This is a genomic window from Brevundimonas viscosa (assembly GCF_900116065.1).
In the GTDB taxonomy this organism is placed as follows: domain Bacteria; phylum Pseudomonadota; class Alphaproteobacteria; order Caulobacterales; family Caulobacteraceae; genus Brevundimonas; species Brevundimonas viscosa.
Genome location: NZ_FOZV01000001.1, coordinates 549,340 through 657,407, shown reverse-complemented (window position 1 = coordinate 657,407; position 108,068 = coordinate 549,340). Strand labels below are relative to the sequence as shown.

The 108,068-nt window shown below is 70.0% G+C and carries 117 protein-coding genes (2 of these 117 only partly in view); 66 read left to right on the top strand and 51 right to left on the bottom strand.

Translation table 11 applies throughout. The annotated features are described in order from the left end of the window. A protein-coding gene (locus BM333_RS03285; protein ID WP_092307232.1) for an SRPBCC family protein crosses the window boundary here: on the top strand, window positions 1-436 show its 3' portion. Its footprint begins 41 nt before the window's first position; 436 of the gene's 477 nt are visible here — the last part of the coding sequence; the start codon falls outside the window, past its left edge; it ends in the stop codon at window positions 434-436. Window positions 437-439: 3 nt separating this feature from the next. Here BM333_RS03285 and BM333_RS03280 read toward each other — a convergent pair whose 3' ends face one another. Then, the gene (locus tag BM333_RS03280; RefSeq protein WP_281246031.1) at window positions 440-916 is read right to left on the bottom strand and encodes an Lrp/AsnC family transcriptional regulator; all 477 of its coding nucleotides are present in this window, start codon (window positions 914-916) and stop codon (window positions 440-442) included. 147 nt (window positions 917-1,063) lie between these two features. On the opposite strand from BM333_RS03280, the gene ald reads away from it, so the two are divergent. Continuing rightward, window positions 1,064-2,182 (top strand): alanine dehydrogenase, encoded by a 1,119-nt coding sequence (gene ald, locus BM333_RS03275; protein ID WP_092307228.1) that lies wholly within the window; start codon window positions 1,064-1,066, stop codon window positions 2,180-2,182. A 36-nt stretch (window positions 2,183-2,218) separates the two neighbouring features. On the opposite strand, the gene BM333_RS03270 is transcribed toward ald, so the two are convergent. Next, a complete protein-coding gene (locus BM333_RS03270) occupies window positions 2,219-3,235 on the bottom strand; it encodes an alpha/beta fold hydrolase (RefSeq protein WP_092307226.1) in 1,017 nt (338 codons plus the stop codon). 186 nt (window positions 3,236-3,421) lie between these two features. Between BM333_RS03270 and obgE the strand changes: the two genes are divergently transcribed. The 9 genes from obgE (at window position 3,422) to BM333_RS03225 (ending at window position 10,912) form a co-directional block, all read left to right on the top strand. Beyond that, on the top strand, window positions 3,422-4,480 hold the full coding sequence (obgE, locus tag BM333_RS03265) for a GTPase ObgE (protein WP_092307224.1): 1,059 nt from the start codon (window positions 3,422-3,424) through the stop codon (window positions 4,478-4,480). Between the two features lie 49 nt (window positions 4,481-4,529). After that, the gene (locus BM333_RS03260; protein WP_092307222.1) at window positions 4,530-4,718 is read left to right on the top strand and encodes a hypothetical protein; all 189 of its coding nucleotides are present in this window, start codon (window positions 4,530-4,532) and stop codon (window positions 4,716-4,718) included. Between the two features lie 66 nt (window positions 4,719-4,784). Beyond that, window positions 4,785-5,459: a nicotinate-nucleotide adenylyltransferase gene (locus tag BM333_RS03255; protein ID WP_092307220.1), complete on the top strand. Its 675-nt coding sequence runs from the start codon at window positions 4,785-4,787 to the stop codon at window positions 5,457-5,459. 117 nt (window positions 5,460-5,576) lie between these two features. Then, window positions 5,577-5,984 (top strand): ribosome silencing factor, encoded by a 408-nt coding sequence (gene rsfS / locus BM333_RS03250; protein WP_177221782.1) that lies wholly within the window; start codon window positions 5,577-5,579, stop codon window positions 5,982-5,984. A 12-nt stretch (window positions 5,985-5,996) separates the two neighbouring features. Then, the gene (gene rlmH, locus BM333_RS03245; protein WP_092307218.1) at window positions 5,997-6,461 is read left to right on the top strand and encodes a 23S rRNA (pseudouridine(1915)-N(3))-methyltransferase RlmH; all 465 of its coding nucleotides are present in this window, start codon (window positions 5,997-5,999) and stop codon (window positions 6,459-6,461) included. After that, window positions 6,461-7,519, top strand: coding sequence for a murein hydrolase activator EnvC family protein (locus tag BM333_RS03240; protein WP_092307216.1), 1,059 nt, complete (start codon window positions 6,461-6,463; stop codon window positions 7,517-7,519). Before rlmH ends, BM333_RS03240 begins: the two co-directional genes overlap by 1 nt. Window positions 7,520-7,660: 141 nt before the next feature. Next, window positions 7,661-9,031 (top strand): S41 family peptidase, encoded by a 1,371-nt coding sequence (locus BM333_RS03235; protein WP_092307214.1) that lies wholly within the window; start codon window positions 7,661-7,663, stop codon window positions 9,029-9,031. Between the two features lie 106 nt (window positions 9,032-9,137). Then, window positions 9,138-10,328, top strand: a complete 1,191-nt coding sequence (locus BM333_RS03230; RefSeq protein WP_092307212.1) for a divergent polysaccharide deacetylase family protein — start codon at window positions 9,138-9,140, stop codon at window positions 10,326-10,328. Between the two features lie 110 nt (window positions 10,329-10,438). Next, window positions 10,439-10,912 carry an RNA pyrophosphohydrolase gene (locus BM333_RS03225; protein ID WP_092307210.1) on the top strand — a complete coding sequence of 158 codons (474 nt, stop codon included), beginning with the start codon at window positions 10,439-10,441 and terminating at the stop codon, window positions 10,910-10,912. 33 nt (window positions 10,913-10,945) lie between these two features. Here BM333_RS03225 and BM333_RS03220 read toward each other — a convergent pair whose 3' ends face one another. The 7 genes from BM333_RS03220 to BM333_RS03190 all read right to left on the bottom strand — a co-directional run bounded on the left by BM333_RS03220 (window position 10,946) and on the right by BM333_RS03190 (window position 16,702). After that, the gene (locus tag BM333_RS03220; protein WP_092307208.1) at window positions 10,946-11,191 is read right to left on the bottom strand and encodes a DUF1272 domain-containing protein; all 246 of its coding nucleotides are present in this window, start codon (window positions 11,189-11,191) and stop codon (window positions 10,946-10,948) included. Between the two features lie 80 nt (window positions 11,192-11,271). Next, window positions 11,272-11,601 carry a DMT family transporter gene (locus BM333_RS03215; RefSeq protein WP_092307206.1) on the bottom strand — a complete coding sequence of 110 codons (330 nt, stop codon included), beginning with the start codon at window positions 11,599-11,601 and terminating at the stop codon, window positions 11,272-11,274. A gap of 187 nt (window positions 11,602-11,788) precedes the next feature. Further along, a complete protein-coding gene (locus tag BM333_RS03210; protein ID WP_092307204.1) occupies window positions 11,789-12,058 on the bottom strand; it encodes an ATP synthase F1 subunit epsilon in 270 nt (89 codons plus the stop codon). A 2-nt stretch (window positions 12,059-12,060) separates the two neighbouring features. Continuing rightward, entirely contained in the window at window positions 12,061-13,611 is a 1,551-nt protein-coding gene (gene atpD / locus BM333_RS03205; protein ID WP_092307202.1) for a F0F1 ATP synthase subunit beta, read from the bottom strand. A 42-nt stretch (window positions 13,612-13,653) separates the two neighbouring features. Next, complete coding sequence (locus tag BM333_RS03200; protein WP_092307200.1) at window positions 13,654-14,532, bottom strand: F0F1 ATP synthase subunit gamma; 879 nt, start codon at window positions 14,530-14,532, stop codon at window positions 13,654-13,656. A 32-nt stretch (window positions 14,533-14,564) separates the two neighbouring features. After that, the gene (gene atpA / locus BM333_RS03195; RefSeq protein ID WP_092307198.1) at window positions 14,565-16,097 is read right to left on the bottom strand and encodes a F0F1 ATP synthase subunit alpha; all 1,533 of its coding nucleotides are present in this window, start codon (window positions 16,095-16,097) and stop codon (window positions 14,565-14,567) included. Between the two features lie 50 nt (window positions 16,098-16,147). Then, on the bottom strand, window positions 16,148-16,702 hold the full coding sequence (locus BM333_RS03190; protein ID WP_092307196.1) for a F0F1 ATP synthase subunit delta: 555 nt from the start codon (window positions 16,700-16,702) through the stop codon (window positions 16,148-16,150). 268 nt (window positions 16,703-16,970) lie between these two features. Here BM333_RS03190 and BM333_RS03185 point away from each other — a divergent pair, with 268 nt between their 5' ends. Then, a complete protein-coding gene (locus BM333_RS03185; protein WP_092307194.1) occupies window positions 16,971-17,834 on the top strand; it encodes an endonuclease/exonuclease/phosphatase family protein in 864 nt (287 codons plus the stop codon). Between the two features lie 51 nt (window positions 17,835-17,885). On the opposite strand, the gene BM333_RS03180 is transcribed toward BM333_RS03185, so the two are convergent. Both BM333_RS03180 and BM333_RS03175 read right to left on the bottom strand, forming a co-directional pair. After that, the gene (locus BM333_RS03180; protein ID WP_092307192.1) at window positions 17,886-18,095 is read right to left on the bottom strand and encodes a hypothetical protein; all 210 of its coding nucleotides are present in this window, start codon (window positions 18,093-18,095) and stop codon (window positions 17,886-17,888) included. A gap of 50 nt (window positions 18,096-18,145) precedes the next feature. Continuing rightward, window positions 18,146-18,448, bottom strand: a complete 303-nt coding sequence (locus BM333_RS03175; RefSeq protein ID WP_092307190.1) for a hypothetical protein — start codon at window positions 18,446-18,448, stop codon at window positions 18,146-18,148. A 185-nt stretch (window positions 18,449-18,633) separates the two neighbouring features. On the opposite strand from BM333_RS03175, the gene BM333_RS03170 reads away from it, so the two are divergent. From BM333_RS03170 to fabB, 4 genes are all read left to right on the top strand, one after another. Continuing rightward, window positions 18,634-19,476 (top strand): TerC family protein, encoded by an 843-nt coding sequence (locus BM333_RS03170; RefSeq protein ID WP_092307188.1) that lies wholly within the window; start codon window positions 18,634-18,636, stop codon window positions 19,474-19,476. Window position 19,477: 1 nt separating this feature from the next. Then, window positions 19,478-20,245: a glutaminyl-peptide cyclotransferase gene (locus BM333_RS03165; protein ID WP_245777120.1), complete on the top strand. Its 768-nt coding sequence runs from the start codon at window positions 19,478-19,480 to the stop codon at window positions 20,243-20,245. Window positions 20,246-20,365: 120 nt separating this feature from the next. Next, the gene (fabA, locus tag BM333_RS03160) at window positions 20,366-20,899 is read left to right on the top strand and encodes a 3-hydroxyacyl-[acyl-carrier-protein] dehydratase FabA (RefSeq protein WP_092307184.1); all 534 of its coding nucleotides are present in this window, start codon (window positions 20,366-20,368) and stop codon (window positions 20,897-20,899) included. Window positions 20,900-20,962: 63 nt separating this feature from the next. Next, on the top strand, window positions 20,963-22,192 hold the full coding sequence (gene fabB / locus BM333_RS03155) for a beta-ketoacyl-ACP synthase I (protein ID WP_092307182.1): 1,230 nt from the start codon (window positions 20,963-20,965) through the stop codon (window positions 22,190-22,192). A 41-nt stretch (window positions 22,193-22,233) separates the two neighbouring features. Here fabB and BM333_RS03150 read toward each other — a convergent pair whose 3' ends face one another. Continuing rightward, window positions 22,234-22,701 carry a hypothetical protein gene (locus tag BM333_RS03150; RefSeq protein ID WP_092307180.1) on the bottom strand — a complete coding sequence of 156 codons (468 nt, stop codon included), beginning with the start codon at window positions 22,699-22,701 and terminating at the stop codon, window positions 22,234-22,236. 618 nt (window positions 22,702-23,319) lie between these two features. Here BM333_RS03150 and BM333_RS03145 point away from each other — a divergent pair. The 8 genes from BM333_RS03145 to BM333_RS03110 all read left to right on the top strand — a co-directional run bounded on the left by BM333_RS03145 (window position 23,320) and on the right by BM333_RS03110 (window position 31,315). Continuing rightward, window positions 23,320-23,526 (top strand): hypothetical protein, encoded by a 207-nt coding sequence (locus tag BM333_RS03145; RefSeq protein ID WP_092307178.1) that lies wholly within the window; start codon window positions 23,320-23,322, stop codon window positions 23,524-23,526. A gap of 518 nt (window positions 23,527-24,044) precedes the next feature. Next, window positions 24,045-24,671 carry a TetR/AcrR family transcriptional regulator gene (locus tag BM333_RS03140; RefSeq protein WP_092307176.1) on the top strand — a complete coding sequence of 209 codons (627 nt, stop codon included), beginning with the start codon at window positions 24,045-24,047 and terminating at the stop codon, window positions 24,669-24,671. After that, entirely contained in the window at window positions 24,668-25,651 is a 984-nt protein-coding gene (locus BM333_RS03135; RefSeq protein ID WP_092307174.1) for an HlyD family secretion protein, read from the top strand. Before BM333_RS03140 ends, BM333_RS03135 begins: the two co-directional genes overlap by 4 nt. After that, the gene (locus tag BM333_RS03130) at window positions 25,648-26,574 is read left to right on the top strand and encodes an ABC transporter ATP-binding protein (protein WP_092307172.1); all 927 of its coding nucleotides are present in this window, start codon (window positions 25,648-25,650) and stop codon (window positions 26,572-26,574) included. Before BM333_RS03135 ends, BM333_RS03130 begins: the two co-directional genes overlap by 4 nt. Then, on the top strand, window positions 26,574-27,698 hold the full coding sequence (locus tag BM333_RS03125; protein WP_092307170.1) for an ABC transporter permease: 1,125 nt from the start codon (window positions 26,574-26,576) through the stop codon (window positions 27,696-27,698). Before BM333_RS03130 ends, BM333_RS03125 begins: the two co-directional genes overlap by 1 nt. Before the next feature lie 410 nt (window positions 27,699-28,108). Continuing rightward, window positions 28,109-28,540, top strand: coding sequence for a MarR family transcriptional regulator (locus BM333_RS03120; RefSeq protein ID WP_092307168.1), 432 nt, complete (start codon window positions 28,109-28,111; stop codon window positions 28,538-28,540). Then, on the top strand, window positions 28,537-29,661 hold the full coding sequence (locus BM333_RS03115) for an HlyD family secretion protein (protein ID WP_092307166.1): 1,125 nt from the start codon (window positions 28,537-28,539) through the stop codon (window positions 29,659-29,661). Before BM333_RS03120 ends, BM333_RS03115 begins: the two co-directional genes overlap by 4 nt. Beyond that, complete coding sequence (locus BM333_RS03110; protein ID WP_092307164.1) at window positions 29,648-31,315, top strand: DHA2 family efflux MFS transporter permease subunit; 1,668 nt, start codon at window positions 29,648-29,650, stop codon at window positions 31,313-31,315. The genes BM333_RS03115 and BM333_RS03110 overlap by 14 nt, the downstream gene beginning before the upstream one ends. Window positions 31,316-31,320: 5 nt before the next feature. Here BM333_RS03110 and BM333_RS03105 read toward each other — a convergent pair whose 3' ends face one another. Further along, on the bottom strand, window positions 31,321-32,004 hold the full coding sequence (locus tag BM333_RS03105) for a TetR/AcrR family transcriptional regulator (RefSeq protein WP_177221781.1): 684 nt from the start codon (window positions 32,002-32,004) through the stop codon (window positions 31,321-31,323). Between the two features lie 84 nt (window positions 32,005-32,088). Between BM333_RS03105 and BM333_RS03100 the strand changes: the two genes are divergently transcribed. The 3 genes from BM333_RS03100 to BM333_RS15575 all read left to right on the top strand — a co-directional run bounded on the left by BM333_RS03100 (window position 32,089) and on the right by BM333_RS15575 (window position 34,469). Continuing rightward, a complete protein-coding gene (locus BM333_RS03100; RefSeq protein ID WP_092307159.1) occupies window positions 32,089-33,291 on the top strand; it encodes a patatin-like phospholipase family protein in 1,203 nt (400 codons plus the stop codon). Between the two features lie 11 nt (window positions 33,292-33,302). Beyond that, window positions 33,303-33,890: an acyloxyacyl hydrolase gene (locus BM333_RS03095; protein ID WP_092307157.1), complete on the top strand. Its 588-nt coding sequence runs from the start codon at window positions 33,303-33,305 to the stop codon at window positions 33,888-33,890. A gap of 108 nt (window positions 33,891-33,998) precedes the next feature. Continuing rightward, window positions 33,999-34,469 carry a TetR/AcrR family transcriptional regulator gene (locus tag BM333_RS15575; protein ID WP_143105750.1) on the top strand — a complete coding sequence of 157 codons (471 nt, stop codon included), beginning with the start codon at window positions 33,999-34,001 and terminating at the stop codon, window positions 34,467-34,469. A 196-nt stretch (window positions 34,470-34,665) separates the two neighbouring features. Here BM333_RS15575 and BM333_RS03090 read toward each other — a convergent pair whose 3' ends face one another. Further along, window positions 34,666-35,328 carry a hypothetical protein gene (locus BM333_RS03090; RefSeq protein ID WP_245777118.1) on the bottom strand — a complete coding sequence of 221 codons (663 nt, stop codon included), beginning with the start codon at window positions 35,326-35,328 and terminating at the stop codon, window positions 34,666-34,668. A 177-nt stretch (window positions 35,329-35,505) separates the two neighbouring features. Here BM333_RS03090 and BM333_RS03085 point away from each other — a divergent pair, with 177 nt between their 5' ends. Next, window positions 35,506-35,988 (top strand): DUF4142 domain-containing protein, encoded by a 483-nt coding sequence (locus BM333_RS03085; protein WP_177221780.1) that lies wholly within the window; start codon window positions 35,506-35,508, stop codon window positions 35,986-35,988. Window positions 35,989-36,425: 437 nt separating this feature from the next. On the opposite strand, the gene BM333_RS03075 is transcribed toward BM333_RS03085, so the two are convergent. Beyond that, window positions 36,426-36,716 (bottom strand): hypothetical protein, encoded by a 291-nt coding sequence (locus tag BM333_RS03075; protein WP_092307151.1) that lies wholly within the window; start codon window positions 36,714-36,716, stop codon window positions 36,426-36,428. Between the two features lie 522 nt (window positions 36,717-37,238). Here BM333_RS03075 and BM333_RS03070 point away from each other — a divergent pair. Next, on the top strand, window positions 37,239-38,444 hold the full coding sequence (locus tag BM333_RS03070) for a hypothetical protein (RefSeq protein WP_092307149.1): 1,206 nt from the start codon (window positions 37,239-37,241) through the stop codon (window positions 38,442-38,444). A 24-nt stretch (window positions 38,445-38,468) separates the two neighbouring features. On the opposite strand, the gene BM333_RS03065 is transcribed toward BM333_RS03070, so the two are convergent. Further along, window positions 38,469-38,663: a hypothetical protein gene (locus BM333_RS03065; protein WP_092307147.1), complete on the bottom strand. Its 195-nt coding sequence runs from the start codon at window positions 38,661-38,663 to the stop codon at window positions 38,469-38,471. Between the two features lie 143 nt (window positions 38,664-38,806). Between BM333_RS03065 and BM333_RS03060 the strand changes: the two genes are divergently transcribed. Then, a complete protein-coding gene (locus BM333_RS03060; protein ID WP_245777117.1) occupies window positions 38,807-40,159 on the top strand; it encodes a cation:proton antiporter in 1,353 nt (450 codons plus the stop codon). A gap of 27 nt (window positions 40,160-40,186) precedes the next feature. After that, window positions 40,187-40,981: an enoyl-ACP reductase FabI gene (locus BM333_RS03055; RefSeq protein ID WP_177221792.1), complete on the top strand. Its 795-nt coding sequence runs from the start codon at window positions 40,187-40,189 to the stop codon at window positions 40,979-40,981. 3 nt (window positions 40,982-40,984) lie between these two features. On the opposite strand, the gene BM333_RS03050 is transcribed toward BM333_RS03055, so the two are convergent. The 5 genes from BM333_RS03050 to ffh form a co-directional block, all read right to left on the bottom strand. Then, window positions 40,985-41,194: a KTSC domain-containing protein gene (locus BM333_RS03050; RefSeq protein WP_092307143.1), complete on the bottom strand. Its 210-nt coding sequence runs from the start codon at window positions 41,192-41,194 to the stop codon at window positions 40,985-40,987. Between the two features lie 16 nt (window positions 41,195-41,210). After that, entirely contained in the window at window positions 41,211-41,600 is a 390-nt protein-coding gene (locus BM333_RS03045) for a DUF3597 domain-containing protein (protein WP_092307140.1), read from the bottom strand. A gap of 51 nt (window positions 41,601-41,651) precedes the next feature. Next, window positions 41,652-42,176: a ribosome maturation factor RimM gene (rimM, locus tag BM333_RS03040; RefSeq protein WP_425425112.1), complete on the bottom strand. Its 525-nt coding sequence runs from the start codon at window positions 42,174-42,176 to the stop codon at window positions 41,652-41,654. A 91-nt stretch (window positions 42,177-42,267) separates the two neighbouring features. Further along, on the bottom strand, window positions 42,268-42,834 hold the full coding sequence (gene rpsP, locus BM333_RS03035) for a 30S ribosomal protein S16 (RefSeq protein WP_092307136.1): 567 nt from the start codon (window positions 42,832-42,834) through the stop codon (window positions 42,268-42,270). Between the two features lie 19 nt (window positions 42,835-42,853). Then, window positions 42,854-44,383 (bottom strand): signal recognition particle protein, encoded by a 1,530-nt coding sequence (ffh, locus tag BM333_RS03030; RefSeq protein ID WP_092307133.1) that lies wholly within the window; start codon window positions 44,381-44,383, stop codon window positions 42,854-42,856. 332 nt (window positions 44,384-44,715) lie between these two features. Between ffh and BM333_RS03025 the strand changes: the two genes are divergently transcribed. Further along, complete coding sequence (locus BM333_RS03025) at window positions 44,716-45,018, top strand: UrcA family protein (RefSeq protein WP_177221779.1); 303 nt, start codon at window positions 44,716-44,718, stop codon at window positions 45,016-45,018. Window positions 45,019-45,196: 178 nt separating this feature from the next. Continuing rightward, window positions 45,197-45,517, top strand: a complete 321-nt coding sequence (locus BM333_RS03020) for a UrcA family protein (protein WP_092307128.1) — start codon at window positions 45,197-45,199, stop codon at window positions 45,515-45,517. A 115-nt stretch (window positions 45,518-45,632) separates the two neighbouring features. Here BM333_RS03020 and BM333_RS03015 read toward each other — a convergent pair whose 3' ends face one another. Then, window positions 45,633-47,810, bottom strand: coding sequence for a M3 family metallopeptidase (locus BM333_RS03015; protein ID WP_092307125.1), 2,178 nt, complete (start codon window positions 47,808-47,810; stop codon window positions 45,633-45,635). Window positions 47,811-47,938: 128 nt separating this feature from the next. Between BM333_RS03015 and BM333_RS03010 the strand changes: the two genes are divergently transcribed. Together BM333_RS03010 and BM333_RS03005 are read left to right on the top strand one after the other, a co-directional pair. After that, complete coding sequence (locus tag BM333_RS03010) at window positions 47,939-48,790, top strand: glutamate racemase (RefSeq protein WP_092307123.1); 852 nt, start codon at window positions 47,939-47,941, stop codon at window positions 48,788-48,790. Window positions 48,791-48,849: 59 nt separating this feature from the next. Continuing rightward, the gene (locus BM333_RS03005; protein WP_092307121.1) at window positions 48,850-49,368 is read left to right on the top strand and encodes an SRPBCC family protein; all 519 of its coding nucleotides are present in this window, start codon (window positions 48,850-48,852) and stop codon (window positions 49,366-49,368) included. A 2-nt stretch (window positions 49,369-49,370) separates the two neighbouring features. Here BM333_RS03005 and ahpD read toward each other — a convergent pair whose 3' ends face one another. Continuing rightward, complete coding sequence (gene ahpD / locus BM333_RS03000) at window positions 49,371-49,904, bottom strand: alkylhydroperoxidase, AhpD family (RefSeq protein ID WP_092307119.1); 534 nt, start codon at window positions 49,902-49,904, stop codon at window positions 49,371-49,373. A 126-nt stretch (window positions 49,905-50,030) separates the two neighbouring features. Next, a complete protein-coding gene (locus tag BM333_RS02995; RefSeq protein WP_092307117.1) occupies window positions 50,031-50,585 on the bottom strand; it encodes a peroxiredoxin in 555 nt (184 codons plus the stop codon). Between the two features lie 233 nt (window positions 50,586-50,818). On the opposite strand from BM333_RS02995, the gene BM333_RS02990 reads away from it, so the two are divergent. Next, the gene (locus tag BM333_RS02990; RefSeq protein WP_092307114.1) at window positions 50,819-51,694 is read left to right on the top strand and encodes an SIMPL domain-containing protein; all 876 of its coding nucleotides are present in this window, start codon (window positions 50,819-50,821) and stop codon (window positions 51,692-51,694) included. A gap of 41 nt (window positions 51,695-51,735) precedes the next feature. Next, complete coding sequence (locus tag BM333_RS02985; RefSeq protein WP_092307112.1) at window positions 51,736-52,161, top strand: HIT domain-containing protein; 426 nt, start codon at window positions 51,736-51,738, stop codon at window positions 52,159-52,161. Here BM333_RS02985 and BM333_RS02980 read toward each other — a convergent pair. Beyond that, window positions 52,145-52,693: a hypothetical protein gene (locus BM333_RS02980; protein ID WP_092307110.1), complete on the bottom strand. Its 549-nt coding sequence runs from the start codon at window positions 52,691-52,693 to the stop codon at window positions 52,145-52,147. The genes BM333_RS02985 and BM333_RS02980 overlap by 17 nt on opposite strands. A 206-nt stretch (window positions 52,694-52,899) precedes the next feature. On the opposite strand from BM333_RS02980, the gene sdhC reads away from it, so the two are divergent. The 8 genes from sdhC to BM333_RS02940 all read left to right on the top strand — a co-directional run bounded on the left by sdhC (window position 52,900) and on the right by BM333_RS02940 (window position 58,205). Then, entirely contained in the window at window positions 52,900-53,373 is a 474-nt protein-coding gene (gene sdhC / locus BM333_RS02975; RefSeq protein ID WP_177221778.1) for a succinate dehydrogenase, cytochrome b556 subunit, read from the top strand. Next, complete coding sequence (gene sdhD / locus BM333_RS02970) at window positions 53,370-53,774, top strand: succinate dehydrogenase, hydrophobic membrane anchor protein (protein WP_092307108.1); 405 nt, start codon at window positions 53,370-53,372, stop codon at window positions 53,772-53,774. Before sdhC ends, sdhD begins: the two co-directional genes overlap by 4 nt. A gap of 3 nt (window positions 53,775-53,777) precedes the next feature. Further along, entirely contained in the window at window positions 53,778-55,562 is a 1,785-nt protein-coding gene (sdhA, locus tag BM333_RS02965) for a succinate dehydrogenase flavoprotein subunit (protein WP_092307106.1), read from the top strand. A 1-nt stretch (window position 55,563) separates the two neighbouring features. After that, the gene (locus tag BM333_RS02960) at window positions 55,564-55,962 is read left to right on the top strand and encodes a GFA family protein (RefSeq protein WP_092307104.1); all 399 of its coding nucleotides are present in this window, start codon (window positions 55,564-55,566) and stop codon (window positions 55,960-55,962) included. 3 nt (window positions 55,963-55,965) lie between these two features. Then, a complete protein-coding gene (locus BM333_RS02955; protein ID WP_092307102.1) occupies window positions 55,966-56,763 on the top strand; it encodes a succinate dehydrogenase iron-sulfur subunit in 798 nt (265 codons plus the stop codon). 1 nt (window position 56,764) lies between these two features. Continuing rightward, window positions 56,765-57,085, top strand: a complete 321-nt coding sequence (locus tag BM333_RS02950; RefSeq protein ID WP_092307100.1) for a 2Fe-2S iron-sulfur cluster-binding protein — start codon at window positions 56,765-56,767, stop codon at window positions 57,083-57,085. Window positions 57,086-57,681: 596 nt separating this feature from the next. Continuing rightward, window positions 57,682-57,882: a hypothetical protein gene (locus BM333_RS16075; RefSeq protein WP_245777116.1), complete on the top strand. Its 201-nt coding sequence runs from the start codon at window positions 57,682-57,684 to the stop codon at window positions 57,880-57,882. Beyond that, a complete protein-coding gene (locus tag BM333_RS02940) occupies window positions 57,879-58,205 on the top strand; it encodes a PilZ domain-containing protein (RefSeq protein WP_092307096.1) in 327 nt (108 codons plus the stop codon). The genes BM333_RS16075 and BM333_RS02940 overlap by 4 nt, the downstream gene beginning before the upstream one ends. A gap of 3 nt (window positions 58,206-58,208) precedes the next feature. On the opposite strand, the gene BM333_RS02935 is transcribed toward BM333_RS02940, so the two are convergent. Both BM333_RS02935 and BM333_RS02930 read right to left on the bottom strand, forming a co-directional pair. After that, complete coding sequence (locus BM333_RS02935) at window positions 58,209-59,063, bottom strand: HAD family hydrolase (RefSeq protein ID WP_092307094.1); 855 nt, start codon at window positions 59,061-59,063, stop codon at window positions 58,209-58,211. Between the two features lie 88 nt (window positions 59,064-59,151). After that, entirely contained in the window at window positions 59,152-61,503 is a 2,352-nt protein-coding gene (locus tag BM333_RS02930) for an ATP-binding protein (protein ID WP_092307092.1), read from the bottom strand. Window positions 61,504-61,727: 224 nt separating this feature from the next. On the opposite strand from BM333_RS02930, the gene BM333_RS02925 reads away from it, so the two are divergent. From BM333_RS02925 to BM333_RS02905, 5 genes are all read left to right on the top strand, one after another. Then, entirely contained in the window at window positions 61,728-62,138 is a 411-nt protein-coding gene (locus BM333_RS02925; protein ID WP_092307089.1) for a metallopeptidase family protein, read from the top strand. 333 nt (window positions 62,139-62,471) lie between these two features. Further along, entirely contained in the window at window positions 62,472-63,629 is a 1,158-nt protein-coding gene (rlmN, locus tag BM333_RS02920) for a dual-specificity RNA methyltransferase RlmN (RefSeq protein WP_092307087.1), read from the top strand. Window positions 63,630-63,735: 106 nt separating this feature from the next. Continuing rightward, on the top strand, window positions 63,736-64,179 hold the full coding sequence (locus tag BM333_RS02915) for a DUF350 domain-containing protein (RefSeq protein WP_092307085.1): 444 nt from the start codon (window positions 63,736-63,738) through the stop codon (window positions 64,177-64,179). Between the two features lie 55 nt (window positions 64,180-64,234). Beyond that, a complete protein-coding gene (locus tag BM333_RS16320) occupies window positions 64,235-64,423 on the top strand; it encodes a four helix bundle protein (RefSeq protein ID WP_092307082.1) in 189 nt (62 codons plus the stop codon). A gap of 17 nt (window positions 64,424-64,440) precedes the next feature. Next, the gene (locus BM333_RS02905) at window positions 64,441-65,262 is read left to right on the top strand and encodes a S1 family peptidase (protein ID WP_092307080.1); all 822 of its coding nucleotides are present in this window, start codon (window positions 64,441-64,443) and stop codon (window positions 65,260-65,262) included. Window positions 65,263-65,265: 3 nt separating this feature from the next. Here the strand turns inward: BM333_RS02905 and BM333_RS02900 are convergent, their stop codons facing one another. From BM333_RS02900 to BM333_RS02885, 4 genes are all read right to left on the bottom strand, one after another. After that, window positions 65,266-68,124, bottom strand: coding sequence for a M16 family metallopeptidase (locus BM333_RS02900; protein ID WP_092307078.1), 2,859 nt, complete (start codon window positions 68,122-68,124; stop codon window positions 65,266-65,268). A gap of 86 nt (window positions 68,125-68,210) precedes the next feature. Further along, the gene (locus tag BM333_RS02895; protein WP_092307076.1) at window positions 68,211-69,098 is read right to left on the bottom strand and encodes a hydrogen peroxide-inducible genes activator; all 888 of its coding nucleotides are present in this window, start codon (window positions 69,096-69,098) and stop codon (window positions 68,211-68,213) included. A gap of 128 nt (window positions 69,099-69,226) precedes the next feature. Then, complete coding sequence (gene katG / locus BM333_RS02890) at window positions 69,227-71,461, bottom strand: catalase/peroxidase HPI (protein ID WP_092307073.1); 2,235 nt, start codon at window positions 71,459-71,461, stop codon at window positions 69,227-69,229. A gap of 93 nt (window positions 71,462-71,554) precedes the next feature. After that, window positions 71,555-72,355, bottom strand: coding sequence for an EcsC family protein (locus BM333_RS02885; RefSeq protein ID WP_245777115.1), 801 nt, complete (start codon window positions 72,353-72,355; stop codon window positions 71,555-71,557). 127 nt (window positions 72,356-72,482) lie between these two features. Between BM333_RS02885 and mdh the strand changes: the two genes are divergently transcribed. Then, window positions 72,483-73,445, top strand: a complete 963-nt coding sequence (gene mdh, locus BM333_RS02880) for a malate dehydrogenase (RefSeq protein WP_092307071.1) — start codon at window positions 72,483-72,485, stop codon at window positions 73,443-73,445. A gap of 91 nt (window positions 73,446-73,536) precedes the next feature. On the opposite strand, the gene BM333_RS02875 is transcribed toward mdh, so the two are convergent. Then, window positions 73,537-74,031, bottom strand: coding sequence for a YbjN domain-containing protein (locus BM333_RS02875; RefSeq protein ID WP_092307069.1), 495 nt, complete (start codon window positions 74,029-74,031; stop codon window positions 73,537-73,539). A gap of 54 nt (window positions 74,032-74,085) precedes the next feature. Beyond that, entirely contained in the window at window positions 74,086-75,177 is a 1,092-nt protein-coding gene (gene zapE / locus BM333_RS02870; RefSeq protein WP_092307067.1) for a cell division protein ZapE, read from the bottom strand. A 151-nt stretch (window positions 75,178-75,328) separates the two neighbouring features. Here zapE and BM333_RS02865 point away from each other — a divergent pair, with 151 nt between their 5' ends. Both BM333_RS02865 and rarD read left to right on the top strand, forming a co-directional pair. Next, window positions 75,329-76,375: an aspartate-semialdehyde dehydrogenase gene (locus BM333_RS02865; protein WP_092307065.1), complete on the top strand. Its 1,047-nt coding sequence runs from the start codon at window positions 75,329-75,331 to the stop codon at window positions 76,373-76,375. Between the two features lie 41 nt (window positions 76,376-76,416). Beyond that, a complete protein-coding gene (rarD, locus tag BM333_RS02860; protein ID WP_092307063.1) occupies window positions 76,417-77,346 on the top strand; it encodes an EamA family transporter RarD in 930 nt (309 codons plus the stop codon). A 116-nt stretch (window positions 77,347-77,462) separates the two neighbouring features. On the opposite strand, the gene BM333_RS02855 is transcribed toward rarD, so the two are convergent. From BM333_RS02855 to BM333_RS02845, 3 genes are all read right to left on the bottom strand, one after another. Beyond that, on the bottom strand, window positions 77,463-78,596 hold the full coding sequence (locus tag BM333_RS02855) for a serine hydrolase domain-containing protein (RefSeq protein ID WP_092307060.1): 1,134 nt from the start codon (window positions 78,594-78,596) through the stop codon (window positions 77,463-77,465). A gap of 251 nt (window positions 78,597-78,847) precedes the next feature. After that, window positions 78,848-80,479 (bottom strand): M20/M25/M40 family metallo-hydrolase, encoded by a 1,632-nt coding sequence (locus BM333_RS02850; protein WP_092307058.1) that lies wholly within the window; start codon window positions 80,477-80,479, stop codon window positions 78,848-78,850. Between the two features lie 62 nt (window positions 80,480-80,541). Further along, the gene (locus BM333_RS02845) at window positions 80,542-81,750 is read right to left on the bottom strand and encodes a BaiN/RdsA family NAD(P)/FAD-dependent oxidoreductase (RefSeq protein WP_092307056.1); all 1,209 of its coding nucleotides are present in this window, start codon (window positions 81,748-81,750) and stop codon (window positions 80,542-80,544) included. Window positions 81,751-81,800: 50 nt separating this feature from the next. Between BM333_RS02845 and greA the strand changes: the two genes are divergently transcribed. The 3 genes from greA (at window position 81,801) to BM333_RS02835 (ending at window position 83,204) form a co-directional block, all read left to right on the top strand. Next, window positions 81,801-82,277, top strand: coding sequence for a transcription elongation factor GreA (gene greA / locus BM333_RS02840; protein WP_092307054.1), 477 nt, complete (start codon window positions 81,801-81,803; stop codon window positions 82,275-82,277). Between the two features lie 25 nt (window positions 82,278-82,302). Further along, window positions 82,303-82,449, top strand: coding sequence for a hypothetical protein (locus BM333_RS15870; protein WP_177221776.1), 147 nt, complete (start codon window positions 82,303-82,305; stop codon window positions 82,447-82,449). A gap of 176 nt (window positions 82,450-82,625) precedes the next feature. Next, on the top strand, window positions 82,626-83,204 hold the full coding sequence (locus BM333_RS02835; protein ID WP_092307052.1) for a DUF4168 domain-containing protein: 579 nt from the start codon (window positions 82,626-82,628) through the stop codon (window positions 83,202-83,204). A gap of 60 nt (window positions 83,205-83,264) precedes the next feature. Here BM333_RS02835 and BM333_RS02830 read toward each other — a convergent pair whose 3' ends face one another. Genes BM333_RS02830 through BM333_RS02820 form a run of 3 tightly spaced genes read right to left on the bottom strand, consistent with a single transcriptional unit; the run spans window position 83,265 to window position 87,957 of the window. After that, window positions 83,265-84,386 (bottom strand): osmoprotectant NAGGN system M42 family peptidase, encoded by a 1,122-nt coding sequence (locus BM333_RS02830; RefSeq protein ID WP_092307050.1) that lies wholly within the window; start codon window positions 84,384-84,386, stop codon window positions 83,265-83,267. A gap of 24 nt (window positions 84,387-84,410) precedes the next feature. Next, on the bottom strand, window positions 84,411-86,192 hold the full coding sequence (gene ngg, locus BM333_RS02825) for an N-acetylglutaminylglutamine synthetase (RefSeq protein ID WP_092307048.1): 1,782 nt from the start codon (window positions 86,190-86,192) through the stop codon (window positions 84,411-84,413). Beyond that, window positions 86,182-87,957, bottom strand: a complete 1,776-nt coding sequence (locus BM333_RS02820; protein WP_092307046.1) for an N-acetylglutaminylglutamine amidotransferase — start codon at window positions 87,955-87,957, stop codon at window positions 86,182-86,184. The genes ngg and BM333_RS02820 overlap by 11 nt, the downstream gene beginning before the upstream one ends. 65 nt (window positions 87,958-88,022) lie before the next feature. On the opposite strand from BM333_RS02820, the gene BM333_RS02815 reads away from it, so the two are divergent. Continuing rightward, the gene (locus BM333_RS02815) at window positions 88,023-88,499 is read left to right on the top strand and encodes a MarR family winged helix-turn-helix transcriptional regulator (protein WP_092307044.1); all 477 of its coding nucleotides are present in this window, start codon (window positions 88,023-88,025) and stop codon (window positions 88,497-88,499) included. A gap of 48 nt (window positions 88,500-88,547) precedes the next feature. On the opposite strand, the gene BM333_RS15570 is transcribed toward BM333_RS02815, so the two are convergent. From BM333_RS15570 to groES, 3 genes are all read right to left on the bottom strand, one after another. Then, entirely contained in the window at window positions 88,548-88,853 is a 306-nt protein-coding gene (locus BM333_RS15570) for a hypothetical protein (RefSeq protein WP_143105747.1), read from the bottom strand. 187 nt (window positions 88,854-89,040) lie between these two features. After that, window positions 89,041-90,693: a chaperonin GroEL gene (gene groL, locus BM333_RS02805; RefSeq protein WP_092307040.1), complete on the bottom strand. Its 1,653-nt coding sequence runs from the start codon at window positions 90,691-90,693 to the stop codon at window positions 89,041-89,043. 51 nt (window positions 90,694-90,744) lie between these two features. Beyond that, a complete protein-coding gene (groES, locus tag BM333_RS02800; protein ID WP_092307038.1) occupies window positions 90,745-91,032 on the bottom strand; it encodes a co-chaperone GroES in 288 nt (95 codons plus the stop codon). A gap of 270 nt (window positions 91,033-91,302) precedes the next feature. On the opposite strand from groES, the gene BM333_RS02795 reads away from it, so the two are divergent. Further along, the gene (locus tag BM333_RS02795) at window positions 91,303-91,734 is read left to right on the top strand and encodes a YMGG-like glycine zipper-containing protein (protein WP_092307036.1); all 432 of its coding nucleotides are present in this window, start codon (window positions 91,303-91,305) and stop codon (window positions 91,732-91,734) included. 87 nt (window positions 91,735-91,821) lie between these two features. Here BM333_RS02795 and pgi read toward each other — a convergent pair whose 3' ends face one another. Further along, window positions 91,822-93,447 (bottom strand): glucose-6-phosphate isomerase, encoded by a 1,626-nt coding sequence (pgi, locus tag BM333_RS02790; protein WP_092307034.1) that lies wholly within the window; start codon window positions 93,445-93,447, stop codon window positions 91,822-91,824. Window positions 93,448-93,549: 102 nt separating this feature from the next. Between pgi and BM333_RS02785 the strand changes: the two genes are divergently transcribed. Next, the gene (locus tag BM333_RS02785) at window positions 93,550-94,026 is read left to right on the top strand and encodes a hypothetical protein (RefSeq protein WP_092307032.1); all 477 of its coding nucleotides are present in this window, start codon (window positions 93,550-93,552) and stop codon (window positions 94,024-94,026) included. On the opposite strand, the gene BM333_RS02780 is transcribed toward BM333_RS02785, so the two are convergent. The 3 genes from BM333_RS02780 to BM333_RS02770 all read right to left on the bottom strand — a co-directional run bounded on the left by BM333_RS02780 (window position 93,998) and on the right by BM333_RS02770 (window position 97,120). After that, on the bottom strand, window positions 93,998-96,061 hold the full coding sequence (locus tag BM333_RS02780; protein ID WP_092307594.1) for a protein-disulfide reductase DsbD family protein: 2,064 nt from the start codon (window positions 96,059-96,061) through the stop codon (window positions 93,998-94,000). The two genes, BM333_RS02785 and BM333_RS02780, sit on opposite strands and share 29 nt — an antisense overlap. Window positions 96,062-96,258: 197 nt before the next feature. Further along, window positions 96,259-96,702, bottom strand: a complete 444-nt coding sequence (locus tag BM333_RS02775; RefSeq protein ID WP_218151404.1) for an OmpA family protein — start codon at window positions 96,700-96,702, stop codon at window positions 96,259-96,261. A 73-nt stretch (window positions 96,703-96,775) separates the two neighbouring features. Continuing rightward, window positions 96,776-97,120 (bottom strand): glycine zipper domain-containing protein, encoded by a 345-nt coding sequence (locus BM333_RS02770; protein ID WP_092307590.1) that lies wholly within the window; start codon window positions 97,118-97,120, stop codon window positions 96,776-96,778. A 155-nt stretch (window positions 97,121-97,275) separates the two neighbouring features. Between BM333_RS02770 and BM333_RS15865 the strand changes: the two genes are divergently transcribed. The 3 genes from BM333_RS15865 to BM333_RS02755 are packed head-to-tail and all read left to right on the top strand — an operon-like array spanning window position 97,276 to window position 99,495. Then, window positions 97,276-97,617: a hypothetical protein gene (locus tag BM333_RS15865; RefSeq protein ID WP_092307030.1), complete on the top strand. Its 342-nt coding sequence runs from the start codon at window positions 97,276-97,278 to the stop codon at window positions 97,615-97,617. Between the two features lie 52 nt (window positions 97,618-97,669). Further along, window positions 97,670-98,638: a diacylglycerol/lipid kinase family protein gene (locus BM333_RS02760; RefSeq protein WP_092307028.1), complete on the top strand. Its 969-nt coding sequence runs from the start codon at window positions 97,670-97,672 to the stop codon at window positions 98,636-98,638. Then, on the top strand, window positions 98,638-99,495 hold the full coding sequence (locus BM333_RS02755; RefSeq protein ID WP_092307026.1) for a metallophosphoesterase family protein: 858 nt from the start codon (window positions 98,638-98,640) through the stop codon (window positions 99,493-99,495). Before BM333_RS02760 ends, BM333_RS02755 begins: the two co-directional genes overlap by 1 nt. Window positions 99,496-99,547: 52 nt before the next feature. Here BM333_RS02755 and BM333_RS02750 read toward each other — a convergent pair whose 3' ends face one another. From BM333_RS02750 to BM333_RS02740, 3 genes are all read right to left on the bottom strand, one after another. Beyond that, window positions 99,548-99,712 carry a DUF1328 family protein gene (locus tag BM333_RS02750; RefSeq protein ID WP_092307023.1) on the bottom strand — a complete coding sequence of 55 codons (165 nt, stop codon included), beginning with the start codon at window positions 99,710-99,712 and terminating at the stop codon, window positions 99,548-99,550. A gap of 94 nt (window positions 99,713-99,806) precedes the next feature. Beyond that, complete coding sequence (locus BM333_RS15860) at window positions 99,807-100,214, bottom strand: hypothetical protein (RefSeq protein ID WP_092307020.1); 408 nt, start codon at window positions 100,212-100,214, stop codon at window positions 99,807-99,809. Next, window positions 100,214-100,594 (bottom strand): ElaB/YgaM/YqjD family protein, encoded by a 381-nt coding sequence (locus BM333_RS02740; protein WP_092307018.1) that lies wholly within the window; start codon window positions 100,592-100,594, stop codon window positions 100,214-100,216. Before BM333_RS02740 ends, BM333_RS15860 begins: the two co-directional genes overlap by 1 nt. Window positions 100,595-100,731: 137 nt before the next feature. Between BM333_RS02740 and BM333_RS02735 the strand changes: the two genes are divergently transcribed. Both BM333_RS02735 and maiA read left to right on the top strand, forming a co-directional pair. After that, entirely contained in the window at window positions 100,732-101,385 is a 654-nt protein-coding gene (locus BM333_RS02735) for a fumarylacetoacetate hydrolase family protein (RefSeq protein WP_092307589.1), read from the top strand. Continuing rightward, on the top strand, window positions 101,382-102,014 hold the full coding sequence (gene maiA, locus BM333_RS02730) for a maleylacetoacetate isomerase (RefSeq protein WP_092307016.1): 633 nt from the start codon (window positions 101,382-101,384) through the stop codon (window positions 102,012-102,014). Before BM333_RS02735 ends, maiA begins: the two co-directional genes overlap by 4 nt. A 3-nt stretch (window positions 102,015-102,017) precedes the next feature. On the opposite strand, the gene BM333_RS02725 is transcribed toward maiA, so the two are convergent. After that, a complete protein-coding gene (locus tag BM333_RS02725) occupies window positions 102,018-102,905 on the bottom strand; it encodes an alpha/beta fold hydrolase (protein ID WP_092307014.1) in 888 nt (295 codons plus the stop codon). A 70-nt stretch (window positions 102,906-102,975) separates the two neighbouring features. Then, the gene (locus tag BM333_RS02720; protein ID WP_092307013.1) at window positions 102,976-104,328 is read right to left on the bottom strand and encodes a M23 family metallopeptidase; all 1,353 of its coding nucleotides are present in this window, start codon (window positions 104,326-104,328) and stop codon (window positions 102,976-102,978) included. A 406-nt stretch (window positions 104,329-104,734) separates the two neighbouring features. Here BM333_RS02720 and BM333_RS02715 point away from each other — a divergent pair, with 406 nt between their 5' ends. Both BM333_RS02715 and BM333_RS02710 read left to right on the top strand, forming a co-directional pair. After that, the gene (locus BM333_RS02715; protein ID WP_092307011.1) at window positions 104,735-107,902 is read left to right on the top strand and encodes an intermembrane phospholipid transport protein YdbH family protein; all 3,168 of its coding nucleotides are present in this window, start codon (window positions 104,735-104,737) and stop codon (window positions 107,900-107,902) included. A 79-nt stretch (window positions 107,903-107,981) separates the two neighbouring features. Then, a protein-coding gene (locus BM333_RS02710; protein WP_092307588.1) for a YnbE family lipoprotein crosses the window boundary here: on the top strand, window positions 107,982-108,068 show its beginning. Its footprint extends 105 nt past the window's final position; 87 of the gene's 192 nt are visible here — the first part of the coding sequence; the start codon lies at window positions 107,982-107,984; the stop codon falls past the right edge of the window.

Here is a 108,068-nt window from a genome sequence, read left to right as displayed (position 1 = left end):
GGTCGAGGAGGTGTTCGAGGCGGTCGCCGATCCGGCGAAGCTGTCGGCCTATTTCACCACCGGGGGCGCCGTCGGGCGACTGGAGAGCGGCAAGACGGTGCAGTGGGCCTTCGCCGAGTTCCCCGGGGCCTTTCCGGTCGAGATCGTCGAGGTCGAGCCGAACCGGCGCATTGTGCTCAGGTGGGAAGCCAGCGAGGGCCTGCCCGAGACCGGCGAGCCGCCCGTCGGCGCCGCCTACATGACCACCGTGGTCTTCACCTTCGAGCCCCTCGACGACGGGCGCACCCTGGTCACCATCGAGGAAGACGGCTGGCGCGAGACGCCGGCGGGCCTGAAGGCGGCGTTCGGCAACTGCCAGGGCTGGTCGCAGATGCTCGCCGCCCTCAAAGCGTGGGTCGAACACGGCGTCAATCTGCGCGAGGGATTCTACGCCTGAGCCTCAGACCGGCAGCGCCCCGCGCTTGACCACGGTGCGCATGGCGACGCTGGACGACACCCGGCTGACGCCCGGGATGCGGGTCAGTTCACGCGAGTGGACCCGCTCCAGATCGTCGACGTCGCGCACCACCAGCCGCAGCAGATAATCCGAGCCGCCGGTCATCAGGTAGCACTCCACTACCTCCGGCACGGCGGCGATGGCGGTTTCGAAGGCCGTCAGGGCCGCTTCGGCCTGGGACGACAGGGTGACGGTGACGAAGACGCTGATCGGCAGGCCGATCGCCCGTTCGTTGACGATGGCCGTATAGCGGCTGATCACCTCGGCCGCCTCGAGCGCCCGCAGGCGGCGCAGGCAGGCGCTCTCCGAGAGGTTCACCGTCCGGGCCAGATCGGCGTTGGTCATCCGCCCGTCGGCCTGCAGGGCGCGGATCATCTTGCGGTCAGTGTCATCCAGCGCGACGGCGGAAATCGTCTTCAAGTTCGGCCCCGTTCGAAGATCCTGCGAGTTTACGCCGATCACGCAACGAAAAGAACAGGAACCTGCGCTCGTCCCGCCGCTAGATTGCGCCGCGAAGCGAGCCGGCCGCAGAGCCGTCCGCGCCCCCATCAGACGAGGAAACCTCCCATGCGCGTCGGCGTCCCCAAGGAGATCAAGAAGAACGAACATCGCATCGGCCTGACGCCGACGGCGGTGCGCGAGTACGTGGCCCACGGCCACCAGGTCGCGGTCGAGGGCGGGGCCGGCCTGGGCGCCGGCTTCACCGACGAGGACTATGTGAAGGCCGGGGCGAAGATCGTCGCCACCGCGGCCGAGATCTTCGCCAACAACGACATGATCGTGAAGGTCAAGGAGCCCCAGAAGGTCGAGTGGGAGATGCTCCGCGAGGACCAAATCCTGTTCACCTACCTGCACCTCGCGCCCGATCCGGAACAGACCAAGGGGCTGATCGCCTCGAAATGCGCGGCCATCGCCTACGAGACCGTCACCGACGCCCGGGGCGGCCTGCCGCTGCTGGCTCCGATGTCGGAAGTCGCCGGCCGCATCGCCGTCTTCTCGGCCGCCGAGACCCTGCTCAAGCACAACGGCGGCATGGGCCTGCTGTTCTGCGGCGTTCCCGGCGTGGCCCCGGCCCGCGTGCTGGTGCTGGGCGGCGGCGTCGTCGGTCTCAACGCCGCGCGCATGGCCATGGGCCTGGGCGCCGAGGTGGTGGTGCTGGAGCGCTCGATCCCGCGCATGGCCTATATCGACGAGATCACCAACGGCCGCGTCGTCACCCGCTACTCCTCCATCGGCGCGATCGAGGAGGAGATGCTGAAGGCCGACGTCATCATCGGCGCCGTGCTGGTGCCGGGCGCCGAGGCTCCCAAGCTGATCAAGCGCGAGCACCTGACGCGGATGAAGAACGGCTCGGTGCTGGTCGACGTGGCCATCGACCAGGGCGGCTGCTTCGAGACCTCCAAGGCCACCACCCATGAGGACCCGACCTACGTCATCGACGGCGTGGTCCACTACTGCGTCGCCAACATGCCCGGCGCCGCCCCGCGCACCTCCTCCGAGGCCCTCAATAACGCCACCCTGCCGTTCGGCCTGGCCTTGGCGGACAAGGGGCTGGAAGCGCTGCGCGAGAACCCGCACCTCGCCCGCGGCCTCAACGTCCTCAAGGGCGAGATCACCTATCCGGCGGTCGCCGAGGCCATGGGGCTGGGCTGGAGCGATCCGTTCGGGGTGTGGGCGAAGGGCTGACGCCCGGCGTAACGGCAGGTTGGAGGCGGGGCCGCGCTACTGCGACTCCGCCTGCGACCTCACGCGCAGCACCACATCCGTGATCGCGGCGGAAACGGCGTCTGGCCGGTCCCGTTGGACGAAATGACCCGCATCCTCCACCACGGCCCAGCGCCCGTTCGCCGAGCGTTCAGCCAGACGACGGTGCCCGTCATGCCAGTGCTCGGCGTGGGCGCGGGTGCGCTCCGGGTTCCGCCACCCGCTGGACGGCGGCGTCCCGGCGCTCAGGACCACCAATGGAAGGTCCTCCCGCAGGCGCCCGAGGTCCTCCGCCTGTCGCTGCGAAATGCTGAGGTCCTCGTCGCGGGAGAAGAAGTTCACCGATTGCGAATGCTCGGCTTCGTACCAGGCTGGGCCGGTGACCGCGTACAATAGATATCGGGTCTCGCCCGGCGGCAGGTCGTCCGCCACCGGGAAGCAGCGGTGCGTTTGCAGATTTTCGTGGGTCAACTCGCCGGCACGGCCCAGGCGGGCGCAATCGAGCAGGCTCTGTTCTCCCCGCTCGATGTTAGGAAGGTCGGTCCTGACGTCTTCGGCTGTGCGCCATAGCTCCTGCCCGGCGAAGCCAGGATCGACCAGCACAAGGCCGGCGACCTCGTCCGGAAAGCGGCTCGCATGGACCGTGGCGTAGAAGCCGCCGATCGAATGGCCCACCAGGACCACGGGTCCTTTGATTTCAGCTGCCGCCAAGAGCGCGTGGAGGTCATCTGTCACGCTCAACGCGGTCACCGGAGAGGCTGGAGGATCGCTGTAGCCGAAGCCGGCCCGGTCGTAGAAGCAGGTGCGGGTTAGCGCTGAAATCTCGGGTTCGACCCATTTCCAGTTGGCGATATTGCCCTCGCCGCCCTGTTCGAAAAGCACGACCGGCGAGCCCTCTCCCAGGCAGAATACGTTCAGCTTGCGCCCCTCGTCGATATCCACGAGGCTGGGTTCCTGCAGGCGACGGTCAAGCGAGGCCGGGGGCGACTGCACGGCGCTCGAAAGTAGCAACAGGCCGAACAACAGCGAAGTCATGGCGCTCTCCCGGGGCGATACGCCGAGACTGACGATCACCGCCGAGCCTGGTCAAGTTCAGGGCGAGGCTCGACCGCCTTTCGTTCCGCGCTGCACCACCGCCTGTAATTCGCCGCTCTCTTCCGGCATAAGCCGCGCTCAGGCAGCGAGCGACCGCGTCGCGAGCGGTAGCGCAGCAAGAGTCCGATGAAGTTCCTCGACCAGGCCAAGATCTACATCCGCTCCGGCAACGGCGGCGGGGGCTCCGTCTCCTTCCGGCGCGAGAAGTTCATCCCGCACGGCGGGCCGGACGGCGGCGACGGCGGCAAGGGCGGCGACGTCTGGATCACCGCGGTCGAGGGGCTGAACACCCTGATCGACTACCGCTACCAGCAGCACTTCAAGGCCCAGACCGGCCACCACGGGCAGGGCCGGCAGATGCACGGCGCCAAGGGCGAGGACGTGATCCTCAAGGTCCCGGTCGGCACCCAGGTGCTGGACGAGGACAAGGAGACGGTGCTGCTGGACATGGACGTCGCCGGCAAGACCGAGATGCTGCTGCGCGGCGGCAACGGCGGCTGGGGCAACGTCCGCTTCAAGGGCCCGCAGAACCAGGCGCCGACCCACGCCAACCCAGGTCAGGAGGGGCAGGAGCGCTGGATCTGGCTGCGCCTCAAACTCATTGCCGATGTCGGCCTGGCGGGCCTGCCCAACGCCGGCAAGTCGACCTTCCTCGCCGCCGCCTCGGCGGCGCGGCCGAAGATCGGCGACTATCCGTTCACTACCCTGACGCCCAACCTCGGCATGGTCGACCTGTCGCCGACGGAGCGCTTCGTCATCGCCGACATCCCCGGCCTGATCGAGGGCGCCCACGAGGGCGCCGGTATCGGCACCCGCTTCCTCGGCCACGTCGAGCGTTCCGGCTGCCTGATCCACCTCATCGACGGGACCCAGGAGGACGTGGCGCAGGCCTACCGCATCATCCGCCACGAGCTGGAGGCCTACGGCGCCGGTCTGGCGGAGAAGCCGGAAGTGCTGGCGCTCAACAAGATCGACGCCCTGACCCCCGAACTGCGCGAGGAGAAGGCGGCCGAGCTGGAGGCCGTCGCCGGCAAGCGCCCGTATCTGGTCTCCGGCGTGTCGGGCGAGGGCGTGCCCGAACTGCTCCGTGCCGCCTGGACCGAGGTCCGCCGCCAGCGCGGCGAGGCGGCGCCGGTCGAGGGCGAGGAGGAGGTGGTCGAGACCCCGGGCGGCTGGACGCCCTAGGGGAACGCATCCCGCCCCCCGCTCCTTTCCTCAGGAAAGGAGCCACGCCATGACCGACCAGAAGCCGATCCAGACCGAGGGGCGCGACGAGAACGGGGCGATTCCGCTCGGACGGCCGGACGCCTCCACCTCCGACGCGGCGGTCAAGCGCAACGCCGAGCGCGAGCTGGAGACGGCGGGGCCGGACGGGCCGGACGCCACGGAGGTCGGCGACACCTTCAAGCGCCAGCCCGGCTGATCGGCCGCGACAGCGCCGCTTCGCCATGTTAGGGCGCTGCTGAGCATAAGCCCTCGCGAGCGCGCCTTGCCCTTCTTCCACGCCGGTCCCGCGCCCCGCGCCTTCGGCCCCCGCCGCGGGGGTCTGCGCGACGGGCTGGACCTGCAGCCGGGGATGCGGGTCGGCCTGTTCGGCGGCTCCTTCAATCCGGCCCACGACGGCCACGCCCACGTCGCCGAGACGGCGATGCGACGGCTGGATCTCGACCGGGTCGTCTGGCTGGTCTCGCCGCAGAACCCGCTGAAGGACGCGCGGCACACGGCGCCGCTGGCCGAGCGGATGGCCTCGGCGGAGCGGGCAGCGCGGCAGGCGGCGCACGGCCCCGCCATGATCGTCTCCGACGTGGAGATGCGGCTGGGGACCTGCTGGACCGTCGACACGCTGCGCGCCCTGGTCGCCCGCCACCCGGGGGTGCGCTTCGTCTGGCTGATGGGCTCCGACAATCTGGCCAGCTTCCACCGCTGGCGGGGCTGGACCGACATCATGCGGCTGATGCCGGTGGCGGTGATCGCGCGGCCGGGGTCGCTGCTGGAAAGCCGCACAGCTCCGGCGGCCGAGCGCTTCGCCCGGGCCCGCCTGCCCGATCACCGGGCGCGGATGCTGCCCGACATGGAGGCGCCGGCCTGGACCTGGCTGTCGGCGCCGCTCAATCCACGCTCGTCGACGGCCCTGCGCGCGGCCGCCGCGGCCGGGAACCGGTGACGCGCCGGGCGGTTCGTGCTAGGCTGCCTCTTTACGTAACCTCTCCGGAGCCCTCCGCTGACCCCCTCGCCCGCGCACGATGCGCAAGACGCCGCCGTCTCGAACACGGCGCACGAGATGGACCCGATCCCGCCCATCCGCCCCGAAGACGGTCCGCAGGCTCCCCTCCCGGTCGGCTCGACCGACCTCGAACAGGCCATCCTCTCCAAGCTGGACGACGACAAGGCGCAGGACATCGTCCTGATCGACCTGCGCGGCAAGAGCCCGATGTCGGACGCCATGATCGTGGCCTCGGGCCGGTCGCACCGCCACGTCGGCGCCCTGGCCGACCACCTGCAGCGCCTGTTCAAGGAGCTCGGCCTCGGCAAGATCAAGGTCGAGGGACTGCCGCACTGCGACTGGGTGCTGCTGGACGCGGGGGACGTCATTGTCCACCTGTTCCGGCCGGAAGTCCGCGCCTTCTACAACATCGAGAAGATCTGGTCGGTCGACAGCGGCCACCGCGGCGCCGCCCGCGCCTCCTGATCGCCTGACGCCGTGAAGCTGGGGATCATCGCCATCGGCAAGCCGGGGCGGGGCCCCGAGGCGCAGCTGGCCGCCGACTGGGCGGAGCGCGCCACCCTGTCGGGTCGGGCCCTCGGCCTGGGGCCGCTGGAGCTCATCGACCTGGAGCCGCGCAAGCCCGGCAAGGCCCCCGAGGCCGAGCTGATCCTCAAGGCCGCCGAGGGCGCCCATCTGATCGCCTGCGACGAGCGCGGCCGGACGTATTCCAGCCGCGCCTTCGCCGACCACATCGCCGGCCTGCGCGACCGCGGCGAGCGGCGGCTGGTGTTCGCCATCGGCGGGGCCGACGGACTGGACGACAGCGTCCGCGCGGCCGCCGCCTCGACCCTCGCCTTCGGCCCCCAGACCTGGCCGCACGCCCTCGCCCGCGCCATGCTGGCCGAACAGCTGTACCGGGCCGTGACCATCCTCGCCGGTTCGCCCTATCATCGCGACTGATGCGCCCGCTCCTGCTCGCCGCCGCCGCCCTCACCGCCGCCGTCCCGGTGGCCGCCGCGCCGCAGCCGGCGGGCGAGACGGCGCGGCTGCAGGCCGAGTTCCGCGACGAACGCGCCCGCGCCCGCAGCCTGCGGGCCGAGGCCGCCGAGGCCGGCGCGGAGATCGCGGCTCTCGAACGCGACCTGTCGCGACTGCGCGCGCAGATCGACGCCGACGACGGCCGCCTCGCAGCCCAGCGGGCGCGCTTGCGGGAGCTCGGCCAACGCGAGTCGGCGCTGGTGGCGCGGCTGGCGCAGGCGCGCGGACGACAGGCGCGGCTGCTCTCGGCCCTCCAGACCCTCAGTCGCCAGCCGCCACCGCCCTTGCTGGTTCCGGCGGACCGGGCGGTCGATACCGTGCGGGCCAGCATCCTGATGCGCGCCATGGCTCCCGAGCTGCAGGCGCGGGCGGATGCGCTCGCCGGCCAGCAGGCGGAACTGGTCCGCATCCGCCGCCTCGCCGCCCTGAACAGCGAGCAGCTGTTCACCACCGAGAGCGCCCGCGGCGACCGGCGGGCCGAGATCGAACGCCTGGCCGCGCGCAAGGCGTCGCTGCAGGCGGTGCTGCGGGCCGAGGCGCGCGAGGCCGAACGGGCGGCGGCGGCGCTGGAGGCGCGCCTGCGGCAGATCGGCGCGAGCATTCCCGCCGAAGGCGAGGCGCCGGCGTCGGTCGCGCGCCTGCCGGCGGGGCGTTCCAGCCTGACCTCGCCCGTGGCCGGGCCGCCGTCCGAGCGCGGACCCGCCGCCTGGCGCTGGCGGGGCGACGGGCTGGAGGCCCGCGCGCCGGCGAACGGCCGGGTGGCGTGGACCGGCCCCCTGTCCGGCTGGGGGCAGGTGGTCATCCTCGACCTCGGTCCCGGCTGGCGCGGGGTGATCGCGGGTCTGGACGAGGTCTCGGTCGAGAGCGGCGCGCGGGTGACGGACGGCCAGATCCTCGGCCGCGCCGGCGCCGGCGGCGAGATCGCCTTTGAACTGCGCCGCGAGGAGCGCCCCGTCGATCCGGCGCCGTGGCTGCGCTGAGCGGCGCGCGGCGGGCGATTCCGCTTCCAATCCCCGGATGACGCTGATTTTATCGGGCGAACGCCGGCGCGCCACGAATTCGGACCGCGAACCTCCTACATGGGAGAACCGGCCGGCTCCCGGCCCGAGAGAAGAAGACGAATGCGCAAGCTGCTGATGATCGGCGCCGCCGCCGCCACCGTGGTCGGACTGGGCGCCGCCACCGCCGTGGGACAGACCCCGCGGAACGAGGCCTTCCGGATGATCGGCCTGTTCGGCGACGTCCTCGGCATCGTCGAGCAGGCCTACGTCGTGCCGGTCGACGACAAGAAGCTGATCGAGGCGGCGCTGCAGGGCATGATGGGCGCGCTGGACCCGCACTCGAACTACCTGCCGCCGACGGACTACGGCGAACTGCGCGAGCGCACCGAGGGGCAGTATTCGGGCGTCGGCCTGACCATCACCTCGGAAGGCGGGCTGGTGAAGATCATCTCGCCCATGGACGACGGCCCCGCCGCCCGGGCCGGGGTCCAGGCGGGCGACGTCATCTCGGCGATCGACGGCCAGAGCGCCTCGGGCCTCACCGTCAGCCAGGTCTCGGAAAAGCTGCGCGGCGCGATCGGCACCTCGGTCACGGTCACCTTCCTGCGCGACGGCGAGGAGCCGCGCGAGGTCGTCCTGACCCGCGAGGTCATCAAGATCGAATCCGTCTCGGGCCGGGTGGAAGGCGAGTTCGGCTACCTGCGCGTCTCGACCTTCAACGAGAACACCGGCCGCGAGCTGGGCGAGACGATCGCACGGCTGAAGCAGGAGAACCCCGCCATCAGGGGCTGGGTGCTGGACCTGCGCAACAACGGCGGCGGCCTGCTGGACGCGGCCATCGCCGTGTCCGACGCCTTCCTCGAGCGGGGCGAGGTGGTCAGCCAACGCGGCCGCAAGCCCGAGCAGATCATGCGCTATTCGGCCCGGGCGGGGGATCTCACCGACGGCGCGCCGGTGGTGGTGCTGATCAACTACGGCTCGGCCTCGGCCTCCGAGATCGTCGCCGGCGCGCTGAAGGACCACGAGCGCGCCACCATCGTCGGCCTGACCAGCTTCGGGAAGGGCTCGGTGCAGACGGTGATCCCGCTGCGAGGCGGCGCCGACGGGGCCCTGTCGATCACCACGGCCCGCTACTACACGCCCTCGGGCCGTTCGATCCAGAAGATCGGCATCGAGCCGGACCTCGAGGTCGCCCGCTCGGCGGCCGAGGCGCGCATCGTCTCGCGCTCCAGCTTCATCTATTCCGAGGCCGCCTACGCCACCGCCCTGGACTCCTCGATCGGCGAGGAGCGCAAGGGCGCCCATACCCCGCAAGAGGCGCCGGGCGAGGACTACGACAAGGACAAGGACTACCAGCTGGAGCGGGCCTTCGACGTGCTGCGGGCCGGCGGGAACCTGACCCAGCTGGCCGCCGCGCCCGAAGGCATCGTGGTCACCCCGCCCGCCACGGCCATGGCCGACAACGGCGCCGAAGCGACGCCGGAGAACTGATAAGGCATGGCTAACGCCCCGTTAGGCTTTCTTAACCGGGGTTGGGCAAGGTGAGCGTCGAAGGGGTCCGCCCACGCGGCCCCGCCTTCGAGCGTCCACACGGTCCATGTTCGCAAAGCGCCAGTCCGTTCTCGCCGCCACCGCCGGAACGCCGCCGGCCCGGATCGCCCTGCGCGACCGGCTGGCCCGCGTCGGCCGTTTCGTGAAGAAGCCCCCCGTCGCCGTCGCCGGGGCCGGCCTGCTGCTCCTCGCGGCCGCCGGCCTGTTCGTCACGGTCCTCGGAGATCCGCGCGCCGGAGCGCCTTCCGCCCGGGTCGCGCTGGAGCGCCATGCGCCGGCGCCTGCGCCCACACCCACCGGCCTCGAGGCCTTCTCCATGGACGCCGGCGGCGTCTACGCCGACCTGACCGGCGAGAGCGATCCGGCCCTGCTGGGCGAGGCCGTCATCACCCTGCCCGACGGGGCGACGGTGTCCGGAGACGGCGCCCCGGTGACCGCGCCGCGGGTCGCCGCGCGGCCGCTGACGGCCGCTCCCATCGCCGGCCTGCACCAGCCCGGACCCGACGGTCCGCTGCCGCGCATCGCCCCCGACGGCCGGGTCCCGGCCCAGGCCTACGCCCGCCCGTTCCAGTCCAACGGCAAGCCGCGCGTAGCCCTGATCGTCGGCGGCCTGGGTCTGAACCCGACCACCACCCGCGCCGCCATCGAACGCCTGCCGGCCGAGGTGACGCTCAGCTTCGTCCCCTACGCCGAGGGCCTGCAGGGCTGGATCGACCTCGCCCGCGCCCAGGGCCACGAGGTGATGATCGAGATTCCGATGGAGCCGACCGGCTACCCCGCCAACGACCCCGGCCCCTACACCCTGCTGGCTTCGGCCGAACCGGCCGAGATCGAGGCGAAGCTGAACTGGCTGCTCAGCCGCGCCACCGGCTACTTCGGCGTCACCAACTATCTGGGCGACCGCTTCGCCGGCTCTGAGGCGGGCATGACCGCCTTCACCGGGCTTCTGCGGCAGCGGGGCGTCGCCTTCCTCGACGACGGCTCGATGAGCCGCAGCCGGGGCGCCTGGGCCCGGGCCAGCGCCAACCGCATCATCGACGAGCAGCAGTCGCCCGCCGCCATCGTCGGCCAGCTCAACGCGCTGGAGGCGCTGGCCAAGGCGCGCGGCCAGGCCATGGGCTCAGGCTTCAGCTATCCGGTGACGGTCGAGGCGGTCGCCCGCTGGGCCGCCGGCCTCGACGCCCGCGGCCTGCAACTGGCGCCGGCCTCGGCCATGGCGAACCGGCCGGGAAGATAGGTTCTAGGTGCTAGGGGCTAGGTGCTAGGGGAAAGACGCGTTGTGCCCGGCGTCTCACGCTCTCTTGCTCCCCAGTCCCTGGAACCTAGCACCTAGCACCTAGCCCCTCCATGACCGACTTCCCCCACCATCGCCCCAACGTCGGCGTCGTGCTGTTCCATCCGGACGGGCGGGTCTGGTACGGGCGGCGGGCGGGGACGCCCGAGCCGCACTGCTGGCAGTTTCCGCAAGGCGGCGTCGACGAGGGCGAGGATTACGAGGCCGCGGCCCGGCGCGAGCTGGCCGAGGAGACCGGCGTCGTCTCCGCCGAGCCGCTGGCCGAGATCCAGCAGTGGATCGCCTACGACTTCCCCGCCGACTACGGCGGCACGAAGCAGGCCCGGGGGTGGCAGGGCCAGAAGCAGAAATGGTTCGCCTTCCGCTTCACCGGCGAGGAGTCCGAGATCGACCTGGAGCAGCACGCCGAGATCGAGTTCGACGCCTGGCGCTGGGGCCGCCTCGACGAGGCGCCGGACCTCATCGTGCCGTTCAAGCGCAAGGCCTACGAACAGGTCGTGGCCGCCTTCGCGCCGCTGGTGGTGTAGCTGCCCTTTCTCCCGTCGGAAGAAGGAAAGCCGTCACGCCGCCTTGCACCCGCCGGGCTTCACCACCCGCGTCGTCGACGCCGGATATTTCGCCATCAGCCGCGCCGGCCGGATCGGCCGCGCCACGAAGTTCCCGCCGCAGTTGGGGCAGACGCCCTTCAGCGTCCCTTCGGCGCAGGCCGCGCAGAAGGTGCATTCGAAGGTGCAGATCCGGGCGTCCGGGCTGTCGAACGGCAGGTCGCGGTCGCAGCACTCGCAGTTGGGACGGAGCTCGAGCATGGGAAGCCTCATTCCTCCCCCTCGTGGGGGAGGGGGACCATGCGAAGCATGGTGGAGGGGGTGCGGCCGGACAAGCGCCCTCAGTGCGCCTCTCCGCCCGGCGCCAGCCGGAACAGCACCAGCCCGGCCAGCACCAGCAGGGCCGCCAGCACGCGCAGCGGGCTCAGGTGCTCGCCGAGGAATATCACGCCGACGATGAAGGCGCCCACAGCCCCGATGCCGGTCCACACCACATAGGCGGTGCCCATCGGCAGGCTCTTCATGGCCAGCGACAGCAGGGCGAAGCTGACGCCCATGAAGGCCAGCGTCGCCACGCTGGGCCAAAGGCGGGTGAAGCCCGCCGACTGCTTCATGAAATAGGCCCAGACGATTTCCAGCAGTCCGGCGATGATCAGATAGGTCCAGGCCACGCGCGGCCCTCCTCGCAAAGGGCCGGGCCGTCCCGGACTTGGCCCGCGCAGCGGGGCGAGGACGTGGCCTCGTCTTTCCGGGGCTATCTAGGGCCTCGCGCGGGAGGGTCAAGCGGGGCCATCGGCAGGAAAAAGGCCGGCGAAGCTGCTGCTCCGCCGGCCCTGATCTTTAGCGACCCTGTCGGGATCAGGCCGCCGCGACTTCCGAGGCCTGTTCGGCCAGGATGGTCAGGCCGGCCGGGGTGACGTCGGCGAAGCCGCCGTGCACCTCGAACCGGCGGCGCGAGCCGCCGTCGATGACCGTGACCACGCCTTCGCGCAGGGCGGTCATGAACGGCGCGTGGTCGGCCAGGACGCCGAAGTCGCCCTCGACGCCCGGCGCGTCGACCTGGTCCACGAGGCCCGAGTAGACCTCGCGTTCCGGCGACACCAGCGAGAAGCTCAGCTTGCCGGCCATGCTTACGCCGCCTCGGCCAGCTTCTGGGCCTTCTCTACGGCTTCCTCGATGGCGCCGACCATGTAGAAGGCCGCCTCCGGCAGGTGGTCGTATTCGCCGGCGACGATGCCCTTGAACGAGCGGATGGTGTCTTCCAGCGAGACGAACTTGCCCGGCGAGTTGGTGAACTGCTCGGCCACGAAGAACGGCTGCGACAGGAAGCGCTGGATCTTGCGGGCGCGCGACACGATCAGCTTGTCGTCTTCCGACAGCTCGTCCATGCCGAGGATGGCGATGATGTCCTTCAGCGCCTTGTACTGCTGCAGCACTTCCTGGACCGAACGGGCGACGCGATAGTGCTCCTCGCCGATGACCAGCGGGTCCATGATCCGCGAGGTCGAGTCCAGCGGGTCCACGGCCGGGAAGATGGCCTGGGCGGCGATGTCGCGGCTCAGCACGGTGGTGGCGTCGAGGTGGGCGAACGAGGCGGCGGGCGCCGGGTCGGTCAGGTCGTCGGCGGGCACGTAGATGGCCTGGACCGAGGTGATCGAGCCCTTCTTGGTCGAGGTGATGCGCTCCTGCAGGTTGCCCATCTCGGTGGCCAGGGTCGGCTGATAGCCCACCGCCGAGGGGATGCGACCCAGCAGCGCCGACACTTCCGAACCCGCTTGGGTGAAGCGGAAGATGTTGTCGACGAACAGCAGCACGTCCTTGCCTTCCTCGTCGCGGAAGTACTCGGCCTGGGCCAGGCCGGTCAGGGCGACGCGGGCGCGGGCGCCCGGCGGCTCGTTCATCTGGCCGTAGACGAGGGCGCACTTGGAGCCTTCGGTCGAGCCGTTGTTCTTGGTCGGGTCCACGTTCACGTTGGACTCGATCATCTCGTGGTACAGGTCGTTGCCCTCGCGGGTGCGCTCGCCCACGCCGGCCAGGACCGAGTAGCCGCCGTACGCCTTGGCGATGTTGTTGATCAGCTCCTGCATGGTCACGGTCTTGCCGACGCCGGCGCCGCCGAACAGGCCGATCTTGCCGCCCTTGGTGTAGGGGCACATCAGGTCGATGACCTTGATGCCGGTGACGAGGATTTCCGACGAGGTCGACTGCTCCTCGAACGACGGGGCGTCGCGGTGGATCGGACGATACATCGTCGTCTTGATCGGGCCCTGCTCGTCGATCGGCGCGCCGACCACGTTCATGATGCGACCCAAGGTGCCCGGGCCGACCGGGGCGAGGATCGACTGGCCGGTGTCGGTCACCGGCTGGCCGCGGGTCAGGCCCTCGGTGGTGTCCATGGCGATGGTGCGGACCATGTTCTCGCCGAGGTGCTGGGCGACTTCCAGCACCAGGGTGAAGGGCTCGCCCGTCTTCTGGTCGACGTTCTCGGTCTCCAGCGCCGACAGGATGGCCGGCAGGTGGCCCTCGAACTCGACGTCGACGACGGCGCCGATGACCTGGGCGATGCGGCCGGTGGCGACGGCGGCCGTCGGCTTGGCCGAAGCGGTCGCGGCGGCCTTCGGAGCCTTGGGGGCGGCGGGCTTGCGGGCCGCGGTTTTCTTCGGGGCGGTGGTGTCGGTCATCGGTTCATTCCGTTCGGAAGGTCGTGTCTGTGCGGGGTCGGATCAGAGCGCTTCCGCGCCGGCGATGATCTCGATCAGTTCGGTGGTGATCTGGGCCTGGCGCTTGCGGTTGTACTGCAGGGTCAGGCTGTTGATCAGGTCGCCCGCGTTGCGCGTGGCGTTGTCCATGGCGCCCATCTGGGCCCCGAAGAAGCTGGCCTGGTTCTCGTACAGGGCGGCCAGGATCTGGGTGGTGATGTTGCGCGGCAGCAGGGTCTCGAGGATCTCTTCCTCGGACGGCTCGTAGTCGTAGACCGCGCCGTTCAGGTCGATCGGCGGGGCGTCGCCGTCGACCACCGCGGGGATCAGCTGCTTCGGCGTCGGCACCTGCGAGATGACCGACTGGAAGCGGCTGTAGAACAGGGTCACAACGTCGGCGTTGCCGGCCTCGAACTCCTCGGCGATCAGCTGCGCCACCGGCTCGGCGGCGGGCAGGCCGATGGTCTTGTGCTCCGACATCTCGAAGGTGCGCACGATGCGGTCGCCGTAGATGCGCGCCAGGCCGTCGCGGACCTTGCGGCCCACGGCGACAATGCGGACGTCCTTGCCGTCGTCGAGCAGGCCCTTGATGCGCTCGCGCGCGGCCCGGATGACGTTGGTGTTGAAGCCGCCCGCCAGACCCTTGTCGCCGGTGGCGACGACGATCAGGTGCTTCTGGTCGCGGCCGGTGCCGGCCAGCAGCTTCGGCGCGCCGTCGCCGGAGACGCCGGCCGCCAGGTTGGCGATCACGGCCGCCATCTTGCGGGCGTAGGGACGCGCGCTCTCGGCCTGCTCCTGGGCGCGCTTCAGCTTGGCCGCGGCGACCATGTTCAGGGCTTTCGTGATCTTCTGCGTGGACTTCACGCTTCCGATCCGATTGCGCATTTCCTTGAGGCTGGCCATCCGGCGCTACTCTCTCGCTATCCGGTCCGGTCTCAGGCGAACGTCTTGACGAAGGCGTCCAGCACCGACTTCAGCTCGGTCTCCAGCTCCGGCGTCAGGTCCTTCTTCGTCCGGATGCCTTCCAGCAGGCCCGGGTTCGAGGACTTGATGCGGGCCAGCAGCTCGCTTTCGAAGCGGCCGATGTCGCCGACCGCGATGCCGTCGAGGTAGCCGCGGGTGCCGGCGTAGACCGACACGACCTGCTCTTCCATGGTCAGCGGGCTGTACTGCGGCTGCTTCAGCAGCTCCGTCAGGCGGGCGCCGCGGGCCAGCAGCTTCTGGGTCGAGGCGTCGAGGTCCGAACCGAACTTGGCGAAGGCGGCCATCTCCCGGTACTGGGCCAGCTCGCCCTTGATGGTGCCGGCGACCTTCTTCATCGCCTTGGTCTGGGCCGAGGAGCCCACCCGCGACACCGAGATGCCGACGTTCACGGCCGGGCGGATGCCCTGGTAGAACAGGTCGGACTCGAGGAAGATCTGGCCGTCGGTGATCGAGATCACATTGGTCGGGATGTAGGCCGACACGTCGTTGGCCTGGGTCTCGATCAGCGGCAGGGCGGTCAGCGAACCCGAGCCGTAGTCGGCGCTCAGCTTGGCCGAGCGCTCCAGCAGGCGGCTGTGCAGATAGAAGACATCGCCCGGATAGGCTTCGCGGCCCGGCGGGCGGCGCAGCAGCAGGGACATCTGGCGATAGGCCACGGCCTGCTTCGACAGGTCGTCATAGACGATCAGGCCGTGCATGCCGTTGTCGCGGAAGAACTCGCCCATGGCGGTGCCGGCGAACGGGGCCAGGAACTGCAGCGGGGCCGGCTCCGAGGCGGTGGCGGCGACGACGATGGTGTATTCCAGCGCGCCCGACTCCTCGAGCGTCTTGACGATCTGGGCCACGGTCGAGCGCTTCTGCCCGATGGCCACGTAGATGCAGTACAGCTTGGCGGACTCGTCGTCGGTGGCGTTGACCGACTTCTGGTTCAGGATGGTGTCGATGGCGACGGCGGTCTTGCCGACCTGACGGTCGCCGATGATCAGCTCGCGCTGGCCGCGGCCGATCGGGATCAGGGTGTCGATCGCCTTCAGGCCGGTCTGCATCGGCTCGTGCACCGACTTGCGGGGGATGATGCCCGGGGCCTTCACGTCCACGCGGCGGCGCTCGGTGAACTGGATCGGGCCCTTGCCGTCGATCGGCTCGCCCAGCGGGTTGACGACCCGGCCCAGCAGGCCCTTGCCGACCGGCACGTCCACGATCTCGCCGAGGCGGCGGACTTCATCGCCTTCCGAGATGGCGGCGTCCGAGCCGAAGATCACCGCGCCGACGTTGTCGCGCTCGAGGTTCAGGGCCATGCCCTTCACGCCGGCCTTCGGGAACTCGATCATCTCGCCGGCCTGGACGTTGTCGAGGCCGTGGATGCGGGCGATGCCGTCGCCGACCGACAGCACCTGGCCGACGTCCGAGACGTCGGCTTCCACGCCGAAGTTGGCGATCTGCGACTTGAGGATGGCCGAGATTTCGGCGGCGCGGATGTCCATGGGATCTCTCTGTCTTCGTCTCTGTGCGCGGGTGAGGCGCCGTCGTTGGGTCAGGCGCGCTTCAGCGCGAATTTCATCTGGTCGAGCTTGGTCTTCAGCGAGGCGTCGAACAGCTTCGAGCCCACCTTGACCTTGAGGCCGCCGAGGATCGCCGGATCCACGCGGGTGGTCAGTTCGGGGTCCTTGCCGAGCGCGCCGCGCAGGGCGGTCTGGATCGACTTCAGCTGGGCGGCGTCGAGCGGCTGGGCGGTCACCACCTCGGCGGCGACCACGCCGGTCTTCTTTGCGTACAGCGTCTCGAAGCCGGCGATGACGCCCGGCAGGTCGCGGGCGCGGCCGTTCTGGCCGAGCAGGCCGAGGAAGTTGCGGGTCGTGGGGTGGAACCGGGCCGCGTCGGCGATGGCCACCAGACCCTTCTGCTGATCCTCGGCAGCGATCACCGGCGAGGTCGCCAGGCGGCGCAGGTCGGCGCTGTCGACCCAGGCGGCGCGCAGCGACTTCAGATCGGCGCGCACGGCGTTCAGCGCGCCCGTTTCGTCAGCCAGGTCGAACAGCGCCTGTGCATAGCGCTCGCCGACTTCCGTCGTTCTGAAATCGTCAGCCACTTACAAGGTCCGCGCGGGTTAGCGTTCGGGTTAGGACCGGCGGCGGGTTCGCCCCGATCAAAGGCCTGAAATGCTTGAAGAAAGCACGCCGGGGACGCGCCTTGCGACGCGCCCTCGGCCTAAGCCGGGCGCCTGATAGCACCCGCGCCCCCAAACCGCAACCGAGGCAGCAGGCCGCACCGGGCGCGCCGGAGTAACCGGAATTGCGTGGCCGCCGCGACCTCCGGCAGGCCAGGATGCGGCGGCCGCCTTTCCCGGGGAACCCTGCATGCCATTCGCCCGCACCCTGCCGCTCCTCCTCGCCCTCGCCCTGCTGGCGCTCGCCCCCGCCGCCCGGGGCCACGAGCCCGGCTTCCGGGTGATGAGCTACAACATCCGGGTCGACGTCCCCACCGACACCCCGACCTGGGACGAACGGCGGCCGCACATGGCCGCCCAGATCGCCTTCCTCGACCCCGACATCCTCGGCGTGCAGGAGGCGCATTCCGCCATGGTCGGGTATCTGGCCGACCGCCTGCCCGGCTACGACCGCTACGGCCTCGGCCGCGACGACGGCGGCCCCGTCGGCGAGACCACCACCGTCTTCTGGAAGCGTGATCGCTACGATCGGGTCAGCGTCGACACCTTCTGGTGCTCGCCCACGCCGGAGGTTCCGTCGAAGGGCTGGGACGCCGCCTATCCCCGCACCGTCACGCGCGTGGTGCTGCGCGACCGGCGCGACGGCGGCCTGCTGGATGTGCGCAACACCCACTTCGATCATGTGGGCGAAGAGGCGCGCGAGCAGTGCGCCGTGCTGGTGTCGCGCCTGACCCCGGCCGTGGTCGACGGCGAGACGGCGCGGGTCGTGCTGATGGGCGACTTCAACACCGGCCCGGGCACGCCGCCCTGGCAGCGCATCATCGCCTCCGGCCTGGCCGACGCCCGCGGCCTCAGCCCGGTCGTCTTCGGCCCGGCCGGCACCTTCAACGCCTTCGACGTCACGAAGGACAACGACGGCGTGGCCATCGATCACGTGTTCGTCGGACCCGGCGTCGCCGTCGAGCGGTTCGGGGTGCTCACCGACTCCTTCAGCGGGCGGGTCATTTCCGACCACTTCCCGGTGGTCGCCGACCTGCGGGTCGCAGCGCCCTGAACGAAAAGGGCGTCCGGCCCGACGGACCGGACGCCCTCCCTCGGTCAGCCGTCAGTGGCCGCCGTGGCCGGCGCAGTGATCGGCGCAGTCGCCGAGGCACTCGACGCAGGCCTTGCAGCACTCGACGCAGGCGTCGCAGCAGGCGGCGAGCAGCTCGCAGCAGCTGTGGGCCAGTTGCGCCACGGCGCCCGGCTCGGCCGCCAGGGCGGCGCCGCCGGACATGGTCAGGGCCAGCGCGGCCAGGGTGAGAACGCGTTTCATGTCAGTCTCCGATTTTCAGAATTGAATGGTTTGCAGTCGTGCAGACGCATTCAGCTCCGGGGCGGAGGCGGTTCGGGTCCGAGGGAGCGGCCGGCGATCCGGTCGTCAGCCGGGGGCGCGACGGCGAGCTTTGCGGCCGGCGGAGCCGCGGCGCCGGCCGGAACCGGCGCCGGCGGGCAGACCGTGCGCGTGGCGCAGATCTGGATGCAGGCGGGCGAGGACTTGTCGGTTGTCTCCGGTGCGCAGTCGGCCGGCGCCGGATGGTGCGCCGGAGCGCTCATGGCGACCGCCGGGGCGCCCAGCATCAGCATGCCGAGCATCAGGACGAGGGAGAGGAGCCGGCGGACGTGCATACGGCGCTTCGCGTGACAGACGCCGCACCCTGGACCTGCTCCGGTTGAACCGCCACGGGGAATCGCCCCCTTGGGCTGCGGCATTTTCCCGCTCCCCGGACGCCGCCCGCCCGCTTCGTGCATTGCCGCCAACGCAACCGGCGCTGTATCAGGCGCATTCCAGACCGGATCTCCAGGACCCGCACATGTTCGACAGCATCATCCCGCTCTTCTCCGACCCGGCCGCATGGGCGGCGCTGGTAACCCTGGTGGTCATGGAGGTGGTGCTGGGGATCGACAACCTGGTCTTCATCTCGATCCTGTCGAACAAGCTGCCCCCCGAGCAACGCCAGCGCACGCGGCGGATCGGCATCGGCCTGGCCCTGATCATGCGCCTGGCGCTGCTGATGACCATCGGCTGGATCGTCGGCCTGACCGCGCCGGTGATCGATCTGGGCCTCGTCGGTCCGCTGGGCGAGCATGGCGAGCCGGCCTTCGAGACCGCCTTCAGCTGGCGCGACCTGATCCTCATCGCCGGCGGCCTTTTCCTGGTCTGGAAGGCCACCAAGGAAGTCCACCACGCCGTCGATCCGAAACCGACCCACGACGTGATGGACGCGAAGAATGCGGTCATCAACAACATGGGCGCGGCGATCTTCCAGATCATCCTGCTGGACCTGGTGTTCTCGATCGACTCGATCCTGACCGCCGTCGGCATGACCGATCACATCCCGATCATGGTGGTCGCGGTAATCGCCGCCGTCACCGTCATGCTGCTGGCCGCCGACCCGCTGGCCAACTTCATCGAGAAGAACCCGACCGTGGTGATGCTGGCGCTCGGCTTCCTGCTGATGATCGGCGCCGTGCTGATCGCCGACGGCTTCGGCGTCCACGTGCCCAAGGGCTACATCTACGCCGCCATGGCCTTCTCGGCCCTGGTCGAGGCGCTCAACATGTGGGGCCGCGCCGGCGCCGAGAGGAAGGCCCGCGCGGAAGAGGCTCGCCAGGCCGAGCTCAATCGCCGCGAGACCGCCGAACCGGGGGTCTGAGGTGAGCGGGCTCGCCGTCCTCGCGAGTCTGCTTCTGGCCGATCCGACGGCCACCCCCGCGCCGGCGCCCGTGCCGGTCTACGGCTACGAGGTAGTGCGGGAGTGGCCGCACGATCCCGGCGCCTTCACCCAGGGCCTCGCCTGGCGGAACGGTCAACTGCTGGAAAGCACCGGCAGGTATCCGTCCACCGTCCGGCGAGTGCGGCTGGAGGACGGGGGCGTGCTGCAGCGGCGCGAGCTGGACCCGACGCTCTTCGGCGAGGGCCTGACCGAGATCGCCGGCCAGGTCTTCACCCTCACCTGGCGCAGCGGGAGGGGCTTCGTCTGGGACGCCGACGATCTCGAACCCTTGGGCGAGTTCACCTACGCGGGCGAGGGCTGGGGCCTGACCGACGACGGGCTTCGGCTGATCCTGTCGGACGGCACGCCGGTTCTCCGCTTTCTCGATCCGCAGACGTTCGCCGAGACCGGCCGCGTCGACGTCACCCTCGGCGGCCGGCCGGTCGCGAAGATCAACGAGCTGGAATGGATCGACGGAGAGGTGTTCGCCAACGTCTGGCAGACCGATTTCCTCGTCCGCATCGACCCCACGTCCGGCGAGGTCCGCGGCGTGGTCGACCTTTCCGGCCTGCTGCCCGATCGCCGCGGCATGAACCCGGCTGACGACGTCCTGAACGGCGTCGCCTGGGACCCCGACGGCCGTCGCCTGTTCGTGACCGGCAAGAACTGGCCGTCGCTCTTCGAGATCCGCCTTACCGGTCCGCACTGAACCGGGAGGCCGCGGCGGGGGTTAAAACGTTTGAGCCGTGGAGTTCCCTCGTGTAACCCGCAGCGCAACCATAAGAGCCCGGTCCCGGCCGGCGCAGGGCAAGCCCGCGGAGACGCCCTTTTGACCCAGTCGCAATATCCTTCGTCCTTCGATTACGAGGCCCTGCTGGCCTCCGGCCGCGGCGAGCTGTTCGGACCCGGCAATCCCCAGCTGCCGGCCCCGCCGATGCTGATGTTCGACCGCATCACGCAGATGAGCGCTGACGGCGGCGCGCACGGCAAGGGCTATGTCGAGGCCGAACTCGACATCCACCCGGACCTCTGGTTCTTCCAGTGCCACTTCATCAACGACCCGGTCATGCCGGGCTGCCTCGGGCTGGACGCCATGTGGCAACTGGTCGGCTTCTACCTCGGCTGGATCGGCGGCCAGGGCCGCGGCCGCGCGCTCGGCGTCGGCGATGTGAAGTTCACCGGCCAGGTCACCCCCGACATCAAGCGCGTGGTCTACAAGATCGACCTCAAGCGGGTCATCAACCGCAAGCTGGTCATGGGCATCGCCGACGGCGTGCTCGAGGCCGACGGCGAGATCATCTACCGCTGCGACGACATGCGCGTCGGCCTGTTCGGCGGCGGGACGGAACCGGCCGGCGGCTGAAACCCTGAAACAGGCGAGACCGCGGGCAACGCGGCAAGGACAAGAGTAGCGGAAGGATTCTCCATGCGGCGTGTGGTCGTCACCGGACTGGGCATCGTCTCCTCGATCGGCACCGGGCAGGACGAGGTCGCGGCCTCCCTGCGCGAGGCGAAATCCGGCGTGCGTCATGCCGCCGATCACGCCGAGCACGGCTTCCGCTCGCAGGTCTGGGCCCCGCCGTCGCTGGGCCACACGGCCGAGGACTGGGCCCCGTTGGTCGACCGCCGCGCCTCGCGCTTCCTCGCCAACGGCACCGCCTGGGGCCACATCGCCTTCGAGGAGGCGCTCAAGGACTCCGGTCTGACGCCGGAAGAGATCCAGGACGAACGCATCGGCCTGATCGTCGGCGAAGGCGGCCCCTCGACTCAGGTCATCCTGCAGGCGGCCCAGACCACGATCGAGAAGGGCTCGCCCAAGCGCATCGGCCCGTTCGCCGTGCCCAAGGCCATGGCCTCCGGCCCCTCGGCCGTGCTGGCCACCTGGTTCCAGCTCAAGGGCATCAACTATTCGATCAGCTCCGCCTGCGCGACCAGCGCCCACTGCATCGGCGCGGCCGCCGAACAGATCGCCTGGGGCAAGCAGGACGTGGTCTTCGCCGGCGGCTGCGAGGACATCGACTGGTCGATGTCCAACATGTTCGACGCCATGGGCGCCATGTCCTCGAACTTCAACGACACCCCCGCCGTGGCCAGCCGGGCCTATGACAAGGACCGCGACGGCTTCGTCATCGCCGGCGGGGCCGGCATCGTGGTGCTCGAGGAATACGAGCGGGCGAAGGCGCGCGGCGCGACCATCTACGCCGAGGTCACGGGCTACGGCGCCAACTCCGACGGCTACGACATGGTCGCCCCCTCCGGCGAGGGCGCCGAGCGCTGCATGAAGATCGCGCTCGAAATGGCCGGCAATCCGAAGATCGACTACCTCAACCCGCACGGCACCTCGACGCCGGTCGGCGACAGCAAGGAGATGGGCGCGGTGCGCAACGTCTTCGGCGACGACCTGCCGATGATCTCCTCGACCAAGTCGCTGACCGGCCATTCGCTCGGCGCGGCGGGGGCGCAGGAGGCCATCTACTGCCTGCTGATGATGAAGCACGGCTTCGCCGCCGAGAGCGCCCACATCGAGAACCTCGACCCCGAGTTCGAGGGCATGCCGATCCTGCGGCAGCGCCACGACGGCGAGCTGAAGCACGTCATGTCCAACAGCTTCGGATTCGGCGGCACCAACGGGACGCTGATCCTCAGCAAGGTCTAGGCGGCGCCAACGGCGCCCCGATCCTGTCGACGGTCTGGGATCTACCAGCCGCTCTCGGCCGCCGCCGCCAGCACGCAGCCCGCCGCCTTGTCGGCATTGGCCGCCTCCTGGCCGGGGCTCCAGTCGAGGCCGGTCCTCTGGCGCCCGGATGCGGTCGGCTGTGCGCCGACGCCGACGCAGGTCCAGCCGGTCAGGAAACCCGGCCCGGGACCGACCCACACGACCACCGTGGGCGGTCCCTCCAGCGACGCCGCGCCCCGGGCGGCCAGGATTTCGCGCACACAGGCCTCCGGCTCCACGCCTGTCCCGGCGCAGGCCTCGAAGTCGGCGACCTCGAAGGCCGGGGGCGTGCGCCGGAACATGCCGCTCCCGTCTTCCGGGGCGACCCGCGCGAGCGTGTCCCCGGCGAAGTCGGTCATGCCCGCTCCGGCCACGACGACGGCGATCTCGGGCGGGGGCGGCCCGGCGCTCTGGGCGGCGGCGAGGGCGACGAGGGGGAGAAGGTTCACGGGCGGCCTCCAATCTGGCGTTGCAGCTTACCCGCCCGCTCGCCCGGCGCCAGCCGACGGTTCCTGATCCGCAGCCGCGAGCGGCGCGCGGCGGCACTGACACAGTTTGAATTTAGCCGTTGAGGGGTGTGCCACCCCGAGACACGACCTCCAGACCAACGCTGGAGATGTCCCAATGCGGCACAGAACTGATTTCGTCTCGATCCCCTTCGCCAACCTGGCTGTCCGCCGCCGCTGTGTGGACGGCTCCGTCCAGTTCGTCGGCGCCATCGATGGCCGCGACTGTGTTCACTCTCCCACTTTCGAAGGTGCGGTCCAGTCTTTGCTGCGTCGTGCCTGTCATGCCGCTGTCCATTAGGTCACTGTTATAGTAAAGAATACAGCGGAAGGAACGTTTTTCGGCTTAGGTCCGAGTCCATCTGTTCGGATATAGTGTAACGGACGCTTTCAATAATTAGGCTGGACTCCACGTTAACGATGTGAGAACGCTGCACGCGAAATGCGGACTCATGACGGCGTTTTTGGACTCGATCTGCGCAAGACGAGTCTATCGAGTGGTTGGATTTGGTCGCTCGGCACTATTTTGGTAAGAGTCGCCTTAGGCGCAGGAGGCAGTTGATGAACAAGGCAGAACGCGCCGCTCTCCTTCAGGAACTGAAACGCACCACCGGCCAGATCAACCCGGACGGCAGCCCGTTCATCGACGACGGGGAAATCACCGATCCGAAGGTGTTGTCCCGGTTCTCCCAACCCTCTCGCGAGAAGATCAAGGCGCTCGCCGAGCGTATGGCGCGCAAGCCGCCGACTGACCGGGTCAAGAACTAACCCGGCCTGACAGCGAGGCGCGCGTCACATGACGTATCTCCCGCTGGGCCACGGTCTTCGCCAGCACTTCCTCGGCCCGCAGGTCAAGCCGGGCGGACCGGAACCGTTCGTTGGGACCCATCGCTGCACGGAGGAGAAGTAGCCGCCGTGATCAGGATCAAACGCCCGGATGGGCGCCGGACCGCCGGACCGCCGGACCATTCCGGAGGATCAAGACGGCAGCTTGATTCCCTGGCGACTCAATCCGGCCCCGGGGCGGCGTTCGCGATGGCAATGTCCAGGCCCTGAGAGATCGTGCCAAAGCAAGGGCGCGGTTTCGTCGAACGTCGTTCTTTAAAAACGCGAGGGCGGGTGGCCGCTCCGGTCGATGCTCGCGAGACGGCAGATCAATCGGGACGGCTACGGCCTGAGATCAGTCCGGACCGGCCCGAGGCGCTAAGGGCCAGACGCCACGGCGCCTTGCTCAAGGATTGCGGGCACGCTAATAACCGACTGATCAGTTATTAGGACGACCCTCGATGTTGCCTCCTGGTGAACCCAAATGGCGCCGCCGCGCGGCTGACCGGCCCAAAGAGATCATCGCAGCCGCGCTTGAGGTCTTTTCCGAGCACGGCTTCACCCGAGCCCGGCTGGACGACATCGCCAGGGCGGCCGGGGTCTCGAAAGGCGCGCTATACCTGTATTTCGAAACGAAACAGGATCTGTTCAAGGCCGTGGTGCAGGACGCCATCGAACCGAGACTGCTGAAGATTCGAACCGGCGCCGGGACCGAAATCCCCTTCGACGAAGCCGCGCGGCTGGGCGTCGGCGTTCTCGTCTCCGCGATCCAGTCGAATCCCCGCATCGGCGGAGTGTTGAAGCTGATTGTCGCGGAAAGCCGGAACCTGCCCGAACTGGCCCTGATCTGGCATCAAACGGTGATAACGCCGCTGCTTTCTCTGATCTCAGACATCATCCGTCGCGGTCAACGGTCCGGCGAAGTCCGGTCCGGCGACCCCGAATTGTTCGCAATGGGCCTGCTGGGTCCGTTGGTGCTGGGGCTGCTGTGGCGGGAAACCTTCGAACCCATCGGGGCCGATCCATTGCCGCTTGAGACGCTCGCATCCCAGCACCTGGACACGGTCCTCAAGGGAATGAAGGCATGAGGCACCGGCTCATCTACAGGATCGCCGCCGTTGTCGGTGTCGTCGCGACGGGGGCCGCGGTCTGGTCGTTTCTACAGACCGACCAGACGAACCGGCCCCTTTCCGGCTACGTCGAGGGCGAGTCGGTCTATCTCGCGGCGCCCGCCTCCGGCGCCCTTGAAACCCTGTATGTCCGGGAGGGCGACCGCGTCCAGGCCGGCGCGGTGACCTTCCAGATCGACCCCGGCGTGCAGGAGGCCCAGGAGCGCGGCGCGGCCGCGTCCGTCGAGGCCGCCCGAGCCCGTGCGGACGATCTTCGCACGGGACAGAGGGCGCAGGAACTCGAGGTGTTCGACACCGAACTCGCCGCCGCCCAGGCGCAGCTCCGCGAAGCCGAAGCCAGCTATGCGCGGATCGAACCCCTGGTGCGCCGGGGCATCTACGCGCCGGCGAGGCTCGACCAGGAGCGGGCGAACCGGGACACGGCAAGGGCGCAGGTCGAGGCCGTCCGCCGTCGGCGAGAGGTGGCCACGCTTGGGGCGCGGGAAGACGCGCTGCGGGCCGCCGAACAACAGATCCGCCAGGCCGAGGGCGGATTGAACGAAGCCGAGGTTCGCCTGCGCACCCTTTCTCCCCGGGCGCCGGTGGAAGCTCGTGTCGAAGAAATATTCTTCCGCCAGGGCGAATTCGTCCCCGCCAATCAACCCGTCCTCGCGCTGCTGCCCGACGCAGAGGTCAAGTTGCGGTTCTTCGTGCCGGAGCGCGAGTTGATCCACTATCGACCCGGGGGCGTGGTCAGGTTCAGCTGTGACGGCTGCGGTGCGCCGCGCAAGGCCCGGATCACCTGGATCAGCCCGCGACCGGAGTTCACTCCGCCTATCCTCTACAGCCAGGGCAGCCGGGATCGGCTGGTCTTCATGATCGAGGCGGCGCCGGAAAATCCCCGCTCGCTCCAGCCGGGTTTGCCGGTGGATGTCGAGCGGTTGCGGGGTTCAAGATGACCGTTGCAAGTCCGGTTATCGATGTGCGGGGCCTTAATAAGTCGTTCGGAGCCCTACACGCGGTTCACGACTTTGGCATCACCGTCGAGCGGGGACGAATATGCGGATTTCTCGGTCCGAACGGGGCCGGGAAGACGACCACGCTTCGTCTCCTGTGCGGTCTGCTGACTCCAGATAGCGGCGAGGGCGAGGTTCTTGGCTACAACGTCATGAGCCAGTCCGAGCTGATCAAACGTCGGGTCGGCTACATGACGCAGAAGTTCTCGCTTTATGACGACCTGTCCATCGAGCAGAATCTGATCTTCACCAGCCGGGTTCACGAACTGGACCGCCGGGCCGCCCGGGTCGAAGCCGCTCTCGAACGTCTGGGGCTGGTCAAGCGGCGTCGACAGTTGGCAGGCACGCTCTCCGGCGGCTGGAAGCAACGCCTGGCGCTGGCCGCCGCGACGCTGCATGAACCCGAGTTGCTCCTGCTCGACGAGCCAACCGCCGGCGTCGATCCCGAAGCTCGGCGGACCTTCTGGGACGAGATTCATGCGCTGTCCGATGAGGGCATGACCGTCCTGGTGTCCACGCATTACATGGACGAGGCGGAACGGTGTCACGAGATCGCCTATATCGCGGGCGGTCGAACGCTTGCCCGCGGTACGGCCGACCAGGTCATCGATGAGTCCGGCCTGACCACATTCCTGGCGGAAGGTCCGAACGTCGGTCGGCTCATTCCACGCCTCCGGAACCACGCCGGCGTCGAAATGGCGACGGTGTTCGGAACGACCCTGCACGTCTCCGGACGAGATCGCGCCGCACTGGAAGAGGCGATTGCACCCCTCAGCCAAGCGCCGATCGTCTGGACGGAAACCCGGCCGACCCTGGAGGACGTGTTCATCCAGTTGACGGCCGACCTTCAGCGAGAGGCGGACTGATGCTCTCCGCGACCCGCATCTGGGCCGTGATGGCCAAGGAATTCATCCAGCTCACGCGCGATCACCTCGCCTACGCCATGATCCTCATCATGCCGATCCTCCAGCTGGTGCTGTTCGGCTATGCGATCAACGACGATCCCCGGAATCTGCCGACCGCCGTCTATGTGCAGGACCACGGAAGCTTTTCGCGCTCGTTTCTGAGCGCCCTTACGAACAGCGGCTATTTTCGCATAACGCAGTCGGCGAACAGTCAGGCCGAGCTGGACCGGGCGCTGGCCCGCGGAGAGGTGCAGTTCGCCGTGGTGATCCCCCAGGATTTCACGCGTCGGGTTGTCCGCGGGGAAAATCCCACGATCCTGATCGAAGCCGACGCCGCGGATCCTTCGGCGACCGGCGGTGCCCTGGCCGCGCTCGCGGGCCTTCCAGGTCAAGCGCTGGCTCGCGACCTGACCGGCCCGCTGGTCCGGTCGACACAAGGCGCCCCGTTCGAAGTCATCGTTCACAGGCGCTATAATCCGGAGGGGATAACGGCCTTCAACATCGTTCCCGGCCTGCTCGGGGTCATCCTGTCGATGACCCTGGTCATGATGACGTCGCTAGCCATGGCGCGCGAGCGGGAGCGCGGAACGCTGGAAAGCCTGCTGGCGACGCCCGTGCGGCCGCTCGAAGTCATGATCGGCAAGCTGGCCCCCTATGTCGGGGTGGGCGTTGTCCAGGTGACCCTCTTCCTGGTGATGGCGCGGCTCCTGTTCGACGTCCCCATGGTCGGCGGGTGGGACGCCCTTGTGGTCGGCGTCATGCTTTTCATCGTGGGATCGCTGGCCCTCGGCTTCTTCCTGTCCACCCTCGCCCAGACCCAGATGCAGGCCATGCAGATGTCCATCTTCTACATCCTGCCGTCCATGCTGCTCTCCGGCTTCCTGTTCCCCTTCCGCGGCATGCCGGACTGGGCCCAGGCCCTGGGCTCATTGATCCCGGTCACCCATTTCCTGAGGATCGTCCGCGGCGCCCTGCTGAAGGGCGTCGGTCTGGCGGACGCCTGGCCAAGCGTAATGGCGCTGGCCGCCTTCGTCGTCGTCGTCACGGCACTCGCGATCGTGCGCTACCGGACCACGCTCGACTGATATTGCGTCAAGCACCCCATTTGGCCGCCTAAGCGGCGATGCTTCTCGATTCCGCGGCCGACCACCAGCGATGCATCGCCCCAAGCGCGGCCCGGCATTCATTCAGGCCCGATTGGGTCAAGGCGTATCCGGATTTTGACCGTGTGCGGATGGCGCCAGGATCGAGCGCCGTGCGCAACTCAGAAACATAAACATAGACGCTACGGCGGCTGAGCCCAAAACAGCTGGCGCTGACGATCTCGCCCTGGGCTCGCCAGAGCATGGAAAGCACCCGCGCGCGGCCTGCGGACACACCAAACCACTGCACGAATGCAAGGTCTTCGGCGACCAGGACATCGTTCGCAGCGGGCCTAAAATGCATGTCGACAATATGATTTGCCTGCTATTTATTTGCAACCTATATGGCGGGAATGACCACCACCGACATCCCGCTCGGCCGCGCGATCGGCCTGGCAAGCCGCAAATGGCGTCTGCGTCTGGACGAGCGCCTCAGGCACCTCGACCTGACCCAGGCCCGTTGGCATGTGCTGCTTGAACTCAAAAAAGCGGACAGGATGTTGAGCCAGAAAGATCTGGCGGCGCGCATCGGCATCGAGCCTCCCACGCTCGTCCGTCAGCTGGACGACCTGGAACGCCGCGGACTTGTTCGCCGCGAGGCGATCGAAGGAGACCGAAGGACCAACGCTGTCTATCTGACAGAGGCCGCCGGGCCCGTTCTGGATGCGATTCTGGAGATCGCCGAACAGGTCCGGCGCGAGATCACCGGGGGATTGTCCAGGGACGACCTGGCCACCGCCACCCGGGTCATTGCGCACATCAACGAAAGACTAGACGACAAATGAGCGACGCTCCCTCGCCTGCCCCCTCCGCCCCGAAGGAAAAGTCCAAACCAGGGCGGCGCAGGCTGATCATCCTCGTCGGCGTCGTCGTGGCCGTCGTCGCACTCGTTTTCGGCTGGATTCACCTGCGGGCGGGAAGTGTGTCGACCAACGACGCGCGCATTGGCGCTCACGTCGTCGCCGTCAGCAGCGAGGTCTCGGGACGGGTGGTTGATCTTCAGGTCCGCGCGGGTCAACGGGTCCGCGCCGGGCAACTCCTGGCGCGGATTGATCCCGCGGACTCCCGACTGGCCCTCGAACGGATCGACGCGGAGATCGCGCGGATCGAGGCCCAGCAGAGCCAGCTCCGGGCGCAACAGGCGGCGGTAGTGCGGCGGGTCGGAGAGCAGATGGGCGTGTCGGCGGCCGGAGTCTCAGCGGCCCAGGCGGATGCCCTGGCCCGCCAGGCGGAGGTCGCGGCGGCGCGCAGCGCCTTCGAGCGGTCCAGAACCCTGTTCGAGCGGGGCTTGGTGGCCCAAAGCCGTTTCGACGAAGATCAGGCCCGGCTTCGCGCGGCCGAGCAAAACGCGGCGCGGGCCGAGGCGCAGATCGCCGGGTCGCGCGCCCAGGTCGGCGTCACCCGCGAAGGCTCCAGCGAGGTCGAGGTGCTGGAGGCGCAGATCGCCGCCCTCGAGGCCCAAAAGGAGGGACTACGGGCTCAACGCGGCCAGCAGAACCTGGATCTCGGTCGTCGTGAGATCCGCGCCGCGTTCGACGGGATCGTCGATCAGACCTTCGTCGATCCGGGCGAGTTCGTCGCCGCAGGCACGCGGCTGCTGATGTATCACAATCCTTCCCAGGTCTGGATCGACGCAAACGTCAAGGAGACCGATGTCCGCAAGATTTCCATCGGCGCGCCCGCCCGGATCAAGATCGACGCCTACCCGGGCGAAGTCTTCGAAGCTCGGGTGTCGTACGTGGGAGGGGCCGCGACCAGTCAGTTCGCCCTGTTGCCCAACCCGAATCCCAGCGGGAATTTCACCAAGGTCACGCAGCGCATCCCGGTCCGTCTCGAGATCGTCCAGCAGCAAGGCCGGCTAAGGCCCGGCATGATGGTCGAGGCGGCGATCGATGTCGTCGACTGACGCCTTTTTCGCCCGCTTCGGCCCAGGGTATCGCTGGCTGGCCACACTGACGGCGATGGTCGCCGCCGTCGCGGTCGTGCTGTCTTCGACGATCGTCAATGTCGCGATTCCCGCCATCATGGGCCAGTTCGGCATCGACTCGGTCCAGGCCCAATGGCTCTCGACGGGCTTTCTCGCCGCCATGACGGTGACGATGCTGATGACGGCGTGGTGCGAACGCGCCTTCGGTCAGCGGATGACGATGATCGGGGCCTTGGCGCTGTTCCTGTTCGGATCGGTTGTCGGCGGCATCGCGCCCGATCAGACGGTTCTGGTCATCTCCCGCATTCTCCAAGGCCTGGCCGCCGGCCTCGTCCAGCCGTTGGCCATGGTGGTGATGTTCCAGGTCTTCCCGCCGCAGCAGCGAGGAGCGGCGATGGGCATTTTCGGCATCGGCGTGGTGCTGGCGCCGGCCCTCGGTCCCTGGGTGGGCGGGGTGCTGATGGACAATTTCGATTGGCGCTTCCTCTTCTATCTGGGGATCCCGTTCGGGGTCGTCGGCATCGTCCTCGCCAACCTGTTCCTGCCGTCCCGGAACCCGGACCTCGAGCGGCAAAGGCTCGACTGGCCGGCGATCCTGTATCTCTCCGTGTTCCTGCTGTCGGTGCTTCAGGCGATTTCGAGCGGCCAGCGGCTGGGATGGGACTCCAACATCGTGATCGGTGAGATCGCTCTGGCGCTCGCGGCCGGTGGAGCCTTCCTCTGGCATGAACACCGAACCCCTCATCCGATGCTCGATCTGCGACTGTTCTCCAACGGGCCGTTCGCCGCAGCCTGTGTCGTCAGTTTCGTCCTGGGGGCGGGCCTGTTCGGCTCAACCTATCTACTGCCCATTTTCGTCCAGCAGATTCAGAATCTTACGCCAACGCAGGCCGGACTTCTTCTCATGCCGGCGGGGTTCGCCCTCGTTTTCGTCTTCCCCCTTGCCGGAAAACTCAGCGACATGGCGCCCCCGGGCGTGCTGATCGGTTTCGGCATGGCCATCTTCGCTTACGCATCGTGGCTCCTCTCGCATGTCAGCGTCGACACCGCCTTCTGGACGCTGGCCTGGTGGACGGTGATCAGCCGGGTCGGCATGGGGTTCGTCTTTCCATCGCTCAGCGCTGGTTCGCTGACCGTCTTGCCGCCGCAGCTTCTGAGCCAGGGGTCAGGCGCGATGAACTTCACCCGACAGCTCGGCGGCGCCCTGGGCACCGGCCTGCTTGCAGTCATTGTGGAACGGCGCACCGCCTTCCATGGCGATCTCATCGCCGCAACCCAGACCTCGGACAATGTCGCGACCACTGCCTATGTTCAGGGGGCAGGACGGGCCATCGCCCAACTGGGCGTGGGCGGGCTGGACCAGGCCGCGGCCTCGGGCTGGCTACTGGGACAGACGGTCGTCTATCAGGCCGCGGCCGCCGCCTATCGCGACGGCTTTCTGATCACCGCGGTCGTTTTCGCCGGCGCACTCCTGCCCACCTACATTCTTCACCGCGCCCTGCAGACGAACCGAAAGCCTTCTGCGGCGCCTCCCACCGCCATGGAGGCCGAAGGGGATATCGAGGCCGGCTTCGCGCTCGAACCGATTCTGCCGGACGATGCGGGGCCGCAGCGGAAGAGCGGCGCCGCCTGACGGTTTCAATCGGCCTTGGGAATCGCTCCGCCCCGAACCTCCACGAGGAAGCGCACGACGGCCGTGAACCGCGGACCCCGCGCCCTGATCTCCTCGTGCGCGAGTTGGGGCTGCAGGGCGTTGAGCCGTGTCGCGAAGCCGATCATCACGTCGAGCACGGCGAGCGAGACGTCCTCCGCAAGCTCCGCCGACAGGCCAGAGGCCCTCTGCGCCAAAAGCGCCGAGAAGACCCCTATGCTTTGCCGGACGGCCGCGAAAACGGTATCGCGAACGGGTTGGAAGGTCTCATCTTCCGTGAGCAGAAACCCCATCAGGGCGCGCCCTTCCGACGCGACCAGGATTCCGAGGCACCGACCGACGAACTCGTCCAGCCAGTCCTCCGCGCCGGGACCCGTATTGGTCAAGGTTTCCCGAACATGCGAACGCCAGCGTTCCAGCGCCGCTCGGATCGCGGCCTCAACGAGCTGGTCCTTGGAACTATACCGTTGATAGATCGTGCGCTTGCTCATGCGGGCCTGCCGGGCGACCGCCTCGATGGTGGTCCTTGAGTATCCGCGTTCGACGAAAATCCGCCATGTCGCCGCCAGCAGGTCCGGGTCGATAAGCTCAGCCGCCTCGGGCGTGGGACGCCCAACCTTTCGATCACGATCGAGTGCGGCCTGAGACGTGGGTGGGACAGGGCGAGTCATCCTCATACCTTAAGGAACTCAAGTTCGTTGAGCGAGTTTCCGAGGGTAACGGTACGGCGCATTACCGCGACTGGAGAACGATGTATGAAGCAGATCCGGATCGCCCTGATCGCATCCAGCCTTCTGATCCTCAGTGCATGCGCGACCGTCGACCGTGCTCCGAAAATTGCGCTTCACGAGCTGGAGCGCGGCCTGGTCGCAACGCAAGACCCGAGGATTTTGCCTAACGATCAAGCCCGCCTGGACCGCATCGCCGAGGATTTCCGCAGACGGCTCACTCGCGGCGATCAGCGACGCTCCATCCTCGCCCTCTCGGGAGGTGGAGCAAACGGGGCCTATGGCGCTGGCATGCTGGTCGGCTGGAGCCAGCGCGGCGACCGGCCCGAGTTCGACATCGTTACAGGCGTGAGTACGGGCGCGCTCGCCGCACCCTACGCCTTCCTCGGTTCGGACTGGGACGACGAACTCGCCGCAGCCTATTCCGAAGGCCATACAGAGGGATTGTTGAGCTGGCGAAGCTTCGCCGCATTTCTGTCCCCCGGCCTGTTCAGTCCCCGAACGCTGGAAGCGCTCGTTGAAGAGCACGTCACGCCAGCGCTGCTGACGGAAATCGCGCAAGCGACTCGAGAGGGACGCAGGCTTCTCGTCGCCACGACCAATCTGGATTCAGGCGAGACCGTGATCTGGGACATGGGGCTTCTGGCCGAGGCCGGGGACGAGAACGCGCTTCGCCTGTTCCGTCAGGTTCTGCTCGCCTCAGCCAGCATTCCGGGCGTCTTCCCTCCGGTCCTGATTGCGGGGGTGACCGAATCGGGGACGGTGCAGCAGGAGCTGCACGTTGACGGCGGGGTGAACACGCCCTTCCTCGGGGTTCCAGAAGGCATGATCCTCAGCGGCGAAACTCTGCCCGGCTGGCGTGGCAGCGAACTCTTCATCATCGTCAACGGAAAGCTGGGGCTCAGTCGGCGTCAGACCCGCGGGAGTCTGCCGTCTGTCTTCGCCCGATCCTACCAGAGCATGACCCAGTCGCTTCTGCGAACCAGCCTTGCGGCTCAAGGCGCGTTCGCACGCCGCAACGGCATGCGCATCAGCGTGGCCGCCATCCCGCAGGAGGTTGAGGCTTCCGCCCTCGATTTTGATCAGGACGCCATGAAAGCCCTCTTCGAAGAGGGGCGCCGCCGGGCCGTGAGCGGCAGTGGCTGGGTCCCCCTGGATGCCGAAGTGGTTGAGCCGCCCTCCCCGCAGGACGCTGAACCGGCCGCCGAACCGGCTCCCGACGCCCGGTAGCCCAACGGAACATGATCATGCAGACGAGAAGAGATTCCCGACGGGTTCCGTCGGCGGCGGCGATCGGCTGCCTGGCCGCCTTGGGCTTTGCAGGCGAGGTCCGGTCGCAGGAAGACACCCGCGAAATCCGGGTCGCCGTCATGCAGCACGATGTTCTTCACCCGGGGTCCGATGATCGCGAAGGCGGAGCAAACCTTGAGATGGCGCTGCTGAGCCGTCCCATCACCGTCCTCGATGCGGTTGGCCGGCCCCGGGCCTACATAAGCGGATCGCTGAACAGCGACGGCGACACGAATTTCGCTTCGGTTGGGCTTTCCTGGCGCCGCGCCGTCTCGGACCGGGTCAGCGGCGAGTTTCAGTTCGGTTACGCCGTTCATGACGGGGTGCTGGATACGGACGATCCGGTGGAGGCGCGGTCCCGGCTTCTGCTGGGCTCACGAGATCTCTTTCGCAGCGCCCTGGGTCTCAACTGGGAAGTCTCAAGGGACGTCAGCATCGGTGTGCAGTGGGTGCATCTGTCTCATGGACAGGTCCTGGGAGATGGACGCAACCAGGGGATCGATACCGCCGGCCTGGTGATGACCTACCGATTTCGCTGACGGAGTCGGATGACTGCCCGGGATCTTCAACTCCGCCGTGGCGCGCGAGCCCCGTCTCGCGGAGCGCCCTGGACCTCGGGCGGCCAGTTGATCGGCGGAGGCCCCACCTTGAGTCGACAATGCGGAGCGATCGACCGGGACAAGCACAACGTCATTCTTGAGGCGGCGATCGATGTTGCGGGCGGCGCAAGGCCCTCCTTGGCTGCGGTCGCCAGCCGGGCGCGTGTATCGCGCCAGACCGTTTACAACCAGTTCGGCGGCGCGCAGGGCGTGCGGCGTGCGGTTCTCAACTGGTGCGAGGCGGCGCTCCGGGAACCGTTTGAAACCTTTCCCGCCCAATCGGAGACCCGAACCGCCTTGGCCGCCTATGCAGAATCCGCCTTGAGGCATGTGGGCGCCGCCCGGTACCACCGCGCGATCCGGGCCGTGGGCCGGGTCCTGCCCGACGACAAGACCTTGCCGAATGCGATCTGCGCTGAAATCTCGGAAGCGTGCACGTCCAGCCTCAGAGACTTCCTCGAGCGGGAGATGAGAGCAGGAACGCCTGATGGGCGCGGATCCGGACGAGGCCGCCGCTGAGTTTCGCGCCATGACGGTGACCCGAACCCAACTGCGCATGCTCGCCGGCTTGTTCGACGCCGCCGAGATCAGCGACGCCTCAAAGGAGGCCCGCACCGCCGCTGACCGACCTCTACAGCTGTATGGGTGCGGGCGCGAGAAACCATGGCCGCCCACGGGGGCGGGCCTCCAACGACCGTCGGGTGGAAAACCAGCCTTAGCGCAGGGGGCGAACGCCCAGCGGCGCGGCCGGCGGGCGGCAGTTTCTTTGCAGGCCGACGCCCTTGAGGAACGATCGGCGCACCAACCCCGCCTGAATTGATTGCTGAACCCGGCGGCTGTGCTGTTCCGCGCCGGACAGACGGCGGACCCAGCTGCGCATGGGAATGAAGTCCGTCACCGTGTCTCGAACGACGTCCAGCGCGGCGCCGGCGGCGATGTCTTCCGTACGTTCGACGCCCGCCCGTTCAGGATCGTCAAGATCGGGTCCAAGCGCCTCATCCAAGCGTGAGACCTCGGCCGATATCAGTCTGCACCCGCTGAGGCCGGCAAGCTCATAGGGATGGGCGACTGCTTCGGTCAGAACGGCCGGAATCACGTCGCGGCGCACATTCAGATCTTCGAGCGGTGTCGCTGCGGCGTCGCCGACACCCGCCCTGAACGTCTGCGTCCCCCGGTCAATGGACATACCGCCATTGCATGCCGCCAGCGGGGCGACGAGTAGAAGGGCTGCTATTGATTTTCGCAGCATGATGATCCTCAACCAGACAACTGACGCGGCAGGGGAAGCGCAGCGCGGCCGACGACCGCGCTGCGCCGGGGAGAAGGACACCCGGACAAGGGCATTGACGAAACTCATCAGGGTACCCGAGCGTTCCATTTCGGGTCTTCGTCTTGAAGGCGCTTTTTCGGGTCTTCGTCTTGAAGGCACTTTGTGGTGGGCTAATCTGTGCGGAAAATTACGATGCTGATGGCTTGCGCTATGGTGGGCGTCGGGGCCTGCGAGCAGGAGAAACGGGCTCCGGAACCGGTCGAAGCGGTTCCTCTGGAGGCGCCGATGGCGGCCACCAATGACCCGGAGATCAGGGACGTCAATTCGCCCGAGGGATATCTTGTCGCCGCCTGCTACGACGACCTGTATGTCCTCGCGGCGGCAAAGGCGATCAAGGCCCGATCCCCGGACCCTCAGATCAAGGCTCTGGCCACCCGTCTGGAGACACGACACGTCCAGTTGCTGGCGATTCAGTCAACCTTTCTGGCGGATCTCGGCGGGGCAGCGGCTCCCTCGCACCTGTCGGCCCCACATGCCGCCTATGTCGCCGATCTCGAAGCCGCCGCTCCGCGGGAGCGTGACCGGCTCTGGTTGACGCAGCAAATCACCGTGCTGCTCGACTCCTCTCTGCTGCACACCACTTTCTCGCTTCACGCCGACGATCCGCGTCTGAAGTCTCATGCCCAGGCAGCCAGCCTCTCGGCCCAAAACCATCTAGACCAAGTCCGCCGCCTCGGGGGTGACAAGCTGCGGCCCCTGGGCGCCTGAAAAAGTCGATGATCGGGGTGAAAGGGGTGCGGGCGCACGCGTCCGAACGTGTCCACCTGACGGTGTCGGAGGCTGAGGGGGGCCAGGGTAGCAGAATTTCCGAAGGCGGCGTCACCGTGTCGGTGGCGACCCGCGCGGAGGGTGTGAGGCGTTTCATCCGGCTGCTTCTTCGTCAGAATGAAGTGCAGGTAGTGAGGGGTCTCCTTGACGTTCCTGGGATGAGAGCCTCTGCGCCGATGATCGTGCAATTATAGGACGCGCCCTGGCTTGATCCCCTGATCCCCATCCGGAGTTCACGGAACCTCCTTGAGCCTTCGGCTGGGATGTGTTCGAACAGCGTTTGTCGAACGTTCCCGACTTGTGTTCCGCTAGGTCCATCGTCTTCCCGCGGGCCGAAGCCAAGGCCGCCAGCGTCCGGGTAGCCATGATTTCGTCTTCTAAGGCGGTGGCTTGGTGAAAAGCTTGGCGATCATGGGTTCATAGACGTGCCTCTGGCCGCCACAACAGTCGGCGACTAGGAACAAGAGCAGGTTCTGCACATGAGCCATGTTGGCTCGGTAGAGAATCTCACGGCTGATCCGGTCGCTTGTTATCAGGTGCGCTTTCTTGAGGACCGACAAATGCGACGACAGGCTGCTCGCCGGCAGCTTGGCGTTCGGCGTCGAACTGTTCAGTTTCTCCAGCATTGCGGTCGGCTTCATCCCGCCGGGCTCCGCGTCGATCAGCATTTTAAAGACCTCCAGCCTGGGCTCGTGACCCAGTGCCGAAAGAGACTCTACCGCAATCCTCGTTTCCATATTTTGAACCTAGTCGAATAGTCGTATTGGTCAAGCCCCCCCAATCGTCGCCATCGGCTGGGTGGGTTAAAGATCAGTTCGAGCAACTTTCCGAAGTTGCTGTTTTGTTCATGTGGCGGATTGTCGCGATCTCAACAAATATGATGTCACGATGGTTGACACCACTGAGGTCTATACGTCGCGATTATTGACACATCCTGTCAAAAATCTTGACACTGGAGGACCTAAGCCTCGAAGTTCTAATTATTTTCCGTAGGTTATCCGAACGAAGCCTAAGGACGACTTTAATCGATGCACACGGAAATAACAGCGTTGCCCCAAAGCAACATATTACGAGATTTCTCGTTTTCTCGTATCGACAAGCGTTGACCTGCTTTTGGCTCCTGACGCATACGCTTGTCGATGGTCAACCAACTCAGCACCAGCAAGAGGTCCGCGATCCTCCGGGATATGATGGAACGCCAAGGCATCAACGCGCTGGCGCGGACCAAAGACGGTAACACGGGGCAGTCTGGCCGCCCGAGCCAGGTGACGGTCCTGAAGCTGCTTGCTGACGCGGGCGATACCGCCATCGACTTCCTCGACCAGAAGATGCGTGATCTCCCTGTCAGGTATGTCGAGGCCGACGAGATGTTCGCCTTTGTCGGCATCCGGGGCCTGACCCTGTTGAAGAACCAGATGCGCGCGCCCAAGGGGCAGGGCGTCTTCTGGATTTGGATGGCTATCGACCCCGTCAGCAAGCTGATCGTCGCCTGGCATGTCGGCGGTCGAGGTAACGCGGACGCAAAGATTTTCATCGCCGACCTGAAGGCGCGGTGCGCTGGCCGCATCCAATTGACGACCGACTCGCACCGCGCCTACTTCGAGGCGGTCGGGTCGGAGTTCGGCGACGACATCGATTATGCGACGGTGAAAAAGCAGGACGACAACGAGCAGCAACTGGTCGTTGAGGAATACACCGGCGTGAAAATGCCTTACCGGCCCAAGAAGCGTCCCAAGCGTGAAATGCACCCGCCCGTCGTTCGCAGCGGCACCCCGGATGAGGACTGGATCACAACCAATCACATCGAAAGCTTCTTCCAGAAGCTGCGCCAGAACCTTGGGCGGTTCGCGCGCAAGTCGGCGCTCCACTCGAAAACGCTGATCAATCTCAAGCGGGCGCTCGCGCTCTACATCTATCACTACAACTTCCAGCGCATCCACATGACGATCAAGACGACGCCGGCGATGGAGGCCGGCATCGATGACGACCGCTGGACCTGGGAGAACTTCATGGACCTCGTCGATGAAAGGGCGGCGGCTCAGAAGGCAGCCCGGCGTGCCGGTCAGTTGGAGGCCGCCCGCCACGTTGATGACGAGAACATCATCCGCCTGAAAGCCCCCCGCGACGAGCAGGCGGGCGAATACACCGTCATGGTCAGCCTGCACCAGAAATACGCCAAGATTCACCTGACCGCCTGCGTGCATCTGCGCGACACCCCTGGCCGGCAGAGCAAGAGGGGCGACTCTCACAAATTCCAGTGCGAAACCTTCGACGCCGCTCAGAACCTCGCCTACGACTTCATGCCCGACGACGTGGATGTCTGCAAAATCTGCCTTGGCGCGTATCACCGCCTCGACACTGGACGCGGCAAGGGCGGCAGCAACCTGAAGCACTAGAGGCGGCAGACGAACGGCGCGTCGTCACCGACGCGCCGTTAATGGTCTGCCCCACTCCGACAGCAGCATCGCCATGACCTTGGACGGGTCTTCTGCGATGGCGACCTCGACACCATCGACGAGGCCGATGAAGCGGTCGTTCGCGACATCGGGATCGACGACGATCGTGATGGTGCGCTCGCCCTTATGAACGACGATCTTGTAGTCTTGGCCTGTCATTGCCGTGCTCCGAAGACAGAGGCGGTGTTGCCTCCGTCATGTCGGGCGCAAGATTCTTGCTACGGCTGGCCCAGCGGCGGAGGGGCCTGAATTTCAAACTGTGTCAGTGCCCGCGCGGCGCATCCCTGGAGCGCCGTCCGGCGTTGCTGTATCCTCGACCCCGCCGCGGCGGCAGGTCTCCTGAAGCCGTAGCGCGAGGTTCCCTTCTGGCCGACCCCTACATCCTCTTCCTGCTCGGCCTCGGCGGCGTCGTTCTGCTGGTGTCCTGGGCGCCGGTCGGCCTGAAGCGGCTGCCGCTGACGCTCGCCATCCTGTGCGTGGCCCTGGGCGTGCTGGTCTTCTCCAGCGGCCTCCTGGCTTTCGACCCAGATCCACGCACCTGGGACACCGCCACCGAGCGGCTGACCGAGCTGGTGGTGATCATCAGCCTGATGGGAGCGGGGTTGAAGATCGACCGGGTTCCCGGCTGGCGCAGGTGGTCGACGACGTGGCGGCTGCTCGCGATCGCCATGCCCCTCACCATCGCCGCCGTCGCCTGGCTCGGCTGGGCCGGCCTCGGCTTCAGCCTGGCCATGGCCCTGCTCTTCGGGGCCAGCATGGCGCCGACGGATCCGGTGCTGGCCTCCGACGTCCAGTGCGGCCCCCCCAGCTCCGGCGACGAGGACGAGGTCCGCTTCGGTCTGACCTCCGAGGCCGGGCTGAACGACGCCCTGGCCTTTCCCTTCGTCCATCTCGCCATTCTCGCCGCCGCCGGCGGGCTGGCGACCCAGGGCGGCCTGGTCGACTGGTTCAGCATCAAGGTCGGCTGGAAGCTGCTGGCCGGGCTGGGGTCCGGGCTGCTGATCGGCAAGGCGCTCGGCTATCTGCTGTTCCGCAGCCGCCGCGGCCTGTCCAGTCTGGCCGACGGCCTGATCGCCCTCGCCGCCACCCTGATCGCGTATTCGGTCACCGAGATGGTCCACGGCTACGGCTTCCTCGCCGTCTTCGTCTGCGCCGTGATGATCCGCGGCTCGGAGCGCGACCACCACTTCCATCAGGAAATGCACGACTTCTCCGACCAGATCGAACGGCTGCTGATGATGCTGCTGCTGGTCCTGTTCGGCGGCGCCCTGGCCAACGGCCTGCTGTCCAGCCTGACCTGGACGGACGCCCTCGTCGGCCTCGCCGTCGTCTTCCTCGTCCGCCCGGCGGCGGGGCTGCTGGCCATGGTCGGTTCGGGCCAGCCGCTGCGCGAGCGCCTGCTGCTGGCCTTCCTCGGCATCCGCGGCGTCGGCTCGGTCTACTATCTGGCCTACGGCATCAATCACGGCGACTTCGGCGACAGCGAGCGGCTGTGGGCCGTGGTCGGCTTCATCATCCTGCTGTCGATCGTGGTGCACGGCGTCACCGCCACGCCCCTGCTGCAGCGCCTGAACCGCCGCCGCGAGACCACCGCCGCGGCCTTCCCCGAGGGCGCCGCCCCTGCTAACCCTCCCGCCTCGAAGGACGGAGACTGAACCATGGCGAGCGAGAGCGGCTGGAACATGCCCACGGGCGACCTCATGAAGGGCAAGAAGGGCCTGATCATGGGGGTGGCGAACTCCAACTCCATCGCCTGGGGCATCGCCTCGCAGCTGGCGGCCCAGGGCGCCGAGCTGGCCTTCACCTATCTCGGCGAGGGGCTGGAGCGCCGCGTGCGCCCGCTGGCCGAGAGCGTCGGCGCGAAGCTGCTGATCCAGGCCGACGTCACCGACGACGCCTCGATGGACGCCGCCTTCGCCGAGTTGGAAAAGGAATTCGGCACGCTGGACTTCGTCGTCCACTCGGTGGCCTTCGCCAACAAGAACGAGCTGCAGGGCTCCTTCGTCGACAACACCACCCGCGACAGCTTCCTGCTGGCCATGAACATCTCGGCCTTCAGCTTCGTCGACGTGGCCCGCCGCGCCTCGAAGCTGATGCCGAACGGCGGCGCCATGATCACCATGACCTACCTCGGCTCCGAGCGCGCCATCCCCAACTACAACACCATGGGCGTGGCCAAGGCGGCGCTGGAGGCGGCGACCCGCTACATCGCCCGCGACCTCGGGCCGAAGGGCATCCGCGTCAACGCCATCTCGGCCGGGGCCATGCGCACCCTGTCGCTGGCGGGCATCTCGGGCGGCCGCGGCATGATCGCCCAGGGCCGGGCCATGTCGGCGATGAAGGAGGACACCTCGATGGAGGGCGTGGCCGGCTGCGCCCTGTGGCTGTGCTCGGACCTCGGCCTGTCGACCACCGGCGAGGTCATCCACGTGGACGCCGGCTTCCACATGATGGGCCTGCCGGACGGGGAGGAATAGGCCTCAGCGGGCCGCCCGCTCCACCCGTCGGTAGCGATACCGGTCGCGGATGTTCGGGCCGAAGAAGCGGCCCTTCGAGAAGGCGTTGCGGAAGTCGGCGACCACTTCCGGCGGCACGGCCTCGTAGTCGTAGACGTCGCCCGAGGTGAACACCACGCGCAGGCGGCGGTGCGGTTCGTCGTAGGTGAAGCGGCGGATGACGCTGGAGGGCATGGCCGCCGCCTCCGCCTCAGTCCCTGAGCGAGTCGGGCACCAGGCCGCCGTTCTCGGCCAGCTTGCGCCACACCGCCTTCGACAGGGCGATGTTCTGCTCGGCCGAGCCGTGCGGGCCGGCGTGGACGTTCAGCTCCTCGGCCAGCTGCTTGCGCGCCTCGAGGCTGGAGTCGAGGCCCAGCAGCTTGAGCAGGTCGACGATCGAGGTGCGCCAGTTGCCGGCCGCCGCCTCGCCCTCTATCTCCGCCATCGACTGCAGCACCGCCTCGACGTCGACCGGCGGCAGGGCCGTCTGCGCGGGCGCCGCGGTGGCGATCACGGTCGGCTGCGGAGCCGGCGCGGCGGCGGGCTCCTGCTCCTTCCGGTGTCCCCGGATGCGGTCCCAGATCGAGCTGAAGATACCCATGCGATCGCCTTCCTCTGTTGGACCGGCGTAACGCTTCGGCAGGGGCCGGGTTCAGTCCGGCTCGCGCTCGTCGACCTCGTTCGGGCGCACGGCGCGCAGCCAGCCCTCGGCGATGTGCAGGTCCGGCACGGCCTCGCGGGTGAAGGGCAGGTACCAGGTCGGTCCGCCGGCCGCCGGGGCGATCTCCAGCATGTCCGAGGCTCCGAAATTCTGCACCGACTTGACCCGGCCCAGCACGACGTCCGCGGGATCGCGCGCCTCCAGCCCGATCAGGTCGGTCAGGTAGAACTCGTCCTCCTCCGGCTCGGGCAGCCGGGCGCGGGGCACGAACAGCTTCAGCCCGCGCAGGGCGTCGGCCTGCTCCTTGGTGGCGATCTCCTTAGCCCGCCCGACCACGCCGTTCTTGTCAGGGCGCGCCGACAGCAGGGTCAGCCCCGGCGAGCCGTCGGCGCGCAGCAGGTCGCGATAGTCGAGCAGGGTCATGGGGTCGGCGGTGTAGGCCGTCACCCGCACCTCGCCCTTGACCCCGAACCCGCCGGCCACCTGGCCGACCAGCACCAGCTTTTCCCCAGCCACTCGCATCTCCGCGTCTGAACCTGCCGCCAGATAGCAGAAAGGCGGCGCCCGGTGGACGCCGCCTTCCTTTCGTTTCGATCCGGCGAGGGGATCAGCCCTCGGCCTTCTCCTCGGTCGCCTCTTCGGCGGCCGGGGCCTCCTCGGCGGCGGCTTCGGCGGCCGGAGCCTCTTCAGCGGCGGCTTCAGCAGCCGGAGCCTCTTCGGCCGGAGCGGCGTCAGCGGCGGCCTTGGCGGCGGCGGCCTCTTCCTTGGCGCGGGCGGCGGCTTCGGCCGCTTCAGCCTTGGCCGCGGCCTCGGCTTCCAGACGGTCGGCCTCGCGCTGGGCGCGCTCGGCGGCGCGCTCCTGGGCCTTCTTGCCCGGCTCGGCCTTCTTCGGGTTGTTGCCCTGGGTCCACTTCACCTTGTCGGCCAGCGCCTCGTCCTGCGACAGGAAGCGAGCGACGCGGTCGGTCGGCTGGGCGCCCTTGCCCAGCCACTCGGCGATGCGGTCGGTCTTCAGGACGACGCGCTTCTGCTCACCGTCGCGCGGCAGCATCGGGTTGTAGCTGCCGACGCGCTCGATGAACTTGCCGTCACGCGGCGAGTGGGAGTCGGCGACGACGATGTAGTAGTACGGGCGCTTCTTGGCGCCGCCGCGGGCCAGACGAATCTTCAGCATTTCAGGTCTCTTTCGGTAGTCAGTTCTTCTTGGGGAAGCCCGGCAGCCCCGGAAGGCCGCCCGGCAGGTTGGGCATCTGTCCGCCACCCAGGCCGGCGAGCCGGTCCTGGAGGGCTTTCATCTCCTCGGCGCTGGGTTCGGCCATCTTGCCTCCGCCCATCGCCTTCAGGCGGGCCATGTCCGGTCCGCCCATTCCGCCGCCGACGCCGCCCAGCATGGCCGCCATCTGCTGCATCTTCTTCGGCCCGCCGCGGGACAGCGCCTTGACCGTGTCGGCCATCTGGCGGTGCTGCTTGAGCAGGCGGTTGACGTCCTGGACCTCGACGCCGGCGCCGGCGGCGATGCGCCGCTTGCGGCTGGCGTTCAGCAGGTCGGGCTTCTTGCGCTCGGCCTTGGTCATCGAGCTGATGATCGCCTCCTGGCGGCCGATCATCCGGTCGTCGATATTGGCGTCGGCCATCTGGGCCTTCATCTTGGCCACACCGGGCAGCAGGCCCATGATGCCCTGCAGGCCGCCCATGCGCTTCATCTGCTGCAGTTGGCCCATCAGGTCGTCGAGGTCGAACTGGCCCTTTGCCAGCTTCCTCGCCATCTTCTCGGCCTTCGCCTGGTCGAGCTCCTGGCTGGCCTTCTCGACCAGCGCCACGATGTCGCCCTGGCCGAGGATGCGGCCGGCCACGCGCCGGGCGTCGAACACCTCCAGCTGGTCGACCTTCTCGCCCGCGCCGAGGTATTTGATCGGCAGGCCGGTGACGGCCCGCATCGACAGCATGGCCCCGCCACGCCCGTCGCCGTCGGCGCGGGTCAGGATCAGTCCGGTCAGCGGCAGGCGCTCGTGGAAGGCGCGTGCGGTGCGCACCGCGTCCTGGCCGGTCAGGCTGTCGGCCACGAGCAGGGTTTCGACCGGCCTCGCCACGGCGGCGACCTCGGCCACCTCGGCCATCAGCGCCTCGTCGAGGGTGATCCGGCCGGCGGTGTCGAGGATCAGGACATCGAAGCCCTGCAGCTTCGCCGACGACAGGGCCCGCTTGGTGATCTGGACCGCCGACTCGCCCTTGACGATCGGCAGGGTGGCGACCTCGATCTGCCTGCCGAGGGTTTCGAGCTGCTCCATGGCCGCCGGACGCCGGGTGTCCAGCGAGGCCATCATCACCTTCTTGCGGTCGAACTTCGTCAGCCGCAGCGCCAGCTTGGCGGAGGTGGTCGTCTTGCCCGAGCCCTGCAGGCCGGCCATCAGCACCACGGCCGGCGGCGTGGCGTTCGTGTTCAGCGGGACCGGCTCCTCGCCGCCCAGCATCTCGACCAGGCCGTCGTAGACGATCTTGACCACCTGGTCGGCCGGCTTGACCGAGCGGATCACCTCCTCGCCGGTGGCGCGCTCGGTGGCGAAGGCGATGAAGTCCTTGACGACCGGCAGGGCGACGTCGGCCTCGAGCAGGGCGACGCGCACCTCGCGCATGGCCTCGGCCACGTCCTTCTCGGACAGGGCGCCGCGGCCGGTGATCCGGTCGAAGACGCCTGTCAGCCGCTCGTTCAGAGCCTCGAACATCCAAACCCTTTCATGCGCGGTCCCGCGGCTCCATACGACGACGACCCCCGTGGACGATCACGTCGACGGGGGGTTCTCGCCTGCCTCGTCCGGCCGGGCCGGGGTCGTGCAGGTGGAGACGCAGGGTTCACTTGCGCCGGAAGCGGCGGCTTATGGCGGAAAACCCCGGCGAAGACAAGGCGGGGACGGCCGCCGGGTGATCACCGTTCAGCTTTCGGCGAATTCATGCGCCGTCGCTATTTCGCCGCGGAAGGCACACGCGGCTGCAACAGCGTGGCCGTATCCGGAACCGTCGCCGCCCCGAGCGACCGCATCCCGCCAAGGAGATCGCCGTGAAAACCCTCGCTTCTCTCGCCGCCGTCCTGACCCTCGCCGCCGCCGGCGCCGTCTCCGCCCAGGAGACGCGCATCCGCTGGGACGACCTCGACCTGTCGACCGCCGCCGGCGCCGCCGCCTTCGACGCCCGCCTCGACGCCGCCGCCCGCCGCATGTGCCGCGACGCGCGTCGGCCCGGCAGCCGCATCGGCGATCACGCCTTCTGCCTGTCCGCCTTCCGCAACGAGGCCATCCGCCAGCTGCCCGGCACGGCCCAGGTCGAGTATGCGCTCAGCCGCCTGCCGATGGTCGAGGCCTGATCGCCCGGGGGGACGGGGGCCGCGACCTCAGCAGCCCCCGTCGTCATAAGCTGTGCTTCTGTGTAGCTGTACAGTTCTCGGGCTCTATTCGCCGTTTTGTCGCGGTTCCGGTCTGGCGAACGTCACACCCGCCAATCATGTGGCTTGTGCCGCAATCCCGCGGCCTGGAGCCTCTCCGATGACCCGGACCCTGCTTTCCCTCGCCGGCGCCGTGCTGCTGTACGCCGCCCCCGCCGCCGCCCAGGACACCCTGCGCGTGCCCTTCGCCGACCTGGACCTGTCCACCGGCGCCGGCGCCGCCGCCTTCGACGCGCGCGCCGCCGAGGCCGCTCGCGACGCCTGCCGCCGCGGCCCGTCGGGCATGGTCGACACCACCTGCGTGAAGATCGTGCAGCGCGAGATCGTGCGTCAGCTGCCGGCGGCCCGCCAGGACGACTACGCCCGCGCCCGCCGCGGCGAGCGGGTCCTGGCCATGGTCAGCCCCGCCTGGCCGGCGTGAGCCATATCGGCTGTCACGCCGGTATCGCCGGTCCCCCCCGGCGTGGCCCGCTTGTCCTCGCCGGAAAGTATCGCTTGCAGAAGGGCCCGCGGACCGCTCCGCGGGCCCTGTCGCATCAGTTGGTCGGGAAGCCCCGCACCTTGAGCAGGGCGGCGACGTCCGGATCGCGGCCGCGGAAGCGGCGGTAGGCCTCGCCGCGGTCCGACGAGTTGCCCTCGGACAGGATGATGGCCTTGTAGCGGGCGGCGATGTCCGGATTGAACACGTCGCCCGACTCCTCGAAATAGGCCCAGGTGTCGGCGTCCATCACCTCCGACCACAGGTACGAATAGTACCCGGCCGAGTAGGCGTCCGAGGTGAACAGGTGATTGAACTGCGGCAGGCGGTGCCGCATCACGATCTCCTTCGGCATGCCGTAGCGTTCCAGGCTCTCGCGCTCGAAGGCGTCCGGATCGGTCGGCGGATCGGCGCGGGTGTGCAGGTCCATGTCGACCAGGGCCGAGGACAGGTAGCTGACCGTGGCGTAGCCCTGGTTGAAGGTCTGCGAGGCCTCGACCTTGTCGACCAGCGTCTGCGGCATCGGCTGGCCGGTCTCGACGTGCTTCATGTAGCCGTCGAGGATCGGCCGGCTCAGCACCCAGTGCTCGTGCACCTGCGACGGATACTCGACGTAGTCGCGCGGCGTGCCGCCGAGCCCCGGATAGGTGATCCGGTACGACAGGTAGTGCAGCGCGTGGCCGAACTCGTGGAACAGCGTCTCGGCGTCGTCCAGCGAGATCAGCACCGGAGCGTCGCCCTCGGCCTTGATGAAGTTGTTGTTGTTCGAGGCCAGCACGTTCTTGACCCCGTCGTAGGTCGAGTAGCCGCGGTAGCTGGTCATCCACGCGCCCGAGCGCTTGCCCGGACGGGCGTAGTCGTCGGCGTAGTAGAGGCCGGCGTGCTGGCCGTGGTCCTTGACCTCGTAGACCACCACGTCCGGATGCCAGACCGGCACGGTTCCCTGCGGCAGGCGCTCGAAGGTGAAGCCGTACAGCCGCCGCGCCATCTCGAACGAGCCGGCGCGGACGTTGTTGAGCTCGAAGTACGGCTTCAGCTCGTTCTGGTCGAGGTCGTACTTCTGCTTCCGGACCTTCTCGGCGTAGTACAGGTAGTCCCAGGGCTCGATGTCGTGGCCGGCGATGGCGCGCATGTCAGCCACCTCCTCGGCGACCCGCGCCTTGGCCGGCGCCCAGACCCGCATCATCAGGTCCATGGCCGCTTCCGGCGTCCTGGCCATGGTGTCCTGCATCCGCCACGCCGCATGGTGCGGGAAGCCCAGCAGCTTGGCCCGCTCGGCGCGCAGCTTCACGATCTCGGCGATGATCGCATTGGTGTCGTTCGCATCGCCGTTATCGCCCCGGTTGACGAACTTCCGCCAGACCTGCTCGCGCAGGTCGCGGTCGTCGGCGAAGGTCAGGAAGGGATCCACGCTGGAGCGGGTGTTGACGATCACCCAGCCGTCGAGATTGCGCGCCCGGGCGGCGGCTGCGGCGGCGGCCTTGTTCGACTCAGGCATGCCGGCCATGCCGGCCTCGGTCGGGATGACCGTCCAGGTCTTCTCGTCGTTGACCACCTTCTGCGAGAACGAGGTGAAGGCGTTCGACAGGGCGGTGTTGATCCGGCCCAGTTCGGCCTTGCCGGCGGCGTCCAGCGCCGCGCCGTTGCGCACGAAGGCGTCGCGGGTGCGCTCGGCGTAGCGGGTCTGCTCCGGCGTCAGCCCCATCCGCCCGGCGTTGTCGGCCACGGCGCGGATACGCGCGAACAGCGCCTCGTTGAAGATGATCTCGTCGCCGGCGGCGGACAGCAGGGGCGAAACCTCGGTGTCCACCGCCTGGTAGTCGTCCGAGCCGATGTTCTGGGTCATCACCCCGAAGATGCTGCTGGCGCGGTCCAGCGGCTCCCCGGCCATCTGATAGGGGACCAGGGTGTTGGCGAACGTCGGATCGTCGGCCTGGTTGGCGATGGCCGCGATCTCGGCGCGCTGGAGCTCGATGCCCTCGAGGATCGCCTCGCGCAGCTTCGGCGCGGTCACCTTGTCCCACGGCGGCACGCCCTGGTAGGGCCCGGTCCACGGCTGCAGCAGCTCCGCGCGCGGCGTCTGCGCCGGCAGCACGGCGCGGCCGATGCGGGCGTCCTCGGCCAGCGAGGCCGGCGTCTGTCCGGTCCCGCCCATGCCCATGTCCATGCCGTTCGCGGCGCAGCCCGACAGGGCCATGAAGCTCCCTCCGGCGATGAGTAGGTGTCGTCTGTGCATGTGAAGCTCCGTGCCTGCCGAACGTTCCGGTGGCCGGACCCTATGCCCTCCGGCGCCTGACTGTCACCTGAACCGGCCGTAATCTTCGCCGGTGGACGCCGGACGGTCGTGCGTCTAAAGCGCGCGCCATGGCCATTGGCGTTTTCGACTCCGGCGTGGGCGGGCTGACGGTCCACCGCGAACTGACCCGCCGCTTTCCGGAGCGGGACTTCGTCTACCTCGCCGACCAGGCCAACGCCCCCTACGGCGGCCGCGCGGGCGAGGAGATCGTCGACCTGACCCGGGCCGGCTGCGAACGCCTGTTCGAGGCCGGCGCCAGCGTCATCGTGCTGGCCTGCAACACCGCCTCCGCGATCGCCCTGCGCCGCCTGCAGCAGACCTGGGCGCCCTCGCTGCGCGAGCGCTACGGCCGGCCGGTCAACATCCTCGGCATCATCGTCCCGACCATCGAGGCGGCCACCGGCCTGCCGTGGTCCTACGAGGCCGAACGCCATGGCGAGAAGGTGGAGGCGATCGACGTCATCGGCGTCTTCTGCACCGCGGCCACGGCCATGAGCCGGGTCTACGAGATCGAGATCGACAAGCGGCGTGAGGACCTGGCCGTCTTCTCCGAAGCCTGCCCCGGCCTGGCCGGGTTGATCGAACTGGGCGCGCCGGCCGAGGAGCTGCGGGTCGTGGTGCAGGACCACGTCGACGCCCTGCGTCGCCGCATCGGACGCCATCCGGACAAGGCCATCCTCGGCTGCACCCACTACGAGATCGTCGCCGACGTCTTCGCCGCCGCCCTGCCGCCGGGCACGCCGATCATCCATCAGCCGGCCGCCGTGGCGGATGCGCTGGACCGCTACTTCGAACGGCACCCGGAATACGAGCTGGGCGGCTCCGGCCGGCGCGACTTCCTGACCACCGGCCGGCCGGGCCCGCAGTCGGAACTGGTCAGCCAGTTCTGGGGCGAGCCCCTGACGTTCGCGGCGGCCTGAACGACGCGCTTGACGCGAGGCCGGCCGAGGGTCCCGGATAGTCGCTGGAGGTCGCCCTTATGAAACCATTTGCGCTCGCCGCCGCCTCGCTGCTGCTGACCGCCGGCCCGGTCTCGGCCGAGATCGCCAGCCGCACCGCCGACAGCTTCACCCTGACCTACGAGCGCACCGTCGCGGCCTCGCCCGAAGGGGTTCTCGAGGCGATCGGCCGCCCCGCCGACTGGTGGAGCGACGCGCACACCTACTCCGGCGCCGCCTCGAACATCAGCGTCGACCTGCGCCCCGGCGGATGCTGGTGCGAGACGCTTCCGGGCGGCGGGGTGAAGCACGGCGAGGCGGTGCTGGTCTGGCCCGGGCAGCGGATGGTCCGCTTCGACGCGCCGTTCGGTCCGCTACAGGGCATCGGCGCCGACGCCGTCCTGACCATGACCTGGCCCGAAGCGGACGGCGGCGGCGCCCGACAGCTGAAGTGGACCTTCGTCGTGACCGGGCCGGGCGCGGGCGCCCTGGCCGATCCCGTCGACGGCGTCATGACCGAACAATTCGGCCGCCTCGCAGATTACCTCGACCGCAACTGAGGTCAGCCCGCCAGCGCCGCCTCCGAAGCGATGATCCGGCTGGCGGCGTGAACCACCGACGCGATGCGCAGCGCCGCCTGCACCTGGGTGTTGGCCACGCCGTGCTTGCGCAGCTCGCCCTCGTGGGCGTCCATGCAGGCGCCGCAGCCGTTGATCGCCGACACCGCCGTCGACCACAGCTCGAAGTCCATCTTCGTCACGCCCGGATTGGCCAGCACGTTCATGCGCAGCCGCGCCGGCAGGGTCGTGTACTCCTGGTTCTTCATCAGGTGCAGCGAGCGGTAGTAGATGTTGTTCATGCCCATGATGGCGGCCGCGGCCTTGGCCGCGGTCATCGCCTCGGGCGTCAGCACCGTGGCGGCCTGCGCCTCGACGGCCTTCACGACCGGCGCGATCCCGATGGCGTGGGCGGAGGCGAGGAAGCAGCCCCACTTCTGCTGGTCGTTGAGCACCGTCTCGTTGGCCAGCGAGGACAGGTTCAGCGAGATGTCCTTGGCGTAGGCCGGAAGAAGGTCGCGCAGGGCGTCGATCGACATGGGGAATCCTTCAAAGCACGTGCGCTCATGCCGCGTGGCTCCGCGAGCCGGGCGTCGGCGCACTCCAGATACAAAACAGGCGGCGACTCTCGCCGCCGCCTGTCAGTGAGGACCTTGGCGCTACTGTTACGCCGCCAGGGTCTCGCCGCCCACCGGGCGGTTGCAGGCGCACAGCTCGTCGGTCTGCAGGGCGTCGACGACACGCAGGGTGTCCGCCGGCGCGCGGCCGACGTTCAGGTTGGTGACGTAGACGTGCTGGATGACGTTGTGCGGGTCGACCACGAAGGTGGCGCGCAGGGCGACGCCCTCTTCCTCGTCGAGGACGCCGAGGGCGCGGGCCAGCTTGCCGCCGTTGTCGGCGAACTGCCAGATCGGCAGCTTGTCGAGGTCGGCGTGATCACGCCGCCAGGCCAGCTTGGTGAACTCGTTGTCGGTCGAGCCGCCGAGCACCACGGTGTCGCGGTCCTCGAAGTCCTTCCCGAGCTTGGCGAATTCCGCGATCTCGGTCGGGCACACGAAGGTGAAGTCCTTCGGGTAGAAGAAGATGACCTTCCACTTGCCCTCGAAGCTCTTCTCGGTGACCGGCTCGAAGGCCGAGACGCCGTTTTCCTCGTGGCTGTTGAAGCCCGGCTTCACGCCGATGATCTTGAACTCAGGCAGTTTCTGACCGACGCTCAGCATGGCTGTTCTCCTCGAACGATTGTCTGAATGGAAATCCGTGGAGCGCCGGGGGAGCGGCGCCGCGACCGCGAAATGGCTCGTGCAGTGCACAAAGTCAATGATACCAAAGGCGATTTGTCCATAGATAGTTCTTATGATCATCATAGGCTGACAGCGTCTGACGATCATCCCGCCGGGCCTTTACGAGCGCGCGCGGCACGGCCACGGTGGCGCAACGAAGAGGGAGCTCCACGATGCGTCATCTACTCGCTGCCGTTCTCGTCGCCGCCGCCGCCGCGCCGGCCCTGGCCGTGGCGCAGACTCCGCCGGCCACCATCGGAGAGCGCTACGTCCCCGCCCCCTGGTGGATGCGGGATCCGGTGATCGCGTCGATCGGCCACGTGCGCACCCAGGTCGCCGCCAACCGCGCGGCCTTCGGGGCGTCGTTCCAGTCCATCGACCGCAGCGCCGCCGACGCCTCGGCGAAGGCGGCCGACCAGATCCGCGCCCTCAGCCAGGCGCTCGGCGCCTACGGGGTCGACGCGGTCCGGGTGGAGACCACTGTCACCACCCGCCCTCTCTACGACCAGTATCGGGACGAGAACGGCGTGCTTCGCGACAACGTTCGCGCCGACCGCATCGAGCGCTACCAGGCCGACGCTTCGGTCAGCATCACGGTCCGGGACATGCGCGTGCTCGAGCGCGTCTACGCCACGGTCGTGGCGTCGCAGCCGACCTCGATCGGCCAGGTCTCCTTCAACCTCGAGCCCGACAACGCCGTGAAGACCTGGCTCCAGGGCGAAGCCGTGCGCGACGCCGCCCGCCGGGCGCGCGAGGCGGCCTCGAACGCCGGCGCCGGCCTCGGCGCGGTGCGCGTGATCGACCCGACCGGACGGGCCTGCGAAACCGACGTGCTGGCCGGCTGGCCCGCCTATGGATCGAGCGGCCTCGCCACCGACGTGGACTACGCCCCGGCCTTCGTCCCGCCGCCGCCCCCGCCGCCGGCGCCTGTCATGGCCCGGGGAGCCGCCGCGCCGACCGAACAGCAGATCGAGTCGGCCCGCCTCGCCCTGCAACCGCCGCTGCGCGAGCTCACCGACCAGGCCTGCGTGGTTTACGCCCTGAATTGATGGGGTTGACGGCGGTGGTCCGATCACGCAACCGGAAGGCGATGTATGCTTTTCACGTCAACCCGGCGTTCGGGTCCGGGTCCGTCGCCGCAGTTGATTGGCCCCTCTGCCATGTACGCGTCCAGGACGATGCGCGCTTCCCGTGGCTGATCCTCATCCCGCGCCACGCGGGGCTGCACGAACTGGAAGATCTGGACCCTGCGGGCCGGGCGGCGCTGATCGAGGAGGTCGCAAGCGCCGGACAGCAGGTCCGCGCCATCGGCGAGTTGACCGGCCGGCCGGTCGAGAAGCTCAACGTCGCCGCCCTTGGCAACGTTACGCCGCAGTTGCACGTCCACGTCGTGGGTCGCCGGCATGACGACGGCCTGTGGCCGGATCCGGTCTGGGGCCGGGGGGGCGCAACACCCTGGGACGCGCCGACCCTGCAGCGAATCCTGTCGGGCCTGCGGCTCAGCGGAGGCGGGTGAGCGTCACCGTCCGCGTACGCCCGTCGGCGCGGAGCCGAGCACGCCAGGTCTCGCCCGCGCGCTCCAGCCTGGCGGTCCCAAGGCCTTCCAGGCGCAGGCTCCCGTCCACGGCCTCTGCGGCGCCGGCGCCGTCCGGTCCTCGCCAGCCGCCCTCGATCCGTGCTCCGGCATCGCTCAGCACCAGATCGAAGAGCACGGCTCCGTCCTCATCCATGACCCGCCAGTAGCCGTCCAGCGGCCCCGCCGCCTGGTCCGCGCGGATCTCGGCGGAGGCCACGCCCTGGTCGTAGGCGACCTCGGCGTCGGCCGGACTCGCCTCGTAGGAGCGCACATAGGAGTCGACGGTGACCGGCGCCTCCAGCGGCCGGCGTTGCGCTTCGCCCGCGCCGTCGCCTTCCGCGACCTCGCGTCCGAAATCGGACGGCGGCTCGAACGGCCGGATCGCCGGCGGCTCGTAGAGCGCCTGGGTGGACGGATGCGGCCCCGCCTGTTGCAGCAGGACCGCCACGGCGGCTGCGATGATCCCCGACATGAGAGCGAGGCTGCCGTCATTCCGGCCTGACGGCAAGCGCCGCCGGCCCGGCGCGGAACCCGGCTGCGGGGCGCGATGATTGTCCCATCCCCGCGACAGGGCCGCGACGCCTTGGCCGCGTTGACCCCCTGCCTCGCGCTGACTAAAGCCAGTGCACCGATAGCGGGCGGCTGATTTCGCTCGGGTTTTTGAGAACCATTCGCATCATGTCGAGCTCTCCCCTCCCGGGCGACGCCTCCAACGATCCGACGACCGACCAGAGCGGCCGTTTCGTGCGTCAGCCCAACGGCCGCGTACGGCCCCTGTCGCCCCATCTTCAGATCTGGCGCTTCCACATCACCATGTGGGGCTCGATCCTCAACCGCTTCGCCGCCGGGGCGCTCTCGGTCGGCACGGTGTTTATCGGCGCCTGGCTGGCCGCCGCGGCCTTCGGACCGGACGCCTATGCCTGGTTCGCGTCGATCATGGGCTCGCCGCTGGGCCTGCTGATCTGGTTCGGGATCACCCTTGCCGCCGCCTATCACCTGACGGCCGGCATCCGGCACCTGGTATGGGACGCCGGCTCGGGCCTCACCCCGAAGGCGGCCAACAGCCTGACCGTCGTCAGCCTCGTCGCGGCCGGGGTCATCGCCGTCGGCTTCTGGATCGTCCTGTTCGCGACCGGGAAGGTGGTCCTGTGAGCAAGCCCGCCCGTTACGTGAAACACGTCAAGGTCTCCGAGCGCGAAGGCGCCGGTGAGTGGAAGGCCGAGCGCCTGTCTTCTCTCGTGTTGATCCCGCTGGCCTTGTGGGGCCTGTGGAGCGCCTGGGCCCTGTCGGGCGCCGGCTACGACGGCGCGCTCGGCTGGTTCCGCTCGCCCATCAACGCCACGCTGCTGGCGATCACCCTGCTGATCTCCGTCTGGCACATGAACATGGGCCTGAAGGTCATCGTCGACGACTACATCCACAAGCCGTCGTCGCGCACCGCCCTGCTCGGCCTCATCGGCGCCCTCTGCCTCCTGCTGGCCGCGGCCGGCGTCTTCTTCATCGTGCGCCTGGCGCTGGGCTCGGCCCCGCTCCCGGCCGGTCTCGGAGCCTGATCTTTGGCCGCCTACGAATTCGTCGATCACGCCTATGACGTCGTCGTGCTCGGAGCCGGCGGCTCCGGCCTGCGCGCCGCCCTCGGCGCCGCCCAGCAGGGGCTGAAGGTCGCCTGCGTCACCAAGGTCTTCCCGACCCGCTCGCACACCGTCGCGGCCCAGGGCGGCATCTCCGCCTCGCTCGGCAACATGGGCGAGGACTCCTGGCAGTGGCACATGTACGACACCGTCAAGGGGTCGGACTGGCTCGGCGACCAGGACGCCATCGAATACCTCGTCCGCAACGCCCCCAAGGCCGTCTACGAGCTCGAGCACTGGGGCGTGCCGTTCAGCCGCACCGAGGACGGCCGCATCTACCAGCGCGCCTTCGGCGGCATGACCCGCAACTTCGGCGAGGGCCCGGTGCAGCGCACCTGCGCCGCCGCCGACCGTACCGGCCACGCCATCCTGCACACCCTGTACGGCCAGTCGGTGCGCCGCGAGGTCGAGTTCTTCGTCGAATATTTCGGCCTCGACCTGATCATGCAGGACGGCGTCTGCACCGGCCTGACCGCGCTCAAGCTGGACGACGGCACCCTGCACCGTTTCCGCGCCAAGCTGGTCATCCTGGCCACCGGCGGCTACGGCCGCGCCTATTTCTCGGCCACCTCCGCCCACACCTGCACCGGCGACGGCAACGCCATGGTGCTGCGCGCCGGCCTGCCGCTGCAGGACATGGAGTTCGTGCAGTTCCACCCGACCGGCATCTACGGCGCCGGCTGCCTGATCACCGAGGGCGCCCGCGGCGAGGGCGGCTACCTGACCAATTCGGAAGGCGAGCGCTTCATGGAGCGCTATGCGCCGACCGTGAAGGACCTCGCGCCGCGCGACATGGTCAGCCGCTCCATGACGATCGAGATCCGCGAGGGTCGCGGCGTGGGTCCGAACAAGGACCACATCTTCCTGCACCTCGACCACCTCGACCCGGCCATCCTGCACGAGCGGCTGCCGGGCATCTCGGAGTCGGCCAAGATCTTCGCCGGCGTCGACGTGACCAAGGCCCCGATCCCGGTGCTGCCGACCGTGCACTACAACATGGGCGGCATCCCCACGAACTATCACGGCGAGGTGCTGACCCTGCGCGACGGCGACCCCGACGCCGTCGTCCCCGGCCTGATGGCCGTCGGCGAGGCGGCCTGCGTGTCGGTGCACGGCGCCAACCGCCTGGGCTCCAACTCGCTCACCGACCTGGTGGTGTTCGGCCGCGCCGCCGGCCTGCGCACGGGCGAGATCGTCGACAAGGCCTCGGCCGTGCCGGACGCCCCCGCCTCGGCGACCGACGCCCACCTCGCCCGCCTCGACCGCTTCCGCCATGCGAACGGCTCGACGCCGACGGCGAAGCTGCGCGTCGAGATGCAGCGCGCCATGCAGTCGGACGCCGCCGTGTTCCGCACCGGGCGGACGCTGGAGGAAGGCGTGCAGAAGCTGCGCGCCATCGACGCCGCGGGCGCCGACATCAAGACCACCGACCGCGGCCTGATCTGGAACACCGACCTCGTCGAGACGCTCGAGTACGACAACCTGATCGCGCAGGCGATGGTCACCATCGAGGGGGCGCTGAACCGCACCGAGTCGCGCGGCGCCCACGCCCGCGAGGACTTCCCCGACCGCGACGACGTCAACTGGATGAAGCACACCCTCGCCTGGAAGGTCCCCGGCGAGACGGTGCGCATCGACTACCGGCCGGTGCACAACTACACCATGTCGGACGAGGTCTCGTACATCGAGCCCAAGGCGCGGGTGTACTGACGTGCTGACCGGCGGCTGCCATTGCGGGAGCGTGCGCTACGAGACGGCCGACGCGCCGTTCGAGCGCGCCCTCTGCCATTGCGAGCTGTGCCGCCGGACCACCGGCGCGCCGGCCGTGGCTTGGTTCACCGTCCGCGAAAGCGCCCTGCGCCTCACCGGGGAGCCGGCGACCTACGCCTCGTCGGACCACGCCGTGCGCACCTTCTGCGGCCGCTGCGGGACGCAGATCACCTTCAAGGACGCCGCCTACGGCGACCGCATCGACCTCACCACCGCCAGCCTCGACGATCCGGAGGCCGCGCCTCCGGTCGAGCAGATCTGGGTGCGCAGCCGTCTCCCGTGGATGGCCGCCGCCCACGCCCTGCCCGACGACCTTGACCGCCGACCGACAGAAGCCTGATCCATGGTCCAGCTCACCCTCCCCAAAGGCTCGAAGCCCACGACCGGCAAGGTCCACAAGGCCCCGCCGGGCGCGAAGAACGTCAAGACCTACAAGGTCTACCGCTACGATCCCGAGGTCGACGCCGACCCGCGCTGGGACGTCTACGAGGTCTCGGCCGACGACCACGGGCCGATGCTGCTGGACGCCCTGATCCACATCAAGAACGAGATCGACCCGACCCTGACCTTCCGGCGCTCGTGCCGCGAGGGCATTTGCGGCTCGTGCTCGATGAACATCGACGGGCGCAACACCCTGGCCTGCACCAAAGGCTGGGAGGAGTGCTCCTCCTCGACCATCGCCATCGCCCCGCTGCCGCACCAGCCGGTGGTCAAGGACCTGGTCACCGACCTGACCCTGTTCTACGCCCAGTACGACTCGATCCAGCCCTACCTCCAGTCTGACGAGCCGGACCCGGAGAAGGAGCGGTTGCAGACGCCGGAAGAGCGGGCGAAGCTGGACGGCCTCTACGAGTGCATCCTGTGCGCCTGCTGCTCGACCAGCTGCCCCAGTTACTGGTGGAACCAGACCGACTACCTCGGCCCGGCCGCCCTGCTGCAGTCCTACCGCTGGATCGCCGACAGCCGCGACGACGCCACGGACAAGCGGCTCGACGACCTCGAGGACCCGTTCAAGCTCTACCGCTGCCACACCATCATGAACTGCGCCCAGGTGTGCCCGAAGGGCCTGAACCCGGCCAAGGCCATCGCCGAGACCAAGAAGCTGATGGTCTCGCCGTCGCGCAAGAAGCAGCCGGCCTGACGTGGCGAAGATCACCTACATCGAACACGACGGGACCGAGCACACGGTCGAGGTGAAGACCGGCCTCTCCGTGATGGAGGGGGCGATCCGCAACAATGTGCCGGGCATCGACGCCGACTGCGGCGGCGCCTGCGCCTGCGCCACCTGTCACGTCTATGTAGACGAGGCCTTCCAGGCCGAGACCGGCCGCGCCTCGGCGATGGAGGAGTCGATGCTCGACTTCGCCGAAAACGTGCAGCCCAACAGCCGCCTGTCGTGCCAGATCCGCGTCTCGGACGACCTTGACGGCCTGATCGTCCGCCTGCCGGAAAGCCAGCACTGAGCCGCGCCAATCCGGACCTGGTCGACCTCGTCGGCCGGCTCATCGCCGACGGACCGAAGGATCGTCCGCCGCGGATCGGGATCGTCGGCGCGCAGGGGTCCGGCAAGACCACCCTCGCCCGCGCCGCGGCCGTCCGTTTCGACGCCGTCCAGATCTCGATCGACGACGTCTACCTGACCCGGGCCGAGCGCGAGGCGCTGGCCCGCGACGTCCATCCGCTGCTGCTCACCCGCGGGCCGCCGGGGACGCACGACCTCACGCTGCTGCAGGACCTGATCGACCGTCTCTCGATCGCCGGCCCGGGGGACGAGACCCTGATCCCCGACTTCGACAAGCGCGGCGACGACCGCTGGCCGGTCGAGCGCTGGCGCCGCTTCCGCGGCCGGCCGTCGGCCATCCTCATCGACGCCTGGTGCCTGGGCGCGGCGGCCGAGGACGAGGCCGCCCTCGCCGTCCCGGCCAATGCGCTGGAGCGCGACCACGACACCGACGGTCGCTGGCGGCGGTGGGTCGACGCGCAGGTCGCCGGCCCCTACGCCGCCTTCGCCGCCCGCTTCGACGCCCTGCTGTTCCTGCGCGCGCCCGGCTTCGAGGTGGTGCTCGACTGGCGCTGCCAGCAGGAAGCCGACCTGCTCGGCGTCGCCCCGGACGATCTGCCGCACGAGGAGCGCCGTCGTCTCGCCGGCTTCATCCAGTATTTCGAGCGCATCACCCGGCGCATGCTGGCAGGCGGCGTCCGCGCCGGCGTGACCGTGCAACTGGATCGAAACCGTCTGCCCGTATCAGCGCCGCAATGAGTCAGCCCTCCGATCGCCGCTTCGAACCCCGCACGCCCGCCGCGGTACGCGGCGTCGTGGTCGCCCCGGGTCTGGAGCTGCCCTGCCGGATCGTCGACGCCTCCGCCTCGGGCCTGCGCGTCCGCCTCGACCGCAAGCTCGCCCTGCCGCCGACCGTCCAGCTGATCGACCTCGCCCAGGGCGTGGTCATCGAGGCTGACGTCGCGTGGAGCAAGGGTCAGGAGGCCGGCCTCAAGCGTCGCGGCCAGGCCTCCCTGCGCGGTCTCGTTCCCTCCCGCCTCGCGGCGGCCCGGGCCGCGTTCCTCCGCGCCGGCGGCCGGTAGGACTCAGACGCCTTCCGGCATGGTCCCGGCGTTGATGGCGATGCGGCCGATCAGGCCCTTGACGATCAGGTCCAGCGCCGAGCCTTCGCGGTAGTCGGCCGCGGCGACGAAGTTGACCCGGTCCTCGGAGATCAGGCTGTAGATCTTCTGCTGGTCGCGCTCGGAGTTGCGCGGGTCGTAGACGGCGATCGAGAAGCCGCCCTTGGTGTGCATCATCTTCATGGTCGGCACGTCGGTGTCGCCGTCGCCGAGGAAGATCATCCGCTCGAACGGCACCGGCCGCACCTCGTCGGGGATGAAGCGGTTGATCTTGTCGTGCTCGTAATGGTTCAGCACGCCCTTGTTGATGCGGAACAGGTACTGGGTCTTGGTGGTGTAGTTCACCCCCACCGCCGGCCAGATCGCCACGCCTTCGTCGTCATAGACGAACTTCGACGCGAACACGTGGCGGAAGGCCTCGCGGATCGGGCAGCCATCGATCATCTCCTCCAGCCCGGCCGAGATGATGTAGTGCTCGATCTCCAGCCCATACCTGGCGCCCAGGGCGTCGATGCGGTCGAACCAGCCGGGGCCGGTCAGGTCGGACTTCAGCCCGTCGAACAGCTTCACGTCATGGCCGTGCTCGCGCAGCATGGCGCGTGTGATCGGCGAGCCGTTGGCGCGCGCATGGCTCAGCATCAGCTGCATGTACATCAGGATGCCGTCGCCGTCGGCGACCCGCGTCAGCCGCTCGGCCTCGTCCCAGAAGGCGCCCTTCTCCATCCCGACCGAGGGGATGAAGCTGACCTCCTGCATGTTGCCGCGGGCGAGGGTCCCGTCGAAGTCGTAGATGAGGGCGGTCTTGAGCAGCTTGGCCATGGCAGGTTCCGACGCCGGGGCGCGTGGAGGCGAAGGGCTGCTCGTTAGTGAGCCGCGGGGGCGGAGTCAAAGGCGGGTCCGACTCGCTTCAGTCGACGCCCGCCATGCGCCAGTCGGGACCAAGCCCCAGCTCGGGGGCCGCAGCGGCGGTCTGCGCCTCCAGCGGCAGGTGAAGGATGAAGGCCGCGCCCTTGCCCGGCTCGCTCTCCACCTCGGCCCAGCCTCCGTGCAGCTCGACCAGCGCCTTGACCAGGGCGAGGCCGACCCCGGGGCCGCCCCGCTCGCGGCGCACGAAGCGATCGAAGACGTGGGCCTGCAGGTGGTAGGGGATGCCGCGGCCGGTGTCCTCGACCCGGATCCGCACCTCGGCCGGGCCGCTCTCGGCCGACAGGGTCACGGCGCCGCCTTCGCCGACGGCGCGGGCGGCGTTGTCGAGCAGCAGCTCCAGCGCCTGTTCGACCCGCTGGGCGTCGGCCCGGATCGGACGCAGGCCCGCAGGACAATGCACGCTCAGAACCGCGCCGCGTCCCTCGATCCGCGCCCGCGCCCGGGCGGCCGCCTCATCCATCAGGTCGCAGACGCGAACATCCCCCAGGGCCAGCTCCATCTCGCCGGCGTCGATCTGGGCCATGTCCAGAACGTCGTCGATCGAGTCGGCCAGCTGGCTCGCCGCCACCCGGATCGCCCCGGCGTGCTGGCGGCTGCGCTCCGGCAGATCGGTCTGCGCCTCGAGCAGTTCCGAATAGCCGACGATGGTGGTCAGCGGGGTGCGCAATTCGTAGGAGACGCTGCCCACGAACTCCCGCTTCAGCGCCTGGCTCTCCTCCAGCGCCGCCGCCTTGGCCGCCAGCGCCTGCTCCAGTTCGCGCCGCGCCGTCACGTCCGAGAAGGCCACCAGCGTCGCCCCGTCCGGCAACGGCCGGGTCTGCCACGCCGCCACGCGGCCGTCGGCGGTGCGCCCCTCGCCCGAGATCGGCACCCGGCTTTCGGGGTCCGGATCGGCGACCCGCGCCTTCAGCCCCAGCCACAGGCTGGGGTCGGGCATGGTCTGCTGGCACAGGGCGGCGACGGCGTCGAAATCGCCGGCGGTCCGCAACTGCTCGCCCGTGACGCCCCAGAAGGCCTCGAAGGCCTCGTTGTGCAGCCGGATGCGGCCGTCGGAGCCGAACACCGCCACGGCGTCGTTGAGCTTGTCGAGGGTGGCGGTCTGCACCTGCAGCTGCGCGTTGAAGCGACTGCGCAGCTTCAGCTCGTCGGTGATGTCCGAGAACAACAGCAGCACCCCGCCCAGGGGGTGCGGCTGGCGCACCACCCGCAGGGTCCGGCCGTCGGGCAGGGACCAGCTGTCGTCGGGGGCCGCCGCCGACGCCCCGTAGAAGTCGAGCTCGCGGGTCTTCCAGCCGGCGTAGTCGACCACCTCCGGCAGCTGACGCCGCTGGCGCAGCCGGTCCAGCAACTCGGCGTGTGTCGGCCGCTCGTCGAGCCAGGCCGGATCGAGGCTGAACAGTTGCTGGAAGGCGGTGTTGTGGAAGGCCAGCCGCTTCGACGGGCCGAAGATGGCCACGGCGTCGGCGAGGTGGTTCAGGGTCTCGTCGTGCGCCTCGACGTGGCGGCGCAGGGTGTCGCGGGTCTCCTCGGCCTCGGTCATGTCCAGCGCGAAGGCCAGCACCGCCCCGGCCCCGCCGGGCGCCGGCTCGGCCACGATCCGCCACGCCCGCCGCCGCCCGCCGCCCGTGGTCCAGCGGAAGCCCTCCTGGCGCTGGTGCAGCCGTCCCGCCTCGGCGACGATGGCGTCGGCGCCGCGGTCGAAGCTCAGCCCCTTCTCGCGCGCCGTCTCGACACTCTCGACCTTCATCTCGGCCAGCCACGCCCGGTTGGCCCAGGCCAGCCGACCGGCCGCGTCGACCACCCAGGTCGGCGAGGGATAGAAGTCGGCCAGCAGGCCCAGCCCGCTTTCGGCCGCGGTGCCGACAAGACCCAGCCGCGACAGCCTGAGCCATGCCGCGCCGGCCGCCGACCGCCCCTCGACGGCCCAGGCTCCGGCGGCGCCTTCCATGACCGCGTCGAACGGTTCGCCGCGTTCGATCAGGGCGTCCAGACGGGGGCCGGCGACCTCGCGCACGGCGTCGAGGACCACCAGCGCCGGATCGTCGGCGACGTCTTCGGCGGTGGCGAGTTCCTTCAGCAAGGCATCCCAGGTGGCCGGGGCGCCGAGCCGGGCGGCGCCGCCGCCGGGAGTCAGCGCCAGGCGCACATCCTCGAACGCCGCCAGGGCGCCGTCGCGGTGGGCGAGATCGACCCGCGTGGCGGCCATGGCCGTCTCCAGCGCCGCGTTCCGCTCGGCCAGCCGCCCGCGCAGCCGCGCCGCCCAGGCGCTGAGCGCCAGAGCCAGCCCCGCGGCGCCCGCGGTCGCGACATAGGCGATGTCGGCTTCCGCCATCTGGTCCCGTTCAGCTCCCGCGCCCTGATTCGATAACCATACCTGATGAGGCGGGGGTGGCGAGTGGCGAGGCGGCAGGAAACAGGCAACAGGCGCCAGGACCGAAGCCGGGACGGACCGGCGACGCTCGCTCGCCTGCCCCGCCTTGTCCCTGCCGCCAGTCGCCAGCTGCCTGCTGCCTGCTGCCTGTTGCCTGTTGCCTCCGGCCTGCTCACTTATCGGCCATGCCCTTGCCGTGGACCAACCAGACTGCCCCGTCCCTCGACGACTTCGCACGCCTCGCGCGCGCCGCCTTCGACGATCTGCCCGATCCGTTCCGGACGCTCGCCGGAGACGTGGTCATCCGCGTCGACGACTTCGCCGACGACGAGACCCTCGCCGCCATGGACATGGAGGACCCGTTCGAACTGACCGGCCTCTACTCCGGCGTCGACATCGGCCGCCGCGACGAGATGGGTCCGGCGGCGGAGCCCGCCCGCATTTTCCTCTACCGTCGCCCGATCCTCGACGAATGGTGCGAGCGCGGCGACGTCGGCCTCGACGAGATCATCGCCCACGTCCTGATCCACGAGATCGGCCACCATTTCGGCCTCGACGACGACCAGATCCACCATATCGAGGAGTCGGCGGACTGAGCCCCCGCCGACGAAGGGGCCTGCGTCCGCTTTTGACGTCCCGGCATGTTTCGCTTCCCGTCGGGGGGGCGAGGGAAACCCCAGCAGCCTCTGCATTGCACCCGGAGAGAATATCACTTCTTTTTACCCGGACGAAAATCATTCACCCATTGATTTTATTGGGGTCGATGCGGACGGTGCGGACAGATCGGACTCTTTTTTTCTCACTCAGACCGCCCGCCCCCAGCGCGCCCTGCCGCCGGGCCGACCTCGGGGGCCGTTCGACCCCTCGCCTTAAAACCAGCCCGTTCTGTGGTATAAGCCCCGCCTCCCGCCGCCCGAAGGACTCCGCCCTTGAGCCTGACGCTCGATCTCTCGCGCACGCCCGCCGCCGCCGCCGCAGCGCCCGTCAACCTGTCCGGTCTGACGCGCGACGAGCTGCGCGAGGCGCTGGTCGCGGCCGACATCTGCCCGCCCGAGAAGGCGCGCATGCGGGCGTCGCAGGTGTGGCGCTGGATCCACCACTACGGGCTGACCGACTTCGCCGGCATGAGCGACATCGGCAAGGACGTGCGCGCGAAGCTGGCCGAGGCCTTCACCCTCGCCCGGCCCGAGATCGTCGAGCGCCAGGTGTCGAAGGACGGCACCCGCAAATGGCTGATCCGCACCGCCCCGGGCATCGAGATTGAAACCGTCTACATCCCCGACGTCGGCCGGGCCGGGGCGCTTTGCGTGTCGAGCCAGGTCGGTTGCACCCTGAACTGCACCTTCTGCCACACCGGCACCCAGAAGCTGGTCCGCAACCTGACCGCTGCCGAAATCGTGGCCCAGGTCCAGGTCGCGCGCGACGACCTCGGCGAATGGCCCTCACCCAAGGAAGACCGCCGCCTGTCGAACATCGTGTTCATGGGCATGGGCGAGCCACTCTACAATCTGGACCACGTCGCCAACGCCATCGACATCATCTCCGACGGCGAGGGCATCGCCATCTCGCGCCGGCGCATCACCGTCTCGACCTCGGGCGTGGTGCCGATGATCCCCGAGCTGGGCGAGCGCACCCAGACCATGCTGGCCATCAGCCTGCACGCCACCAACGACCCGCTGCGCGACCAGCTGGTGCCGCTGAACAAAAAGTACCCGCTCGAGCAGCTGATGGCCGCCATCCGCGCCTATCCCGGCCTCGGCAACGCGCGGCGCGTGACCTTCGAATACGTCATGCTGAAGGGCGTCAACGACAGCCCCGACGAGGCGCGGGCCCTGGTCAGGCTGATCCAGGGCATTCCAGCCAAGATCAACCTGATCCCGTTCAACCCCTGGCCGGGCACGGACTACCAGTGCTCGGACTGGAAGACGATCGAGGCCTTTGCCGCCATCCTCAACCGGGCCGGCTACGCTTCGCCGATCCGCACCCCGCGCGGCCGCGACATCCTCGCCGCCTGCGGCCAGCTCAAGAGCGAGAGCGAGAAGGTGCGGGCCTCGGCCCTGCGCAAGGCGGAGCAGGCGGCGGCCTGAGCCGTCACACAGGGACACCAATCTTGACCGGGTGTGGCGCCGCGACGCTTGCGGAATGCGGCGGAAAGCGGGCACTCCATTCATGATTGCACCTGCACGGACCCCCATGGACTCCTCGTCCCTCTCCCCCCTGCTCGAAAGCGCCGAAGTCCAGGCCTTCGCCACCGGCTTCCCGACCACCCTGGCCCACCTGGGCGTCACCCTGGTCCTGATGCTGGCTGGCGCGGTGGTCTACGCCCTGATGACGCCGTGGAAGGAGATCGCCCTGATCCGCGAGGGCAACGCGGCCGCCGCCGTCGCCTTCGCCGGCGTGCTGGTGGGCCTGTCGATCCCGCTGGCGGTCAGCCTCAGCGTCTCGACCTCGCTGAAGGACATCGTCCTGTGGGGCGTCGCCACCGTGGTCCTGCAACTGCTCGCCTTCCGCATCGTCGACGTCCTGCTCACCGGCCTGCCGCAGCGCATCCGCGAGGGCGAGGTCGCCGCCGCCGTCCTGCTCGTCGGCGCCAAGCTGGCCACGGCGCTGATCCTCGCCGCGGCCCTGACGGGGTAAGAAGGTGCTAGGTTATAGGGGCTAGGTTCCAGGGGGCCTTCCGGGGAGGGGCCGGATGTCGGTTCGTTCGTACCGAGACCTGATGGTATGGAGGAAGGGCATGGCCTTGGCAGCGGCCGTCTATCGGCTGACGCGCCAGATGCCGAAACACGAGGAGTATCGCATTTCCGGCCAGATGATCCGCGCAGTGACGTCCATTCCGGCCAACCTCGCCGTCCCCCAGAACCTAGCCCCTAGCCCCTAGAACCTAGAACCTGCTGCATGCGCGTCCCCGACTGGACCATCTACGCCGCCGTCGCCGCCGCGCTGCTGGTCGCCTCGCTCAATCGCCGCGAGAACGCCGATGCGCCTCCCGCGCCCCCGCCGCCGGATGAGACAGAAGGCGCCCTGCTCGGCCCGGTGACGCCGTTCGATCCGTCGGTGACCGTGCACGCCCCCGACATTCCCTTCCAGCCCAGCTCCGGCACGGCCTTCTCGATCGCCGACGAGGGCCTGTGGGTGACCGCCCGGCACGTGGTCGAGGGTTGCCGCCAGCCGGCGATCAAGGTCGGCGGCGGCCGGGCCGTGGCCGCCGACGTGCGGCTCGCGCCCCGCGCCGACGTCGCCGTCCTGCACACCGGGGGCGGCCCGCCGGCCATCCCCGTCGCGGAGCTGGGCGGTCTGCGCGAGAACCAGCGCGGCTTCCATCCGGGCTATCCGCAGGCGCGCGCGGGCGAGGTCGCCTCCCGCCTGCTCGGCCGCGAGACGCTCAAGGTGCGCGGCCGCGGCCAGCGCGACGAGCCGGTGCTGGCCTGGGCCGAAGTCGGCCGCACCGACGGGCTCGGCGGCACCCTGGCCGGGCTGTCGGGCGCGCCCGTGCTGGACCGGCAGGGGCGCGCCGTGGGCGTGACCATCGCCGAAAGCCCCCGCCGCGGCCGCATCTACACCACCGCGCCGGACACCTTCGGCCCCGCCGTCCGCGGCCTTCAGAAGGCGGACGAAAGGCTGACCGGCCGCGCCGTCACCATCGACAACTACGGCCTGGTCGCCGACGAGCTGCGCCGCGAACTCCGCGTGGCGCAGGTCGTCTGCCTCTCCGCCTGACCCCTAGCGCAGCGCCGCCGAGTCGAGGTTCAGCTCCGACAGCGGGATGACCTCGACGTTCGGGTACTTGGCCCGCAGCGCCTCGATGAACACCGAGGCGTCGCCGACGATCACCAGGCTGGCGCGGTCGGCCGGCAGGTGCTCCGCGAAGGCGGCCTGCACTTGGGCGGGCGTCACCGCCCGCACGCGGTCGGCGTATTCCGCCAGCTCGCTCATCGGCAGGTCGTAGAGCGCCAGCTCGGCGACCAGGCCGCCGAGGCCGTCGACCGTCTCCAGCGACCGGCCGAAGCCGCCGATCAGGGTGGCGCGGCGCGGCGCCAGTTCGGCCGGCGTCGGCTCCGAGGTCCCCATGCGCGCGACCTCGGCCAGGATCAGGTCGGCCACCTCGACGGCGGTCTCGTTCTTGGTCTGGGTCGAGGCCGTGAAGGCGCCTTCATCCTCGCGCACGCCCAGGCCGGCCCGGGCGCCGTAGCTGAGGCCGCGCTCGATGCGAATCTCCTGGTTCAGGCGCGAGGAGAAGCCGCCGCCCAGCAGGGTGTTGCCCAGCACCAGGGGGAAGAAGTCGGCGTCGGTGCGGCCGACGCTGCGCATGGCGGCGACCACCGCCGCCTGTCCGGCGCCCGGCTGATCGATGACCACCACCCGCGGCGCCAGGGCCGGGCCGGCCTTGTCGGCCAGAGTCGGAGCGGCCCCGGCCGGATCGCGCCAGTCGCCGAAGGCCTGCTCGGCCAGGGCGCGCGCCTCGGTTGCGTCGATGTCGCCCGAGAACACCAGGGTCGCCTGCGACGGGCGATAGAGCGCCGCATGGAAGGCGGCGACATCGTCGCGGGTGATGGCCGGCACGCTGGCCAGCGTCCCGCCGCCCGGCGCCGCGTAGGGCGCGTCGCCATAGACCACCCGTCCGACCGACTGGCCGGCCACCGAGCCGGGCTGGCTCAGCGCCACCCGCAGGCCGTCCAGCGTCTGGGACTGTTGCCGCTCCAGCTCCTCGACGGCGAAGGCCGGATTGCGCACGAGGTCGGCCATCAGGGCCACGGTCTCGTCGAACACATCCTTCGGCGCATTGGCGTAGACGTTGGTGAAGTCCGGCCCCGAGCCGGCGCCGACCGACGCGCCCAGCTGTTCGAGCGCGGTGGCGATCTCCGGCGCCGAGCGGCTGGAGGTGCCCTGGGTCAGCAGGGCGGCGGTCATCGCCGCCACGCCCGGCTTGCCCGCGGGGTCGTGGGCCGAGCCGGCGTCGAAGTTCAGCCGCGCCGACACCAGCGGCAGCCCCTCGGTCGGCGCGACCAGCACGCGCAGGCCGTTGCCGAGACGGAAGTCGGCGATGGTCGGCGTGGCGGGCGACACCTCGGGGCCGGCCTCGGGCAGGCGGGCGCGCTCGGCCTCGGGCAGCAGGGTCGCGACCGGCCTGGCCGGCGCGAGGTCGGCCACCGTCACCGGCGCGTCGACGTTCATGTTCTGCACGCTCGGCGGGTTCTGCTCGTCGGCGGGCAGATAGTTGATGGTGATCTGGCGCTGCGGCGTCAGATAGCGCTGCGCCACCCTCTGCACGTCCGCCGTCGTCACCGCCTGGATCTCGGCGATCTCGCGGTCGGCGGCGGTGGGGTCGCCGGTCATGATCAGCGCCATGCCGAGGGTGGTGGCGCGGTCCTCCACGCTCTCCCGGCCGCGCAGGGCGTTGGCGACCAGCTCGTTCTTGGCCTCGGCCAGTTCGGCCGCCGTGACCGGCTCGTCCCGCAACCGGGCGATCTCGGCCTCCAGCGCCGCCTTGCCGGCCTCGACGGGCTGGCCCTGGGCCATGATGGCGAAGGCGGTGAGGTTGCCGGCCTGCTGGGCGAAGTCGGGGCTGGAGCTGGTCTGGGCCGCGATCTGCTGCTGGTAGACCAGCGACCGGTACAGCCGGCTGCTCTCGCCGGTCGACAGGATGCCGTCCAGCACGGTCAGCGCCGCCCGGTCCTCATGCGCGTAGGGGACCGTGTTCCACGCCAGCGCCACCGCCGGCAGCGGCACGTTGGGGGCATGGTAGGTGGCCGAGCGCGGCCCGGAGGGTTCCGGCTCTGTCACCGCATTGGTCGGCAGCGGGGTCGACGGCCGCTGCAGCGGCGCGAAATACTGGTCGACCCAGCCGTCCAGCTGCGCCTGGTCGAAATTGCCCGCGACGATCAGGATGGCGTTGTCCGGACGGTAGTAGGTGGCGTGGAAGCGCAGCACGTCCTCCAGCGTCGAGGAGTCCAGCTCCTCGATCGAGCCGATGCCGGGCCGCCGATAGGGGTGGTCCTGATAGATGGTCTGCGGCGCGAACAGGCCGAACAGCCGGCCGTAGGGGCTGGCGAGGATGCGCTGCCGGTATTCCTCCTTCACCACGTCGCGCTCGGACACGAAGGTCGGCTCGTCGACCACCAGCGAGCCCATCCGGTCCGCCTCGGCGAAGAGGATGCGCTCGAGGTGATTGGCCGGCACCACCTCGTAGTAGGCGGTCACGTCGTCGGCGGTGAAGGCGTTGTTCATGCCGCCGACGTCCTCGGTCAGCCGGTCGAAGCTCTCCGTCGGCATGTTCTTTGTCGCCTTGAACATCAGGTGTTCGAACAGGTGGGCGAAGCCCGAGCGGCCGGCGGGATCGTCCTTGGAGCCGACGCGGTACCAGACCTGCACCGTCACGTTGGAGGTGGAGGCGTCGCGGGCCGAATAGACCTCCATGCCGTTGTCCAGCACCCGGCGGGTGAAGCCCAGCGGCGGCACCTCGACGGCGGCCTGCGCCGGCGCCGCGGCGGCGGCGGGGACGGACGCATGGGCGACGGTCGCGGCCGGGAGGCCCAGCAGCAGGGCCGATGCGGCGACGGACAGGATCAGGCGGCTCTTCATGGACAGACTCCGGGCGCGGGACAGCGGCGCCGGACCCTATCAGGCCGGAATCCCGCGCCGCACCTTACGGACTCGTAATGTCGCGCTCAGTCCAGCTTCAGCGCCTCGGCCAGCAGTTTCGCCTCGGCGGCGCGGCTGGAGCCGGTGCGCCAGGCGACGACGATCTCGCGCCGCGGCGCCTTGGCCGAGATCGGCCGCACAACCACGCCCGGCGTGTCCGCCAGTCCGGCCCGCACCGCCATCTCGGGAAGGAAGCTGACCCCCAGCCCCGAGGACACCATCTGCACCAGGGTGTGCAGGCTGGTGGCGGCGAAGACGTCGTCGCCCTTGGGCGCCTCGATGTTGCAGGCGGCCAGCGCCTGGTCGCGCAGGCAGTGGCCGTCCTCCAGCAGAATCAGGTCGTCAGCCTTCAGCGATCCCGGCGCGATCGGCCCTTCGCCCGCCAGCGCGTGGCCGGCCGGGGCGGCGGCGAGGATCTCGTCGTCGCCGATGCGCGCGTGGTCCACCCCCGGGGCCGTGTAGGGCAGGGCGATGACCGCTGCGTCCAGATGGCCGGCCTTCAGCGCCGCCACCAGCCGCGGCGTCAGATCCTCGCGGATGAACAGGCGCAGCTTCGGATAGGCCTCGCGCAGGGCCGGCAGCCGGGCCGGCAGCAGGAAGGGCGCCACCGTCGGGATCACCCCCAGGCGGAAGCGGCCGGACAGGGGCTTGCCGGCGTTGCGCGCCGCCTCGACCAGATCCTCGGTGCGGGCCAGCACGTCCTCGGCCCTCTTCACCGCCTCGGCGCCGACCGCCGTCAGCTGCACATTGCCGCGGGTGCGCTCGACCACCGGCGCGCCGAGGATCTTCTCCAGCTCCTGCACCCCGGCCGAGAGGGCGGGCTGGCTGACGTGCGCCGCCTCGGCCGCACGACTGAACGAGGCGTGCTCGGCGAGAAGCTTGAGGTAGTGAAGCTGGCGCAGGGTCGGAAGCATGCGGCCGACATAGGACTTTCCTATGCCGACAGCAAAGGCCGATTGAGCCCTTTTATCCTCCGCTCGCCGCGCCCTCGACCGGCCGCCGGCGCCGAAGCGCCCGCGGCCGGTCCCGGGGAGGGAGCGGATCAGGCCGCCCGCCGCTGCGGCCGCGCCAGGTCGAAGCGGTCGGCGTCCATGACCTGCGTCCAGGCCCTGACGAAGTCGCGGACGAACTTCGCGCCAGCGTCGGCGGCCGCATAGACCTCGGACAGGGCCCGCAGCTGGGAGTTGGAGCCGAACACCAGGTCGGTGCGGGTGGCGGTCCACTTCTCCGCGTCGGTCTTGCGGCAGGTCCCGACGAAGACCTCGTCGCCGCGGTCCTCGACCTGTTTCCAGGCCGTGCCCATGTCGAGCAGGTTGACGAAGAAGTCGTTGGTCAGCTGGCCCGGCCGGTCGGTCAGCACGCCATGTTTCGAGCCGCCGTGGTTGGCGCCCAGCACCCGCAGGCCGCCCACCAGCGCCGTCATCTGCGGGGCGGTCAGGCCCAGCAGTTGCGAGCGGTCGATCAGCAGCTCCTCGGTCGGCACGCTGAAGCGGACGCTGAGGTAGTTGCGGAAGCCGTCGGCCTTGGGCTCCAGCACATCGAAGCTATCGGCGTCGGTCTGCTCGGCCGAAGCGTCGGTGCGGCCCGGGGTGAACGGGACCTCGACCTCGTGACCCGCCGCCTTCGCCGCCTGTTCGACGCCGACGGAGCCGCCCAGCACGATCAGGTCGGCCATGGAGACCTTCTTGCCGCCGGTCGCCGAACCGTCGAAGTCGGCCTTGATCCGCTCGTAGGTCTTCAGCACCCGGTCCAGCTCGGCCGGCTCGTTGACTTCCCAGTTGCGCTGCGGCTCCAGCCGGATGCGGGCGCCGTTCGCCCCCCCGCGGTGGTCCGAGCCGCGGTAGGTCGAGGCCGAGGCCCAGGCGGTCTTCACCAGGTCGGCGACCGACAGCCCGCTCTCGGCGATCCGCCGCTTCAGCGTCGCCACGTCGGCGGCGTCGATCGGGGCGTAGTCGGCCTCGGGGATCGGGTCCTGCCAGATCAGGTCCTCCGCGGGCACGTCCGGCCCGAGGTAACGCGCCTTCGGCCCCATGTCGCGGTGGCACAGCTTGAACCAGGCGCGGGCGAAGGCGTCGGCGAACTGGTCCGGGTTGCGGTAGAAGCGCTCGGCGATCTCGCGGTACTTGGGGTCGACCTTGAAGGCCATGTCGGCCGTGGTCATCATCGTCGGCACGCGCCTGGACGGATTGTGCGCCGCCGGCGCCATGTCCTCGGGCTTCTGGTCCTTCGGCTGCCACTGCCACGCGCCGGCCGGGCTCTTGACCAGCTCGTAGTCGTACTCCAGCAGCATGCGGAAGTAGTTCATCGACCAGCGGATCGGCGTCGGCGTCCAGGCGCCTTCGAGGCCCGAGGTGATGGTGTGGTCGCCGATGCCGCTCTCGTGCGTGCTGTGCCAGCCGAGCCCCTGCTGGGCGATGTCAGAGCCTTCCGGCTCGGCCCCGACCTTCGAGGCGTCGCCGGCGCCGTGGCACTTGCCGAAGGTGTGGCCGCCGGCGGTGAGGGCGAGCGTCTCCTCGTCGTTCATGCCCATGCGCGCGAAGGTCTCGCGGATGTCGCGGGCCGACAGCAGCGGGTCCGGCTTGCCGCCTGGGCCTTCCGGATTGACGTAGATCAGGCCCATCTGGATCGCCGCCAGCGGGTTCTCCAGCGCCTTGCCGGATTCCTCGTCGATCCGGGTCTCGCCGAGCCACTGCTCCTCGGAGCCCCAGTAGATGTCCTTCATCGGCTCCCAGATGTCCTTGCGGCCGCCGCCGAAGCCGAACACCGGCCCGCCCATGCTCTCGATGGCCACATTGCCGGCCATGATCATCAGGTCGGCCCAGGACAGTTTCTCGCCGTACTTCTGCTTGATCGGCCACAGCAGGCGGCGGGCCTTGTCGAGGTTGGCGTTGTCCGGCCAGCTGTTCAGCGGCGCGAAGCGCTGCGATCCCGAGGTGGCCCCGCCGCGGCCGTCGCCGGTGCGGTAGGTGCCGGCCGAGTGCCAGGCCATCCGGATGAAGAAGGGGCCGTAGTGTCCGTAGTCCGCCGGCCACCACGGCTGGCTGTCGGTCATCAGGGCCGTCAGGTCGCGCTTCACCGCCTCGTAGTCCAGCGACAGGAAGGCCTCGGCGTAGTCGAAGTCGTCCCCCATCGGATCGCCCGACTTGCCGTGCTGGTGGAGGATTTCCAGCGACAGCTGGTTGGGCCACCAGTCGCGGTTGCTGCGTCCCAGCAGCGACCTCAGCGCGGCCGGCTCCTTCTTGGGGTCGCTCAGCGGGCTTCCAGCGGATCCGTCCATGGCTTTCCTCCTCTTGCGGGTTTGAGGAGGCAGCCTGTGCCCGGGGGCGGACAAAGTAAAATCGATTGATTTTGTTCTGGACAGCGGCTCAGTTTATGAGGCGGTTTCCGCGAACCACCGCATCCGGCACGCCATCATCGCCGTCTCGCCCAGCCGGTCGACCAGCCGCCAGTTGACCACGGCCCCGATCGGCGCGCCGACCACCGGGATCAGCTGGGCCATCTTGGCGAGGTCGATGTAGTCCCGGTACTCCTGCTGGAAGCGCCGCCAGTCATAGTCGGCGACCTGTGCGGCTCCCGCCCCCGCGATCCAGTCCTCCAACGCCGCAAGCGCTTCCGGCCGGCGTTCGGCGCTGGCGAAGGCCAGGTGGAAGACGTGCAGCAGGAACAGCCGCTCGCGCGGGGCCCCGCCGCCCCAGCCGTAGACCGAGACGATGTCGGCCAGCATCCGCACCTTGATCGCCATCAGGGCCGGAAAGTCCGCCGCCGCCAGCACGAAGCCGCCCGCCCCCGCCACGCCGCCCTCGACGCCGGCCGTGTTGCGATAGGTCCGGATCAGGGCCCGCACCTTCGCCTCGCGCGCCGCCAGCGAACCGCCCGCCGGCGGTCGGACGTTCAACACCTCCGATCCGGTCAGGATGCCCTTCGTCATCGCCTCGACGCCGGAGGTGACGATGGCGTGGATGCGCTCGGGAATGGCCCGGTTGATCCGCGCCTGCGTCGCCCGCGAGGCCCTGTCCCACAGGCCCGGACGCTTCAGCACCTTCGCGCGCCACGCCTCCAGTTCGGCGTGAATCGCGCCCTCGTCGGCGACCGTCAGCAGGCCCTCGGGCACGTCTTCCGGCGCCACCATCTCGGGCAGGGTCTCGCGGGGACTCTCGGGCGGTCGGGCCATGCTCTCTCCGTGACGCGGCGTCACGGTTGCAGGGCCGCGCCGCCGGGTCTAGACCGCCGGCACGCTTTCCCACCCGCTCAACCCGGCCTCAAGCAGCGCGAAGCGCGGTAGGCCCATGGAGACATATATGGCTCGCGCGAAGATCGCCCTCATCGGCGCCGGCATGATCGGCGGCACCCTGGCCCACATCTGCGCGCGCGAGGCGCTGGGCGACGTGGTCCTGTTCGACATCGCCGAGGGCACCCCGCAGGGCAAGGCGCTGGACATCGCCGAGGCCTCGGCCGTGTTCGGCCAGGACGTGTCCCTGAAGGGCGCCAACGACTACGCCGACATCGCCGGCGCCGACGTCTGCATCGTCACCGCCGGCGTGCCGCGCAAGCCCGGCATGAGCCGCGACGACCTGATCGGCATCAACCTGAAGGTCATGAAGGCCGTCGGCGAGGGGATCGCGAAGCACGCTCCGAACGCGTTCGTGATCTGCATCACCAACCCGCTCGACGCCATGGTCTGGGCTCTGCAGAAGTTCTCGGGACTGCCGAAGGAGAAGGTCGTCGGCATGGCCGGCGTGCTCGACTCCGCGCGCTTCGCCTACTTCCTCGCCGAGAAGACCGGCGTGTCGGTGCAGGACATCCACGCCTGGACGCTGGGCGGCCACGGCGACGACATGGTGCCGATGGTGCGCCACTCGACCATCGGCGGCCTGCCCCTGCCGGACGCGGTCTCGGCCGGCTTCATGAGCCAGGCGGACCTCGACGCCATCGTCGAGCGCACCCGCAAGGGGGGCGGCGAGATCGTCGCCCTGCTCAAGACCGGCTCGGCCTTCTACGCCCCGGCCGAGAGCGCCGTCGCCATGGCCCGCTCCTACCTGCTGGACCAGAAGCGCGTCCTGCCCTGCGCCGTCTGGGTGTCGGGCCAGTACGGCCTGAACGACCTCTACGTCGGCCTGCCGGCCCTGATCGGCGCCGGCGGCGTCGAGAAGATCGTCGAGTTCACCACCACCGAGGACGAGAAGGCCATGCTGGCGAAGTCGGTCGACTCGGTGAAGGGCCTGATCGACGCCTGCAAGCAGCAGGACCCGTCGCTGGCCTGAGTCGCGCCAGCCGCGTCGGATCGGGAGGTTCTGCGGGGCCGACGACCGCGGGCGAAAGAAAAGGGGCCGCGGAGCGATCCGCGGCCCCATTCTATTGCGCGGGAGCCGCCGACAGGTAGCCGACGTGCCGGGCGAACTCCGGCAGCATGGTGACCCAGACGGCGCTCGGGTCGGTGAGCTGGTCGACGCCGCCCGGCTGCAGCAGCAGGTCGTACTGCACCACCGCGGTCGCGGCCTCGCCCGCCGAGCCCGGCGAATGGAAGGCCTTGAGGAAGCGCCGGTCGCGGTTCCAGTCGTTGACCATTGCGGGCGTGATCGCCTCGTTGCTGAAGCTGGCCGAGTACTGCAGGTCGGCGCAGACGTCGTCCCGGCAGCCGTAGAAGAACACCAGCCAGGTCAGGTCGCCGTCGCGGACGGTCAGCCAGACCTCGTCGCCCTGGCGCTGCACCGGCTCCACCGCCCCGCCCTTGGAGGCGATCCACGCCCCGACGTCGGCGATGGCCAGCCCCGGCTCGGGCGCGGTCTGGGCCGCGGCAGGGGCGGCGAGAGTCACGGCGGCGGCGAAGGCGGCGGGGCTGCGGATCATGCGGGTCTCCCTGAGGCTCCCAGCCAAGCCCGCCGCCGCGGCGAAAGCAAGGCGTCAGGCCCGCTCGCGCGCCAGCCAGTCGGCTCCGGCCATCTCGTGCAGCCGCGACACGGTGCGCTCGAACTCGAACGCCCCGACGCCCTCGCGGTACAGCGCCTCCGGCCGCGCGGCGGCCAGCGCCACCAGCCGGGTGCCGGCCTCGTAGAGGGCGTCCACCAGGGTCACGAAGCGCCGCGCCTCGTGGTGATTGTGGGGGCCCAGCACCGGCACGTCCTCGAGGAACAGGGTGTGGAACCGTTCGGCGATGGCCAGGTAGTCCTGCGCCCCCAGCGGCCGGGCGCACAGCTCGGCGAAGGTGGCCCGCGCCAGGCCGCCGTCGGTCCGCTCCAGCGTCACCTCGCGACCCTGCACGTGCAGGGTCGTCGGCGCCTCGTCCTGCTCGCCCTTCAGCGCCGTCCACAGCAGGTCGAACGCCGCCTGCTCGTCCGGTCCGTGCCAGACACGCCCGCCCATGATCCGGTCCAGCCGCCAGTCGCGCGCCCCGCCCACCTCGACCACCTCGCAGCGCTCGCGGATCATGTCGATGAAGGGCAGGAAGAGCTGGCGGTTGATGCCGTTCAGGTACAGCTGGTCCGGCGCCCGGTTGGAGGTCACCACCAGCACGACCTTGTTGTCGAACAGGGCCTCGAACAGGCGCCCGAGGATCATCGCGTCGCCGATGTCGGTGACCTGCAGTTCGTCGAAGCACAGCAGCCGCGCCTCGGAGGCGATCAGCTCCGCCGTCGGCCGGATCGGGTCGTCGCCCTTCGCCTGGCCGAAGACGCGCTTCCGCTCCGCCGCATCGCCCTCGCGCCACTGGCGGATCAGCCCGTGCACCCGGGCCATGAACACGTGGAAATGGGCCCGCGTCTTCCGCGGCTCCGGCGCGCAGGCGCAGAACAGATCCATCAGCAGCGACTTGCCCCGCCCCGGCGGCCCCCACAGGTAGAGGCCGCGCACCTCGGGGACGCGTCCGAACAGCCCGCGTCTGCCGAGGTCGCGCTCGACCCGCGCCAGGGCGTCGACCACCGGCCGCTGCGACGGATCGGGCGTCAGCCGGCCGTCGGCCAGCCGCTCTTCATAAGCGGTGCGTATGCGGGAGGGCATCGTTCTCGGGCTTAGCCGCCCCTGCCCGCCCTGAAAAGCGATTGCTTCGCGCCCGCGAAGGCCTACATGCACGCCTCACACCCCAGACACCTGCCCTCAAGCAGCGAGCCGCCGCGCGGCGAGCGTTAGGGCGTCCGAAGGACAACCAAGCATGAGCTATGTCGTCGCCGTCGTGGGCGCCACCGGCAATGTCGGTCAGGAGATGCTCAACATCCTGGACGAACTGGACTTCCCGGTCTCCAAGCTGCACGCCCTCGCCTCGCGCAAGTCCAAGGGCGTCGAGGTGGCCTTCGGCGATCGCACCGTGAAGTGCGAGGATCTCGAGACCTTCGAGTTCTCGACCGTCGACATCGTGCTGATGTCGGCCGGCGGCGCCGTGTCGAAGGAGTGGTCCGAGAAGATCGGCAAGGCCGGGGCCATGGTCATCGACAACTCCTCGGCCTTCCGCATGGACCCGGACGTGCCGCTGATCGTCCCCGAGGTGAACCCCGACGACATCCGGCTCGCGAAGAAGAAGAACATCGTCGCCAACCCCAACTGCTCGACCGCCCAGCTGGTGGTGGCGCTGAAGCCGCTCCACGACGCCGCGAAGATCACCCGCGCGGTGGTCTCGACCTACCAGTCGGTCTCCGGCGCCGGGAAGGAGGGCATGGACGAGCTGTGGAACCAGACCAAGGCCATCTACGGCCTCGGGGACGCGACGCCGAAATTCTTCCCCAAGCAGATCGCGTTCAACGTCCTGCCCTTCATCGGCTCGTTCCGCGACGACGGCTATACCGATGAAGAGGCCAAGATGTGGGACGAGACCCAAAAGATGCTCGACCCCGACATCCGCCTGACCGTCACCTGCGTGCGCGTGCCGGTCTTCGTCGGCCATTCGGAAGCGGTCACCGTCGAGTTCGACCGCCCGATCACCCCAGACGAGGCCCGCGCCATCCTGCGCGACGCCCCCGGGGTCATGGTCGTCGACAAGCAGGAGGCCGACGGCTACGTCACCCCGGTCGACGCCGCCGGCGAGTTCGCCGTCTACGTCTCGCGCATCCGCCAGGACCCGACGGTTCCGAACGGCCTGAGCTTCTGGGTCGTCTCCGACAACCTGCGCAAGGGCGCCGCCCTCAACGCCGTCCAGATCGCCCAGCTGCTCGACGAGTCCGGGACCATCCAGCCGAAGAGCGGCTACCGCTCCATCACCGTCTGATCTTCCTCCATCCCGCCGGCTCCCCCCGGCCGGAGTCCCTCATGGCCACCCCCTCGGGCTCGGATGCGAGCCGCGCCGCCCTCCTCTCCGCCTTCGCCTGCTACGCGCTGTGGGGGCTGATGCCCCTGCTGTTCATGGGCCAGGCGCAGGTCGGCTTCGACTCGCTCGAGATCCTCGCCCACCGCTGCGTCTGGGCCGTGGCCGTCGCGGCCCTGCTGGTCTGGCTGGCGAAGCAGGGCGGCCAGGTCGCGGCCGTGTTCCGCAACCCCCGCACCCTCGCCTGGCTGGCCTTCTCCACGGTCCTGATCGGGCTTAACTGGGGCATCTACGTCTGGGCCACCACCCACGGCGCCACGCTCGAGGCCAGCCTCGGCTACTACATCAACCCGCTGCTCAACATGGTCGTCGGCCTGTGGCTGTTCCGCGAGCGGATCGACCACTGGGGCTGGGTCGCGATCGGTCTGGCCGCCGTCGGCGTCGCCTTCCAGACCGCCGCCCTCGGCCGACCGCCGTGGATCTCCATCGTGCTGGCTCTGTCGTTCGCCACCTACGGCGTGATCCGCAAGCGCGTCCCGGTCGACGCCCAGGCCGGCCTGTTCGTCGAGTGCCTGCTGCTGGCGCCGCTCGGCCTCGCCTGGGTGTTCTGGCTGCAGTCGACCGGCGCCGGCGCCGCCTTCGACAGCCCGGGCAACACCCTCTGGGCGCTGGCCAACGGCCCCGCCACCGTCCTGCCGCTGGCGCTTTTCGCCTGGTCGGCCCGGCGCCTGCCGCTGTCGACCATCGGCTTCATCCAGTTCCTCGCCCCGACCCTGCAGTTCGCGGTCGGCGTCGCCGCCGGCGAGCCCCTCACCGCCCTGCGCATCGCCTCGTTCGGCTTCATCTGGGGCGGCGCGGGCGTCTTCGCCGCCGCAGCCCTCCACCGCCGCCGCGCGGCGCGGCGGGCGCTGAAGGCCGCGGCGGAGCCGGTGTAGGTGCCAGGTTCTAGGTGCTAGGTTCTAGGTTCTACGAAATGGCAATCCGCCTTGGCCCCTCCAAGACCTTGCCCTTGGTCCCCAGTCCCTAGTCTTAGTCCCTAGAACCTAGCCCCCTAGAACCTCCTGTAAGCCGCCTCGATCAGTCGCACCGCCCGCGGGTCGCCGATCAGGTGCCGCGACTGGCGCGTCATCACATAGCTGCCCGACAGCCGCCGCTCGGGATCGGCGAAGGCGCAACTGCCGCCCCACCCGTAGTGGCCGACGGTCTGCTCGCCTGGGCCGAACACGTCCAGGCCCGCGTTGCGCGTCCACCCCGCGGCCCAGCCCATGTCGAAGGGCAGCACCCGGTCCTGGCCGCGAATGCGCTCCTTCAGCGCCGCGGCCCGCGTCGCCTCCGACAGCACCTCGCGGCCCTCGAACCGGCCGGTGGCGACCACGGCCATGATCCGCGCTAGGTCCTTCGCCGTGCCGTGCAGGTTGGCCGAGGGGATCTCCGCCATCCGCCACTCGGTCGAGCCGCGCCCGCCCGGGGCCGAACCCTTGTCGAGGAAGGCCGAGCGCTTGACCGCGTCGATCTCGCCGAGGTCCGGCGCGGCGGTCGGCTTCTTCATCTGCGCCACCCGTCCGTGTTCGGACTCGGGCAGGCCGATCCACAGGTCCAGACCCGGGAAGTCCTCGCGCAGCGCCGTCCCCATGGTCCGCCCGTCGACGAGGCGGAACAGCTCCCCGGCCAGATAGCCGATGGTGATCGGATGGTAGCCGCTGGCCGTGCCCGGGGCCCACATCGGGGCCTGGGCGCACAGCCGGTCCAGCACGGCCTCGCGGTCGAACCAGATGGCCGGTTCGACCGTCTCGCCGAACCCCGGCAGCCCCGCCTGATGGCTCATCAGCTGGCCGACAGTGATCCCGTCCTTGCCGGCCTGCCCGAAGGCCGGCCAGTAGCGCGCCACCGGCGCCTCGTAGTCCAGCAGCCCCCGTTCCACGCAGGTCGCGATCAGCAGGGCCATCACCGCCTTGCCGGTCGAGAACACCGGCGTCAGCGTCTCCTCCGCATACGGAACGGTCCGCGCCGCGTCGGCCCAGCCGCCGATCAGGTCGACGACCGTCTCGCCGTCGACGCACAGGCTGAAGCTCGCGCCCTGCTCGTCCAGTCCTTCGGGCGCGTCGACGAAGTTGGCGGCGAAGGCGTCCTTCACCGCGGCGAACTCGGGCGGACAGACGCCGCGGATGTCGGGAAGCTCGGTCATGGCGTCCTGATATCCGCCTCGCCGCGACCCGTCGACCGCCGGCGGCCGGCGAAGCGGAACCCATGACCCGGCCGGGGGTTGAGCGGCGACGGCCGGATCGACCGGCCGCCTGTACCGTTACGCCCGCCCCGGATTCCCCAGTTGCTCCGCTTCCTCAGGCTTCACTGGCTGTTCCTGCTGATCGTGGCGGAACTCGTCTTCATCGCCGCCTGCATCGGCTGGCTCGCCGTGACGCCCTGGATCGGCTGACCCTACTCCCGGGCCGCCGCCGAGGCCTGGCGCGCCGCCTCGAACTCCGCTCCCTCGTTCCACGCCGGCCATTCCTCGCTGTCGGCCATGTCGCGGCCGACGGCGTAGAGCAGGTCCACGTCCACCGCCGCGGCGTCCATGGTCCAGTCCGACGTCCATTCGTCCGAGGGCTTGTGGTAGCGGTTCGCCACATAGTCGGCGCTGGCGGCGTTGTGGCCGGTGAAGCCGGCGACGCCGAACAGGGCCGGCACGCCCTTCTTGGCCAGCGGGAAGTGGTCCGACCGATAGAAGCCGCCGGCGTGCGGGGCCGGATCGGGGATCAGCCGCCGCCCGGCCGCCTCGGCGCGGCGCTGCAGCCACTGCTCCGTCTCGCTCTTGCCGGGACCGATGACGACGATCTCGGGCGAAACCTCCGTACCCGGAAGAAGGCTGTCGATGTTGATGTTGGTCACCGTCGTCTCCAGCGGCCACACCGGGTTGGCGGCGTAGAACTCCGCCCCCAGCAGCCCCGCCTCCTCGGCGGTCCAGGCGACGAACACCACCGAGCGCTCCGGCGGCGCGCCTTCCTTGAACAGCCGCGCCAGCTCCAGCAGGGCGGCCACGCCCGTCGCGTTGTCCACGGCTCCGTTGTAGATGTCGTCGCCGTCCACCGGCGTGGCCCGGCCGTAGGCGTCCCAGTGCGCGCCGTACATCACCGTCTCGTCCGGCCGCTCGGCGCCGGGCACGCGCGCCAGCACGTTGCGGCTCTCGATGTTGGCGTGGGTCTGGCCGAAATCGATCGACATCGTCGTCCCCGGCAGCTCGACCGGCCGGAAGTCCGCTGACCGCGCCTGCTGGCGCAGTTCGCCGAGGTCCAGCCCCGCCGCCGCCAGCAGCCGTTCCGCGACGGGCGACTGGATCCACCCCTGCGCCGGGACCCGCTCGGCCGCCCAGTTCTCCCGCACGATGTCGAAGTCGGGCGCCGTCGACGAGCCCTCCAGCACCGACCAGCCGTAGCCGGCGCCCTCGTCGTCGTGGATGACCAGCACCCCCGCCGCGCCCTGCCGCGCCGCCTCCTCGAACTTGTAGGTCCAGCGGCCGTAGAAGGTCATCGCCCGGCCGTCGAAACGGTCCGCCACAGGATGCCCCTCCGGCGCGTTGAAGTCGGGATCGTTGACGATGACCAGCAGAACCTTGTCCTTCAGGTCCATGCCCTTGAAGTCGTCCCAGTCCCGCTCCGGCGCGTCGACGCCGTAGCCGGCGAAGACCACCGGGGCGTCGGTCACGGTGATCCGCTCCACCGGCCGGTCGCTGGCGACCAGCACCTCGGGCCCGCGCTCCAGCCGCATCTCGCCCTGCGGCGTCTTCGCCACGATGGTCGCCGGGCCGGACTGCTGCGTCCGGCTCAGCTGCGCCGTCTGGGTCCACGAGCCGTCGGGTCCGCCGGGCTCCAGCCCCAGCGCGCGGAACTGCTCGACGAGGTATTCGATCGTCTTTTCCTCGCCCGGCGTGGCCACGCCGCGACCCTCGAATTCGTCAGAGGCCAGCACCCGGGTGTGCTCGTTCAGACGGGCCGGATCGGCGTTCTGGGCGAGGGCGGGGCCGGCGGCCAGCAGGGCGGCGGAGGCGAGGAGGGCGAGGCGGAACGGGCGCATGGCGGTCTCTCTGCGGTCGGGGAGGGGCGCACCCTGACCCCCTCAGCCAGGAGAGTCGAGCGTCACCGTTCGGCCAGCCAGGCCGCCGCGCCCTCGCCCGCGACCACGCCCGAGGCGAAGCAGGCCTGCAGCAGGTAGCCGCCGGTCGGGGCCTCCCAGTCCAGCATCTCCCCGGCCACGAACACGCCCGGCAGCGCCTTCAGCATCAGCCGCTCGTCGACCTGGTCCAGCTTCACCCCGCCGGCCGACGAAATGGCCCGCGCGAGTCCCTGCGCCCTGGTCAGTTTCAGCCGCACCGCCTTGATACGTTTGGCCAGCTTCTCCGCCCCTTGCGGAATCTCGCCGGGAATCTCCCGCAGCAGTCCGACCGCCGCCGGCGACAGGCCGCCCGCCTTCCGCAGCCAGTTGGTGACGCTGTCCTTGCCGCGGGGGCGGGCCAGCCGGGCCGCCAGCGCCGCCTCGTCGAGGTCGGGCCGGAGGTCGACGACCAGCTCCGCCGACCCGTCCCGCGCGATCGCCTCGCGCAGCTCCGCCGAGAGGGCGTAGATCGCTCCGCCCTCCAGTCCGTAGCGGGTGACCATGGCCTCGCCGCGCACCGTCCGGTCGCCGTGGCTGAGCGCCACATTCTTAAGAGGCTGGCCGGCGAAGCGCTCCGCGAACACCGGCGACCAGGCGATGTCGAACCCCATGTTCGACGGCCGGAGCGGCGCGATCTCCACCCCCGCCGCGGCGAGGTCGTCCGTCCACGAACCATCGCTCCCGAGCCGGGGCCAGCTGGCGCCGCCCAGCGCCAGCACCACCGCGTCGGGCCGCTCGACCCTCTCCGCCTCCGGCGTGGCGAACACCCAGCCGCCGTCGCGCCGGCCGGTCCAGCGCGAGCGGGTCCGCACCTCCACGCCCCGTTCCGCAAGCCGGCCCAGCCAGGCCCGCAGCAGGGGCGAGGCCTTCATCGCCTTCGGAAAAACCCGCCCCGAGGAGCCGGTGAAGGTCGCCAGCCCGAGGCCCTCGGCCCAGCCGACCAGATGCGTCGGCGAGAACCGCGCCAGCCACTCGACCACCCTCGGCGCCGCCTCGCGGTATCGACCGATGAAGGCTGTCTCCGGCTCCGTATGGGTCAGGTTCAGCCCGCCGAGACCGGCCATGAGGAACTTCCGCGCCGGCGACGGCATGGCCTCGTGCACGACGACGCGCACCCCGGCCTGCGCCAGCCGCTCGGCGGCCATCAGACCGGCCGGCCCGGCCCCGATCACATGCACTGTCTTCACGTCCATGTCGTCCCAGATGGACCGGAACGGCTGGCGGCGCCATACGCTGAAGGCATATGAGCGTCGCCTTCACCCGCGAGGAGGATCTCGAGGCCACGGCCGCGGACCTCCCCGACCGCCCGATCTCTCCGCATCCCAACCTCGTCACGCCCGACGGCCTGGCGGCGATCGACGCCGCCCTTGCCGAGGCCCGCGCGGCCTACGCGGCCGCCCAGGCCCGAGGGTCGATCGAGGCGGACCGCACCGCCATGGCGCGCGCCACCCGCGACCTGCGCTACTGGTCGGCCCGCCGCGCCTCGGCCCAGCTGGTCGAGACCGTTCCCGACGGCCGGGTCCGCTTCGGCGGCGGCGTGACCATCGAACGCGAAGACGGCCGCCGCCAGACCTGGCGCATCGTCGGCGAGGACGAGGCCGACCCCGCCGCCGGCTCGGTCAGCCACGTCTCCCCCCTGGCCCGGGCCCTGCTCGGCAAGCGCGTCGGCGACGAGGCCGTGGTCGCCGGCCAGACCGTTGAAATCACCGCCGTCGACTGACAGCCCACCCCCGGAAGGAGGCCCCATGGCCCGCAAGCCCAACTACAGTTTCGAGCGTCAGGAACGCGAACGCGCCGAGGCCCGCAAGGCCGCCGAGAAGGCCGCCGCCAAGGCCGAGAAGCGCGCCGCCGCCCGCGGCGAACGCCCCGAGCCGCCCGCCGACGAGGGCTGACGGCGCGATCACGCGGCGATCACGATCCCGTCCACGGATTTGACACCCGCGGCCCTGTCCCGCAGGTTCGTCGCCCTCCCCCCTCCCCAAGTGCTTCCGCGCGTCAGGGAGACGTGGCCCGACCGGGTCCCGCCTTGAGCCATCGCTCGTCGTGCGGAGAACGAAAGGAACAGTTCATGCGCTTCGCCTTCCTCGCCGCCGCCTCCGTGCTCGCCTTCGCCGCCGCCCCGGCGGTCGCCGCCCCCGCCGTCCCCGCCGCCGTCGTGCAGCAGGATGTCACCGACGCCGAACTGGCCAGCTACGCTGCCGCGGAGGAAGGCGTCCGCGCCGTCCAGGCCCAGGTGCAGGGCCAGATCACGGCCGAGCAGCAGGCGGCGATGGTCGCCGCCATCGAGGGCGCCGGCCTGACACTCGACCGCTTCAACGCCATCTCCCAGTCGGTCCAGGCCGGGGACGAGATCCTCGCCGCCCGCCTCGCGGTCGCGCGGGCTCCGGAGTCGCCCGCCGGCTCGGTCGGCGCCACGGCGACCGACGCCGAGCTGGGCCAGTTCGCCACGGCCATGGCCGCGGTTCGTCCCATCGCCGCCCAGCTGAACGGCGCCGCCCCCACGGCCGAGCAGCAGGCCGCCATGGCCGAGGCCATCGCCTCGTCGGGCCTCGCGCTCGAGCGCTTCAACGCCATCTCGGGCGCCCTCGCCGCCGACCAGCGGCTGCAGGCGCGCGTCGCCCTCGCCGCGGCCCGCAGCGACGGCTGATCCAGACCACCCTCTGGAAGAGGGGCGGGTCCCGCGCGGGCCCGCCCCTTTTTTCTTGCGTCAGCCGCCCTCGTCCAGCGGCTGGTGGGTGAAGCCTTTCACGCCGCCCAGCCGCTTGGCGTCGCGGCCGATCTCGACCTCGCTCTCCGCATAGGCGATCAGCAGCCGCGCCAGGTCGCGCAACGCCGTCTCGTGGATGCGCTCGTAGCCGTGGCTGGCGTCGATGCCGAAAGTCAGCAGGGCCGTCCGGATGTCCGCGCCCGCCTCCAGCGCCGAGGCCGAGTCCGAGCGGTAGTAGCGGAACACGTCCTTCTGGTGCGGAATGTCATGGTCGCGGGCGAGGTGGACCAGCTTGCGCGTCAGGTGCCAGTCGAACGGCCCCGTCTGGTCCGCCATGGCGATGGTGACCCCGAACTCCGAGGAGTTCTGACCCGGCGCCGTCGTGCCGTTGTCGACCGTCACCATCGACGCGACGTCCGGGACCAGCACCGACGAGGCGCCGTGCCCGACCTCCTCGGCGATGGTGAACAGCCACCAGGTGTCGACGGTCGGGACCCGCTCTTCCCGGATCATGCATTCCAGCGCCGCCAGCAGGGTCGCCACGCCGGCCTTGTCGTCGAGGTGGCGCGAAACGATGAAGCCGCTGTCCATGAACTCCGGCTGCGGGTCGATGGCCACGATGTCGCCGATCTCGACCCCGAGACCGTGGACGTCGGCCCGGCTGTGCACCACGGCGTCGATGCGCAGCTCGACCTGTCGCCAGTTGACCGGCTGGCTGTCGACCTCCTCGTTGAAGGTGTGGCCCGAGGCCTTGAGCGGCAGGATGGTGCCGCGATACGCGCCCCCTTCCGAGAACACCGTCGCCCGCGCCCCCTCGGCGAAGCGCGACGACCAGTGACCGATGGGCACGAGCTCCAGCCGGCCGTTGTCCTTCACCGCCTTCACCTGCGCCCCGAGGGTGTCGACGTGGGCCACGACCGCGCGCGCCGGCTTGGCGTCGCGCCCCGCCAGACGGGCCCGGATGGCGCCGCGCCGGGTCAGCTCATAGGTCAGGCCCAGCCGCTCCAGCTCCCGGCACAGCAGCCAGACCGCCTCGTCGGTATAGCCGGTCGGACTGGGGGTGTTGAGCAGCTCGGACAGACGGGCCTTCAGATAGGCGAGGTCGATCGCGGGACGGGGCAAGGTCGCTCCTTCGGGGCTTCGGACTCAGGCGGAGATCTGGGCGTCGGTGCGGACGGCCACGCGCGCCGCCGCGGGCGCGGACAGGGGAAACAGCAGGTCGATGAACCGCTCCGCCGTCGGCTGCGGCTCATGATTGGCCAGGCCCGGGCGCTCGTTGGCCTCGATGAAGGCGTAGTCGGGCGCGCGCGGCGACTTCACCATCAGGTCGATGCCGGTGACCGGGATGTCGATGGCCCGGGCCGCCGCCACGGCCGCCCGGATCAGCTCCGGATGCACCTCTTCGGTGACGTCGTGGATGGTGCCGCCGAGGTGAAGGTTGGCCGCCTTGCGCACGAGCACCTCCTCGCCTTCCGGCGCCACGTCGTCCAGCCGGTAGCCCGCCTCCGCGAGAGTCCGCTCGGTTTCGGCGTCGATCGGGATTTTCGACTCGCCGCCGGTCGCCGCCTCGCGCCGCCGGCTCTGGTGCTCGATCAACGACCGCAGGGTCGAGCGCCCGTCCCCGACGACCCGGGGCGGGCGGCGCAGGGCGCAGGCGACCACCTTGTAGTCGATGACGACCAGCCGCAGGTCCTCGCCCTGGACCTGCTCCTCGATCAGCACCTCCGAGCAGATGCGGCGGGCCCGTTCCAGCGCCGCCTCGACCTCGGCCGCGGTGGTCAGGCCCACGGCCACCCCCTGGCCCTGCTCGCCGCGGGCCGGCTTGACCACCAGGCTGCCGTAGGACTTGAGCGCCGCGGCGATGGCGGCGGGGTCGTCCGGATCGATCCGCGCCGGCACGCGGACGCCGGCCGCCTCGACGATCCGCCGGGTCATGCGCTTGTCGTCGCAGATGCTCAGGGCCACCGCCGACGTCAGTTCGGACAGGCTCTCGCGGCACCGCACGGAGCGCCCGCCCCAGCTGAGCCGGAACAGGCCCCCCTCGGCGTCGATGATCTCGGCGTGGATGCCCCGCCGGCGCGCCTCGTCCACGATGATGCGGCCGTAGGGGTTGAGATCCCGGTCGTCGCTCGGGCCCACGAACAGGACCTCGTTGATCGGGTTCTTCCGCTTCACCCCGAAGAAGTGGATGCGACGGAAGCCGAGCTTCTCGTAGAGGGCGATGGCCTGCACGTTGTCGTGCATCACCGACAGGTCCATGTAGGCCAGCCCGAGGGTCGCGAAATGCTCGGCCAGACGGCGCACCAGCGCCTCGCCGATGCCGGGCTGGGTGGCCTGCGGATCGACCGCCAGACACCACAGCGACGAGCCGCACTCCGGATCCTCGAAGGCGCGGGCATGGTTGACCCCCGTCACCGTGCCGATCACCGCGCCGGTGGCGGTGTCCTCGGCCACGAAGTAGATCAGGGCCCGGTCGTCCCGGGTCGAGGCGAAGAACTCCGGCGGCACCTGCACCATTCTCCGCTTGGCGTAGATGTCGTTGACAGCCTGGGCGTCGGCCTCGGGGATCAGCCGGCGGACGGTGAACCCACGCGGCTGGCGACGGCTGGCGCGATAGGTCGAGAGGTCCAGCCGGTAGGTGTGCGAAGGGTCGAGGAAGACCTCCTGCGGCGCCTGGGCCAGCAGGACGTGCGGATTGCGGACATAGAAGGCGATGTCGCGCCGGTCCGGCTGCTCGGCCCGCAGCGCCTCCACCAGCGGCTCCGCCGTCTCGAAGGTCTGGGCGAACAGCAACCGCCCCCATCCGCAGTCGAGCACCGCGTTCGGCGTCGGACCGTCGCCGGTCTGCACCGGCGGCTTCAGCCCCTCGTGGCGCAGACGCTTCAGCCGGTGGGCCTTGGGGCGGGGCGGACGGGCGTCAGAGGCCATGCTGCTGCATCCACATCTCGAGAACGGCGACCTGCCACAGCTCTGAACCCCGCAGCGGGGTGATATGTGCCGTGGGATCGTCGAACAGCCTGTCGAGATAGCCCCTGTCGAACAGGCCGCGGTCGCGCGCCGCCTGATTGGTCAGGGCCTCGCGCACCATGTCGAGATAGGGCCCCTGGATGTATTTCAGGGCCGGGACGGGGAAGTAGCCCTTCTTGCGGTCGATCACCTCGGACGGGATCACCAGCCGCGCCGCCTCCTTCAGCACCCCCTTGCCGCCCTGGGCCAGCTTGTGCTCGGGCGGGATGCGGCCGGCCAGCTCGACCAGCTCGTGGTCGAGGAACGGCACGCGGGCCTCCAGGCCCCAGGCCATGGTCATGTTGTCGACCCGCTTAACCGGGTCGTCGACCAGCATCACCTGGCTGTCCAGACGCAGGGCCTTGTCGACCCCCGTTTCCGCGCCCGGCTGCGCGAAATGCGCCTCGACCAGCGCCCGGCTGACATCCGTGTCGGCCATGTACGCCCCGTTCAGCTGGGTCTTCAGCGTCTCGTGACTGCGGTCGAAGAAGGCCTTGGCGTAGGTCTCGACGGGATCGGCCGCGTCCACCATCGGCGGGTACCAGTGGTAGCCGGCGAACACCTCGTCCGCGCCCTGGCCCGACTGCACCACCTTGATGTGTTTCGAGACCTCCTGGCTGAGCAGGTAGAAGCCGACGTTGTCGTAGGAGACCATCGGCTCCGACATCGCCCCGATGGTCCCGGGCAGTGCCTCCATCAGCCGCTGGTGCGGCACGAAGATCTGGTGGTGCTTGGTGCCGTAGTGCTTCGCGATCAGGTCGGAATAGACGAACTCGTCGCCCTTCTCCCCGTTGGCCGCCTCGAAGCCGACCGAGAAGGTCATCAGGTCCTTCTGGCCCAGTTCGGCCAGCAGGCCGACGATCAGGCTGGAATCGACCCCGCCCGACAGCAGCACCCCCACCGGCACGTCGGCCACCATGCGCCGCTTGACCGCCGCGCGCAGGCCGTCCAGCACCCGGTCGCGCCAGTCCTCGGCCGACAGCGCCGCGTCCTCCGCGTGGCGGGTCATGTCCGGCCGCCAGTAGAGGCGATCCTTCGCCGACCCGTCCGCCTCGATGACCCGGATCGTCGCCGGCGGGAACTTCTTCACCCCCCTCAGCAGGGTGTGCGGCGGCGGGACCACCGCGTGGAAGGTCATGTAGTGGTGCAGCCCGACCGGATCGATCGTCGTGTCGACCTCGCCCGCCGCCAGCAGCGCCGGCAGGCTGGAGGCGAAGCGCAGCCGCTTGCCCTTTTCCGCCAGGTACAGCGGCTTGATGCCGAAGCGGTCGCGGGCGATCACCACCCGGCCGCTGTCGCGCTCGTGCAGAACGAAGGCGAACATGCCCTTGAAACGATCGACGCAGCGGTCGCCCCAGGCCTTCCACGCCTTGATGATCACCTCGGTGTCGCCGTGCGAGAAGAAGCGGAAGCCGAGTCCCTGCAACTCCTCACGCAGCTCCGGGTAGTTGTAGATGCAGCCGTTGAAGGCCAGCGTGATCCCGAGGTCGGCGTCGACCATCGGCTGCTGGGCCTTTTCCGACAGGTCGATGATCTTCAGCCGGCGGTGCCCCAGCCCCACCGGGCCGCGAAGCACCAGGCCCGAACCGTCCGGCCCGCGGGGCGAGAGCGCATCCGTCATCCGCTGCAGCGCGCCGGCGTCGGCCGGCCGCCCGTCGAAATTGATCTCGCCGCTCAGACCGCACATGGGCCCTCCTTGAATTGTGGAAGCAGCGGGAACAAATGGTTAGTGCACGAAAGAGTTTCAACCCGATGCGCGACATTTCCGCCGCCGACCCGCCCCTCCCGACGGAGCCCGACCCCACCGCCGAGCTGGTCCGCTCGGTGCGCCGCATCGCCCAGGCCATCGACGTGCGCTCGCGCGAGATCGCCCGCCTGACCGGCCTGACCCTGCCCCAGCTGCTGGTGCTGCAGTCGATCCGCGCCCTGGGCGAGGTCAGCACCCACGCCGTCTCGCGCGACGTCTCCCTGTCGGCTCCCACCGTGGTCGCCGTGCTGGACCGGCTGGAGGCGCGCGGCCTGATCGTCCGCTACCGCTCGACCAGCGACCGCCGCATCGTCCACGCCCGCCTGACCCCCGATGGCGAGGCCGCCCTCAGGGACGCCCCCGGCCTGCTCCGCCCCGGGGCCATGCGCGCCCTCGCCGACCTGCCGCCCGAGCGCCGCGAGGCCCTGGCCGCCGCCATCCGCGCCGTCACAGACCTGATCGCCGCCGAAGCGCCCGCCTGACCGCCCGTCGCCCCGCCCCGCCCGCGGCGCGTAGCGGGCGGCGGAAGGCTACGCCGCGCCGCTTCCCGCCCCCTCCAGCACCCCCAGCACCTGGCCGAACAGGTCCTGCGCCGCCCGGTCCTCCAGCGCCTCGAAGTCCACCCCCGCCGTCATCCGCGCCAGCCGCCGCACCACGTCGCCGCAGTCCGCCCGCGCCCCCGGCGCCTCGTCCAGCACCCACTCGGCGATGGCCGCGATCTCGGCCAGCGCCTCCTGATCGCTCATCCGCCCGCCCTCCAGCCCCGCCACGGCCGCGATCTCCCCGATCTCGCGCAGGGCGCGGCGGCAGGTGTGGGGATCGCGGGGGCGGGTCATGGCGGCCCAACGTGCAGTGGGGGGCGGGGGTTCATGCCGTCTCCTCCCTGTCGCGTAGCGATGGGGAGGGGGACCGCGAAGCGGTGGAGGGGTGTAGGAGCGAGAACGCGCCACGCAAAAGGGCGCCCCGGTTCCCCGGGGCGCCCTTCCTGTTCCAGCCTCTAGCAGCTGGGCGATACGGACTCCCTTAGAAGTCCATCCCGCCCATGCCGCCGCCCATGCCGCCCATGTCAGGGGCGCCGCCGCCGGCGTTGCCCTTCTTCGGGGCGTCGGCCACGGCCGCTTCGGTGGTGATCAGGATGCCGGCCACCGAGGCGGCGTCCTGCAGGGCGGTGCGGACCACCTTGGCGGGGTCGATGACGCCCATCTTGACCAGGTCGCCGTACTCTTCCGTCTGGGCGTTGAAGCCGAAGGCGGCGTCGTTCGACTCCAGCACCTTGCCGACCACGATCGAGCCCTCGACCCCGGCGTTCTCCGAGATCTGACGGATCGGGGCCTGCAGGGCGCGGCGGATGATGGCGATGCCCGCCTTCTGGTCGGCGTTGTCGCCTTCCAGGCCTTCCAGCGCCTTGGACGCCTTCAGCAGGGCGATGCCGCCGCCCGGGACGATGCCTTCCTCGACCGCCGCGCGGGTGGCGTTGAGGGCGTCGTCGACGCGGTCCTTCTTCTCCTTGACCTCGACCTCGGTCGAGCCGCCGACGCGGATGACCGCGACGCCGCCGGCCAGCTTGGCCAGACGTTCCTGCAGCTTCTCGCGGTCGTAGTCCGAGGTGGTCGCCTCGATCTGGGTCTTGATCTGGCCGATGCGGGCCTCGATGGCCGCCTTCTCGCCGACGCCGTCCACGATGGTGGTGTCGTCCTTGGTGATGGTGACCTTCTTGGCCTTGCCGAGCATGTCTAGGGTGACGTTCTCGAGCTTGATGCCGAGGTCTTCCGAGATCACCTGGCCGCCGGTCAGGACGGCGATGTCCTCCAGCATGGCCTTGCGGCGGTCGCCGAAGCCCGGGGCCTTGACCGCGGCGACGCGCAGGCCGCCGCGCAGCTTGTTGACCACCAGGGTGGCCAGGGCCTCGCCCTCGATGTCCTCGGCGATGATCAGCAGCGGACGGCCGCTTTGCACGACGGCCTCAAGGATCGGCAGCATGGCCTGCAGCGAGGACAGCTTCTTCTCGTGGAGCAGGATGAGCGGCTCCTCGAGCTGGGCCTCCATCTTGTCGGCGTTGGTGATGAAGTAGGGCGACAGGTAGCCGCGGTCGAACTGCATGCCCTCGACGACGTCGAGTTCGGTCTCGGCGGTCTTGGCCTCCTCGACCGTGATCACGCCCTCATTGCCGACCTTCTCCATGGCCCGGGCGATCATTTCGCCGACCTCGAGGTCGCCGTTGGCCGAGATGGTGCCGACCTGGGCGATCTCCGAGTTGGCCGAGACCTTCTTGGACGACGACTTGACGTTCTCGATGACCACGGTGACGGCCTTGTCGATGCCGCGCTTCAGGTCCATCGGGTTCATGCCGGCGGCCACGGCCTTGAGGCCTTCCTGCACGATGGCCTGGGCCAGCACGGTGGCGGTGGTGGTGCCGTCGCCCGCCTTGTCGTTCGTCTTCGACGCGACTTCGCGGATCATCTGGGCGCCCATGTTCTCGAAGGCGTCCTCGAGTTCGATCTCCTTGGCCACCGAGACGCCGTCCTTGGTCGAGCGCGGGGCGCCGAAGGACTTCTGGATCACGACGTTGCGGCCCTTCGGACCGAGGGTCACCTTCACCGCATTGGCGAGGACGTTGACGCCGCGCAGCATCTTCTCGCGGGCGTCGGTGGAGAACTGGACTTGTTTGGCGGCCATGTGGCTGCTCCTATCTTCTGGTTTCTGTGAGGAAAGCTGGTCGTCGGGTGCTTACGACAGCACGCCCAGGACGTCCGATTCCTTCATGATGATCAGGTCTTCGCCGTCGATCTTGACCTCGGTGCCCGACCACTTGCCGAACAGGATGCGGTCGCCCGCCTTGAGGTCCATGGCGACGTGCTTGCCGTCCTCGTCCCGGGCGCCCGGGCCGACCGCGACGACTTCGCCTTCCTGCGGCTTCTCCTTGGCGGTGTCGGGGATGATGATCCCGCCCTTGGTCTTGGATTCTTCTTCCACGCGCTTCACGAGCACGCGGTCGCCGAGCGGACGAAACGCCATCTGTGTGTTCTCCCAAAGGTTCTCGATGAACGCTCCCGCGGCGCCGCTTTTGGCAGCCACCGGGCGAGAGTGCTAACGCGAGCGGCAGGTAGGGCGGCGGGCGCGGAGCGTCAAGCGCGGCGCCGCCGAATTCCCGTCGTTTTCAGACGGCGTGCGCGGTGGGGCGAGGTGAACCGCGCATGAACGGCCGCCTCACCCGGCCGTTCAGCAGCGCTGCCGTACAAAAGCGTCTGCGACCGGCATGCCGCCGGACAGGGAAAGGATCGGAACATGCAGATCTCGAAATTCGCTTTCGCCGCCCCCGCGGCCGGCGTTCTGGCCCTCGCCCTCCTCGCCGCGCCGGCCCAGGCGCAGAGCCGCTACGACCGCGACCGCGACGACGACCGGGCCGAAGACGCCCTGATCGGCGCCGCCGTGGGCGCGCTGGCGGGCGCCGTGATCGGCAACGGCGACGGGGCCTACATCGCCGGCGGCGCGCTGGCCGGCGCGGCCGTCGGCGCCTCGTCGGGCCGGGACGACTGCGGCTACTACCGCGGCGGCCGCTGCTACCGGAACCGCGGCCACTGGGAACGCGAGCACGGCATCAACAGCCGTGACGGCTACAGCCGCCGGGAGCAACGTCGCGACCGCCGCGAGTGGCGTCGCGACCGTCGCGACGAGCGGCGCTACGACCGCGACTACCGCTACGATCGGCGCTGGTGATCGCGCTCCAGGTTCGCCCGGCCGAAAACCGGTCAGGCGTGTGGGCGGGAAGGCGGGCGCCGGAGACGGCGTCCGCCTTTTGCGCGCCTAGACCATCAGCCGCTTCATCAGCTCCGCGGTCGAGGGATCCAGCCCCTCCGACGGCGCCCCGGCCGCGACGTCCCTGAGGATCGCCTTCGCCAGCACCTTGCCCAGCTCCACGCCCCACTGGTCGAAGCTGTTGATGTCCTGGATCACGCCCTCGACGAAGGTCTTGTGCTCATAGAGGGCGAGCAGCGCCCCCACCGCCTCGGGCGTCAGGGCGTCCATCAGGATCGTCGTCGACGGCCGGTTGCCGGGGAAGGCGCGGTGCGGCGCCAGCCGGTCGGCCTCGGCCTCCTCCACGCCGGCCGCCAGCATCTCCGCCCGCGCCTCGGCCCCGGTCTTGCCGAGCATCAGCGCCTGGGCCTGGGCCAGGGCGTTCGACCACAGCGGCGCGTCGCCTTCTCCCGCGTCGGCGGCCGCCTCCGACGTGTGGGCGACGACCACGAACTCCGCGGGGATCACCTGCGGCCCCTGATGGATCTGCTGGAAGAAGGCGTGTTGGCCATTGGTGCCCGGCTCGCCGAACACGATCGGCCCGGTGGCCGTGTCGACCGGCGCGCCGTCGCGCTTCACCCGCTTGCCGTTCGACTCCATCTCCAGCTGCTGCAGGAAGGCCGACAGCCGGCGCAGCCCGTGGGCGTAGGGCGCCACGGTGCGGGCGTGGCGGCCCAGCCCCTCCACATTGAACACCTGGGCCAGCGCCAGCAGCACCGGCGCGTTGCGCTCGAGGTCCACCTCGAGGAAGTGCTGGTCCATGGCGCGGGCCCCGTCCAACACCCGCTCGAACACGTCCCAGCCCAGCGCCACGGCCACCGACAGGCTGACGGCGGACCACAGCGAGTAGCGGCCGCCGACCCAGTCGCGGAAACCAAAGGTGCGGCCGCAACCGAAGGCCTCGGCCTTCTCCGGCGCCGCGGTCACCCCGACCAGATGGCGCGCCATGCGCTTCGGCGACAGCGAGTTCGCCAGCCACGCCTTGGCCAGCTCGGCGTTGGCCAGCGTCTCCTGGGTGGTGAAGGTCTTGGACACCACCACCACCAGCGTCGTCTCCGGGTCCAGACCGGCCAGCGCCTCGGCCATGTCGCGCGGGTCGATGTTGGCGACGAAGCGCAGGTCGATGGTCGGCTCCAGCGGCCGCAGCGCATCCCACAACAGCCGCGGCCCGAGGTCGGAGCCGCCGATGCCGATGTGCACGATGGCCTGGAAGGGCTGCTTGGTGCCGCCGGTCTCGGCCCCGGAGCCGATGTCGGCGGCGAAACGCGCCATGGCCCGGCGGGTCTCGGCCACTTCCTTCGACACCGGCTCGCCCAGCGCCCGGAAATCCGCATCGTCGGCCGCCCGCAGCGCCGGGTGCAGCACCGCCCGACCCTCGGTGTTGTTGACCGCCTCGCCGCCGAACAGCGCCGCGCGCCGTCCCTCGACATCGCAGGCCCGCGCCAGATCGATCGCCGCCTCGAACCCTTCCGCGCTCCACGCCTGCTTCGACAGGTCGAGGTACAGGCCCGCGGCCTCGACGCCCATTCGCTCCAGCCGTCCGGGGTCGGTGGCGAAGTGGTGGACGATGCGGGCGTCGGCGTCCTTGCGGGCGACGGCGCGAAGCATGTCCAGGGCCTGGGCGCGAGGGGTCATGGGCGAACTCTGTCGGAAGAGGGTAAAGCCCCGTTTACGGGTGAGGCGTAAGCCCGTTCAACGCCGAATCCGCTGATTCGGCCTCAGCAAAAGAGGTCCGCCATGTCCTGCGGCGTCGCCCTGGCCGTCTCCCTCCTGCTCTCCGACCCGGCGGTCGCCGCGGCCGCCGCCGTGCCGCCGGTCGAGGCCGGGGCCCCGGTCTCGGTGGCGGGCGAGCCCCTGTTCGCCGACATCGTGGCCCGTTCCGGCCAACTCCACGGCCTCGTCCGCGGCTGGATGGCCGACGGCGCGGCCGAAAGCGACGGCTTCGCGGCCGGGCCGGAGTTCACCGCCTTCCGCGCCCGGGCCGTCGAACTCGCCGCCCTCGACATGCAGGGGCACCTGGTCCTCAAGGAGCGCGGCACCGACGGCGACCTGAAGTGCATCCTGCGCGGCATCGCCGAGGACATGCCCAAGCGGCTGGAGGCGGTCGAGACCGCCGGCAGCGCCACCGAGCGTCGCGTGGCGCTGGACGAACTGGCCTATCTGCTCAACGACAACGTCGAGGTCATCACCGCCCCGCCGCAGCCGCCGGTCTGACCGGCGAAGCCGCCTCCAGCGCGGCGATCACCGTCCCTTCCGTGAGCAACTGCGGCAGCACCCGCGGCTCCGCCGCGCCGGGCGCGTACAGCAGGTACAGGGGCACGCCGGACCGGCCGTGGCGGCGCAGTTCGGCGGTGATGGCGTCGTCGCGCCGCGTCCAGTCCCCGACCAGATAGACCGCATTGGCGCCGTCCAGCGCCCGCCGCGTCGCCGCCGACGACAGGGCCGTCCGCTCGTTGATCTTGCAGGTCACGCACCAGTCGGCGGTGAAGTTGACCAGCACCGGCCGACCTTCGGCGCGTGCAGCCTCGACGGCTTCCGGCGACCACCGCTGCGACGGCAGGGCCGACGCCGTGGCGGCGGTCGCCTGCGTCCCGGGCGGCATGACGGCCGCGGCGCCGGCGAGAGCGACGGCGGAGACCAGGGCCAGGGCGGCGGCGACCGCGCTGAACACGGCGATCCCGCCCTCGGCCCGCCGCGCCTGGTTCAGTCCGGTCAGCCACAGGCCGAAGGCCGCCAGCACCGCGGCCAGCAGCAGCAGTCCCAGCGCCTCGGCGCCGCTTTGCCGGGCGAAGACCCAGACCAGCCAGGCCGCCGTGCCGTACATCGGGAAGGCCAGCAGCCCCTTCAGCCGCTCCATCCACGGGCCGGGACGCGGCAGGCGGGCCAGCAGCCGCGGCGTCAGGCTGACCAGCACGAAGGGCAGGGCCAGTCCCAGGCCCAGCATCAGGAACACCACCAGCGCCATCGGCCACGGCATCAGAAGCGCCGCGCCCAGCGCGAAGGCCATGAAGGGGGCCGTGCAGGGGGCCGCCACCACCACCGCCAGCATGCCGGTGAAGAAGGCCCCCGCCGCGCCTGGCAGGCGCGACAGCGGCCCTGTTCCCGCCGCCTGCAGGCCCGCGCCCATGTGGAAGACGCCCGACAGGTTCAGCGCCACCGCCAGCATCAGCAGCGACAGGCCGGCGATCACCGCCGGCGACTGCAGCTGGAAGCCCCAGCCGATCGCCTCGCCGCCGGCCCTCAGCGCCAGCAGCAGTCCGGCCAGGGCCAGGAAGGTGGTCAGCACGCCGGCGAGGAAGGCCAGACCGTCGCGCCGCGCCCGCGCCGGATCGTGCGCCGCCGCGCTCAGGGCCGCCGCCTTCATGGCCAGGATCGGAAACACGCACGGCATCAGGTTGAGGATCAACCCGCCCAGCAGGGCGAACAGCGCCGCCTGGAGGAAACCGGACCATCCGATCGCGGCAGGCGCCGTTCCGGCGCCGGCGTCCGCCATCGCCGCCAGATCGCCGGAGCCTCTCGCCCCGGGTAGATCGGCCCCCGGCTCCGCGCGGATCTCGAAGGCCCCGAGGGATGTGGCCAGCACCCCCTCCAGCGGGCCCGTCACGCCAGCCTGCGCCTTCGCGCCCGCGCTCATCACCAGGGTCAGGCCCTCGGGGCCCCAGGCCCCGGTCTGCGGCGCGGCGTGGTCGATCAGTCCGCCCTCGAAGGGGAAGAAGTAGCTTGGGCCCGGGTCGCGTCCGGCCAGCGGGCCGCCTGCGGCGGTCAGGGTCAGGACGCCGTTCTCCACCCGCACCCGCGCCTCGATCCCGGCCGGCGCCGGCGCCCCGGCCAGCACGCGCTGGATGGCGGCGCCGTGCTGCGGGTCGGGCGGGGCCGCCCCCTCGCGCACCGGCAGGTCGAGCCGCAGGTTCAGCGTCTCCGGCACGCACATCTCGTCGCTGCACACGAAGAACAGCGCCTCGACCGCCAGCGGCACGGTCGAGCCGGGCCGGGCGCCGGCGGGGATCTCCACCGGAACGGGCAGGTAGACGTCGCCCTCGTAGCCGTAGTTGGTCAGTCCCTGCAGCCGCTGGCGCTCCGGCAGCGGCCAGACGATGTCGCCCGCCCGCACCCCCTCCGGCAGACGCCAGGTCAGCGTCGTCGCCCCGCCGGAATCGCCCGGATTGCGCCAGTAGGTGTGCCAGCCCGGCTCGATGTCCTGGCGCACCGCGACCACCGCGGTCGAGCCGGGCGCCGCCCAGCGGCTCATCGGGACCAGCTCGGCCTCGATCCGTTCGGTGCGCTGGGGCCCCGACGTCTGGGCCGCCAAGACGGACGGGGCGGCGACAGCCAGCAGCAGGCAGAAAAGGCGGATCAACAGGCGCAACCGGGGCTCCCTCGAGGTTGCGCGGACCTTAGCCGCTCCACGGCGTCGGCGTCACCGCCGTCCGCCAGCGGCGCGTCGCCTCACTTCGGGGCGGCGTCGACCAGCACCTCGGTGCGTCGCCGCATCGGCTCGACCGCGCCCGCCGCCGTAACCGCCCCGGACTCCCCGGCCGCGCCCAGCTCGAACGCCGGCGCCGGCCAGCCGGCCGCCGCCAGCGCCTCGGTGACCGCCAGCGCCCGCCGCTCCGACAGGTCGAGGTTGGCCTCGGCGCCGCCGGTCGGGTCGGCCAGCCCGATCACCTGCACCCGACGAATGTCGCACCCCTGCAGCCGGGTTCCCGTCAGGCCGATAGCCTGGAGCGCCGCCTGGGTCAGCGCCGCCTCACCCTCGGCGAAATAGACCTCGAACCGCTGCGGCGCGCACGCCGACGGCTCGGCGACCAGTTCGTCCCGATCCATTCCGCGGGTCAGACCGCACCCCGCCACGGCCATCGCCGCAAGCCCCGCCGCCGCCAGCTTCCGCATCGTTCGTCCCTCTCCACGAGAAGGGGCGGCCCGCCCATCGGCGAACCGCCCCTGTCTTCATCCAGCCGTCGCCCTAGTACCGGCGCTGGCCGTTCTCCCAGTAACACTCATCCTGGCGGTTATCGTAGCAGTAGTAGTACCGGCCCTGGCTGTCGCGATAACGCTGCTGGTTGGCCCGGTCCTGCTGCGAGCCGCGGATCGCGCCCGCCGCGCCGCCGACGACGGTGCCGATGGCCGCGCCCGTGGCGGCGTTGCCGCTACCGGTGTTATTGCCGATGATGGCGCCGGCCACCGCGCCGATGCCGGCCCCGATGGCGCCTTGGCGCACCGTCTCGTTGGTGCCGCCGTAATACGGGTCGCTGGCGCACGCGGTGGCCATCAGCCCGGCGCCCGCAATGGCGATGATCGCCTTTTTCATGGTGGAATCCTTCATCCCGGGTTTCGCCCCGTGGGTGAGAACGCTGGATAAGCGTTGCGGTTCCGCCGCTATCATTGCGGTCAGGCCTGTGAAGGCTTCATCCCGGCGGTGCGGAGGCGCGCCGCGCGGGCTGTCTGGTGAAACGGGGGTTTCGTATGCGCTTTTCCGAACCCGTCCGCATGGCGGACGACGGCGATCACAGCCCGGTGTGGAACCGGCCCAGGCGACGCCGCGGCGGCAATCCGCTGGTCAGCGTGGTGGTGACCGTGCTGGCGCTGTTCGGCGTGCTGACCGCGGTCCTCGGGATCAAGGAGAAGTCGCTGGCCGACGGCGGCGCGATCATGGATCGCTGGATCTCCGCCGGCGTCGCCACGGTGCGCGGCGAAGCGCCGGAGGTCGCCGACCGAGCGGCCGACGCCGCCGGCGCGGCGGCGGAGAAGGCGGGCGACGCCGCCCAGGCCGGCGCCGCCGCGGCCTCCGAAGAACTGAAGAAGTAGGGGCCGGGCCCCGTCCGCCGGAACATCGCCCCAGGGCGGACGTTCGGGCCGCATGAGCGAAGCAACGGTCACGGTTGTCGATCCCGCAACCCCGTCGGACGGCGCGGCAGACGCGTGCGAACTGACGTCCCACGTCCGGCTCACCCGGGTGATCATGTTGATAAACCCGCTTTCGGGCAGCGTCGGCCCCAACGCGGCCGAGGAGGCGCTGGAGATCCTCTCCCGCTACGCCTGTGAGACCACCGTCGTCTCGCTGGAGCCGGCCAGCTTCGAAGCCCAGGTCCAGGCCGCCTTCGACGAGAGGCCCGACGCCCTGTTCGTCCTCGCCGGCGACGGCACCGCCGGAACCATCGCCTCCCGCGCCGGGCCGGACGGTCCCCTGGTCGCCCCCCTGCCCGGCGGCACCATGAACATGCTGCCCAAGGCGCTGTACGGCTCCAGCGACTGGAAGACGGCCCTGAAGGTGTCCCTTGAGGAAGGGACATCCCACGACATCGCCGGGGGCGAGGTGGCCGACGGCGACGTGCGCCGCGCCTTCTTCTGCGCCGCGGTCTTCGGCGCTCCGGCCTTGTGGGCCCCCGCGCGGGAGGCCATCCGCCTGCGCCGCCTGCGGCTGGCGTGGCTCTACGCCCGGCGGGCCCTGAAGCGGGCCTTCACCGGCCGGCTGCGCTACATCCTCGACAACCAGCCGGAACGCCGGGCCGAGGCCCTGGTGCTGATCGGTCCGATGATCTCGAAAGCCATCGACGAGGACGCCGGGCTGGAGGCTGCGGCGATGAACCCGGCGGACGCGGGCGAGGCCTTCCGGCTGGCGGCCCACGCGGTCTTCGACGACTGGCGCCTCGACCCCTCGGTCACCACCCGTCCGGCCCAGCGGGTCCGGCTGCGCGCCCGTTCCCGCATTCCCGCGGTGATCGACGGCGAGCCTCTGCTGCTGCACCACGAGGCGTCCGTCCGTTTCCTGCCCAAGGCGTTCCGGGCCCTGGCGCCGGTTCCCGCCGCCGCCGAGGACAGCGTCTAGTGGGTCGCATCCTTCAGTTCTCCGACGTCCATTTCGGTCGCGAACACGCCCACGCCTGCGCCGCCGCGCTGGACTACGCTCACGCCACCCCCTCCGACCTGATCCTGATCACCGGCGACGTCACCCAGAAGGGCCTGCCGAACGAGTTCGCCGCGGCCGGCGACTGGATCCGACGCATGCCCGAGCCGACCTTCGTCATCGTCGGCAACCACGACGTCCCGTATTTCAGCCTGCCGGCCCGGCTGTTCGCCCCCTGGCGCGCGTTCGAGAAGGCCATCGGCCACCCCGCCCACGATCACCAGTTCCTCAGTGAAACGGTCATGGTCCGGGGCGTGGTCACCGCCCGCGGCTGGCAGGCGCGGCTCAACTGGTCCAAGGGCGTCATCGACCTCGACCAGACCCGAAAGGCGGCGGCCGCCCTCCGCCAGGCGCCTGCGGGGGCCCTGCGGGTGCTGGCCTGCCACCACCCGCTGGTCGAGATGATCGGCACGCCCATGACCGGCGACGTGATCCGGGGCGAGGCCGCCGCCGTCATCTTCGCCGAGGCCGGGGTCGACCTGATCGCCACCGGGCACGTCCACGTCCCCTTCGCGCTGCCCATCCGCCTCGGCGACCACTGCTCCTACGCGGTCGGCTGCGGGACCCTGTCGCACCGCGAGCGCGGCGCGCCGCCCAGCTTCAACTGCATCGAGTGGGACGCCGGCGAGATCGTCGTCACCGCCATCGCCTGGAACGGGCACGCTTTCGAACCGGCCCAGACCTGGCGGCTTCCGCGTCGCCAGGACACCCGCCGCCGGGAGACCGCGCCCGATCCGGAGGAACCGGGGGTGCTCGAGCAGACCGTCCGCAAGGCATGAAAAAGCCGCGTTCCGGGGGACCGCGGCTCCTCAATCCGGTCTGTCTGCGGGGCTAGATTCGTCGCCCTCGTCCGGTGACGAAGTGCACGACCAGCAGGATCAGGAAGACGACGAAGAGCACATAGGCGATGTTCATCGACAGGCCCGCCACGCCGCCTGCGCCCAGGGCGCCGGCGACAAGAGCAAGCACCAGAAAGATCAGGGCCCAGCGAAGCATAGGCGGTTCTCCCGGAGCGGTTAATACAGTTCAGGGGCGGATGAACTGCACCGCACCTGCCAGTATCAACGTTCCGGAGGCCGCCCCGTTCCGGTCAGCGCCGCCGGGGACCGTGTGTTTTCTCGGTAAAGGCGGCCGCCACGATGCTGGCCAGGGCCGGGTTGCGCAGGAAGATCCAGCCGCCGGCGAGCGCCGCCACCGTGCCCAGGATCGGTCGCTCGCGGAACAGCATGAAGGCGCGTTGCCCCAGCCCGACCGGCTCCTCCTCGAGCGCCTCCTCCTCGGCCGCGTCCCGGCGCAGGAAGATCACCGCCACGGCCAGCGCGGCGAGGGCGAAGAGCAGGAAGGTGATGGCCGCGGCCGCCAGCGGCACGACCACGAGACACAGGGCGTAGAAGATCGTGGCGCCGAAGGCGATCATCGCCACCAGCGCCGCGCCGGCGGCCACCGCGGCGGCCACCGCCTTGCGGACCACCGTCCGGGCCAGCCCCCCGCCGATCATCAGCGACGACGGCCGGCCAGCAGCATGCCGAGCACGACCCCCACGCCGAGAGCGATCGCGGTCGACTGCATCGGCCGCTCCTGCACGCGCTCGGTGAGGTAGCGTTGCGCCTCGTCGAGGCGCTCCTGGGCGTCGTCGTAGTACTCGCGGCCGCGGACGCGGGCGGTGTCGTAGTAGCCGCGGGCGCGTTCGCGCAGCATCTCGCTCTGCTCGCGCAGCCGGGCCTCGGCCTCGGCCGCCCGGGCGCGCAGGCGCGTTTCGGTCTCCGACGCCTTCTCCCTCAGGTTCGCCTTCTCCTCGGCGCCGAGCGCCTTCAGGTCGTCCTTCAGGGTGTCGATGTCTTTCTTTACGGCCGCCCGTGCCGCCTTGGTCGTCGCCATGATGCGCGCTCCGTTCGTCAAGCTTGACGGTTAGATAGAGAACCCTGAGCCGGAACGCCACTGCGGCGTAGCGGTTCCCGCAACGCAGCAATGCGCGCGGACTGGCGGAGCCGGTTTCTCCGGCCTAGACAATGGCCATGTCCGACTGGCTGTTCCCCCCTCGCCCGACGCCGTCCCTGCCGATCGTCGGCTCGACGCAGCGCTTCCCCGTGCGACGCATCGTCTGCGTGGGCCAGAACTACGCCGCTCACGCCCGCGAGATGGGCCACGAGCGCGCCGAGCCGTTCTTCTTCACCAAGCCCGCCGACGCCCTCGTCGCCGACGGCGCCGACCCGACCTATCCTTCGGCCACGGCCGACCTGCACCACGAGGTCGAGCTGGTGTGCGCGGTCGGAGCCGACGGCGGCATCGCCGGCTGGGCCGTCGGCTGCGACCTGACCCGCCGCGATCTTCAGGCGGCGGCCAAGGCGAAGGGGCGGCCGTGGGACGCGGCCAAGGGATTCGACCAGTCCGCTCCCTGCGGCGACCTGCATCTTGGCCCCTTGCCGGACGCGGACGCGCCGATCGAGTTGAGGGTCGACGGCGAACTGCGACAGTCGGGCCGCCTCGGCGACATGGTCTGGGCCCCGCACGAGATCCTCGCCAAGGCCCGCGAACTCTGGGCCGTCCAGCCCGGCGACCTCATTTTCACCGGCACGCCGGAAGGCGTCGGCCCGCTGGAGCCCGGGGCCCGCGTCGACTGCGCCATCGGCGGCCTGCCGCCCCTGTCCTTCACGGTGAGGCCGCGATGATCCTGCACGGCTACTGGCGATCCGGCACCTCGTACCGCACCCGGATCGCGCTGGAACTGAAAGGCCTCGCCTACGAGCAGCGAGGGGTCGACCTTCGTCAGGGCGAGCAGCGCGCGGACGCCTACCTGACGCTCAATCCGCAGGGGCTGGTCCCGGCACTGGAGGTCGACGGCGCCGTCCTGACCCAGAGCCCCGCCATTCTCGAGTGGCTGGAGGAGGCGCACCCTGTCCCGCCGCTTTTGCCGGCGGCCCCGATCGACCGCGCCGCCGTGCGCGCCATGGCCGCCGTCGTCGGCTGCGACATCCACCCGCTCAACAACCTGCGGGTCGGCAAGGCCCTGCGCGAGACCTTCGGGGCCGACCAGGCGGCGGTGGACGCCTGGGCCGCGCGCTGGATCGTCCCGGGCTTCACGGCGCTGGAGGCGCTCGTCGCCCGCCACGGGAACGGCTGGTGCTTCGGCGCCGCCCCGACCCTGGCCGACTGCTATCTGATCCCGCAGATTTACTCGGCCCGGCGCTTCAACGTTCCGCTCGAGGCTTTCCCGCGCCTGCTCGCCATCGAGGCCGCCGCCGCCGCCCATCCGGCCTTCGTGGCCGCCCACCCGGACAACCAGCCCGACGCCGGTTGAGGCTCAAGCCAGGAACCGGTCCACCGCGGCGTGGAAGCGCCCGGGCTGGTCGATCATGACCATGTGCTCGGCCCCCTCGATCCGCTCGAATACCGCGGGACGACGCAGCCGGGCGTAGGCGGCGCGGAACAGGGCGTCGGCGCGGCTGCGTGGCGAGTTGCGGTCGGCGCTCCAGCCATAGACCACGGTCACCGGCGCGGCGATCTCAGGCAGGCGGCGGCGGAGATCGATCGTCATGACCTCATACAGCGCCTGGGCCAGCACGCCCCGGTCGCCGCCCTGCCAGCCGACGGCGCTGAACAGGGCGTCCGAGGCCCCGCCCAGATCCAGGCCCATGCTGCGGCCGCCGGAGCGCAACGCCTCCTCGCCGAGGAAATGCACCGCCTGGTAGGCGACCCGCGCGATCGGCTCGACGTCGCCGAGGGTCGCCTGCGGGCTGATCAGGGCGGGGAAGAAGGGGGAAGAGTCCACGGTCATCACCCGCGACACCCGGCCGGGCGAGTCGGCGGCGACCCGCAGCGCCAGCTGACCCCCCATCGAGTGGCCGATGATCGCCGGCCGGTCGAGGTCCAGCTCGGCGATGTAGCGGCGGATCTCCCCGGCCACGGCGCCCATCACGGCGCCCCGCGCGTTGGTCTGCGGAGCGAGGTCCCCGAAGCCGCGCACCGAGACCAGGTGCAGCCGCCGGCGTCCCGCCAACCGCTCGGCGGTGCGGGTCCACACCGCCGCCGTCGAGGCCAGTCCGGGGATCAGGATCAGGTCGTCGCCGCGGCCGCGGGTCTGCACCGAGATGCGCCCCGAGGCGAATCCCGCCTGCGCTCGCGCCGGTCCGGCCGCCAGCGTCGCGCCGGCCAGGGCGCCCGTCAGGAAATGTCGTCTCGTCTCCGCCATGCCGCCTCCAGCATCGTCGACCGCACCCTCGCCCGGGAATGCGGCATGACGATGGACCGGGCGGCCGGACTCAGGTGCGGGCGGGCCTCAGGCCGGCGGTCATGGCCGGCTGCTGCGTCTTGCGCTCGCCGCCGGCGGCGATGATCCGGTCGATACGGGCCTTCTCGGCGCGGAAGGCGGCCAGCTCCGACCCGGCCAGCACCGTACCCTCCTCGGTGCGCACGCCCGCCGGATTGATCCGCTGGCCGCGACGCCACAACTCGTAGTGGAGGTGCGGACCGGTCGAGGCGCCGGTCGAGCCGACGTAGGCGACGACCTGGCCCTGACGCACGCGCTGGCCGGGCCGCATGCCCGAGGCGTAACGCGAGAGGTGGCCGTAGCCGCTCTCGAGGCCGTTGGAGTGACGGATGCGCAGCCAGTTGCCGTAACCGCCCCAGCGGCGCGCCTCGACCACCACGCCGTCGGCGGGGGCGATCACGGGCGTGCCCATGCCTGCGGCGAAGTCGATGCCCTGGTGCATCCGGCGGTAGCCGGAGATCGGGTGGCGACGGAAGCCGAATGAGGACGACACGCGGAAACCGCGTTCCAGCGGCGTGCGCATGAAGGCGGAACGGGTGTTCTTCCCGGTGGCGTCGAAATACTCGACCTTGTCGGAGCCGGGACGCTGGAAGCGGTAGAAGGACACGCCCTTCAGCTCGGCGTACAGCAGGTCGCCGGTATCGATGGTGCGACCGCTCTCGGTCACGGTGCGATCGAACACGTAGCGGAACTCATCGCTGGCGCGGATGTCCCGCTCCAGGTCGAACTTGTGAGAAAACAGGCGGGCCGCGGCGCGAGCGACGGCGGCCGGGGCGCCCTCGCGCCGGGCGGTGCGGGTCAGGGAGCCCTCGACCTTGCCGCCCAGCACCACCGTTTCGTGGGTGACCTTTTCCTCGAGCGCCCGCAGGCGCAGGGCGCCGTCGAAGCTGCGCGACACCGTCAGCTGGCTGGCCGGGCCGGTGCGCATGGTCAGGCCGATCAGGCGGGCGTCGCCGCGGCCGCCGCGCGGCTTGGCGATGGCGGTTTCGAAACGCTGTCCGGCCGGGATCGAAGTCACGTCCATGGCGTTGGAGAGGGTGGCGGCGACGGCCGAGGCCTCTTCCGGCGCGATGCCGGTTCGCCGCACGGCCTGTTCGAAGGTTTCGCCGCGGCGGATCTGGACGGGAATGGCTTCCGGGGCCCCGAGGCCCTCCGGTGAGCCGGCGACGGCGAAGGCGCGGGCCTCGAGATGGGCGATCTCCGCTGCGCTGAGCGGGGGAGCCTCCTCGGCCTGGGCAGGCTGGTATACGCGGCCGGCAAGCAGCGCCACCGAGATCGCCGCCACCGCCGTAAGGGCGTGCGGCGCGATGCGCATCGGTTGGCGACGTGGATCGAACTGAGCCATCGGTCCCCGATAAACGACGACGCCAGCCGGCGCCAAAGCTACTGAAAGCAAGGATCGCGCCTGACCGCCCCCCTGGGAACCGCCCTGCGCGAGACAGGCCGTATAACCCGTCCGTCCCATCATGGGAAGCCAGATCGTTACAACCGGTTAACCGGAGCCGTAGAGCCGGGTAAACCGGATGTGAACCCTGAGATGATCCTCAGCTTTCGCGTGTGTATTCGCCACGGTTCCGCCGTCAATTGCAGGCGCTGTGGCGGCGCGCCCCCGCCCGCGACGCACCTCCACTCAAAGTGGCCCTCGAGCCACTATACTGTGTCTACACCAACACGCTTCTATTGTGCTTGGGAGAGTTCCTGTTGTTCGCCGCCCTTCCCACCGGCCTGCGGCTCCCGCTAAGGAGCTGAGCATGAGCGAACCGGCGCCTCCCGCTCCCGTCCGGCCCGCGCGCGGAGGCTCGCGGAGAAGCCGCGTCCTCGACGTCCTCCTCGTCGTGCTCGGCGTTCTGCTGGTCCTGATCGCCCTTCTCTATCTCAACCGGCGCGCGGCCACCCGCCAGGTGCTGGTCGGCTGGCTCGAGCAGCAGGGCATCGAGGCCGAGATGGAGGTCGAGCGGGTCGAGATCGACAGCCTCGTGGCCAGCCTGCGCGTCGGCGACGCCGATGATCCCGACGTGGTCGTCGAGCGGGTCGAGGTCGACTTCTCCATTGGCGCGCCGTGGTCGGCGCAGGGCCTCGGCGTCACGCCCGGCCGCATTCGCCTGCTCCGGCCCGTGGTGCGGGCCCGTCTGGCCGATGGAAAACTGTCCTTCGGCTCGCTCGACCCGCTGATCGAGCGCTTCGCCGCCCGTCCGCCCCGCCCCGACGTCCGCGGCCCGCTGGTGCTGGTCGAGCGGGGCGTGGTGCGGCTGGCCACCGATTTCGGCCCGGCCGAGGTGCATGGCGACGCCCGCATCGACGACGGCAAGCTGATGCGCCTCGTCGCTCGCATGCCCGCCGCCGACCTGCGCAGCGGCGACATCGCCGCCCGACGTCTCGGCGCCAGTATCGACCTGACCACCGTCGGCGACCGGGTCACGCTCCGGGCGGGCGCCGTGGCCGCCTCGGCCGAGCTGCCCGGCGTCGCCGGCGAGGGGCTGCGTCTCGGCCTCGCCGGCGAGCTGCCCTACCCCGACCTCAAGACCCGACGCGGCGACGGTCGCGCACGCCTGAGGGCGCAGCTTTCTGCCGACCGGCTCGCCGGCGCGGACAGCGCCGCCCGCCGCCTCGCCGGAACCCTCGACTTCGACGGAGCCACAGCCGGCTGGCTGGAGAGCTTCCGCATCGAGGGCGTCAGCGATCTCGACCTCCGCGCCGGTGGCCTCGCCGGCCCCGCAGCCGCGACTGCCCCGCGCCTGCGCCTCGTGCGGGCCCGCACGCACCTCTCCCGCGACTCCAACGGCGTCGGCTGGCGGCTGGACGGCGACGCCGTCGTCGCCGCGGGGAATGTCTCCGCCGCTGGCGTCGACGCCGTCGACCTCGACATCGTCGCGCCCGGCCTGACCGTCGGCGGCCGCGGCCGGGCGGTGGAGACCAGCGGACCGCTGCGGCTCGCGGCCGCCCGCGTCGACTGGGGCGACCTGACCCTGCGCCAGGTCCGCTCCGCCGCCGCGCTGGACATGATCGCCGACGCCGGACTGCGCGTCGGCCTTGAGGGTCGGCTGCAGGCGGCCCACGGCGCCTGGCCGCTGTTCGGACCGCCCTCGTCCGGGGACCTCCCCGATCTCGCCGCGATGAAGCAGGCGCTCGGCGACTTCGCGGTCGAGGCTCCGGCCTTCCGGCTGGCCGCCGGCTCGTCGGGGACCCGCCTCGTCCTCGCGGCCCCCGCCCGCATCCGCCCCGCCAACGGCGGCGTCCTGACCCTCGCGCCCGCCGGGGCCCCGATCTTCGCCGCGGCGGCGGGCGAGGCGGGCGGCGGCGCCTTCTCCCTCGCGGCCACGCGCGGGCGCGGCCTGCCCGAAGCAGAGTTCGACGTGCCCCGCTGGCGCCTCGCGCCGGGCGGCTTCGCGGCGACGCTGGACGGCCGGGCGGCGCTCGACTTCGACCTCGGCCGCGGCATCCGCCTCGAAACCCGCGGAGAACTGGCCTCGGACGGCGGCCGGCTCACCTACACCGCCGCCGGCTGCGCGCCGGTCTCCGTCGAGCGGCTGGAGCTGGGCGAGAACGACGTGACGGACCTGTCGGGCGCCCTCTGTCCGGCCGACCGCCCCTTGCTGACCGCCCAGGGCGGCGCCTGGCGGTCCGACGCGCGGCTGCAGGGGCTCGACGCCGACGCCCCGTTCCTGGCGCTCGGCGTGCGCAAGGCGGAGGGCGGGCTCGTCGCCGTCGGCGGCGGGCGCGGCGTCGACCTCGACCTCCGCGCCGACGACGCCACCCTCGTCGACACGACCACCCCCGCGCGCTTCAATCCCCTTGGCGCCGTCGGCGCGGCCAGCCTTCGGGGCCAGAACTGGAGCGGCGCCTTCGACCTGTCGCGCGAGGGGACGACGCTGGGCCGCCTGACCCTGGCCCACGACGGCCGCGCCGGCGCCGGCGGGGTGACCATCGACGCGCCGTCGATCGTCTTCGCCGAAGGGGGCCTCCAGCCCGCCGATCTCAGTCCGCTGGCGGGGGACTTCGTCGGCTCGCCGGCGACCGGATCCGTGGCCTTCGAGGGTCGGGTCGACTGGCGCGAGGGGAGCGAAGGGTCCAGCCGCGGCCGGCTGACCATCCCGGGACTCGATTTCGTCAGCCCGGCGGGCCCGGTGCAGGGGCTGCGGGGAACCGTCGACTTCACCAGCCTGGCGCCGCTTGTCGCCGCCCCGGGGCAGCGCCTCACCGCCGACCGGCTGGAGTCGGTCGCGCCCCTCACCGACATCGAGCTGGTCTTCGGGCTCGACCAGGCCGCCGTCACCATCGAGGGCGGCGATCTGGCCGCCGCCGGCGGCGTGCTCCGGGTCGAGCCCTTCGCCGTCCCCCTCGATCGCAGCCAGCCCTTCGGCGGCGTGCTGGTGCTGGAGAACGTGCAACTGGGCGAGGTCATCGCCGGGGCCGGTTTCGAGGACAAGGTCCGCCTCGACGCCGTCGTCTCCGGCCGCCTGCCCTTCACCTGGGACCCGGCCGCCGGACTGCGCATCGCCGGGGGGACCCTCTACGCCGTCCAGCCCGGCCGGCTGTCGATCCAGCGCGAGGCGCTCAGCGGACTGGAGGCCGGCGGCGGCGGCGAGGCGGTGCCGCCCAACACGGTGCAGGACCTCGCCTACCAGGCCATGGAGAACCTCTCCTTCGACATCCTCTCGGCCGAGGTGAACAGCCTCGACGAAGGCCGCCTGAACGTGCTGTTCCGCATCCGCGGCCGCCATGACCCGCCGCAGCGGCAGGAACTGCGCGTCTCGATCGCCGAGTTCATCAGCCGCGAGTTCCTGAACCGCGAGCTGCCCCTGCCGTCCGGCACCGGCATCGACCTGACGCTCGACACCACGCTCAACGCCAACCAGCTGGTCGGCGACCTGCTCGAACTCAATCGCGCCCGCAACGGCGAGGCCGACCCGACGCCTTGATCCGGCCGGCTTCGCCGTTCAGAACCCGTTCACCCGGAATGGCGTTTAGATGCCGGCGATCCCGCATGGAGCCCCGATCATGACCCGGCAGAAGACGCGCAGAACCGTCGCCCTCCTCGGCCTCGTCGCCTTGGGCGCGACCGCCTGCACGCCGACCGTCCGGCTC

Bases quoted from the DNA above. Each gene is read 5' to 3' on its own strand.
- fabB (WP_092307182.1), top strand. From the start codon at position 20,963: ATGCGGCGTGTGGTCGTCACCGGACTGGGCATCGTCTCCTCGATCGGC.
- BM333_RS02940 (WP_092307096.1), top strand. From the start codon at position 57,879: ATGAGTCAGCCCTCCGATCGCCGCTTCGAACCCCGCACGCCCGCCGCG.
- pgi (WP_092307034.1), bottom strand. From the start codon at position 93,447: ATGACCCCTCGCGCCCAGGCCCTGGACATGCTTCGCGCCGTCGCCCGC.
- BM333_RS02930 (WP_092307092.1), bottom strand. From the start codon at position 61,503: ATGGCGGAAGCCGACATCGCCTATGTCGCGACCGCGGGCGCCGCGGGG.
- BM333_RS03270 (WP_092307226.1), bottom strand. From the start codon at position 3,235: ATGACTTCGCTGTTGTTCGGCCTGTTGCTACTTTCGAGCGCCGTGCAG.
- BM333_RS03005 (WP_092307121.1), top strand. From the start codon at position 48,850: ATGAAACCATTTGCGCTCGCCGCCGCCTCGCTGCTGCTGACCGCCGGC.
- BM333_RS03070 (WP_092307149.1), top strand. From the start codon at position 37,239: ATGGAACGCCAAGGCATCAACGCGCTGGCGCGGACCAAAGACGGTAAC.
- obgE (WP_092307224.1), top strand. From the start codon at position 3,422: ATGAAGTTCCTCGACCAGGCCAAGATCTACATCCGCTCCGGCAACGGC.
- BM333_RS03240 (WP_092307216.1), top strand. From the start codon at position 6,461: ATGCGCCCGCTCCTGCTCGCCGCCGCCGCCCTCACCGCCGCCGTCCCG.
- rarD (WP_092307063.1), top strand. From the start codon at position 76,417: ATGGCCACCCCCTCGGGCTCGGATGCGAGCCGCGCCGCCCTCCTCTCC.
- BM333_RS03260 (WP_092307222.1), top strand. From the start codon at position 4,530: ATGACCGACCAGAAGCCGATCCAGACCGAGGGGCGCGACGAGAACGGG.
- BM333_RS02715 (WP_092307011.1), top strand. From the start codon at position 104,735: ATGAGCGAACCGGCGCCTCCCGCTCCCGTCCGGCCCGCGCGCGGAGGC.
- BM333_RS02770 (WP_092307590.1), bottom strand. From the start codon at position 97,120: ATGAAAAAGGCGATCATCGCCATTGCGGGCGCCGGGCTGATGGCCACC.
- BM333_RS03175 (WP_092307190.1), bottom strand. From the start codon at position 18,448: ATGCACGTCCGCCGGCTCCTCTCCCTCGTCCTGATGCTCGGCATGCTG.
- BM333_RS03015 (WP_092307125.1), bottom strand. From the start codon at position 47,810: ATGCACAGACGACACCTACTCATCGCCGGAGGGAGCTTCATGGCCCTG.
- BM333_RS02980 (WP_092307110.1), bottom strand. From the start codon at position 52,693: ATGTCGGGGATCATCGCAGCCGCCGTGGCGGTCCTGCTGCAACAGGCG.
- BM333_RS02995 (WP_092307117.1), bottom strand. From the start codon at position 50,585: ATGCTGAGCGTCGGTCAGAAACTGCCTGAGTTCAAGATCATCGGCGTG.
- BM333_RS02905 (WP_092307080.1), top strand. From the start codon at position 64,441: ATGCGCGTCCCCGACTGGACCATCTACGCCGCCGTCGCCGCCGCGCTG.
- BM333_RS02915 (WP_092307085.1), top strand. From the start codon at position 63,736: ATGGACTCCTCGTCCCTCTCCCCCCTGCTCGAAAGCGCCGAAGTCCAG.
- BM333_RS03135 (WP_092307174.1), top strand. From the start codon at position 24,668: ATGAGGCACCGGCTCATCTACAGGATCGCCGCCGTTGTCGGTGTCGTC.
- BM333_RS03085 (WP_177221780.1), top strand. From the start codon at position 35,506: ATGGCGGCCACCAATGACCCGGAGATCAGGGACGTCAATTCGCCCGAG.
- BM333_RS02875 (WP_092307069.1), bottom strand. From the start codon at position 74,031: ATGATCCGCAGCCCCGCCGCCTTCGCCGCCGCCGTGACTCTCGCCGCC.
- BM333_RS03115 (WP_092307166.1), top strand. From the start codon at position 28,537: ATGAGCGACGCTCCCTCGCCTGCCCCCTCCGCCCCGAAGGAAAAGTCC.
- BM333_RS03225 (WP_092307210.1), top strand. From the start codon at position 10,439: ATGACCGACTTCCCCCACCATCGCCCCAACGTCGGCGTCGTGCTGTTC.
- BM333_RS03185 (WP_092307194.1), top strand. From the start codon at position 16,971: ATGCCATTCGCCCGCACCCTGCCGCTCCTCCTCGCCCTCGCCCTGCTG.
- BM333_RS15865 (WP_092307030.1), top strand. From the start codon at position 97,276: ATGCGCTTTTCCGAACCCGTCCGCATGGCGGACGACGGCGATCACAGC.
- BM333_RS02900 (WP_092307078.1), bottom strand. From the start codon at position 68,124: ATGAAGAGCCGCCTGATCCTGTCCGTCGCCGCATCGGCCCTGCTGCTG.
- atpA (WP_092307198.1), bottom strand. From the start codon at position 16,097: ATGGACATCCGCGCCGCCGAAATCTCGGCCATCCTCAAGTCGCAGATC.
- BM333_RS03200 (WP_092307200.1), bottom strand. From the start codon at position 14,532: ATGGCCAGCCTCAAGGAAATGCGCAATCGGATCGGAAGCGTGAAGTCC.
- rsfS (WP_177221782.1), top strand. From the start codon at position 5,577: ATGGACCCGATCCCGCCCATCCGCCCCGAAGACGGTCCGCAGGCTCCC.
- BM333_RS02815 (WP_092307044.1), top strand. From the start codon at position 88,023: ATGCGCGACATTTCCGCCGCCGACCCGCCCCTCCCGACGGAGCCCGAC.
- BM333_RS03210 (WP_092307204.1), bottom strand. From the start codon at position 12,058: ATGGCCGGCAAGCTGAGCTTCTCGCTGGTGTCGCCGGAACGCGAGGTC.
- BM333_RS02740 (WP_092307018.1), bottom strand. From the start codon at position 100,594: ATGGCGACGACCAAGGCGGCACGGGCGGCCGTAAAGAAAGACATCGAC.
- BM333_RS02775 (WP_218151404.1), bottom strand. From the start codon at position 96,702: ATGCGGAAGCTGGCGGCGGCGGGGCTTGCGGCGATGGCCGTGGCGGGG.
- BM333_RS02845 (WP_092307056.1), bottom strand. From the start codon at position 81,750: ATGGACGTGAAGACAGTGCATGTGATCGGGGCCGGGCCGGCCGGTCTG.
- BM333_RS03090 (WP_245777118.1), bottom strand. From the start codon at position 35,328: ATGGAACGCTCGGGTACCCTGATGAGTTTCGTCAATGCCCTTGTCCGG.
- BM333_RS02720 (WP_092307013.1), bottom strand. From the start codon at position 104,328: ATGGCTCAGTTCGATCCACGTCGCCAACCGATGCGCATCGCGCCGCAC.
- BM333_RS03220 (WP_092307208.1), bottom strand. From the start codon at position 11,191: ATGCTCGAGCTCCGTCCCAACTGCGAGTGCTGCGACCGCGACCTGCCG.
- BM333_RS03125 (WP_092307170.1), top strand. From the start codon at position 26,574: ATGCTCTCCGCGACCCGCATCTGGGCCGTGATGGCCAAGGAATTCATC.
- ffh (WP_092307133.1), bottom strand. From the start codon at position 44,383: ATGTTCGAGGCTCTGAACGAGCGGCTGACAGGCGTCTTCGACCGGATC.
- BM333_RS03010 (WP_092307123.1), top strand. From the start codon at position 47,939: ATGGCCATTGGCGTTTTCGACTCCGGCGTGGGCGGGCTGACGGTCCAC.
- BM333_RS15570 (WP_143105747.1), bottom strand. From the start codon at position 88,853: ATGACCCGCCCCCGCGATCCCCACACCTGCCGCCGCGCCCTGCGCGAG.
- ald (WP_092307228.1), top strand. From the start codon at position 1,064: ATGCGCGTCGGCGTCCCCAAGGAGATCAAGAAGAACGAACATCGCATC.
- BM333_RS02885 (WP_245777115.1), bottom strand. From the start codon at position 72,355: ATGGCCCGACCGCCCGAGAGTCCCCGCGAGACCCTGCCCGAGATGGTG.
- BM333_RS03235 (WP_092307214.1), top strand. From the start codon at position 7,661: ATGCGCAAGCTGCTGATGATCGGCGCCGCCGCCGCCACCGTGGTCGGA.
- BM333_RS02725 (WP_092307014.1), bottom strand. From the start codon at position 102,905: ATGGCGGAGACGAGACGACATTTCCTGACGGGCGCCCTGGCCGGCGCG.
- mdh (WP_092307071.1), top strand. From the start codon at position 72,483: ATGGCTCGCGCGAAGATCGCCCTCATCGGCGCCGGCATGATCGGCGGC.
- BM333_RS03075 (WP_092307151.1), bottom strand. From the start codon at position 36,716: ATGCTGATCGACGCGGAGCCCGGCGGGATGAAGCCGACCGCAATGCTG.
- BM333_RS02985 (WP_092307112.1), top strand. From the start codon at position 51,736: ATGTATGCTTTTCACGTCAACCCGGCGTTCGGGTCCGGGTCCGTCGCC.
- BM333_RS02785 (WP_092307032.1), top strand. From the start codon at position 93,550: ATGTCCTGCGGCGTCGCCCTGGCCGTCTCCCTCCTGCTCTCCGACCCG.
- BM333_RS03120 (WP_092307168.1), top strand. From the start codon at position 28,109: ATGACCACCACCGACATCCCGCTCGGCCGCGCGATCGGCCTGGCAAGC.
- BM333_RS03110 (WP_092307164.1), top strand. From the start codon at position 29,648: ATGTCGTCGACTGACGCCTTTTTCGCCCGCTTCGGCCCAGGGTATCGC.
- sdhC (WP_177221778.1), top strand. From the start codon at position 52,900: ATGTCGAGCTCTCCCCTCCCGGGCGACGCCTCCAACGATCCGACGACC.
- BM333_RS02955 (WP_092307102.1), top strand. From the start codon at position 55,966: ATGGTCCAGCTCACCCTCCCCAAAGGCTCGAAGCCCACGACCGGCAAG.
- zapE (WP_092307067.1), bottom strand. From the start codon at position 75,177: ATGCCCTCCCGCATACGCACCGCTTATGAAGAGCGGCTGGCCGACGGC.
- BM333_RS03105 (WP_177221781.1), bottom strand. From the start codon at position 32,004: ATGACTCGCCCTGTCCCACCCACGTCTCAGGCCGCACTCGATCGTGAT.
- groES (WP_092307038.1), bottom strand. From the start codon at position 91,032: ATGGCGTTTCGTCCGCTCGGCGACCGCGTGCTCGTGAAGCGCGTGGAA.
- rpsP (WP_092307136.1), bottom strand. From the start codon at position 42,834: ATGCTGAAGATTCGTCTGGCCCGCGGCGGCGCCAAGAAGCGCCCGTAC.
- BM333_RS03130 (WP_092307172.1), top strand. From the start codon at position 25,648: ATGACCGTTGCAAGTCCGGTTATCGATGTGCGGGGCCTTAATAAGTCG.
- BM333_RS03050 (WP_092307143.1), bottom strand. From the start codon at position 41,194: ATGCCCTCCAGCGTCATCCGCCGCTTCACCTACGACGAACCGCACCGC.
- BM333_RS02865 (WP_092307065.1), top strand. From the start codon at position 75,329: ATGAGCTATGTCGTCGCCGTCGTGGGCGCCACCGGCAATGTCGGTCAG.
- BM333_RS02925 (WP_092307089.1), top strand. From the start codon at position 61,728: ATGCCCTTGCCGTGGACCAACCAGACTGCCCCGTCCCTCGACGACTTC.
- BM333_RS02735 (WP_092307589.1), top strand. From the start codon at position 100,732: ATGTCCGACTGGCTGTTCCCCCCTCGCCCGACGCCGTCCCTGCCGATC.
- BM333_RS02835 (WP_092307052.1), top strand. From the start codon at position 82,626: ATGCGCTTCGCCTTCCTCGCCGCCGCCTCCGTGCTCGCCTTCGCCGCC.
- BM333_RS03065 (WP_092307147.1), bottom strand. From the start codon at position 38,663: ATGACAGGCCAAGACTACAAGATCGTCGTTCATAAGGGCGAGCGCACC.
- BM333_RS02850 (WP_092307058.1), bottom strand. From the start codon at position 80,479: ATGCGCCCGTTCCGCCTCGCCCTCCTCGCCTCCGCCGCCCTGCTGGCC.
- BM333_RS02820 (WP_092307046.1), bottom strand. From the start codon at position 87,957: ATGTGCGGTCTGAGCGGCGAGATCAATTTCGACGGGCGGCCGGCCGAC.
- ngg (WP_092307048.1), bottom strand. From the start codon at position 86,192: ATGGCCTCTGACGCCCGTCCGCCCCGCCCCAAGGCCCACCGGCTGAAG.
- BM333_RS15860 (WP_092307020.1), bottom strand. From the start codon at position 100,214: ATGATCGGCGGGGGGCTGGCCCGGACGGTGGTCCGCAAGGCGGTGGCC.
- BM333_RS03045 (WP_092307140.1), bottom strand. From the start codon at position 41,600: ATGGGTATCTTCAGCTCGATCTGGGACCGCATCCGGGGACACCGGAAG.
- BM333_RS03145 (WP_092307178.1), top strand. From the start codon at position 23,320: ATGAACAAGGCAGAACGCGCCGCTCTCCTTCAGGAACTGAAACGCACC.
- BM333_RS03020 (WP_092307128.1), top strand. From the start codon at position 45,197: ATGACCCGGACCCTGCTTTCCCTCGCCGGCGCCGTGCTGCTGTACGCC.
- BM333_RS02935 (WP_092307094.1), bottom strand. From the start codon at position 59,063: ATGGCCAAGCTGCTCAAGACCGCCCTCATCTACGACTTCGACGGGACC.
- BM333_RS02795 (WP_092307036.1), top strand. From the start codon at position 91,303: ATGCAGATCTCGAAATTCGCTTTCGCCGCCCCCGCGGCCGGCGTTCTG.
- BM333_RS02990 (WP_092307114.1), top strand. From the start codon at position 50,819: ATGCGTCATCTACTCGCTGCCGTTCTCGTCGCCGCCGCCGCCGCGCCG.
- BM333_RS03055 (WP_177221792.1), top strand. From the start codon at position 40,187: ATGCCCACGGGCGACCTCATGAAGGGCAAGAAGGGCCTGATCATGGGG.
- BM333_RS15870 (WP_177221776.1), top strand. From the start codon at position 82,303: ATGGCCCGCAAGCCCAACTACAGTTTCGAGCGTCAGGAACGCGAACGC.
- maiA (WP_092307016.1), top strand. From the start codon at position 101,382: ATGATCCTGCACGGCTACTGGCGATCCGGCACCTCGTACCGCACCCGG.
- BM333_RS02760 (WP_092307028.1), top strand. From the start codon at position 97,670: ATGAGCGAAGCAACGGTCACGGTTGTCGATCCCGCAACCCCGTCGGAC.
- BM333_RS03100 (WP_092307159.1), top strand. From the start codon at position 32,089: ATGAAGCAGATCCGGATCGCCCTGATCGCATCCAGCCTTCTGATCCTC.
- BM333_RS03170 (WP_092307188.1), top strand. From the start codon at position 18,634: ATGTTCGACAGCATCATCCCGCTCTTCTCCGACCCGGCCGCATGGGCG.
- BM333_RS03140 (WP_092307176.1), top strand. From the start codon at position 24,045: ATGTTGCCTCCTGGTGAACCCAAATGGCGCCGCCGCGCGGCTGACCGG.
- BM333_RS02780 (WP_092307594.1), bottom strand. From the start codon at position 96,061: ATGAGCCGCTGGGCGGCGCCCGGCTCGACCGCGGTGGTCGCGGTGCGC.
- BM333_RS02855 (WP_092307060.1), bottom strand. From the start codon at position 78,596: ATGACCGAGCTTCCCGACATCCGCGGCGTCTGTCCGCCCGAGTTCGCC.
- groL (WP_092307040.1), bottom strand. From the start codon at position 90,693: ATGGCCGCCAAACAAGTCCAGTTCTCCACCGACGCCCGCGAGAAGATG.
- BM333_RS03230 (WP_092307212.1), top strand. From the start codon at position 9,138: ATGTTCGCAAAGCGCCAGTCCGTTCTCGCCGCCACCGCCGGAACGCCG.
- BM333_RS03180 (WP_092307192.1), bottom strand. From the start codon at position 18,095: ATGAAACGCGTTCTCACCCTGGCCGCGCTGGCCCTGACCATGTCCGGC.
- atpD (WP_092307202.1), bottom strand. From the start codon at position 13,611: ATGACCGACACCACCGCCCCGAAGAAAACCGCGGCCCGCAAGCCCGCC.
- BM333_RS16320 (WP_092307082.1), top strand. From the start codon at position 64,235: ATGTCGGTTCGTTCGTACCGAGACCTGATGGTATGGAGGAAGGGCATG.
- greA (WP_092307054.1), top strand. From the start codon at position 81,801: ATGAGCGTCGCCTTCACCCGCGAGGAGGATCTCGAGGCCACGGCCGCG.
- ahpD (WP_092307119.1), bottom strand. From the start codon at position 49,904: ATGTCGATCGACGCCCTGCGCGACCTTCTTCCGGCCTACGCCAAGGAC.
- BM333_RS02895 (WP_092307076.1), bottom strand. From the start codon at position 69,098: ATGCTTCCGACCCTGCGCCAGCTTCACTACCTCAAGCTTCTCGCCGAG.
- katG (WP_092307073.1), bottom strand. From the start codon at position 71,461: ATGGACGGATCCGCTGGAAGCCCGCTGAGCGACCCCAAGAAGGAGCCG.
- BM333_RS03095 (WP_092307157.1), top strand. From the start codon at position 33,303: ATGATCATGCAGACGAGAAGAGATTCCCGACGGGTTCCGTCGGCGGCG.
- BM333_RS02750 (WP_092307023.1), bottom strand. From the start codon at position 99,712: ATGCTTCGCTGGGCCCTGATCTTTCTGGTGCTTGCTCTTGTCGCCGGC.